Source organism: Petralouisia muris (genome assembly GCF_004793545.1).
Classification (GTDB): Bacteria; Bacillota; Clostridia; order Lachnospirales; family Lachnospiraceae; genus Petralouisia; species Petralouisia muris.
In genome coordinates, this window is the sequence record NZ_SRYA01000006.1 from 1 (window position 1) to 115,343 (window position 115,343).

General features: G+C 45.5%; 97 protein-coding genes, 5 pseudogenes and 1 riboswitch (1 of these 103 running past the window's edge). Of the genes and pseudogenes, 95 read left to right on the forward strand and 7 right to left on the reverse strand.

The annotated features are described in order from the left end of the window. From E5329_RS03865 to E5329_RS03875, 3 genes are all read left to right on the forward strand, one after another. Positions 1-325, forward strand: a 325-nt coding sequence (locus tag E5329_RS03865; protein WP_135988290.1) for a helix-turn-helix domain-containing protein, incomplete at its 5' end; no start/stop codon positions are given. Positions 326-428: 103 nt separating this feature from the next. Next, a complete protein-coding gene (locus E5329_RS03870) occupies positions 429-2,261 on the forward strand; it encodes a glycoside hydrolase family 2 protein (protein WP_168356509.1) in 1,833 nt (610 codons plus the stop codon). Then, positions 2,258-2,884 (forward strand): DUF4982 domain-containing protein, encoded by a 627-nt coding sequence (locus tag E5329_RS03875; protein WP_168356510.1) that lies wholly within the window; start codon positions 2,258-2,260, stop codon positions 2,882-2,884. The genes E5329_RS03870 and E5329_RS03875 overlap by 4 nt, the downstream gene beginning before the upstream one ends. A 319-nt stretch (positions 2,885-3,203) precedes the next feature. On the opposite strand, the gene E5329_RS03880 is transcribed toward E5329_RS03875, so the two are convergent. Then, positions 3,204-4,460: a helix-turn-helix domain-containing protein gene (locus E5329_RS03880; RefSeq protein WP_135988293.1), complete on the reverse strand. Its 1,257-nt coding sequence runs from the start codon at positions 4,458-4,460 to the stop codon at positions 3,204-3,206. A gap of 173 nt (positions 4,461-4,633) precedes the next feature. On the opposite strand from E5329_RS03880, the gene E5329_RS03885 reads away from it, so the two are divergent. Both E5329_RS03885 and E5329_RS03890 read left to right on the forward strand, forming a co-directional pair. Next, on the forward strand, positions 4,634-6,034 hold the full coding sequence (locus tag E5329_RS03885) for an MFS transporter (RefSeq protein ID WP_135988294.1): 1,401 nt from the start codon (positions 4,634-4,636) through the stop codon (positions 6,032-6,034). Between the two features lie 12 nt (positions 6,035-6,046). Further along, complete coding sequence (locus E5329_RS03890; protein WP_135988295.1) at positions 6,047-7,528, forward strand: beta-glucuronidase; 1,482 nt, start codon at positions 6,047-6,049, stop codon at positions 7,526-7,528. Positions 7,529-7,587: 59 nt separating this feature from the next. On the opposite strand, the gene E5329_RS03895 is transcribed toward E5329_RS03890, so the two are convergent. After that, on the reverse strand, positions 7,588-8,760 hold the full coding sequence (locus tag E5329_RS03895) for a helix-turn-helix domain-containing protein (RefSeq protein WP_168356511.1): 1,173 nt from the start codon (positions 8,758-8,760) through the stop codon (positions 7,588-7,590). Positions 8,761-8,764: 4 nt separating this feature from the next. Between E5329_RS03895 and E5329_RS03900 the strand changes: the two genes are divergently transcribed. From E5329_RS03900 to E5329_RS04160, 55 genes and pseudogenes are all read left to right on the forward strand, one after another. After that, complete coding sequence (locus tag E5329_RS03900) at positions 8,765-9,550, forward strand: cellulase family glycosylhydrolase (protein WP_168356512.1); 786 nt, start codon at positions 8,765-8,767, stop codon at positions 9,548-9,550. Between the two features lie 229 nt (positions 9,551-9,779). Further along, a pseudogene (locus E5329_RS03905) lies at positions 9,780-12,216 on the forward strand (GH36-type glycosyl hydrolase domain-containing protein). Between the two features lie 490 nt (positions 12,217-12,706). Further along, entirely contained in the window at positions 12,707-13,132 is a 426-nt protein-coding gene (locus E5329_RS03910) for a sigma-70 RNA polymerase sigma factor region 4 domain-containing protein (protein ID WP_135988298.1), read from the forward strand. Between the two features lie 1,088 nt (positions 13,133-14,220). Next, complete coding sequence (locus tag E5329_RS03915; protein ID WP_135988299.1) at positions 14,221-14,760, forward strand: DUF3846 domain-containing protein; 540 nt, start codon at positions 14,221-14,223, stop codon at positions 14,758-14,760. Positions 14,761-14,854: 94 nt separating this feature from the next. Then, entirely contained in the window at positions 14,855-16,771 is a 1,917-nt protein-coding gene (locus E5329_RS03920; RefSeq protein WP_275442990.1) for an ATP-dependent DNA helicase, read from the forward strand. A 343-nt stretch (positions 16,772-17,114) separates the two neighbouring features. Further along, positions 17,115-18,239, forward strand: coding sequence for a tyrosine-type recombinase/integrase (locus E5329_RS03925; RefSeq protein ID WP_135988301.1), 1,125 nt, complete (start codon positions 17,115-17,117; stop codon positions 18,237-18,239). 6 nt (positions 18,240-18,245) lie between these two features. Continuing rightward, complete coding sequence (locus E5329_RS03930; protein ID WP_135988302.1) at positions 18,246-20,006, forward strand: tyrosine-type recombinase/integrase; 1,761 nt, start codon at positions 18,246-18,248, stop codon at positions 20,004-20,006. Further along, positions 19,996-20,481 carry a hypothetical protein gene (locus E5329_RS31545; protein ID WP_330571940.1) on the forward strand — a complete coding sequence of 162 codons (486 nt, stop codon included), beginning with the start codon at positions 19,996-19,998 and terminating at the stop codon, positions 20,479-20,481. The genes E5329_RS03930 and E5329_RS31545 overlap by 11 nt, the downstream gene beginning before the upstream one ends. Next, positions 20,478-21,509 carry a tyrosine-type recombinase/integrase gene (locus tag E5329_RS03935; protein ID WP_330571941.1) on the forward strand — a complete coding sequence of 344 codons (1,032 nt, stop codon included), beginning with the start codon at positions 20,478-20,480 and terminating at the stop codon, positions 21,507-21,509. The genes E5329_RS31545 and E5329_RS03935 overlap by 4 nt, the downstream gene beginning before the upstream one ends. After that, positions 21,475-21,858, forward strand: a complete 384-nt coding sequence (locus E5329_RS03940) for a DUF6262 family protein (protein WP_135988303.1) — start codon at positions 21,475-21,477, stop codon at positions 21,856-21,858. Before E5329_RS03935 ends, E5329_RS03940 begins: the two co-directional genes overlap by 35 nt. A gap of 231 nt (positions 21,859-22,089) precedes the next feature. Further along, the gene (locus tag E5329_RS03945) at positions 22,090-23,661 is read left to right on the forward strand and encodes an FRG domain-containing protein (RefSeq protein ID WP_135988304.1); all 1,572 of its coding nucleotides are present in this window, start codon (positions 22,090-22,092) and stop codon (positions 23,659-23,661) included. A gap of 210 nt (positions 23,662-23,871) precedes the next feature. Then, positions 23,872-24,060, forward strand: a pseudogene (locus tag E5329_RS03950) (hypothetical protein); the annotation flags it as partial. 95 nt (positions 24,061-24,155) lie between these two features. Further along, positions 24,156-24,722 (forward strand): hypothetical protein, encoded by a 567-nt coding sequence (locus E5329_RS03955; protein ID WP_135988305.1) that lies wholly within the window; start codon positions 24,156-24,158, stop codon positions 24,720-24,722. A 1-nt stretch (position 24,723) separates the two neighbouring features. Continuing rightward, positions 24,724-25,671 (forward strand): heme-binding Shp domain-containing protein, encoded by a 948-nt coding sequence (locus E5329_RS03960; protein ID WP_135988306.1) that lies wholly within the window; start codon positions 24,724-24,726, stop codon positions 25,669-25,671. Continuing rightward, positions 25,658-26,698 (forward strand): heme ABC transporter substrate-binding protein IsdE, encoded by a 1,041-nt coding sequence (isdE, locus tag E5329_RS03965; RefSeq protein WP_135988307.1) that lies wholly within the window; start codon positions 25,658-25,660, stop codon positions 26,696-26,698. Before E5329_RS03960 ends, isdE begins: the two co-directional genes overlap by 14 nt. Beyond that, on the forward strand, positions 26,682-27,743 hold the full coding sequence (locus E5329_RS03970; RefSeq protein WP_135988308.1) for a FecCD family ABC transporter permease: 1,062 nt from the start codon (positions 26,682-26,684) through the stop codon (positions 27,741-27,743). Before isdE ends, E5329_RS03970 begins: the two co-directional genes overlap by 17 nt. Continuing rightward, positions 27,733-28,517 (forward strand): annotated as a pseudogene (locus tag E5329_RS32090) (ABC transporter ATP-binding protein). The gene E5329_RS03970 and the pseudogene E5329_RS32090 overlap by 11 nt, the downstream one beginning before the upstream one ends. Positions 28,518-28,546: 29 nt before the next feature. After that, positions 28,547-28,972, forward strand: coding sequence for a YbaN family protein (locus E5329_RS03980; protein WP_135988309.1), 426 nt, complete (start codon positions 28,547-28,549; stop codon positions 28,970-28,972). 86 nt (positions 28,973-29,058) lie between these two features. After that, the gene (locus E5329_RS03985; protein WP_135988310.1) at positions 29,059-29,619 is read left to right on the forward strand and encodes a MarR family winged helix-turn-helix transcriptional regulator; all 561 of its coding nucleotides are present in this window, start codon (positions 29,059-29,061) and stop codon (positions 29,617-29,619) included. Positions 29,620-29,621: 2 nt separating this feature from the next. Next, a complete protein-coding gene (locus tag E5329_RS03990) occupies positions 29,622-31,358 on the forward strand; it encodes an ABC transporter ATP-binding protein (RefSeq protein WP_135988311.1) in 1,737 nt (578 codons plus the stop codon). Further along, a complete protein-coding gene (locus E5329_RS03995; protein ID WP_135988312.1) occupies positions 31,355-33,175 on the forward strand; it encodes an ABC transporter ATP-binding protein in 1,821 nt (606 codons plus the stop codon). Before E5329_RS03990 ends, E5329_RS03995 begins: the two co-directional genes overlap by 4 nt. Before the next feature lie 433 nt (positions 33,176-33,608). After that, on the forward strand, positions 33,609-34,934 hold the full coding sequence (locus E5329_RS04000) for a DUF512 domain-containing protein (protein ID WP_135988313.1): 1,326 nt from the start codon (positions 33,609-33,611) through the stop codon (positions 34,932-34,934). Positions 34,935-34,943: 9 nt separating this feature from the next. Continuing rightward, a complete protein-coding gene (der, locus tag E5329_RS04005; protein WP_135988314.1) occupies positions 34,944-36,266 on the forward strand; it encodes a ribosome biogenesis GTPase Der in 1,323 nt (440 codons plus the stop codon). A gap of 1 nt (position 36,267) precedes the next feature. Continuing rightward, positions 36,268-36,930 (forward strand): glycerol-3-phosphate 1-O-acyltransferase PlsY, encoded by a 663-nt coding sequence (gene plsY, locus E5329_RS04010; protein WP_135988315.1) that lies wholly within the window; start codon positions 36,268-36,270, stop codon positions 36,928-36,930. 74 nt (positions 36,931-37,004) lie between these two features. Continuing rightward, positions 37,005-37,796: a serine/threonine protein kinase gene (locus tag E5329_RS04015; protein ID WP_168356513.1), complete on the forward strand. Its 792-nt coding sequence runs from the start codon at positions 37,005-37,007 to the stop codon at positions 37,794-37,796. Between the two features lie 58 nt (positions 37,797-37,854). After that, complete coding sequence (locus E5329_RS04020) at positions 37,855-39,777, forward strand: DNA gyrase/topoisomerase IV subunit B (RefSeq protein WP_135988317.1); 1,923 nt, start codon at positions 37,855-37,857, stop codon at positions 39,775-39,777. Between the two features lie 31 nt (positions 39,778-39,808). Then, positions 39,809-42,049, forward strand: a complete 2,241-nt coding sequence (locus E5329_RS04025; protein ID WP_135988318.1) for a DNA gyrase/topoisomerase IV subunit A — start codon at positions 39,809-39,811, stop codon at positions 42,047-42,049. Positions 42,050-42,065: 16 nt separating this feature from the next. Continuing rightward, positions 42,066-43,190, forward strand: coding sequence for an aldo/keto reductase (locus tag E5329_RS04030; RefSeq protein WP_135988319.1), 1,125 nt, complete (start codon positions 42,066-42,068; stop codon positions 43,188-43,190). 131 nt (positions 43,191-43,321) lie between these two features. Next, positions 43,322-43,520, forward strand: a riboswitch (cobalamin riboswitch). Between the two features lie 432 nt (positions 43,521-43,952). Then, on the forward strand, positions 43,953-45,254 hold the full coding sequence (locus E5329_RS04035) for a sirohydrochlorin cobaltochelatase (RefSeq protein WP_135988320.1): 1,302 nt from the start codon (positions 43,953-43,955) through the stop codon (positions 45,252-45,254). A 1-nt stretch (position 45,255) separates the two neighbouring features. After that, positions 45,256-46,224, forward strand: a complete 969-nt coding sequence (locus tag E5329_RS04040; protein WP_135988321.1) for an iron transporter — start codon at positions 45,256-45,258, stop codon at positions 46,222-46,224. Continuing rightward, complete coding sequence (locus tag E5329_RS04045; RefSeq protein WP_135988322.1) at positions 46,221-47,468, forward strand: ABC transporter substrate-binding protein; 1,248 nt, start codon at positions 46,221-46,223, stop codon at positions 47,466-47,468. The genes E5329_RS04040 and E5329_RS04045 overlap by 4 nt, the downstream gene beginning before the upstream one ends. 51 nt (positions 47,469-47,519) lie before the next feature. After that, the gene (locus tag E5329_RS04050) at positions 47,520-48,551 is read left to right on the forward strand and encodes a FecCD family ABC transporter permease (RefSeq protein WP_135988389.1); all 1,032 of its coding nucleotides are present in this window, start codon (positions 47,520-47,522) and stop codon (positions 48,549-48,551) included. Continuing rightward, a complete protein-coding gene (locus E5329_RS04055; RefSeq protein WP_275442981.1) occupies positions 48,548-49,357 on the forward strand; it encodes an ABC transporter ATP-binding protein in 810 nt (269 codons plus the stop codon). Before E5329_RS04050 ends, E5329_RS04055 begins: the two co-directional genes overlap by 4 nt. Positions 49,358-49,417: 60 nt before the next feature. Further along, positions 49,418-50,110 (forward strand): precorrin-2 C(20)-methyltransferase, encoded by a 693-nt coding sequence (gene cobI, locus E5329_RS04060; RefSeq protein WP_135988323.1) that lies wholly within the window; start codon positions 49,418-49,420, stop codon positions 50,108-50,110. Continuing rightward, positions 50,107-50,946 (forward strand): ABC transporter ATP-binding protein, encoded by an 840-nt coding sequence (locus E5329_RS04065; RefSeq protein WP_135988324.1) that lies wholly within the window; start codon positions 50,107-50,109, stop codon positions 50,944-50,946. The genes cobI and E5329_RS04065 overlap by 4 nt, the downstream gene beginning before the upstream one ends. A 5-nt stretch (positions 50,947-50,951) precedes the next feature. After that, positions 50,952-51,683: an ABC transporter permease gene (locus E5329_RS04070; RefSeq protein ID WP_135988325.1), complete on the forward strand. Its 732-nt coding sequence runs from the start codon at positions 50,952-50,954 to the stop codon at positions 51,681-51,683. A 20-nt stretch (positions 51,684-51,703) separates the two neighbouring features. After that, positions 51,704-52,240, forward strand: coding sequence for a hypothetical protein (locus E5329_RS04075; protein ID WP_135988326.1), 537 nt, complete (start codon positions 51,704-51,706; stop codon positions 52,238-52,240). A gap of 129 nt (positions 52,241-52,369) precedes the next feature. Continuing rightward, a complete protein-coding gene (locus E5329_RS04080; protein WP_135988327.1) occupies positions 52,370-53,695 on the forward strand; it encodes an L-aspartate oxidase in 1,326 nt (441 codons plus the stop codon). Beyond that, positions 53,664-54,518, forward strand: a complete 855-nt coding sequence (gene nadC / locus E5329_RS04085) for a carboxylating nicotinate-nucleotide diphosphorylase (RefSeq protein ID WP_135988328.1) — start codon at positions 53,664-53,666, stop codon at positions 54,516-54,518. Before E5329_RS04080 ends, nadC begins: the two co-directional genes overlap by 32 nt. A 305-nt stretch (positions 54,519-54,823) precedes the next feature. Next, entirely contained in the window at positions 54,824-55,717 is an 894-nt protein-coding gene (gene cysD / locus E5329_RS04090) for a sulfate adenylyltransferase subunit CysD (RefSeq protein ID WP_135988329.1), read from the forward strand. Position 55,718: 1 nt separating this feature from the next. Continuing rightward, positions 55,719-57,545 carry an adenylyl-sulfate kinase gene (cysC, locus tag E5329_RS04095; RefSeq protein ID WP_135988330.1) on the forward strand — a complete coding sequence of 609 codons (1,827 nt, stop codon included), beginning with the start codon at positions 55,719-55,721 and terminating at the stop codon, positions 57,543-57,545. 9 nt (positions 57,546-57,554) lie between these two features. Beyond that, positions 57,555-57,677 (forward strand): hypothetical protein, encoded by a 123-nt coding sequence (locus tag E5329_RS30400; protein WP_275442983.1) that lies wholly within the window; start codon positions 57,555-57,557, stop codon positions 57,675-57,677. A gap of 62 nt (positions 57,678-57,739) precedes the next feature. After that, positions 57,740-58,762, forward strand: a complete 1,023-nt coding sequence (locus tag E5329_RS04100; RefSeq protein ID WP_408634639.1) for a sulfate ABC transporter substrate-binding protein — start codon at positions 57,740-57,742, stop codon at positions 58,760-58,762. A 92-nt stretch (positions 58,763-58,854) separates the two neighbouring features. After that, positions 58,855-59,706, forward strand: coding sequence for a sulfate ABC transporter permease subunit CysT (gene cysT / locus E5329_RS04105; RefSeq protein ID WP_135988332.1), 852 nt, complete (start codon positions 58,855-58,857; stop codon positions 59,704-59,706). 110 nt (positions 59,707-59,816) lie between these two features. Next, entirely contained in the window at positions 59,817-60,704 is an 888-nt protein-coding gene (gene cysW, locus E5329_RS04110) for a sulfate ABC transporter permease subunit CysW (protein ID WP_135988333.1), read from the forward strand. A 14-nt stretch (positions 60,705-60,718) separates the two neighbouring features. Continuing rightward, positions 60,719-61,417: pseudogene (locus tag E5329_RS04115) on the forward strand (sulfate/molybdate ABC transporter ATP-binding protein); the annotation flags it as partial. A 79-nt stretch (positions 61,418-61,496) separates the two neighbouring features. Continuing rightward, a complete protein-coding gene (locus E5329_RS04120; protein WP_135988334.1) occupies positions 61,497-62,009 on the forward strand; it encodes a hypothetical protein in 513 nt (170 codons plus the stop codon). An 11-nt stretch (positions 62,010-62,020) separates the two neighbouring features. After that, positions 62,021-62,401: a hypothetical protein gene (locus E5329_RS04125; RefSeq protein WP_135988335.1), complete on the forward strand. Its 381-nt coding sequence runs from the start codon at positions 62,021-62,023 to the stop codon at positions 62,399-62,401. 36 nt (positions 62,402-62,437) lie between these two features. Continuing rightward, a complete protein-coding gene (locus tag E5329_RS04130) occupies positions 62,438-63,571 on the forward strand; it encodes a hypothetical protein (RefSeq protein ID WP_135988336.1) in 1,134 nt (377 codons plus the stop codon). Positions 63,572-63,609: 38 nt separating this feature from the next. After that, complete coding sequence (locus E5329_RS04135; RefSeq protein ID WP_135988337.1) at positions 63,610-64,749, forward strand: HipA domain-containing protein; 1,140 nt, start codon at positions 63,610-63,612, stop codon at positions 64,747-64,749. 255 nt (positions 64,750-65,004) lie between these two features. Continuing rightward, positions 65,005-65,502 carry a C-GCAxxG-C-C family protein gene (locus E5329_RS04140; RefSeq protein ID WP_135988338.1) on the forward strand — a complete coding sequence of 166 codons (498 nt, stop codon included), beginning with the start codon at positions 65,005-65,007 and terminating at the stop codon, positions 65,500-65,502. Positions 65,503-65,662: 160 nt separating this feature from the next. Beyond that, the gene (groES, locus tag E5329_RS04145) at positions 65,663-65,959 is read left to right on the forward strand and encodes a co-chaperone GroES (RefSeq protein ID WP_135988339.1); all 297 of its coding nucleotides are present in this window, start codon (positions 65,663-65,665) and stop codon (positions 65,957-65,959) included. Between the two features lie 46 nt (positions 65,960-66,005). After that, complete coding sequence (gene groL / locus E5329_RS04150) at positions 66,006-67,631, forward strand: chaperonin GroEL (RefSeq protein ID WP_135988340.1); 1,626 nt, start codon at positions 66,006-66,008, stop codon at positions 67,629-67,631. A gap of 330 nt (positions 67,632-67,961) precedes the next feature. Next, positions 67,962-68,318: an Hpt domain-containing protein gene (locus E5329_RS04155; RefSeq protein WP_135988341.1), complete on the forward strand. Its 357-nt coding sequence runs from the start codon at positions 67,962-67,964 to the stop codon at positions 68,316-68,318. Between the two features lie 68 nt (positions 68,319-68,386). Then, a complete protein-coding gene (locus tag E5329_RS04160; RefSeq protein ID WP_135988342.1) occupies positions 68,387-69,253 on the forward strand; it encodes a DegV family protein in 867 nt (288 codons plus the stop codon). Positions 69,254-69,391: 138 nt separating this feature from the next. Here the strand turns inward: E5329_RS04160 and E5329_RS04165 are convergent, their stop codons facing one another. Then, complete coding sequence (locus E5329_RS04165; RefSeq protein WP_135988343.1) at positions 69,392-70,042, reverse strand: trimeric intracellular cation channel family protein; 651 nt, start codon at positions 70,040-70,042, stop codon at positions 69,392-69,394. 100 nt (positions 70,043-70,142) lie between these two features. On the opposite strand from E5329_RS04165, the gene E5329_RS04170 reads away from it, so the two are divergent. The 9 genes from E5329_RS04170 (at position 70,143) to E5329_RS04215 (ending at position 78,567) form a co-directional block, all read left to right on the forward strand. Then, entirely contained in the window at positions 70,143-71,054 is a 912-nt protein-coding gene (locus tag E5329_RS04170) for a LysR family transcriptional regulator (RefSeq protein ID WP_135988344.1), read from the forward strand. Between the two features lie 319 nt (positions 71,055-71,373). Next, positions 71,374-72,657, forward strand: a complete 1,284-nt coding sequence (locus tag E5329_RS04175) for an adenylosuccinate synthase (RefSeq protein ID WP_135988345.1) — start codon at positions 71,374-71,376, stop codon at positions 72,655-72,657. A 10-nt stretch (positions 72,658-72,667) separates the two neighbouring features. Next, positions 72,668-73,279, forward strand: a complete 612-nt coding sequence (locus tag E5329_RS04180; protein ID WP_135988346.1) for an HAD family hydrolase — start codon at positions 72,668-72,670, stop codon at positions 73,277-73,279. 679 nt (positions 73,280-73,958) lie between these two features. Next, the gene (locus E5329_RS04190) at positions 73,959-74,771 is read left to right on the forward strand and encodes an AzlC family ABC transporter permease (protein WP_135988348.1); all 813 of its coding nucleotides are present in this window, start codon (positions 73,959-73,961) and stop codon (positions 74,769-74,771) included. Further along, positions 74,768-75,094, forward strand: a complete 327-nt coding sequence (locus tag E5329_RS04195) for an AzlD domain-containing protein (protein ID WP_135988349.1) — start codon at positions 74,768-74,770, stop codon at positions 75,092-75,094. Before E5329_RS04190 ends, E5329_RS04195 begins: the two co-directional genes overlap by 4 nt. Before the next feature lie 122 nt (positions 75,095-75,216). Continuing rightward, positions 75,217-75,936 carry a purine-nucleoside phosphorylase gene (deoD, locus tag E5329_RS04200; protein WP_135988392.1) on the forward strand — a complete coding sequence of 240 codons (720 nt, stop codon included), beginning with the start codon at positions 75,217-75,219 and terminating at the stop codon, positions 75,934-75,936. A gap of 173 nt (positions 75,937-76,109) precedes the next feature. After that, the gene (locus E5329_RS04205; protein ID WP_135988350.1) at positions 76,110-76,259 is read left to right on the forward strand and encodes a FeoB-associated Cys-rich membrane protein; all 150 of its coding nucleotides are present in this window, start codon (positions 76,110-76,112) and stop codon (positions 76,257-76,259) included. Positions 76,260-76,525: 266 nt separating this feature from the next. After that, a complete protein-coding gene (locus E5329_RS04210; RefSeq protein ID WP_135988351.1) occupies positions 76,526-76,954 on the forward strand; it encodes a hypothetical protein in 429 nt (142 codons plus the stop codon). Positions 76,955-76,992: 38 nt separating this feature from the next. Further along, a complete protein-coding gene (locus tag E5329_RS04215) occupies positions 76,993-78,567 on the forward strand; it encodes an ion channel (RefSeq protein ID WP_135988352.1) in 1,575 nt (524 codons plus the stop codon). A gap of 95 nt (positions 78,568-78,662) precedes the next feature. Here the strand turns inward: E5329_RS04215 and E5329_RS04220 are convergent, their stop codons facing one another. Further along, a complete protein-coding gene (locus E5329_RS04220; RefSeq protein WP_135988353.1) occupies positions 78,663-79,967 on the reverse strand; it encodes a sensor histidine kinase in 1,305 nt (434 codons plus the stop codon). Between the two features lie 41 nt (positions 79,968-80,008). Next, complete coding sequence (locus tag E5329_RS04225) at positions 80,009-80,695, reverse strand: response regulator transcription factor (RefSeq protein WP_135988354.1); 687 nt, start codon at positions 80,693-80,695, stop codon at positions 80,009-80,011. Positions 80,696-80,979: 284 nt separating this feature from the next. Between E5329_RS04225 and E5329_RS04230 the strand changes: the two genes are divergently transcribed. Genes E5329_RS04230 through E5329_RS04245 form a run of 4 tightly spaced genes read left to right on the forward strand, consistent with a single transcriptional unit; the run spans position 80,980 to position 84,925 of the window. After that, positions 80,980-81,570 (forward strand): hypothetical protein, encoded by a 591-nt coding sequence (locus E5329_RS04230; protein ID WP_135988355.1) that lies wholly within the window; start codon positions 80,980-80,982, stop codon positions 81,568-81,570. After that, the gene (locus tag E5329_RS04235; protein ID WP_135988356.1) at positions 81,567-82,784 is read left to right on the forward strand and encodes an ABC transporter permease; all 1,218 of its coding nucleotides are present in this window, start codon (positions 81,567-81,569) and stop codon (positions 82,782-82,784) included. Before E5329_RS04230 ends, E5329_RS04235 begins: the two co-directional genes overlap by 4 nt. 3 nt (positions 82,785-82,787) lie before the next feature. Continuing rightward, positions 82,788-84,236, forward strand: coding sequence for an ABC transporter permease (locus E5329_RS04240; protein ID WP_135988357.1), 1,449 nt, complete (start codon positions 82,788-82,790; stop codon positions 84,234-84,236). Positions 84,237-84,247: 11 nt separating this feature from the next. Continuing rightward, on the forward strand, positions 84,248-84,925 hold the full coding sequence (locus tag E5329_RS04245) for an ABC transporter ATP-binding protein (protein ID WP_135988358.1): 678 nt from the start codon (positions 84,248-84,250) through the stop codon (positions 84,923-84,925). 12 nt (positions 84,926-84,937) lie between these two features. Here the strand turns inward: E5329_RS04245 and E5329_RS04250 are convergent, their stop codons facing one another. Next, a complete protein-coding gene (locus tag E5329_RS04250) occupies positions 84,938-85,762 on the reverse strand; it encodes a MerR family transcriptional regulator (RefSeq protein WP_135988359.1) in 825 nt (274 codons plus the stop codon). Positions 85,763-85,954: 192 nt separating this feature from the next. Here E5329_RS04250 and E5329_RS04255 point away from each other — a divergent pair, with 192 nt between their 5' ends. Beyond that, positions 85,955-87,286 carry an MATE family efflux transporter gene (locus E5329_RS04255; RefSeq protein WP_135988360.1) on the forward strand — a complete coding sequence of 444 codons (1,332 nt, stop codon included), beginning with the start codon at positions 85,955-85,957 and terminating at the stop codon, positions 87,284-87,286. 56 nt (positions 87,287-87,342) lie between these two features. Further along, positions 87,343-87,564: a hypothetical protein gene (locus tag E5329_RS04260; protein ID WP_135988361.1), complete on the forward strand. Its 222-nt coding sequence runs from the start codon at positions 87,343-87,345 to the stop codon at positions 87,562-87,564. Here the strand turns inward: E5329_RS04260 and E5329_RS04265 are convergent. After that, a pseudogene (locus E5329_RS04265) lies at positions 87,558-88,339 on the reverse strand (MATE family efflux transporter). The gene E5329_RS04260 and the pseudogene E5329_RS04265 sit on opposite strands and share 7 nt — an antisense overlap. A 374-nt stretch (positions 88,340-88,713) precedes the next feature. Between E5329_RS04265 and E5329_RS04270 the strand changes: the two are divergent. The 20 genes from E5329_RS04270 to E5329_RS04365 form a co-directional block, all read left to right on the forward strand. Further along, positions 88,714-90,021 carry an MATE family efflux transporter gene (locus tag E5329_RS04270; RefSeq protein WP_135988362.1) on the forward strand — a complete coding sequence of 436 codons (1,308 nt, stop codon included), beginning with the start codon at positions 88,714-88,716 and terminating at the stop codon, positions 90,019-90,021. A gap of 133 nt (positions 90,022-90,154) precedes the next feature. After that, a complete protein-coding gene (locus tag E5329_RS04275) occupies positions 90,155-91,645 on the forward strand; it encodes a hypothetical protein (RefSeq protein WP_135988363.1) in 1,491 nt (496 codons plus the stop codon). Positions 91,646-91,698: 53 nt separating this feature from the next. Further along, positions 91,699-93,354: a putative manganese-dependent inorganic diphosphatase gene (locus E5329_RS04280; protein WP_135988364.1), complete on the forward strand. Its 1,656-nt coding sequence runs from the start codon at positions 91,699-91,701 to the stop codon at positions 93,352-93,354. 181 nt (positions 93,355-93,535) lie between these two features. After that, complete coding sequence (locus E5329_RS04285) at positions 93,536-94,069, forward strand: flavin reductase family protein (RefSeq protein ID WP_135988393.1); 534 nt, start codon at positions 93,536-93,538, stop codon at positions 94,067-94,069. An 81-nt stretch (positions 94,070-94,150) separates the two neighbouring features. Then, positions 94,151-94,504, forward strand: coding sequence for a hypothetical protein (locus E5329_RS04290; protein ID WP_275442984.1), 354 nt, complete (start codon positions 94,151-94,153; stop codon positions 94,502-94,504). A gap of 42 nt (positions 94,505-94,546) precedes the next feature. Next, entirely contained in the window at positions 94,547-95,260 is a 714-nt protein-coding gene (locus E5329_RS04295) for a LytR/AlgR family response regulator transcription factor (RefSeq protein WP_135988366.1), read from the forward strand. Further along, entirely contained in the window at positions 95,257-96,543 is a 1,287-nt protein-coding gene (locus tag E5329_RS04300; RefSeq protein ID WP_275442985.1) for a sensor histidine kinase, read from the forward strand. Before E5329_RS04295 ends, E5329_RS04300 begins: the two co-directional genes overlap by 4 nt. A 172-nt stretch (positions 96,544-96,715) precedes the next feature. After that, complete coding sequence (locus tag E5329_RS04305) at positions 96,716-97,381, forward strand: ABC transporter ATP-binding protein (protein WP_135988367.1); 666 nt, start codon at positions 96,716-96,718, stop codon at positions 97,379-97,381. Positions 97,382-97,481: 100 nt separating this feature from the next. Then, the gene (locus E5329_RS04310; protein ID WP_135988368.1) at positions 97,482-99,890 is read left to right on the forward strand and encodes an ABC transporter permease; all 2,409 of its coding nucleotides are present in this window, start codon (positions 97,482-97,484) and stop codon (positions 99,888-99,890) included. Next, on the forward strand, positions 99,890-100,336 hold the full coding sequence (locus E5329_RS04315; protein ID WP_135988369.1) for a hypothetical protein: 447 nt from the start codon (positions 99,890-99,892) through the stop codon (positions 100,334-100,336). Before E5329_RS04310 ends, E5329_RS04315 begins: the two co-directional genes overlap by 1 nt. 149 nt (positions 100,337-100,485) lie before the next feature. Further along, a complete protein-coding gene (locus E5329_RS04320; RefSeq protein WP_135988370.1) occupies positions 100,486-101,775 on the forward strand; it encodes a glycoside hydrolase family 125 protein in 1,290 nt (429 codons plus the stop codon). Positions 101,776-101,915: 140 nt separating this feature from the next. After that, positions 101,916-105,047: an alpha-mannosidase gene (locus E5329_RS04325; RefSeq protein ID WP_135988371.1), complete on the forward strand. Its 3,132-nt coding sequence runs from the start codon at positions 101,916-101,918 to the stop codon at positions 105,045-105,047. A gap of 86 nt (positions 105,048-105,133) precedes the next feature. Then, positions 105,134-105,802 carry a DUF624 domain-containing protein gene (locus tag E5329_RS04330; RefSeq protein ID WP_135988372.1) on the forward strand — a complete coding sequence of 223 codons (669 nt, stop codon included), beginning with the start codon at positions 105,134-105,136 and terminating at the stop codon, positions 105,800-105,802. Between the two features lie 71 nt (positions 105,803-105,873). Continuing rightward, complete coding sequence (locus tag E5329_RS04335) at positions 105,874-107,619, forward strand: sensor histidine kinase (RefSeq protein ID WP_168356514.1); 1,746 nt, start codon at positions 105,874-105,876, stop codon at positions 107,617-107,619. Positions 107,620-107,654: 35 nt separating this feature from the next. Then, positions 107,655-109,169, forward strand: a complete 1,515-nt coding sequence (locus tag E5329_RS04340; protein ID WP_135988374.1) for a response regulator transcription factor — start codon at positions 107,655-107,657, stop codon at positions 109,167-109,169. 422 nt (positions 109,170-109,591) lie between these two features. Beyond that, on the forward strand, positions 109,592-110,467 hold the full coding sequence (locus E5329_RS04345) for an ABC transporter permease (RefSeq protein ID WP_275442991.1): 876 nt from the start codon (positions 109,592-109,594) through the stop codon (positions 110,465-110,467). 15 nt (positions 110,468-110,482) lie between these two features. Further along, positions 110,483-111,445 (forward strand): carbohydrate ABC transporter permease, encoded by a 963-nt coding sequence (locus tag E5329_RS04350; RefSeq protein WP_330571955.1) that lies wholly within the window; start codon positions 110,483-110,485, stop codon positions 111,443-111,445. 21 nt (positions 111,446-111,466) lie between these two features. After that, a complete protein-coding gene (locus E5329_RS04355) occupies positions 111,467-112,948 on the forward strand; it encodes an ABC transporter substrate-binding protein (protein ID WP_135988376.1) in 1,482 nt (493 codons plus the stop codon). Positions 112,949-113,048: 100 nt separating this feature from the next. Next, a complete protein-coding gene (locus tag E5329_RS04360; RefSeq protein ID WP_135988377.1) occupies positions 113,049-113,792 on the forward strand; it encodes a copper homeostasis protein CutC in 744 nt (247 codons plus the stop codon). Positions 113,793-113,875: 83 nt separating this feature from the next. Beyond that, positions 113,876-115,343 carry the 5' portion of a transglutaminase-like domain-containing protein gene (locus E5329_RS04365; RefSeq protein WP_135988378.1) on the forward strand. 1,394 nt of this gene lie beyond the right edge of the window, so 1,468 of the gene's 2,862 nt are visible here — the first part of the coding sequence; its start codon is at positions 113,876-113,878; its stop codon lies beyond the right edge, outside the window.

Genomic DNA, 115,343 nt, shown 5'->3' on the forward strand with positions numbered 1-115,343 from the left:
CTTTCGTGAAAAAGAGCGAAAGTATGATAAAATCATCTGTTCTTATAAGAGTCCTAAAATATCTTGTCCAACAAAAGGGCTATCATTTATAAAAGTTGTAAACTGGTGTTATATGAATACACTCTTTAAAACCTTCAAAGGGATATCCATTCAGCAGTACTGTAGGAACTGTAAGCTGTCCTATGCGGTCAGGCTGCTTAAAGAAGAGAAAAGCATTGCAGATATTATTGCACAGCTTGGATACCAAAATAAATCTTATTTTTATAGAATTTTCAAAGAAAAGTATGGGATGACGCCAAATGAATATAGGAAAAACATGAAATAGGTCACTCAATCTATACGGTTACTGTGATTTTAGACAATGAACCAGGGCAGCCTCTTTCTTAAAATGTATGGAAACAATATATTTTAAGAAAGGGGCTTTTATATTGAAAAAAAGAGTATTTAACAAAGGGTGGGTATATCATGACACAGTTACCTCATCCATGGCGGCCGGGTTTGGAGGAGGCGGTGATCATGCGGCTGAAATTGAACTTCCCCATGACGCAATGATCCATACAAGACGCAGTCCAAATGCGGCGGGAGGCGCGGCAGAAGGATATTTCGAAAGTACGGATTGTGAGTATACGAAACAGTTCCGCTTAGAAGAAAAGGACCAGGTATGCTATCTGGAATTTGACGGTGTTTACCGGAATGCGTCTGTTCTGGTAAACGGTGAATATGTGGGGCGTCATTGTTATGGGTATGGAAATTTTTTGCTGCGGATCGACGGGTATTTGAACGTGGAACAGGAAAATTCTATTAAAGTGATCGTCCGCAACGGCACAGGGGCGCACAGCCGTTGGTACAGCGGCCAGGGAATTTATCGGGATGTGATGCTGCATACAGGGAGTCCGCTGTATATCCCTCCATACGGAGTAAGGATCACTACGATAACGGCAGACGAACAGATTGCCCGGCTGAAAATTGAAACGGATGTAAAGTGGGAAGGAAAAAATGAGATCAGAGCACGCCTTGTCCATGTGCTGAAGGATTCTGATGGAAACCAGATCCATGAATCCGAGACGGCATTCAGCATCCGCAGCGGAGAGATCTTTAAACTGGAAAAAACAGTCTATATTCAGAATCCGGCTCTTTGGAGTACAGAGAGCCCGAACATGTATTTATGTGAAAGCCGGATACTCACAGGGGAAACAGAAGCGGACAGTGCAGAAGCAGATTTCGGCATCAGACGCCTGGATCTGGATCCTGTTTTTGGCCTGCGGATCAACGGAAAGGCAATCAAATTAAAAGGTGGATGTATCCACCATGATAACGGCCTGCTGGGAGCTGTTTCCTCTTATGGATTGGAATTCCGGCGGATAAAAAAACTTAAGGAAGCCGGATACAATGCGGTGCGTTCCGCGCATAACCCGATGAGCAGCGCCATGCTGAAAGCCTGTGATTCCCTTGGAATGCTTGTGATGGACGAATTGGCGGACATGTGGCTGCAGCCAAAGGTTACCAACGACTATAGCAATGATTTTGAAAGCAACTGGGAGATGGACATAGAGGATATGGTCCGGAAGGTTTATAACCATCCCTCTGTGATCATGTATTCCATCGGAAATGAAATACCTGAGACAGGAACTTCAGCCGGCGCCCGCATGGGGAGGAGGATTGCGGAAAAATACCGCAGCCTGGATCCGACAAGATATATTACAAACAGCATCAATTTTATGATGGCAGTCATTCAGAAGATTGGCCCGATCATGCAGTCTGTGGGAATGAATTTAGCGCAGGAGGGATACGCCCCGGATAAGATCAATGACCTGATGAGCGATACGACAGAACTCCTTCCGCGGATCGCGGTTCATCCGGATGTGAAAAAGGCGGTAGAAGAAAGCCTGGACTTTTTAGATATTATCGGGATCAATTATGCGTCCTCGGTCGTGTCTGAATATCACAGGGAACATCCGGATTGGATGTTCGTCGGAAGCGAAACCTTTCCGAAGAGCCTGTCTGAGAATTGGGCTCTCGTGGAGGAGCATCCATATCTTCTGGGTGATTTCTTCTGGACGGCATGGGACTACCTGGGGGAATCCGGATTGGGGAGGATTGCGGATGAAAAGAGCGGCGGCACTCTGGCATCCATGGGAAATTATCCATGGCTGACGGCTGACACGGGCGATTTTGACATCACCGGGTTCAGAAAGCCCGTATATCCTATTGGAGAGAACTGTTTTTCAATCAGGAAAAAGAAACCCCGTATATTTGCGTGACAGATCCGGCTGAATATGGAAAAGATCTGTATCGCAGCCAGTGGAGCTTTACCAATGGAATCCATAGCTGGACATGGGAAGGACAGCAGGGAAAAGAGACGCTGGCAGAGGTTTTTTCCAACGCTGAGGAAGCGGAGCTTTATATCAACGGTCAGAGCCAGGGAAGGCTGCAGGCAGAAAAACAGGAAAGAAAAAATTATTATTCCTGGATATGTAGATATACGCCGGGAACTATTGAAGTCATCACCTATAAAAATCATAATGAAATTGGAAGAGACATGATCCAGACAGTAAAATCCGGTTCCTTGAAGATTCAAATTGAACCGGAGCGGCTCGAGTCGGATTTGAAAGATTCCGCATATGTAATATTGAATATTATGCTGAAAGATGAAGCCGGAACACTTGACATGAGTCATGACCTGAGCCTGAAAATCTGTGTGGAGGGAGATGGGAAGCTATTGGCATTTGGCTCTGCCAATCCCTGCACAGAAGCGGGTTATGATGGTAATGTTTGCAAAATGTATCATGGAAGGGCGCAGGCAATTCTTTTGAAGAAAGTGCCGGGAACAGTAGAAGTAAGAGTGACGTCGGAAGGATTACCGGAGAGCAGTATAACAGTATAAAAGAGGAAAATTTATGGACAAGAGAGAAAAACAAAAAACACATTTACTTCCATATTGATAAAACACATACAAAATGGGGTAAGGTAAGACCTTTTGACCTGTTTTGCATCCCAATTATGGCTCATGTTAATCCTGTGCCGGAATGCCTGCTATTCTGAGTGTAGCATTTGATCATGCTGAAGTATAATTTGGGAAAACGGCAGAATCATTGACAGGATGAGGGGAGGATGTCATTCTCCCCTCTGTTTTTCTGCGGACGCGGAAGTCGTCCGTCCTTTAGGAACTGTCGATAATTTGTACAGGTGGACGCTGAAATAAGTCAGATGTACAAGTTATTTTTGCACAGTTCCTTTCTTTTTTGTATTTGACTGCGGCGATACATGGAGGGGGTCGTCCCGGTAAGCCGCTTAAATTTTCGGATAAAGTAGTTCACCTCGTTGAAGCCCGTCAGGGATGCGATTTCCTGGTTCGTCAGTGAAGTATCGCCGAGCAGTTCTATGGCATACTGGATCCGCAGGCCGGTAATATACTCCGTGAGCGTAATGCCGAGTTCTTTTTTGAAAAGCGTACAGAGATAACTCTTGTTTATGTTAAAATGCCCGGACAGGAAGTTCAGGCTCAGATCCGCATGGAGGTGAGAATTGGCATAAAAAATGATATCCTGGATCAAAGGCGGATATTGTCTTAAAGACTGCTTTTTTACCAGCTTACAATACGTATGTATCATCCCTGAAAGAATAACAGTGCAATCTTTTGGTGTCGATAAATGCTCAATCTGATCCATGATACGGTTTGAGGCTTGATTGGCATAAATGAGAGGGACGGAAGCGTGCTCGGCTTCTTTTCTCAGAAGGGCATTTAATCCAACAAGCCGGTACTGTAGGGCGGTGGGAGTGGGCGTGCCCCGGAAAGGGACTGTAATACCGCCGAAACGTTGGACGATTTCCATAGCCAGCGCTTCATTTCCATGGTATACGGCTTCTATGAGCTGATTTTCCAACTCAATGCGATCGCGGACAGATTGGATTCCGAAACCTGAGACCTGCTGCAATTCTTTCAAGAAAGTACGTGAGAGGTCGTCAAAAGAAGAAGCCGTGTCTAATACTGCATTCATGACTGTCAGATCACTGCCGAATAAAGTTTTTCCCAATTCTGAGATCAGTGTGTGGTAACCGCCAATGATGGACAAGTTAGGCAGCAGATCATAATATTTCCTTAATTCCCCGCAAAATTTTTCCGAAAACTGATTCTGAGAGCATATCTTTTGATAATAAGGTTTCCAGTCGTCTCCCTGCACCGTAGGCCCAGCAAAGAAAAAAACATCAGGGTCCTGCGGAAGCCTGAGCAATGAATAATAACATCCGAATGCATCTGTGACGTGGATCAGCGTCTTCCTGGGAAGCTGATGGACTCCGTCAATAAACGCTTTATGATCGTAATCGCTTCCGAGAAGCTGTTCGCGCAGTCCATGGTCAAATGGAAAAAAATCGGAACTCTCTTCTATATGGCACAGGCGTACATTGATCCGGTTTCGCTCTAATACGCATTGGACAAATGAAATGATATCTGACGGCATAATCGCTACCTCCCCGTATGCATTCTTTTCAGTGATTATAACACAATATTCAGTTTAAAAACAGTATAAGTGAATATTGTCCTATGTTTAGCTAATATTATGAGTTCTTTTTTGTGAGAAAGAACTGTAATATGGCATTATCAAAAATCATTCAAGAAAGGAAGGGAGACTTTATGGCTGAAAAACAAATGCGTCCTTTTGGGATAAGGGACAAGATGGGGTATCTGCTGGGAGATTTGGGGAATGATCTTACGTTCATTCTCTCTTCCAGCTATTTGATGAAATTCTACACGGATATTATGGGGGTGTCAGCCGCCGTTGTGGGGCTCGTTATGATGATCGCACGTTTTGTAGATGCATTTACGGATGTGACGATGGGGAGGATCTGTGATAAAAGCAAGGCGACTGGCGCAGGAAAATTCCGGCCATGGATCCGGCGCATGTGCGGGCCGGTCGCCGTGGCATCTTTCCTGATGTACCAGAGCGCGTTTGCGGGAATGCCAATGCCATTTAAGGTTGGATGGCTGTTCGTGACGTATATTTTGTGGGGGTCTGTATTTTATACCTCTATCAATATTCCGTACGGATCTATGGCATCCGCAATCTCCAATAAGCCAGAGGACAGGCAGTCCCTGTCTACATTCCGTACGGTGGGCGGTACATTGTCGGGAGTGTTCATGGGGATTCTGGTGCCTTTGATCGCTTTCGAGACAGTAGAAGGCCGGACAATCCTGGTAGGAAGCAAATTTACAATCGCAGCCGGCGTATTTTCGGTTTTGGCCGTCCTTTGTTATTTGGGATGTTATCATCTAACACTTGAGCGTGTAAAGCCCCAGCCCGTTGAGGAAACGGAAAAGGAAAGCTTCATAAAGGAATTTGGAGGACTGATAAAGAAATTATTTACAAACCGCGCACTGCTGTCTGTGATCGGAGCTATGATCTTTATGCTGCTGGCACAATTGACCGTACAGGGAATGAACAACTATGTATATCCCAATGTATATAATAATGCAGGAGCATTGTCGCTGTCTTCCCTGCTGATCATGGCGGTGGTTCTGATCTGTGCGGCATTTGCAAAACCGCTGACAAGCAGGTTCGGGCGAAAGGAGATCAGCGTGGCGGGTTCGATTCTGGCGGCAGGCTCTTATCTGGTGTGTTTTGTAATGAGGCCGTCTAATGTATGGGTGTATCTGACATTTGCCATGATTGCTTATATGGGACTGATGCTGTTCAGTATAATGTCGTGGGCGCTGATAACGGATGTGATTGATTATTCGGAAATAAAAAATGGTGTCCGCGAAGACGGAACAATCTACTCCGTGTATTCATTTGCCAGAAAACTTGGACAGGCAGCCAGCGCAGGTTTGGTAGGTGTGCTTTTGTCCATCGCAGGGTATACGGCAGAAACAGCTTTTGAGGCGGACGTTTTAAGTTCCATTTTCAACATTTCCTGTATAGTCCCGGCAATCGGATTTATCGCTGTAGCGGTTATTATGGGATTTGCATATCCGCTGAACAAAAAAATGGTAGACGAAAATGTAAAGATTCTCGCAGAGAGACATATGGATAATTAGAGGAGATAACGTATGGAAAAAATAACTTTAAATCAAAAAAAACTGACGGTGTTACATAAGATGGATTCTGCAATCACTTCATATAATATTGAAATGACAGAAGTAACCGGAGGGACCTTCTGGAAGGCATTTACTCCGGGGCAGGTAGCTGGAACAGAGGAAATATCGGCGGCGGGGCTGGCTGATAAAGAAAAAATGATGCAGGTCTTCCCGCCTGTTGATTTGAAAGAACCCAGGATCCGTACGCTCGGAAAAGCGCTGGGGCCGGTATGGGTACGGGTAAGCGGCACATGGGCAACAAGTACATATTATGATTTTGACGGGCATACGAAGGGCATCGCCCCGGAAGGATTTCAAAGCGTGCTGACAAAAGCACAGTGGGATAGTGTGTTGGACTACGTGAAAGAAATCGGTGGAAAGCTGTTGGTTTCTGTGGCAAATTGTCCAGGGGTACACAAAGAAGACAATACATTGGATCTGGAGCAGGCAAGGATGCTTTTTGCTTACAGCAGGCAATACGGCGTGCCAATCTCGGCGGCAGAATTTATGAATGAACCGAACCTGCTGGCAATGAGCGGAGCACCAGAGGGATATGGGTTGGAAGATTTTTGCAGGGATCAAGATGCGTTTTTTACGATGCTTAAGGAAGAATTTCCAGAGGTTCTCCTGGTCGGGCCGGCGGCTACCTGCGACAAAGAGGAAAGCCTGGGAGAAGCGGCAGCGGTTTTGGACACACTTCCAATCATTGCGACAAAAGACATTATGGCCGGATGTAAGGTGATGCCGCAGGTATTTAGTTATCACTATTATAATGGCGTATCGGAAAGAGGCGCGGCCATGGGAGGCCATTGGGAGGCTGAGGAAGCGGTAACAGAGGATTATCTGCAGGTGGCGGAAAAAACATGTGGGATTTATCTGCCGCTGCGGGACAGGTTCTGTCCGGGCGCCCCTTTATGGGTTACGGAATCTGGAGCGGCTGCATGTGGAGGAAATTCGTGGGACTCTACGTATCTGGATGTGATCCGCACGGCAAATGAACTGGGGATGTTTTCCAGTATGACAGAGGGAGTGATCTTCCACAATACGTTTGCTTCGTCTGATTATGGACTTTTAGATCCGGTTACCCATCTTCCGAGACCGAATTACTGGATATTTCTGCTCTGGTCCCGTTTGATGGGGGAAACAGTGTATCGTACGGAGGAACCGATCCGGGAAGGGGTACATTTATTTGCCAACAGCCGAAAAGACGGAAGGGACGGAGCGGCATACCTGCTGATCAATAACAGCAAGACGGAAGTGACAGAAGCTGACTTGGAAAACGGAGCGGATGTATACCGTTTAACAGCGCCGTTTATGCGTTCGACAGATATGTATCTGAACGGAAAAAAACTCACGATGGAAGACGATCTCACAATGCCGGATCTGAAACCAGAGCGTTGTGAAGGCGGAACTTTAAAAATCGAGCCGGGAGAGATCGCATTTCTTCTTTTGTAAAGTACTTACGCAAGAGCGGCACATTATAACAGGACAGAGGGGAGATGTTATTCTCCCCTTTATTCTTTTGCGGAAGCGGAATCCGTCCGGTACTGCAGCGGCGTGATGCCATATTTTTTCTTGAATACATTCTGAAAATATGCCTGGCTGGAAAAGCAGAGGTAGCTGCTGATCTCACTCAACGGTTTATCGGTGTAGGTCAGCAAGCTCTTTGCTTCTTCCAGCTTGCAGCGCATGATAAAGCTGCTGATATCAAACCCCAGTTCTTCTTTGAAGCGGCGCGTGATATAGGAACGGCTCTTCCCGATAAAGTCCGCCACGTCGTCTACCCGCAGTGGCTCGTTGGGGCGCTGGGAGATGAACTGCAGACAGTCAAACACTTCCTTTGACATCCCCTGGATGGGAAGCTTTTGTTTTGCGACCCGCGTGGCAAAATCAATGAGCATGGTATAGGAAAGGGTATCCATGATTTCGATGCGTAAGGTTCTTTCGCATTCCTGGATATACAGGTCGCTGAGTTGGTACGCCTGCTCCGTGTCCAGACCTCCGGCGATCGCGGCCCTTGCGGCGAGCGTTGTTGTCACGATGAAGAGGTTGCGCCGGTTTCGGATCGGGTTATTAGACAATTGGCCTGTAATCTGATTTTCCGCAGGATAGCTCAGCAGCAGGGGCTTGATTTTCTGTGCGTCACCTGTCTTAATGCAGTCGATCAGCTGCAATTCAAGATCAAAGGTATTGTGAAAATCCAGGTACTCGCGCTTGTCATACATCAGATTAGAATAGCGCTTCGAGATGTCCTCCTGTATCATGGCGCCGATCCGCGTGTCGAAGTGTTCGGCGATATTGATCTCCTTCCGGTTGATGCAGAGATGAAGGAAGGAAAGCATAGATAAAAACTGGTGGAAGGATACCCTCGGGGTGTTCAAAAACACCTGCGTCATCTCTTCGGCCGCTTCACCCGACAACTGCCCCTCATGGAGAAAGTTATGGACTGTTTCGTCAGAACAGGGGGTACTGAACAGCGGACCCAGGATCAGGTAATCCATCTTGGAAAGGGAATCATCGATATTGACCATTCCGAAATAGGCATAGCTGTCCGTAATAAAATAGTCCGGGTTTTTATAAAATTTGATCTTGTCGGCAAGCACCCTGCTGTGGTGCTCCATTTTCTGGAATGCGGAAGGGCACGACCAGATAAAGTGTTCCGGCCAGTGGTAATAAGAGATCGGCATAAAGGTGCTTGCAAAAAATCTTTGGCAAAATGCGTCCATGCAGGGAATCACCCCGGAAAGCCAGGCATACATGGGAAGCATTGTCAGTGAAGCCTTTATGGAATTTGACAAACATACGCTGATGCCGTTCTACCAGAAGATGAATGACGCGATCCGCACAGAGAGCGGGCGCGCGCTGGCAACAGGCGGGAATATTTACTGCAGCGCAAACTTTACCTCCGGGATCGGGCGTGTAAAGGGTCCGGACGGAAATCCCGAACCCCGGCAGATATACGCGCCTCACGGATATGATTCCGTAGTAGACAGCGATAATTATGAAAATTTCAGCCAGGAAAATGTGGTGGCTCTGTTTGCAGATAAACGTACCACCCAGGAACGCCTTCAGATGCCGGTGATCGTCGGGGAATGGGGAGCATTTCCAAGCAAAGATTTTTCAAACCGGCTGATCGATCAGATGAATGAGATCCTGGAAAGCTATTTATGGAGTTCCGCATATTGGCAGTATCTGCCGGGAATGGAAGAGGATAAAAATTATTCTGCATTGAAGAGGGCCTATCCTGCCTGGACAGACGGAGTGCTCAAAAGCTATCATTATGACAGGCAGAAAAAGCAGTTCCAGGTTTCCTGGACTGGAAAGGAAGTGATCTGTTATCTTCCGTTTATGGATTATCAGTTCATCGGAAACGGCGTCCTGAAAACAGAGACGGTGAAAAAACAGCAGGATTCTGTTTATGTAAAGATTACATCTGAGCAGGCCGGAGAGATGTCCGTGGTGATCAGAAATAAATAAATTTTAAGCGTAAATAAAGTGCAGTATCCCAAAAGAGGCTGCACTTTTTCAAAGAAAGAATGTTTGTAACTACTCAGAACAGGATAGCGCATTTACTGCGCTATCCGTACGAAAACGTATGAACTGTAAGAGCAATCCCCATTGCCGTACGCAATTTTCATGGGATTGCAGTGTATCTGCGAGGATACTGAGCAGATACGAATGTTTCAAAATTATGGAGGAGATTACGATGAAATTCGGATATTTTGATGATGAGCGCAGGGAATATGTGATCACGACGCCAAAGACGCCGCTCCCGTGGATTAATTATCTTGGCAGCAGTGATTTTTTCAGTCTGGTTTCCAATACCTGCGGCGGCTATTCTTTTTACCGGGATGCCAAACTCCTGCGCCTGACGCGCTACCGCTACAATAATGTCCCGGCGGACAATAACGGGAAATATTTTTACATCAGAGAGGGAGGCGCCATATGGAATCCAGGCTGGCAGCCCACGAAGACGGAACTGGATTCTTATGAGTGCCGCCATGGAATGGGCTACAGCAGATTCTCTTCCGCGAAAAACGGGGTGGAGGCTTCGCTGCTGACTTTCGTTCCGATTGGGGATACGTGCGAGATCAGCAGGCTGACCGTCAAAAATTGTACGCACCGGGCAAAATACCTGCAGTTATTTTCTTACGTAGAATGGTGCCTCTGGAATGCGGATGACGATATGAAGAATTTCCAGAGGAATTTAAGCACCGGAGAGGTCGAAGTCAAAGGTTCGGCTATTTATCATAAGACGGAGTACAGGGAACGGAGGAACCATTTCGCAGTTTACGGAGTCAATACGCCCATTGACGGATTTGACACGGACCGGGACGCGTTTTTGGGGGAATACCGCGGGGCGGATGCCCCTCTGGCGGTGGAGTCAGGGACATGCACGAATTCTGTGGCAAGCGGCTGGTCGCCCATTGCGTCCCATCAGATCAATCTGACCTTACTGCCGGGAGAAGAGAAAACCTATATTTTTAATCTGGCGTATATCGAAAACCCGGAATCCGAAAAGTGGGAAACGCCGGGCATTGTGAATAAGGCGCGTGCGGAAAAGCTTCTGGAAAAATACGGAAATGAGGCGGCGGCAGAGAAGGCATTTTCAGAATTAAACCGTTATTGGGACCGGCTGCTTTCCAGATTCCATGTGGAAACGGCGGATGAGAAGGTGAATCGGATGGTCAATATCTGGCATCAGTATCAGTGCATGGTGACGTTTAACATGTCGCGTTCCGCATCCTACTATGAATCCGGCATCGGGCGCGGGATGGGATTCCGGGATTCCTGCCAGGACCTGCTCGGGTTTGTCCATCTGATACCGGAGCGGGCCAGGGAACGGATTCTGGATATAGCTTCTACCCAGTTCCCGGACGGGAGCGCGTACCATCAGTATCAGCCTTTGACGAAGAAAGGAAATTCAGATATCGGCAGCGGCTTTAATGACGATCCCTTATGGCTGATCGCGGGAACAAGTGCCTATGTGCGCGAGACCGGGGACTCTTCGATCCTTTCGGAAATGGTGCCTTTTGACAATTGTGAGGATACGAAAGTCCCGCTTATGGAACATCTGAGACGCTCCTTTGAATTCACGGTCAGCCACAAAGGACCCCACGGGCTTCCGCTGATCGGACGGGCGGACTGGAATGACTGCCTGAACCTAAATTGCTTTTCCGAACACCCGGGAGAACCTTTTCAGACTTTCGGGCCAAGTGAAGGGCCGACGGCAGAGTCGGTATTCATTGCAGGAATGTTTGTAAAATATGGAAACGAGTATGCAGACCTGTGCCGCCTGATGGGTATGGGGGAAGAAGCGGAACGGGCCCGCAGGGAAACAGAAAAAATGAGGGAGGCAGTCCTGGAATACGGATGGGACGGAGAATGGTTCTTAAGGGCCTATGACTCGTATGGCGGCAAGGTTGGCTCAGACGAGTGCGAGGAGGGGAAGATTTACATAGAGCCCCAGGGATTCTGTACGATGGCAGGGATTGGTGTAAAGGAGGGGCTTGCTGAAACGGCCCTTGATTCTGTGAAATCGCGCCTGGACACCAGATACGGCGTAATGATCCTTGCGCCGTCCTATACCAGATATCACCTGGAACTTGGCGAGGTCAGTTCTTATCCGTCCGGATATAAAGAAAACGGGGGCATATTCTGCCATAATAATCCCTGGATTTCCATTGCGGAGACCGTGCTTGGGCGCGGGAACCGCGCGTTTGAAGTGTATTCCAGAACCTGCCCTGCTTATGTGGAAGCATTCAGCGAAGTCCACCGGACAGAGCCCTATGTATATTCCCAGATGGTGGCAGGCGCAGATGCCAGACGCTTTGGGGAAGCAAAGAACAGCTGGCTGACAGGAACAGCCGCATGGACGTTTGTCAATATTTCACAGTATATCCTCGGGATTTATCCGACTCTTCGCGGCCTGGAGGTCAACCCCTGCGTGCCGGAAGGTTTCGGAGAATTTACAGTCACCAGGGAGTACCGGGGGGGCAGTGTACCATATCACGGTCAGCAATCCAGATAACATCCAGAAAGGAGTCAGGAAAGTCTTTGTGGATGGGAAACCGGTGGAAGGCTGTGTGATTCCATATGAGGAGGGAAAGAAAGCATATAAAGTGGAAGTCATTATGGGTTAGCATGTATGTTAAAATCGGCTATGCTCATCTGAATTTATTGTAAAATTACTACCAAGAGAATCATGAAATATATGATTCCAGTGCAAAATAGCACCAATTCAAAGCATCTTGCACAAAAAGAACTAATTTTCGTATAATTTTGGTGAGATTAAAAGTGCAGATTAGACTGATTTATTGTGCATATCGACGTACGATTTTTTCTAAACAGTATTTTGCACTGCGATCATAATATACTTGAAAAGAAATGATTGTATGAAAAATGGGGAGGGATTTTGAGTACAAAGGAATAACAGTATTTGCAGCAATATCAAATTAAACCTAAAGAATATGTGTATTTAAAAAGTGGCACAGCCAAAAACAGGCATGCACCACTTTTTTTGTTGCAAATAAATACTGAGCAGCCAGAGGATCATACATTATATATCTGGAAGCCTCGTTCTCCGCCACACTCCAGTTTGATTTCAGAAAAATCAGATTGGAGGTAAGGAGAATGGCCTACAATAAGGCAAAAGAAGAATATAAATGGAAGCAATGGAAAGAAAAAGAAGAGAGACAACTCCGAGAATTCGGAATGGATGAAGATTCCATACAGGAGTTGCGCCGAAGCGATTGGGAGGAATTTAAGTCGGACAGGCGTTTTTATGATCATCACAGTGCGTTTCAAGGATATCCGGAAAGGGAATACCTGATGTTGTACCGTCAGGATATGAAAGGGGTTTCGGAATTATTGGATGAAATCAGTGATGAGAGACTTTTAAATGTTTTGCTTGATGCAGACTATAGGACGCTGCAGATTCTTCTTTTGAAGATTATGGGGTTTTCAATCGTGGAAATTGCGAGTCGGTTGAGGATGAGTAAGAAGTCTATTTATTGCAGGATTGAACGGCTGAAGAAAAAAATTAAAAAATTTTTATGAGGTGCGAGGAAAAAGTGGTGTTCTCAGCGGCTATTTAAGTAGAAAGAGAAATTTTGCTGTCGGTTTATCTTTTGATAAACTGCAGTGCAACCCTTTCAGCTGCACATTGACAACTTTATACCAGCATTACAGGTACGTTCCCGCAAGTAGAAGCGTGACAAGATAAGCGCCAGGACGGGCGGAATCGGCCGCTATACGGACGAAGATGCGGCTTCCCGATGATGGAAGCTGGCAAGAAGAACTCGGCTTTCGTCCATACAGCGTCAGTTTCCGCCCCGAGCGATCCATTATACTTGAAACAAGGCCGCGGCTGGCTTTCCGCCATGATCACAAGCGGGGGATAATGATACACATTTGCTAAAGAAAAAAGCAGGATGAAATTCAGGTTGTAATCAGCAAGACCTTTCGGACATCCGTGAACGGCATCTTGTACGGCATACAGGCATAGATAAGTAAGAAAATACCTGATAGGACAGCGCAGGATATTTCCAGGCTTGCTGTCAGTGGAAAGTGATATCACTCAATGCATGCGGAGCGCTTCCGGCACTTGGTAGTGCAGTGAGACCAGGCGGATATTTTTTACAGACACAGACAGGAAAACAGGCGGATCCAACTATCAGGAAATCAGCCCACACCGTATCAGCCAGATGCCTGCCTGTAATGTTCCCTGCCATTATAAGTGGTGGCTGGCTTTCGGGGATGCGAGGGCAAATACGAATGCCAAAAATGAAAAACATATGATAACTGTTCAGGACAGGACGGCGTATTTACTGCGCTGTCCGTATGGAAATTCATAGATTGCGGCAGCAAGCCTCATTGCACAGGCAATGTTCATAGACTTTCAGCCGTATCTATTAAGGATACTGAACAGATACAAAATGAAATCAATCGAAGTGTGACGTTGATATCAGATACCATGCGGCTGTGGGAATCCACGGCCGCATGCATGTGATACCAACGCCATACAGGATACTCTCGGAAAGACTTTATGCCAGGTCTATGCGAGGAGTCCGGAGAGAAAATCAGCCATAAAAATGGATGTGGGGGGACTTTTCGGGAGTGTCTACATAAAGAAAGGTAATGAAAAAATGAATTACGATTACGAAGAGCAGGAGACTGGCCGGGAAGAAAATCAGACAGCGGATGGAAACAAAAAAGGCGGCATGACAGTTCTGGTGGTAGAACCGCTGAAACCAGCCTATCTCAAAACCATTTCCGGCGATCTAAAATCTCTCCAAAAGGAAGTCGGGGGACTGATCGATGCCACATATCCGTTTGAAGACCGGGTGGCGGTGGTACTGAACGATAGAGGAAAACTGGATAATCTTATGCCGAACCGTGGGCTTTATGACAATGACGGAAACCTTTATGACATCGTGGCAGGGAGATTTCTGGTGGTTGGATTGGGGGAGGAAAGTTTCTGTTCCCTGAATGAAGAGATGGCGACGAAATATCTGGAGAAATATAAGGCTCCCGAAATGGCAGTCTGCATCAATGGGAAGTTGGGAATGCTCCCGATACCGGAAGAGTGGACAAGAGGCAGGGATTCAGTCAGTAAAGAACCTAAAAACGGCAGAAGTCAGGAGAAAAAAATCAGAAAGAGAAGCAGGGCAGATGAAGGACGTTGAAAAAAATCTAGCCGTACAGGCGGAAAAAAATGGATACATCGGATGGTGCCGTAACAAGGCTCATGAGGAGATCGACTATATTTTTCAGGAACTCATGCCGAAGCACGGGTTAAATGTCCGGGAAGCGCAGCTCCGTCTGAGCCATGAAATGTTGGATTCCTTATGGGGAAAGCAGATCGCGTTGTGTGACGCAGGGGTAGGCATTGGGAAAACATACGCATATTTGACCGCATGTATCATCCTGGATAAATATGGGGAAAAGGGCGGGAGTATTTCAAAACCTGGCTGCCATCCGGCGGTCATTTCCACCTCTAGCATTGCGCTGCAGGATGCAATCCTGAAAGAATACATCCCATTTTTATCCCGGATCCTGTTGGAAGAAAACCTTATCAGGAGACCACTGAAAGCGGTCGTCCGGAAAGGGAAAGAGCATTTTGTATGTGACCAACGTCTGGAACAGCGGCTTTCCGCCATTCAGGGCAAGCGGAAAAATGAGGATCAAAGACAAGCCCTGCTCTCACTGCGGACATCTTATGACATGGATCAGGCTCACGGGCTGAGCGGGTTTGACCGGAGGCTTATATGCGTTCCCAAATTCTGCCCGAAGAATTGCCCGGGGAGGCAAACCTGCCGTTACCGGAGGTATCTGGAACGGGTCAAAGGCGCGGGGATCCATTTTCAGCTCTGTAACCATAATTATCTGCTTGCGGACGCCTCCCACCGGGCAAAAGGCTACCGCCCGCTCTTATCCGATTACCGGGCGTTGGTGATCGACGAAGCCCACAAGCTTCCGGAAGCGGCGGGGCAGATGTGCGGAAAATCCCTGTGCAGTGACGATATTCAAGAAATCTGCTACATGTTGGAAAAGGAGCATCAGGGCATCCGCGCCGGACGCTTAAAGGCAAAGATGAAAAAACTCTTTCATGTGATCGCAGAGAATCATACTTTCGAGCAAGAGCAAAGGATTGCATTTCAGCAGACGGAAGAATGCGTCTCCGCAATCAAAGAAAGCGCTGCTTTCCTATATGAAATGGCCCGGCGATGCAGGGGGAGTGTTTCCAAATGGGTGCGCGGCCGGCTGGAAGAAGCGGGGATGGTCCTCTGCTATTTTTTGGTCCCCAACAGGAAATATATTTTATATCTGGAGCAGGATGGGGAGCGGCTCCCGGTATTCTGCGCCACCAGCCGGAGGGTTCCGGCATATCTTGATAAAATGTTATGGGAGCGGGGAATCCCGGCAATCCTAACCAGCGGGACCCTAAAAGCCGGAAATGGATTTCTGCGGATCAGACAGACGTTGGGCTTGGAGGAAACGAACCGGAAAAAGAAGACCGGGGTACAGGAATACGTGGCAGAATCTCCGTTTGAATATAAGAGGAACTGCCTGCTTTATCTTCCCCAGGATGGAAAGCAGCTTCGGCATGGGAGCCAGGAGGAATCCGCCTGGATCGCAAAGCAGATCAAACAGCTCACCAGTTCCACCCATGGGCATACGCTGGTGCTGTTCACATCGTATTCCCTGATGGGGAGTGTCTACCAGATTCTCCGTGGGTGTCTGCCATATACCATGGTGGAGGTGTGGCGGCACACGCAGGAGGAGATCATGCGGTTTAAAAAGCTGAAGAACGCGGTGCTGTTCGCGGCCGGTTCCTGTTGGGAGGGCGTGGATTTCCCGGGGGATATGGTTTCATCGCTGATCATTGTCAGGCTCCCGTTTGCTGTGCCCGACCCCGTGAGGGAAGCAGAGAAGGAACAGTATGGGAACCTGCGGAGATATATTGAGGCGGTTGCCGTGCCGGACATGCAGAAGAGGCTCAAGCAGGGGTTCGGCAGGGCCATCCGGACAGAAACGGACACCTGTGTGGTGACCATCCTGGACCAGCGGGCGGCAAGGGGCGGAAGATATTATGAAGATGTGCTGTGCGCCCTGCCGTCCTGCCAGATGGCAGAGTCGATGGAAGACGTGGAAAGGTTCATCCGCAGGCGGAAGAATGTGGATTATTATATGTAGACCTGCGATTGTTGGTCAGAGCATTTACCGCAAACTTTCAGGCATTGTTGGTTCTCACCAAAAAACAGGAGGGTTCGGGAAGGAAAGTTTGTTGGTATTTCAGGGGCAGTTTCCGGCGGTTTGGTGGTATTGGTAGATGGCTTTGTAAGTATGGAGTGGGTATACTGTATATAGCGTATAGATGTTAGGACAGGACGGCGCAAGCACTGCGCAGTCCGTACGAAAACATAGATACCGCGGGAGCAAGCCCCATTGCCGCAGGCAATTTTCATGGGCTTGCGGGGAAAATGTGAGGGAACCGAGCAGGTTCTATAGCGTCAGAGAAGAAAGGAAGTGAAAGAAAATGAAACAGTATAAAGTAGGCTTCCAGAAGGATGGGACGGTGAAATATTATTTTATCCGGGACGTGGAAACGTTGGAGCTGTGCCTGTTTCCTACAAAATATCTGACGCATCTGACAAGGGCAAACCGTTCCCCGAATACCATCCGCAGGAGCGCCTTTTCCATCTGCTATTATCTGGAATATCTGGATGAAAAAGAAATGGAGCTGACCGATGTGTATGAGATGGATTTTGAGACACAATACGGACATTTCTCGGATTACTTAAACTGGCTGAAGCTTGGAAAACATAAAGAGAATACGGAAAAGCTGCCGGATAATGGAACCTGCAACGCATATTTAAAGGATGTGTTCAGGTTCTATCTTTTTCTGGAAATGCAGACGGGGCAGACCGGGCAGCTGTCCGTATTATCCTACAGCCAGATGACGGTGCCGAATGCGGCCGGTGTGAAGAGGACGCTGCGTTTTAAATCATTCAAAGGCTACTTGAAGGAGGAAGAACGGAAAGTCCGGGCGGCAGAAAAGTGTGAGATCGTGAGGATACTGGAATCCTGCACCAACTGCCGTGACCAGGTATTGATCCTGCTGACTTCGGAGCTGGGATTCCGGATCGGAGAGGTTCTGGGGATTGACTATACGAAGGATATCGACTATGAGAACCATGAGATCCGGGTGGATTTCCGGGATGACAATGAGAACGATGCACGGGCGAAGAATGCGGAGGAACGCAGGGGAAAGATCAGCAAAGATACCTTTGATTTCCTTTTGTATTACCTGTCGGAATATTGGGATATGATCCAGAAACAGAATTACCTGTTTATCAATATCAAAGGTGATACGGCAGGGAAACCGATGAAGGTGGACAGCGTCTATGATATGTTTGAGCGGATGGAGAAAAAGACAGGGATCAGGATCACGCCCCACATGCTCCGGCGGTATTACGCGAACATGAGATGGGAAGCGAACTGGCCCCTGGAGATGATCAGCCAGGCCCTTGGGCACAAGCATCTGGATACTACGATACGGTATCTGAATGTTTTGGATGATAAGCTGAAAGCGTCAAGCAACGAATTTTACAGCAGGTATTCCAGCCTGTATGGGATACAGGATCTGCTAGGGAGGAGGTGAGGACAGGTGGCGGTTGTTTATCCTTTATGGCAGGCAGAAAGACTGGAAGAATCAGCGGAAGAGATAGAGAGACGGAAAAAACAGCTAGAAGATGAGATTGATGCCTGCACTGAAGTACAGGGATCATATCGAAATAAAGTAAAGAAATTTTTGACTATACAGGAAATATGGCATATTTCCGAAATGGATTATTTGATACGGGCTCAGTATGAAGAATTTCTAAAAAAAGAAGTTGCTCCGGGATCGTGGAGAATGTACCTAAAGGGCTTTGACCGAATCAAACAACATTCCATCAGGGAACAGATGGAGACGCTGGCAGGAAGAAATAAGGCTTTAAAGTTTAGCAACCAGATTCTATTTCTGCCATACCATCCAGATCAGGAACTTGCGCTTCAGTTTGAAAGGGCAACAAAAAAAGCGGAGCTGGTGTGGGATTTTAGCAGGAAAGCACCGGAGACCATGAAACGTCAGATTTTTGTGGTACTTCATTCAATTATTAGTTCTGGCGTAAATAAAAAAATAACATGTCGAAATTTGTTGGCATTAAGGAAATTTTATAATTTTTGTGTGAAAAATCACATAGAAGATATAGAAAAGCTAGAATTGAGACAAATTCAAAAGTTTAAAGAGTCATTATCTGGAAAACAAGAGCAAGAAGCCACTATGCATGTGGTTGACTTCAGCCGAAAAGCTGTTTTTTTGGAAACAGATGAGATACATTGGAATGCAAATGTCTGGTATCTGGAACGATTCCATTTTGAAAGTACACGGATCAATCCGGCAAACCCAGTGTTAAGCCTGTCTTTTGCGGAGGTTACCAACAAAGGAAACCGTAAATTATTGCAGCAGTATATGAAGTATGGGTTGGGGATTACACACCTGTCAATTTCAAATTTGAGATCAGAATTCATTATGATAAGGAGATTTCTTGAATGGTTGGATGTAAGGATGGCTGCGTCAGAGAATGTATGCGGTGTAGATGAAGAGATTATGGAAGATTATTTTAAGAGCCGGGGAATATCAGGAATACAGGAGGAATCTTATAATTCAGAAGTAATGGCTATTTTGCACTTTTTCGATTATCTTATGGTAAAAGGAAAGATAAAAGCGGTGCCATTCCACAAAGAATATTTACTGAAAAAGACTTTCCCGACACATCACGACCGTAGCGTTACGGATGCTGTGCAAATGGAAATACTCAGCAAACTGCATTTTTTTCCAGAAGAGCTGCGACTGATGTTCCTGCATCTGTGGGGTATCGGGCTACGTGCCAGTGAGGTGTGCGCATTGAAGGGCGACGCTTATTATGTACAGGGCAGGGATGCATGGATCAAGGTTTACCAGATTAAAATGAAGACGTATAAGAGGATACCGATTCCGGCAGCAATATATAAGCTGATGAAAGTTTTCATAAGAAAATATCATATCGAAGCGGAAGATTATGTGTTTCAAAACAGAAAGGGCGGAGCATATAGCTATAACACATTTCGCACAAACATGATAAAGTTTTGTGATAAAAACCATATTGCCGGAGGTGAATACCTATTCCAATCCCATGCTTACCGTCATACAGTGGCAACGGTATTTTATGACGATGAAGTATCTATTCAGGGGCTAAGGGACTATCTTGGGCATGAACATGAAGAGATGACGAGGCAGTATATTGATTATATGCCGAAGAAAATATCGAAAGCTAATGAAAAATATTTCCTGGAGTCCAAAAACAGTCTGGGTTCTGGGATAAAGAGGTGTAAACGTGGAGGATAAAATTTATTTAGCGGAGCTGGAAAGCTATCAGTATGCGACAGAGGAACAAAAGAAACGTTTTGGCAAGAATCCCTGTTTTGATCTGATGCGTCTTCCGACACAGACCATGCGGGAGGAATTGAGAACTTATATTTTGCGTCGAAGCCGGGAAATTACAATTATATCATTATACGATGAACGGAAAGAGTATAGCCGCTTATGTCGGTTTTTAGAGAAGAAGGGTAGAGTCGAGAGCCTGAAGGATAAGGAAAAGGAGATATGGATTCGGCAGCTGCGGGGCTGGATGATGTCAGAGGGAATCCCGCTGACCAGAGAAGAAAAGGGTGCTTTTGGTAAAAAGAAAGTTGTAAAATCCGATTTTATATCCTTTTTCGAGCGGGTTCTGGATTCCCTGCTGCCAGGGGACAACAGAAGTGAGACAGAAAAAGATGTGTGGAGATTGGACGGCTGGATATTGAGATTAAGGAGAATTTGATAAAAAATTTTAAAACATTGAATTTCACCGAGATTTTTCAAAAGGATATTCGGGAGGAAGTGAAAAAGGCAGTGTACTTCCAATTAAAAGCAGAAGCAATATCCAGCGTGGCAAGAGAACTGACAGCGATGAGGCGGCTGTCAAAATATTTACGGAAAAAATACTCAGAGATACTATCCTGCCGGCAAATTGACCGTGAAGTGATGGAAGAATATCTCGTCTATTTAAAGACAGAGGATACGTCCACCAAACATTTTCATGGCGAACTGACAAGGCTCCGGTCGCTGCTTGAAGCAGTGGGAAAAATTTGTGGCTTTCCACAATTGGAAAACCTGATTCTGACCCGTGACATCCCGCCTACGCCAAAGGCAGAATTTAAATCTTATTCAGACGCAGAACTGAAACGGCTGAATGCATTTCTTGTAAAGATGGACGAGCAGACAGCCAGATTAATGATCATCCACCAGATGTTGGGGACACGGATTTCCGATACGCTGACGCTTAAAATGGACTGCCTGCGTGAGGTTGACGGAAGTACGGTGATATGGATCAGGCAGATGAAAACACATCCATATGAAAAGGAAATCAGCGGTGAGCTTGCGGAACTGATTCGGAAAGCGATGGATTATACCAAAGAAAGATTTGGAGAAACAGAATATATTTTTGTAAATGAGAAGGAGCCAACCAGACCGCTGCAGTATAACACAGTTCAGTATAGGGTTCTCCATATGATACATAAAGAAGATATCCGGGATGATGAAGGAAATTTATTTGGATTTGGAACCCATATGTACCGCCATTATTATGGTGTGAAGCTGACGGAGATGCATCTGGATGACTGGACAATTGCAAAGCTACTGGGGCACAGCAGTATAAAAAATGTGAAGTATTACCGGAAGATGAGCAATCAGTTGCTTGCGGATGAAACCCGCAGGGCAAGGCATAAACTGTCGGAACTGATACTGGCAAATTTAGACGGATGGGATGAAGAATATGAGCAAATACGATACGATGATAGCCTTGAATAAGAAAGCCAGCGAGGAAAAAATGGATAAGGCGAAGAAAGCGATCTGGAAGATGCTAGAGGACGGAGAAAAGGTTACGATTCCAAAGCTGATGGCAAAGACCGGGCTGTCCAGAGGGTTCTTTTATAAGAATCCGGCTGTACGTAAGGAGTTTGACAGAGCAATGCAGCAACAGGCCGGCATGGTGGATCCGAAGCGGTATATTGGGGACATGGCGCTTAAAAGCAGGGTAGAACTGCTGGAACTGCAGGTGAGGGAGTTGAAGAGGGAAAATGAAAGGTTGGAGAAAGAGAAGAAAAAGCTGGAGAAAGCGCTGGATAAGAAGGAGATGAATTTCATAAAGAATCTGTAGGTGGCGTGAAGCGGGAACTGGGAGACAGAATAAAATAGAATATGATCCAGAGACAGTCATAAGTATGGTATAAGTACGGATGGCTGTTTTGATTGAATAAAAAGAGAACGGATAAATCGCTATTTGTTATTCAGAAAAAACTGTTAAATTATAAAAATATAATGGACTCAGAAAAGATTATAAGATAAAATATAACGTAGTATATTTTTTACATAATCAAGGAGAACGCATATGGAACAGGTAAATAGTATTACGGATTATTTGAAAATTATAGACCGCTATAGAGCATATTCACAAAAATATTATAGAGGGCAACTTCAAAAATATAAGACTATACCATCATCTGTTGCAAGAGATCAAGGTTATGCTTTACATGAAAGTGATATTTATCATGAATCTATAAAGATGAAAGCGGATGAATTTAGAGAATTGCATACGCCGATAGAAAAGTTGGCGAAATTGCAGCATTATGGTATTCCTACCCGTCTGGTAGATGTGACAATTGATCCATTGATTGCGCTATATTTTGCTGTTGAAAATGTAGAAGATTTATCTCCTGGCAATGTTTATCTGTATCTGGCTAATGGATTTTCAATTGACAGTAAAGAAGCTAGGACGTTGTCAATACTTCCCACCATTTCTGCTCTAAAAAAAGATAATATTAGAAGCGAATATGAAAGATTATTTGGAGAGTGCCTTTCAGATAAAGAAATATTAGAACTGGTGGATAATCCGGTTATTATACAATATTCGGAAGAATTACAAAAGGCAAATCCACGGCTGTATAGCCAGCAAGGAACTTTTCTGATTTGTGCAAATGCAGTTATTAATGGTGAAATAACTGATACGCTTAAATCATTAGATACGATTGAAGCGGATTACGTTATTCACATACCGTATGAATACAAAAAGAAAATCAAAGATGAACTTGATTTAAAATATGGCATTAATCGACCGCGAATCTATCCCGAATTGCCGTCAGTTGCTGATTATATAAAAGAAAAATACAAAGAAGAAAACATATCACTGGACGGGAAATACAGTATTGTAAAAAAAGAAGATGTTTCACATGCTCTGGCGAGGCGCATTTCAATTACAATTGTGTTGAATGATATGTTACAAATAGATCAAATTAAAAATATTGTTATTAATGTAATTGAACAGCATAAACATCATGAAAATGTAATATGGGTATATGTGGCCCGTAATGGAGATGACTATATTCTTTCTAATTGGATTTTATATGGTCAATGGATTGATCCAAGATTAAATAAAAAGTATCATCCAATCCACTTAAAAAATTATGAAGACGGATATTATTGGGAGTATAATAATTCATATAGCACGATGGCTGAATTTTATCAGAAGAATATATTTGATGAGGATAAAAATCTATTCATTTATCATAAAAATGTATGGAAAGAATTTTTGGAAATTTATGAAGAACTCCTATATACATTCCAAAACGGAATGTGGAATGACTTTATTATAAAAGTTAATAATCAAAAGTCTCAAATAACCAATTTATATATGAAATTATCAGATTTTGGACATTCTCATGATACCGGCTTTGATGATTTCCTGAAAGAATTTTCTTATTTTATGTGCGATATTGATAATGTACATTATTGGATAGAAAATAAAACAATTCCAGAGAGAGGAATGAAATATCAAGTTGAAAAGATATTTCAGAGAACGGAGATTAAAAAAGTACAGATTAAGCAGGGATTATTTGAATGGGAAAATAAACTTCAAATTACAAATCAGGACTATCAAAATATAGATCCTTTAGGATCGAAATAAATATAGAAAAGAATTTGAAAACAGCCATAGGCACAAAAGAGGTGTTGATGGCTGTTTTGGTTACTATATAAAAAAGAGCAATAGTTGGTCAGATGGCCGGATCGGGTTGACAAAGTATCATTTAAAATGCCAAAGGGATGACACAATACACTCGTTTGCATCCTGTTAAACCCAGTGTTTTCAAGGCATATCAGGGGGCTACCCAATTTTATAGATGAGCCTACCAGCAATCTTGACAGCTTAAATGAAGCAGTCATATTGAAATCCCTGCGGGAAGAAAGGGATGGAAAAACAGTTGTGCTGGTGTCCCACAGACAGTCCACCATGCGGATTGCAGACATTGTTTACTCCGTGGAAAGCTTGTCACAGACAGCTATGGCTCTCCTCAGGGAACGCTGAAAGCAGTTACGGTAGATTCCTGGCAGCAGGACAGCAGCGGGGCCAAGATATCCGATAATTATGGGACGGATTATCCGAATCAGGTGACGTTTCCATTGATTCCGGAAGCCGTGAAAGACGGTTATGCGCCGCTGCAGGTATACGTTCCGATTATGGAAGCTATTTCTGCAGGCACAGGAACCCAGTCAGTGTTTCTTTGCCTTGACTGGGATACTTTAAAATCCGCGGCAGAGGATGATGATGATTTTAACGATAATCAAAACGAGAATCAGAGTCAGAACGAGAATCCCGGCAATACTTCCACGCCTCAAAGCAGCCCTGCTTTCAATCATTCCCTTACCGGCGGAAATGGCTCAAATCCTGGAGGAAGCGCCTCTGCAAAAAACAGTGCTGCAGGCTCGATTGGGAAAAGCAGTATATCTTCTCAGACGAAAATAGCAGATACCGGATTATCGGAGCTTGCAGGGCTGTCGTCAGAGGTGGCGCCGATGGCAGAGACGCCAGCCAAAACTGCTGCAGAAACCCAGGCCGCCAGGCAGGATACGATATCTTCCGGCGAAGCTTCAGACGAGAGAAATCCAGCGGCAATTCCGACGGTTATGAGTGTTCTGATGACAGGCGCGGGCATTTTATTCAAGCTTAAAAGCAGAGGAGGTCTGTAAGATGCAGAGGAAGTCCACTACAGGGATAGCAGCAGTATTGTTTCTTTTGCTGATGAGCGTTCTGCATCCGGCGATTTTGGCCCAGGCGGCAGCGGGGACGGTATACAGCTGTACCATCAACCGCTGCTATGCGCATCCCGTTACAGGCGAGATTGAAGATTCGGGCGGTCAGGCTTCCTATGCCACTGGACAGGGCATGGCAGAAGGCGCAGTTGGCAGCGCCGGAATTATGGAAGTAACGGAAGACGGCGCATATTATCTTACGTTTCGCATTGGCCTGATAGACTATATTTCGGGCCAGACTTTTTTTGTGCAGAATGTAGGAGATACCGAATGGACGGCGGTGACGCCGACAGTAACAGCAAATGGTTCCGACAGCAACGGCGCGACTTCGGACCTGTGCATTCCGGCGCCAAGCGAAAACTGTATTGTAAAAGGCAGCATGTATGTAACGCCGATGGGAAGGGATGTGATTTTTTATTTCTATCCGAATAATTATACCAAGGGCAATACGACAGACATGACGGCTGCCGTGGTGACTGAATCTGCAGAAAACCAAGGGGATGGGGCGCCGCCAGACAGCGATGAGACAGCTTCTCAGGCAACAGAAGAAACGACAGATCCGCCTGCGCCTGCGTCAGAAGAACCGTCTTTCACAGACGGCCCAGAGCAGACAAAACCGGAGACGGATCAGGCGGCGGACGCAGCCTTAAGCAGCGCGCAAGGTCTTAGTCTGTCTACGGCGGAGGAGACGGTGGCAGAACCGGAGAGCAGAGAAAAGGGCAGCGGCATTGACGTCCTGGATTTGATTGTGGCAGTGACGGTATCGCTTACCATATCCGGTCTGATTCTTATGGCGGCAGCCGCAGGCATTGTGTATTATTTCAGGATAAACTGGCGAAGATGGGGCGGTTATGATGAGGAGGAAGATGACGATGAAGAGGCGTAGAGTTTTTTTCCTTTGCCTGTGTTTTTTTGGAATCTTATGTTTGTGCGGCTGTGTCGATCAGCATCCGCAGCGGGAAGGAACGCACCAGATAGCAGTATCGGCAGATGACGCAGAGACAATGCTTGAAATTACGGATCCGCAGGAACTTGCGGCTGTAAAAGCGGCAAAAGCCATGGTCCAGTCTATGGATACCGAACCGAGGATCATTGCCACATCACCGGCGGCCGCAGATATCTGTGATAAGCTGGATTTGGAGCTGGTGGGCGTATGCAGCAGTTCTGTGTCATTTCTGCCGGAGCGTTATAAGGAGGTTACTGCGGTGGGAATAGCGATGAGTCCGGATATGGAAATGGTAGCTTCTCTGGCTCCTGACTGGATTTTAAGTCCTTCATCCCTGCAGACGGATCTGCAGCCCAAATACGAAGAATTAGACACACAGTGGGCATTTTTAAACCTGCGCAGTGTGGAAGGGATGTACCGATCGATTCAGGAACTGGGAGAGATTTTCGGGCGGGAGGCGCAGGCACAGGCTCTGACGGATGAATTTACGGAATTTTATGAGGAATATCAGGCAAAAAACCAAGGGAAGGAAAGCCCGAAGGTACTGATTCTGATGGGACTTCCCGGAAGCTATATTATAGCGACGGAGCGTTCTTACGTGGGAAATCTTGTAGCGCTGGCTGGCGGGGAGAATGTCTATGCCGGAAGCGATCAGGAATTTCTTACGGTGAACACGGAGGATATGAAAACGAAGGAGCCGGATCTTATTCTGCGGGCGGCGCACGCCCTGCCGGATCAGGTTGTGGAAATGTTTCGGGAGGATTTTGAAACAAACGATATCTGGAAACACTTTGAAGCGGTGAAAAACGGAAGGGTTTATGATTTGACCTATGAGCTGTTTGGCATGAGCGCAACCTTCCGGTATCCGGAAGCGTTGATGGAGCTGCAGACTATGCTGTATCCAAAAAGCGATGCAGACGACAAAAAGCCGAAAACAGAGGAGGCAGCGGATGAAACAGAGAAATAAGGACAGCGGACAGGACACAAGAGCCGCAAATGGTTGGGAGGATGTACGGAGAAAGAAAAAAAAGAAGGCAAGAGCCGCAGCATCCTTTCTGGTTACGGCAGCATTATTGCTGATTTTGTTTTTTGCAGCGACCAATACAGGAAGCCTGCAGATTGGATTTGGAAAGTTGCTGCGGGGACTGTTTGTGAAGTATGATGCAGACGTTGCGGCCGTATGGGATTTGCGTTTTCCCAGAATTATCATTTCCATGCTGGCAGGTGCAGGAATTGCAACCTCTGGCGTGTTGTTTCAGGCAGTGCTGAAAAATCCCCTTGCAGATCCAGGCATTATCGGTATTTCCAGCGGAGCCGGTTTTGCCGCAGTGTTAATCACTGCCTTCGCTCCATCCTGGTACTTTTTTATGCCGCTGGCGGCTTTTGCAGGCGGCGTGGCGGCTTTTTTCATGGTGTACTGTCTGTCCTGGAAAGGAGGTTTAAGCCCTCTTCGGATTATTCTGACCGGTGTGGCGGTAAATGCTTTGTTTTCTGGTCTTGCAAGTGCTTTCAACTCTATGTCCGGAGGAGACAGGTCCGGGGTTGCGTCCATTGTGGAAGCCAATATTACTCAGAAGACCTGGGAGGATGTACATACGTTATTCCCTTATATTATAGCAGGGCTGTTTTTGTCCCTGCTGTTTATCGGGGAATGCAATCTGCTTTCCCTTGAAGATAAAACAGCCAAAAGCCTTGGAATCAATGTGAATGCCACGCGGATCTGTATTTCTCTGGTAGCCGTGCTGCTTGCGGGCGTTTCCACGGCCATAGCCGGAACCATCAGCTTTCTGGGACTGATTGTGCCCCATATTGGCAGAATTTTGGTGGGAAGTGCTCACAAAGCTCTTGTGCCCTTTAGCGCATTGGCAGGGGCATTTACGTTTCTTCTTGCAGATACCATAGGCAGAAGCATTGCAGCGCCTTATGAAGTCAGTGCAGCGGTGATTATGAGTGTAGTAGGAGGCCCGTTTTTTATCATCTTGCTCAGGAGGTCAAAAAAATATGCAAACTAAGACGGAAAAACCTGCCATGGAGGTAAAAGATCTGTCCTTTTCTTATGGAACAAATAAGATTTTAAAAGGGGCTTCTCTGGAAATTGAAAAAGAGAAGGTCACTACGATTATGGGGGCCAATGGATGCGGAAAATCCACGTTGTTTTCCCTGATGACGAAAAATTTGGTTCCAAATCGGGGGAAAGTCCTTTTAAATGGCAAAAATATCCGGGATATGACGCTTTCGGAATTTGCAAGAAAAGTGTCCATTGTGCATCAGTACAATACCTTGCGGAAGATATTACGGTAGAGCGCCTGGTGGGCTTTGGCCGAACGCCCCATATGAAATTCTTTTCCGGATATCAGGATGAGGATAGGAAGCTGATTGAATGGGCCATGGAGGTTACGAATATCAGTAAATATTGTGACAAAGAAGTGGCTAAATTATCCGGAGGCCAGCGGCAGCGGGTGTGGATTGCCATGGCGCTGGCGCAGAATACGAAAATACTGTTTCTGGATGAGCCGACCACTTATCTGGATATCCGCTATCAGATCGAGATTTTAAAGCTGGTACGGAAATTAAACCGGGAATATGGAATCACAATTGTCATGGTGCTTCACGACATTAACCAGGCCATTCATTTTTCGGATCGGATCATTGGCCTTTTGGGCGGAAAAGTGGTTGTGGAAGGCAATCCCGAAGAAGCGATTTCCGCAGAAAGCATCCAAAATCTGTACGGCATTGAACTGGGCGTGACAGAAATAGACGGAAAAAAATTTGTATTAACGGTATAAGGGCATCGAAAAAGAACAAGGGGGAAGGCATGAAGAAAAATTTTTTTAAAGTAGTATGGATTGTGTTAGGATTTTTAAGTCTTGGGATTGGAGCAGTGGGAGCAGTGCTGCCGTTTCTGCCTACATTTCCGTTTTTGCTTTTGACGTTGTTTTGTTTTGCAAAAAGCTCCCGGCGGCTGCACACATGGTTTATGGGGACGAAGCTGTATAAAAATAATTTGGAATCTTACGTACAGAGCCGTTCGATGACAGCAAAAACAAAGGTGCGGATTATGATTACCGTAACGGTGATTATGGGCTTTGGATTTGCCATGATGGGCAGGGTTTTGGCGGCAAGGGCAGTATTGGCAGTTGTATGGCTGTTTCATGTGATATATTTTCTTTTTGCAGTGAAAACCATAAAAGAAGAGGACCGGATGGTTCATACCGAGACAGCTGGTGAAAATGGAGGATAAAACAGCCTGAAATTTTATTAGGTACCTTGACAAATAAGCGGCGATGTATTATATTCAAGGTACCTAATAAAAAGGAGGGCTAATATATGACGGAAAAAAATATTTGTTCCGGCCGCGGAAAGCATTGCAATGCCGCGGACATGAATGACAGGCTGATCCTAAGTCTGCGGGATTTGAGCCATATCATGCGGTTTCTGTATGAGGGAAAAGCCAGCCAGAAGCGTGTTTTAATCATTCTGAATGAATCAGAAGCAATGACGCAGAGGGATTTGACGGAACGTCTGGGAATCCAGCCAGGATCGGCCAGTGAAATCCTTTCTAAGCTGGAACGGGCAGGATGGATCAGACGCGTCAGGAATGATGCTGACCGCAGAACAACGGATATTTCCCTGACAGACGCCGGCAGGGAGCTTGCAGCGGAGGCTTTGGCCCAGCGGCAGAAAAGGCATGAAGATATGTTTTCCTGCCTTTCGGAAGAAGAAAGGCAGGAATTGCTGTCGCTGCTGGAAAAAATTCGTGCTGACTGGAAAATCCGTTACAGTGAAAAGGGAAATATCTGCAGACATGGACATTGCCATAGTGATTGCCGCGATGGAGGCGGTCATCATCATAATCGACGCCATGATGGTTCACATGGAAGGAACTAATCATGTGGAAATATATCAGACAATACTTATTTTTTGCGGTTATTGCAGGACTATTTATGGTTGGGGAGGTGCTGATGGATTTGATTCAGCCGGGGATCATGAGCCGGATTGTAGATGATGGAGTCCTTGGCGTAAGCAATGGAGGAGCTCCTAATCTGCATCTGGTCTGGATGCTTGGACTTGAGATGATCGGCCTGGTTCTGTTTGGCGGTCTGTGCGGCTCCCTGAATAATGCCTTTGTACACATATCCAGCCAGAATATTGGCAATGAGATCCGAAAGGACTGTTTTCGCAGGATTATGGCGTTCTCCTTTCCGCAGCTTGACCGTTTCGGCACAGGTTCTCTGGTAACAAGGGTAACCAATGATATTACGCAGGTGCAGGCGTTTGTTTCGCTGTTTGTGCGGGGAATGATCCGCACCTCACTTCTCACTTTCGGAAGCATGTATTGTATGTTCCGGCTGAATCTTTGTTTCGGGTTGATTGTACTGTGCGCCTTTCCGTTTTTGGTGGGCGTGATTCTGTTCTGCCTGTGGAAAGCCAATCCCCTGTTTTCCAGATTGCAGGCACAGCTTGATTTTCTGAACGGAATGATGCAGGAGGATGTGTCCGGCATCCGTATCATTAAAGCCTGTGTTCGGGAAGCTTATGAAAAGCTGCGTTTTGGGAAGGCAAATGGTGAACTGATAAAAACACAATTGCAAATTCTTGTGATTTTTGCTTTTATGAATCCTCTTGTCAATGGGCTGATGTACATGGCTGTTACGGTGATTTTACTGGCAGGCGGGCTGGAAGCGGGAAAGGGCGCTGCTACGCCCGGAACTGTTATGGCGGCTATAACCTACGCTACACAGCTTCTTAATGGCATTCTGATGCTTGTTATGCTGTTCCAGAACATTTCCAGAGGGGCTGCTTCCTGGAAGCGGGTCAGGGAGATCCTGGAAAGCGTTCCTGAGCTTGTGGATGGCTCTTTGGACGGGACGGCAGATCTGCAGGGAGAGATTGAATTTCGGAACGTTTCCTTCTCCTATCCCGGAAGCGGCCAGAATGTGCTTTCCCATATCAATCTGACGATACATAAGGGGGAAACCGTGGCAGTCATGGGAGCCACCGGATGCGGGAAAACATCTCTGGTCAATCTGATTCCCCGTTTTTATGATGCAGCTGCGGGTACGGTTCTGGTGGACGGAATTGACGTGAAGGAGTACCGGCAGGAGGCGCTTCGGGAGAAAATTGCCATAGCCATGCAAAAAAGTGAATTGTTCTGTATGACGGTGGGAGAAAATATCGCATGGGGGCTGCCGGGCGCAGAGGATAGATCGTTAGAATATGCAGCTTCCATTGCGCAGGCAGACCGTTTTATTGCTTCCATGGAACAAGGGTATGGGACTGCCGTTGCAGAGCGGGGCATGAGTCTGTCCGGCGGACAAAAGCAGAGGATTTCCATTGCAAGGGCAGTGGTAAAACCGGCTGAAATCTATATTTTTGACGATTCCACCAGTGCGCTTGATCTGAAGACAGAAGCAGAGTTCTATCGTGCTTTAAAAAGGTCGCGGCCTGACAGCACGAAAATCATCATTGCCCAGAGGATAGCTTCTGTGCGCACAGCAGACCGGATTGTTGTTTTGGAGAACGGCGGCATAGCAGCCTGCGGCACACATGAGGAATTGCTGATATCCTGCCAGGCTTATCAGGAAATTTACCATTCTCAAATCGGAGAGGAGGCAAGAAGCGCATGAGTGCAAAACAGAATCAAAAACTGGCCGAGCGCAGCATTCCCGGCATGATGAACCGGCAGGAGCGTTTTGCACAGACGGAGCGCGCCGATGATATCGGAGCCACCCTAAAGCGCATTGTCACGTATTTTATGGGAGAAAAAACGCTGGCGGCAGGTATGCTGGCGGTTGTGATATTTGGCACGCTGTGCGGCATTTACGCGCCGAGTCTTCAAAGTAATGCCGTTGACATGATTGCCGGAGAGAAATCCGGCGTCCTTATCCACACTCTGCTGCTCATGCTTTCCGTTTATCTGCTGTCTGCTGTCTGCGGATTGCTGCAGGGCTTATTCAGCGTGCGGCTCAGTCAGAATGTAGTGAAACGGATGCGGGAGGAGTTGTTTGGAAAGATTATGGAGCTGCCGGTATGTTATCTGGACGCTCATTCCCACGGAGATGTGATGAGCCGGATGACCAATGACATAGAAAATATTTCTTCCACAATATCGCAATCCCTGCCTTCGCTGTGTTCGGGGACGCTTACGATTATCGGTACTGCGGCAATTATGATGTGGTATTGCTGGCAGCTGGCGCTGCTTAGTCTTGCTACGGTGTTCTTAACGCTTGCTGCCACGAAAATCCTTTCGGAAAAGGTGCGCAGGTTTTCCCGTCAGCGTCAGATGCTGCTGGGACAGCTGAACGGAACTGTGGAAGAAATGGTTTCCGGCTATCCCACAGTTGTTGCATACAATCATCAGAATATTACAACGGAGGATTTTTGCGCAACGGCGGATTCTCTTACAAAAGCCGGGATTAAAACGGATATTTTCAGCGGCGTTATGGGGCCGGCGATGAATTGTATCAGCAATATCAGTTTTGTTATGATTGCTGCCTTCGGCGGATATTTCTCAGTAAAGGGGCTGATTTCTGTGGGGGTGATTTCGGCCTTCATTGTCTATGCGAAACAATTTGGCCGTCCCATCAATGAAATTGCGCAGATTTACGGACAGCTCCAGACGGCGATTGCCGGCGCGGAGCGGGTCTTTGCCGTATTGGATGAAGAGGGAGAAGACAGAAGCGGGGAATTACTTGCAGAAACCAAACAAGCAGCCGTTACATTTAAAAATGTGCGTTTTTCTTATGCAGCTGGAATCCCTGTGATTCGAAATTTTACGCTGACGGTTCCCAACGGTAAAAAAGTGGCGCTGGTAGGCGCAACCGGAAGCGGCAAGACGACCATCGTCAATCTGCTTCTGCGGTTTTATGAGACAGAAAGCGGAGAGATTTGTATAAATGGACAGAATATACAAACGGTTGCAAAGAGCAGCTTACGAAAGAATGTGGCGATCGTTCTGCAGGATACAGTTTTGTTTTCTAATACTGTCCGCAGCAATCTGAAATATGGAAATGATGCGGCCACTGACGGGCAGATTCGGGCGGCTGCAGAAATGAGCCAGTGCCGGGAATTGATTGAGCTTCTGCCAGAGGGATATGACACAGAGCTGACTGGCTCCGGCGCAAATATCAGTCAGGGACAGCGGCAGCTCCTTGCCATTGCCCGTGCTTTTGTGGCCGATCCGAAAATACTGATTCTGGACGAAGCCACCTCCAATGTGGATACTCGTACTGAGCAAGCGATACAGGACGCTATGCAGCGTATTATGCAGGGGCGCACCAGCATTGTGATTGCGCACCGCCTGTCTACGATCCGGGATTCTGACCTTATCGTTGTTATGGACCAGGGTGAAATCGCAGAGAGCGGCAGCCATGAGTCACTTCTTGCAAAAAAGGGGAAATATTATGAGCTGTACATGACCCAGTATGCGGGATTTGCCACATAGCCGGCGGTCCGTGGCGGGAATAATAAGGGAACTCACTGCGGCAGCCGGGAAAATCATGCATTTCACGATTGCGCAGATTTGCCTTTACACCGCACATTCTCTTTGGTATAATAAATCCATCAGATGAAAATATTAAGAAAAGGGATGACAAGAAATGATGGTTTTTATAATCGGAGGCGTAGTGCTGGTTGCGGTCATTGTTTCCGTAGTAGCGTCTGTAGCCGGAGCAGTGGCAGGAGTTGTAGATGAGGACAGTGAAGATTAATTTCTGAATACTGCATGGAATGACATGGGAATTATCATTATCATGATTCGTACTGAGAAGTGCTTTCTATAATGGTAATTCCTTTTGTTATTTCTAAGAGAGGCCAAGTTATTGGGAAGGTTTTTCGCAAAGTAATTCTTGAAAAATATAAGAAACGGAGCATTGATTTTGAAGGAGCACATTGTATACAAGGTTCAGGCAGACAGCATTGCAGAAGAACTTGAGGTAACGCCGGGGGATGCGCTGCTGTCGGTCAACGGACATGAAATAGAAGACGTATTTGATTATCGTTATTATACCAATGAAGAATACCTTACCGTTGTAATCCGGAAGGAGAACGGCGAAGAATGGGAACTGGAGATTGAGAAGGAATACGAGGAAGATTTGGGCTTTGAGTTTGCAAACGGCCTGATGGACGACTATAAGTCCTGCCATAACAAATGCATTTTCTGCTTTATCGATCAGATGCCGGAAGGGATGCGGGATACGCTGTATTTCAAGGATGACGATTCCAGGCTTTCGTTCCTGCAGGGGAATTATGTGACCCTTACCAATATGAAAGATCATGATTTAGAGCGGATTCTGGAATATAAGCTTGGGCCAATCAATATTTCCGTACAGACTACGAATCCTAAACTTCGCTGCAGGATGCTGAATAATCGTTTTGCCGGGGATGCACTGAAAAAAATGGATATCCTGTACGAAGCAGGAATTCCCATGAATGGACAGATTGTTCTCTGCAAGGGCGTCAATGACGGGGAGGAATTAAAGCGAAGTATTGAAGATTTGATGAAATATGCGCCGGTAATGGAGAGTGTGTCGGTGGTTCCGGTAGGGCTCAGCCGATTCCGGGAGGGGCTGTATCCCCTGGAGCCTTTTACCAGAGATGACGCCGGGGAAGTGCTTGAACTGATCCACCATTACCAGAAGCTGTGTATGGAACAATCCGGCCTGCATTTTGTCCATGCCAGCGATGAATGGTATCTGCTGGCAGAACAAAAGCTGCCCTCAGAGGAAAATTATGACGGATACCCTCAGCTGGAAAACGGTGTGGGAATGCTCAGGCTTTTACGGGAGGAATTTCGGGAGGCAATGGAGTTGGAAGGCGTAAAAAAGGGGCATGACATCTTGCATTCTGAGAAAATCACCATCGCCACAGGCATGCTTGCCGCCCCTGTGCTGCAGGAACTGGCTCTGGAGTTTCAGGCAGTTTTTCCGGAAAAAGAAATACAGGTGATCCCTGTACGGAATTATTTTTTCGGGGAACAGATTACCGTTTCAGGATTGCTGACAGGACAGGATATCATGGAACAGTTAAAGGAGAGAGAGCTTGGAAACAGGCTGCTGTTGCCCTGTAACCTTCTGCGCAGTAAAGAGGAGGTGTTTCTGGATGATATGACCCTTTCTCAGTTGGAAAGTGCTTTACAAGTGAGAATAGATATTGTAAAATCAAGCGGACAGGATTTGGTGTCGTGTTTGAAGAGAGAAAGTTAGGAGAGTGGAATGAGTAAACCAGTAGTTGCAGTAGTAGGGCGTCCGAATGTGGGAAAATCTACCCTGTTCAATGCGTTGGCGGGAGAGAGGATTTCCATTGTGCAGGATACGCCGGGAGTTACAAGGGACAGGATTTATGCCGAGGTGAGCTGGCTGGATATGACATTTACCCTGATTGATACCGGGGGAATTGAGCCGGAGAGCAAAGATATCATTTTATCCCAGATGCGGGAGCAGGCGCAGATTGCCATTGATACGGCGGATGTGATTATTTTTATGACAGATGTGCACCAGGGGCTGGTGGATGCGGATTCCAAGGTTGCAGATATGCTGCGCCGCTGTGGGAAGCCGGTGACGCTGGTGGTGAACAAAGTGGACAGCTTCGAGAAATATATGACGGACGTCTACGAGTTTTATAATCTGGGGATTGGAGATCCAATTCCCATTTCAGCAGCATCCAGACTTGGAATCGGCGATATGCTGGATGAGGTGACGAAGCATTTTGCGGAAAATGCGAAAGAGGAAGAGGGAGATGAACGGCCGAAGGTTGCGATTGTCGGCAAGCCCAATGTGGGAAAATCATCTCTGATTAATCATTTGCTGGGAGAAGAGCGGGTTATTGTGTCAGAGATTGCTGGAACCACCAGAGACGCCGTTGATACGGAAATCACCTGGCAGGATCGGGAATATATTTTTATTGATACGGCTGGATTAAGAAAGAAAAGCAAGATTAAAGAGGAGCTGGAGCGGTTCAGCATTATCCGTGCAGTTACGGCTGTGGAGCGTGCAGATGTGGTGGTGGTGGTAATTGACGCCATCGAAGGAGTGACAGAACAGGACGCTAAAATTGCAGGAATTGCCCATGAGCGGGGCAAGGGAATTATTATCGCAGTGAACAAATGGGACGCCATTGAGAAGGACGACAAGACGATTTATAAGCATACGGACCGGATCCGCCAGATTTTAAGTTTTATGCCGTATGCGGAAATTCTTTTTATTTCAGCGAAAACCGGGCAGCGTACCCGCAAGCTCTTTGACATGATTGATGTGGTCTTGGAAAATAATTCCATGCGGATTGCGACAGGAGTGCTCAATGAGATTATGACGGAAGCTGTTGCGATGCAGCAGCCTCCTTCCGATAAGGGCAAGAGACTGAAATTGTTCTATATTACGCAGGTTGCAGTAAAGCCGCCTACGTTTGTCATATTTGTAAATAATAAGGAATTGATGCATTTTTCTTATACCAGATATCTGGAAAACCGAATTCGGGATGCTTTTGGATTCCAGGGCACATCGCTAAAATTTATCATTCGGGAAAGAAAGGAAGGGTAATATGATTCTGAGCAGAGTAATTTGTCTTGTAATAGGTTATGTTCTGGGACTGTTTCAAACAGGATTTATTTATGGAAAGCTTCATCATATTGATATACGGGAATACGGAAGCGGCAATGCGGGAGCCACCAACACGCTGCGTACCCTGGGATGGAAAGCCGGCCTGGTTACATTTCTGGGAGATGCGGGAAAGGCCATGTTATCCATGCTGCTTGCCTGGCTTCTCTTCCGTGAGAAATATCCAGATGCAGTGCATTTACTGGAAATGTACGCAGGGCTCGGAACAGTTCTGGGCCATAATTTCCCATTTTATATGAAGTTCAAAGGCGGAAAAGGCATTGCCTGTACGGCAGGATTTCTGCTTGCCTTTTATCCGCCGCTGGCGGTTCTCTGTCTGCTGGTGTTTGTTGTCACCGTAGCAGCCACCCGTTATGTTTCACTGGGCTCCATTCTGGTGTCTTTATGCTTTTACATACAGCTGATTGTATTTGGACAGATGGGGCGTTTATGGGTGAATCCCGGGCTGCTGCCGGAGGTTTACGGTGTGGGCGCGGTTTTTGCCATTCTGGCAATCTGGCGGCACCGGGCAAATATAAAGCGGCTGCTTGGCGGAACGGAGAATAAATTTTCCATCAGCAAATCAGGGAATCTCAGGAAAAATTAATAAGACAGCTACGATGCATACAAAAGAGAATCTCGCAGGCGGGGTTCTCTTTTTGGACAAAAGGAGAAAAGAGATTGAAGCAAGGGGATAGATTGAAAAACCGTTATGAGATCCAAAAAATTCTTGGAACTGGAGGTTCTTCCAGGGTTTATCTGGCTTATGACAGGATACAGGAAAGGAATCGGGCTGTCAAGGAGATCCGAAGATTTCAGGGAGTGGGAGAACAGGCGCATAAGATGATGGTGCGTCAGGAAACAGAGCTGATCCGCAGATTGGACTACCCATATTTCCCGCAGATTGAAGAAGTGTTGGAGGAAGAAGAGGCATTTTATATCATTATGGAATATCTGGAAGGGGAAACCTTAGAACAGCTCTTAGCGCGTTCTGGTCCCCAGCCCCAGAAGAAGGTCGTTGGATGGGGCAGGGATATGTGTCTGGTGCTTGGATATCTGCACAGCTGCCGGCCTCCGGTCATTTACCGTGATATGAAGCCAGGAAATATTATGCTGCAGCCTGGAGGAAATCTGCGTCTCATTGATTTTGGGGCGGCCTTTGCGGAAAATGATGATTCGGTAAATCTGGGAACAAAGGGATATGCAGCCCCGGAACAGCTTGCCGGAGAACCTGTGGACGCAAGAACGGATATTTATGGCCTTGGAGTAACCATGTACCATCTGTTGACGGGAAACGATCCCAGGCAGGTGATGACGGAGCAGTATGATATCAGGCGGTGCAGCCGTGGGTTGTCAGGAAAATTGGGAAAAATTATAAAAAAGTGTACCAGACGGCAGCCCGGGCAGCGGTATCATTCCTGTGAAGAATTGAGAAAAGATCTGGAAAACTTTGCAAATCACAAAAAACTGTGATACAATAAGCAGGTTAAAAACAGAACATGTGTATCAAAATTTAAGGAAGGAAACCAAAATGGCTAAGAATCAGGAATATGGAGCTGAGAATATCACGGTATTAGAGGGCCTGGAAGCAGTGAGAAAACGGCCGGGCATGTATATCGGAAGCGTGTCCCGCAAGGGCCTGAACCATTTAATTTACGAGATTGTAGATAATTCTGTAGATGAACATCTGGCAGGATTTTGCGATACTATATATGTAACACTGGAAGCGGACGGTTCCTGCACCGTAGAGGATAACGGCCGGGGCATTCCCGTGGGAATGCATGAAAAGGGCATGTCTGCGGCCCGGCTGGTGTTTACCACGCTCCATGCAGGGGGGAAGTTCGACAATGACGCCTATAAGACCAGCGGCGGTCTTCACGGAGTAGGCTCATCGGTGGTAAACGCTCTGTCCACTTATCTGGATCTTCAGGTGTGCCTGGGCGGGAAAATCTACCATGACAGATATGAACAGGGGAATCCAGTCATTGACCTGGACAATGGAATGCTGCCCGTAATTGGAAAGACCAAGAAGACAGGCACCAGAATTAATTTCCTGCCGGACCCGGAAATCTTTGAAAAGACCCGCTTCAAGGAAGAGGATGTGAAGAGTCGCCTGCATGAAACCGCTTACCTGAACCCCAGGCTTACCATTGTCTATGAAGACCGGCGGGGAGAGGTGACGGAGCATTTGGAATTTCATGAGGAAGAGGGAATCAGCGGATTTGTGAAGGACTTGAACCGGAAAGCGGAAGCGGTTCATGATGTGGTGTACTTTAAGGGAGAGAGCGAAGGGATTACCGTGGAAGCGGCCTTCCAGTACATCAATGAGTTCCATGAAAATGTGCTGGGATTCTGCAATAATATTTACAACGCAGAAGGCGGCGCCCACTTGACGGGATTTAAGACCGTATTCACCACTGTTATCAATAATTACGCCAGGGAACTGGGAATTTTGAAGGAAAAGGATTCCAACTTTACCGGAGCCGATGTGCGCAACGGATTAACGGCGGTGATTTCTATTAAACATCCTGATCCCCGGTTTGAGGGCCAGACCAAAACTAAGCTGGACAACCAGGACGCAGCCCGGGTCACCGGCAAAATAACTGGCGAAGAGATCCAGCTTTATTTCGATAAGAATCTGGAAAATTTGAAAAAAGTCATTGCCTGCGCGGAAAAAGCGGCCAAAATCCGTAAATCCGAGGAGAAAGCCAAGACAAATCTTTTAACCAAACAGAAATTTTCTTTTGATTCTAACGGCAAGCTGGCCAATTGCGAGAGCAGGGACGCCTCCATCTGTGAGATTTTTATTGTGGAAGGAGATTCTGCAGGAGGCTCTGCCAAAACCGCAAGAGACCGAAAATATCAGGCCATTCTGCCTATTAGGGGGAAGATACTGAACGTGGAAAAGGCCAGTATTGACAAGGTTCTGGCGAATGCGGAGATTAAGACTATGATCAACGCCTTCGGGTGTGGGTTTTCGGAAGGATTTGGGAATGATTTTGACATTTCCAAACTGCGTTATGACAAGATTATCATTATGGCGGATGCGGATGTGGACGGAGCCCATATTTCCACTCTGCTGCTGACGCTGTTTTACCGTTTTCTGCCGGAACTGATATTTGAAGGGCATGTGTACATTGCCATGCCGCCTCTGTACAAAGCCATTCCCTCCAAAGGAGCAGAGGAATACCTCTATGATGACATTGCGCTGAAAAAGTACCGAAAGCGCCATAAAGGTCCTTTCACTCTTCAGCGGTATAAGGGCCTTGGGGAAATGGATGCGGATCAGCTCTGGGAGACTACGCTGAATCCGGCTACCCGGATTTTGAAACAGGTGGAAATCGAGGACGCAAGGATGGCCTCTGACGTAACGGAAATGCTGATGGGAACAGAAGTTCCGCCCCGGCGGGAGTTTATCCATGAACACGCCCATGATGCGGAGCTTGATATTTGATGGTACAGATTGTTGACAGAAAGGATTTGCCATGCAGGAAAAGGAACAGATTATCCGAACAGAATATTCGGAATTAATGCAGAAATCATACATTGACTATGCCATGAGCGTTATCATAGCAAGGGCGCTGCCAGACGTGCGGGACGGATTGAAGCCTGTCCAGCGCAGAACCCTCTACGATATGCATGAACTGGGCATCCGCTATGACAGGCCCTACCGGAAGTGTGCCCGTATCGTGGGGGATACCATGGGTAAGTACCATCCCCACGGAGACAGCTCCATCTATGAAGCGCTGGTGGTGATGGCGCAGGATTTTAAAAAGGGACTGCCTTTGGTGGATGGTCACGGCAATTTCGGCTCCATCGAAGGAGACGGGGCGGCAGCCATGCGTTATACGGAAGCCCGGCTGCAGAAAATCACCCAGGAAGCCTACCTTGCCGATTTGGACAAGGATGTAGTGGATTTTGTGCCCAACTTTGACGAGACGGAAAAAGAACCCTCCGTGCTTCCGGTGAAGGTGCCCAATCTCTTAATTAACGGTGCGGAAGGAATTGCCGTGGGCATGGCTACCAGCATCCCGCCCCACAATTTTTCCGAAGTGATTGACGGAGTGAAAGCCTATATGAAAAATCCTGACATCACCACGGAAGAAATGGTGGAGCACATCAAAGGCCCGGATTTTCCAACCGGCGGGATTGTGGTGAATCAGTCGGACTTATTACATATTTATGAGACAGGCGCCGGGAAAATCAAAATCCGGGGAAAAGTGGAGATTGAACAGGTAAAAGGAGGCAGGCAGCGGCTGGTGATTACGGAAATTCCCTATACCATGGTGGGAGCCAATATCGGGAAATTTCTGATGGATGTATATAACCTGACAGAGACGCGGAAAACCAATGATATTGTGGATATTTCCAACCAGTCCTCCAAAGAGGGCATCCGGATTGTGCTGGATTTGAAAAAAGGCGCAGATGTGGAAAATCTCTGCAACCTGCTTTATAAGAAAACAAGGCTGGAGGATACATTCGGAGTCAATATGCTGGCAGTGGCAGAGGGACGGCCGGAGACTATGGGGCTTGTGCCCATCATCCGCCATCATGTGAATTTCCAGTATGAGCTGGCCACCAGAAAATACAACACGCTGCTGGCAAAGGAACTGGAGAAAAAGGAAGTCCAGGAAGGTTTAATCAAGGCCTGCGACGTGATCGATCTGATTATTGAAATTCTCCGGGGCTCCAAAAATATCAGAGACGCCAAGGATTGTCTGATGAACGGAAATACAGGAAAAATTGAATTCCGTTACAAGGGCTCTGAAGCAGATGCAAGACAGCTTTGCTTTACAGAGCGGCAGGCCACGGCCATTCTGGAAATGCGTCTGTACAAGTTAATCGGACTGGAGATTGAAGCTTTGATGAAGGAGCATGAAACCACGCTTTCCAATATTGCAAAATATGAGGAAATCCTTGGCAGCCGCACTGCAATGGCAAAGGTTATCATCAAAGAACTGAACCGGTTCCAGAAAGAATACGGCAGGGAGCGCAGAACTGCCATTGAAAATGCAGCGGAAGCAGTCTATGAAGAAAAGAAAGTGGAAGAGATGCCGGTAGTCCTTTTGATGGATCGGTTCGGCTATGTGAAGACTGTGGACGCGTCAACCTATGAACGGAACAAAGAAGCGGCGGATGCGGAGAATAAATATGTGATTTCCTGCATGAATACCGACAGACTGTGTATTTTTACCGATAAGGGGCAGATGCATACCGTTAAGATTTTAGACCTGCCCCATGGAAAGTTCCGGGACAAAGGAACTCCTCTGGATAATATCAGCAATTATAACAGCAATGAAGAAGCTATGGTCTGCGTCAGCAATTTAGGGGGACTGCTGGGGAGAAAACTGTTGTTTGCAAGCAGCAGCGGAATGCTTAAACAGGTGCGGGGAGAGGAATTTGACGTGTCCAAGCGCACCGTTGCGGCCACGAAATTAAATGAGGGGGAACGTCTGCTGCTGGTTCAGATTCTGGAAGAAACGGAAGAAGAAAGCATTGTGATGCAGACGGAGAAAAATATGTTCCTGCGTTTTTTGGCGTCTGATGTGCCGGAAAAGAAAAAAGGAGCCATCGGCGTACGGGGCATGAAGATTGATGAAAAGGATAAGCTTTCGGCAGTCTATCTGCTGGGAGCAGAAGAGAAGACAATAACCGTGAAAGAGAAAGAAATCGCCCTTTACAGGCTTAGGCTTGCCAACCGGGATGGGAAAGGCGTGAAAAAATAACATGGAGGATTTTCAGATGAATGCAAAGAAATTAGGTTTTGGAGTGATGCGTCTTCCACTTACAGAACCCTCAGATACCACGAAGATCGACTATGAAACCTTTTGTAGAATGGCAGACAGATTTATGGAAGAGGGCTTTTCTTATTTTGATACGGCAACGCCATATCATGGAAAAGAATTCAGTGAACTGGCTTTTCGGGAATGCGTGGCAAAACGGTTTTCCAGAGATTCCTATACCATTACGGATAAGCTGAGTTTTTCCCTGATTCAGGAGCGAGACAAACTGGAGGAATTTTTTGCCGGACAGCTAAAACGGTGCGGGGTGGAATTTTTTGATTATTACCTGCTCCATGCCATGAACCGGAACTATCTTGCGTTAGCGGAGCGTATGGGAGCATTTGAATTTGTGATCAGGAAAAAGGCGGAAGGGAAAATTCGGCATATCGGTTTTTCTTTCCACGACAGTGCAGAAGTGTTGGAAGAAATTCTGGAAAAACATCCGGAAATGGAATATGTTCAGCTTCAGATTAATTATGCGGACTGGGAAGATCCGGATGTCCAGTCCCGGAAATGTTATGAGGTCTGCGTCAAATTCAAGAAGCCGGTGATTGTGATGGAGCCGGTAAAAGGCGGACTCCTTGCAAACCTTCCCAAGGATGCCGAGATGCTGTTGAAGGAAGCAAATCCTGAGATGTCTGCGGCTTCCTGGGCGGTTCGGTTTGCAGCTTCTTTGGACAATGTAGTGATGGTTCTCTCCGGCATGAGCAGTGAGGCGCAGGTGGAGGATAACATTTCTTATATGAAGGATTTGAAACCGCTGACAGAATCGGAACAAGAGACGCTTATGCAGGCCCTGGCAGCAATCCGTGCCAAAAAGAGCGTTGCCTGTACCAATTGCCGTTACTGTGTGGACGGCTGTCCGAAGCAGATTCCGATTCCTGATTATTTTCAACTGTTAAACGAAGTCAGCCAGTTTGGGGAAGCCAGGTTTTCTGCCGCAAAAGATTCCTACGAGCGGAAAGCTGAGAAGGCCGGCAGGGCTTCTGACTGTATTCAGTGCGGTCAATGTGAAAAGCAGTGTCCCCAGCATCTTTTGGTGATACAGCATTTGCAGGAAGCGGTGGAGATGTTTGAGAAGTAAGAAGGCGCTGGAATATTTTGCATATGCCTGCAAGCAGCGGCTATTATTACTCCGGCGGTTAAATAATTCTGGGAATTTTCAAAAAAATGCAGGTATTGACATATGAAAAAATTATGTTATACTTTACTTAATTGAATAAGTTACATACAGGTGTCAGAACAATCTGTGAAGATAAGCATTGTTTTGGTGAAAAGGGAAAATGGGTGCAAATCCCATACGAACTCGTCACCGTAATAAAGGAACAGAAGCCGATATACCACTGGGAAACTGGGAAGGTGGCTGATGTGTTGATTTTTAAGTCGGGAAACCTGCCTGGATGTTGTACAGAAATATTTATTTCGGACCACGAGTAACTGGTTGTACATTTGAGTCTCACAAAGACAGGGCAGACAATTGTCTGGCAAATGTTTTTTTGGGTGTGTTATCATAATTATGTATATGAATCCTTTACCGTAGTTTTAATACGGTAGAGGTTTTTTTATTACAGGAAATGTTTTAGAATTCCTGTAATAGGTATAAAATGTGCAGCTTGCGGACAGGTAATTCCTGCATTGCAGTCTGTCTGCGCTTAACGGGTTCGCTTGCGAACCCGTTTTCTTTACGGTGAAAGTTTTCGACTTCCATAGTAAGAATGACCATGTTCATTTTGATTTGTAAAGCGCTTTTGCAAAAGATGTTGCCGTTAAGCGGCGCAGAATGTCGTAAAAGATGTTCTGTATAAATTTAATACCCTTGTAAACAAACAGAAGAAAAGGAGAAAAAATGAAAAAGAAATTTTTGACTGTTTTATTAGCAGGCGCCATGACCTGTACCCTGGCGCTGACAGGCTGTTCTAAGGAAGCTTCAGAGACTGCTGAAAATACGAATCAGACAGAATCAGGCAGCCAAGCTTCAGAAGAAGAAAAAGAAAACACAGATCAGACAGAAGAGAACAAAGAAGAGCCTGAAGAGGGAGGGACAGACGTCAGCCAGGAAGACACGGATCAGGCAGCAGCCGATGAAGTTGCCGCATTGATTGATGCAATTTACGTGCAGGATCGAACAGAGAATACAGATAAGCAGTGTGCCCAGGCAAAAGCGGCATGGGATGCATTAACGGACGCTCAGAAGGAACTGGTGGAAGGCGAGAATGCAGATCCTGATTATTTTGGCAGGGATACCGGAGATGCTTCCAAGGATGATCCCAGAAATCAGGATGAAATTGGTGAAAATGAAATTCTGGCAGTCAGCTTTGGCACTTCTTTTAACAGCAGCCGCGTGGATGATATTAAGAGTATTGAAGATGCACTGCAGGAAGCAAATCCTGACTGGTCGGTAAGAAGGGCGTTTACGGCACAGATTATTATCAACCATGTGCAGGCCCGAGACGGAGAAAGTATTGACAATATGGATCAGGCGTTAGAACGTGCTGTGGCAAACGGGGTAAAGAATTTAGTGATACAGCCTACGCATCTGATGCATGGGACAGAGTATGATGAGCTGATGGAGTCAGTGGAAGCATATCGGGAGAAATTTGAAACTGTAAAGGTTGCAGAACCTCTGCTTGGCGAGGTTGGGGAAGACGCTTCTGTCATCAATGAGGATAAAGAGACAGTTGCAAAGGCGCTCACAGAAGCGGCAGTGCAGGACGGTGGATATGAAAGCCTGGACGCAGCAAAAGAAGGCGGCGCTGCATTCGTATTTTTAGGACATGGAACCTCCCATACGGCGAAGGTGTCATACAGCCAGATGCAGTCCCAGATGGAAGCTCTTGGATATGAGAATGTGTTTATCGGAACAGTAGAAGGGGAACCAGAGGAAACCTCCTGCCAGGCAGTGATTGATGCAGTGACACAGGCTGGCTATAAAAAAGTAATTCTCCGTCCGCTGATGGTTGTGGCAGGCGACCATGCCAATAATGATATGGCAGGAGAAGAAGATGATTCCTGGAGCAGCATGTTCGAAGCTTCTGGTAATTTTGACAGCGTAGACGCGCAGATTACAGGACTTGGATCTATTGAGGCGATTCAGAAACTCTACGTAGCGCATACAGAAGATGCAATGAACAATGGAGCAGAGAATTAAAATGAAGAAAAACGTGGCAATTGCCGGTATGGTTCTGTTGGCCGCACTGCTTGGCGGCTGCGGGAATTCAAACAGCTCACAGGAGCAGAATGCAGAAACGCCTTCAGAACCTGAAACGGAAACAGCCTCTGAAGTTTCCCTTTCATCAGGTGCGGCAGAGCTGTCAGACGGAACCTATACAGCAGAATTTAAGACAGACAGCGGTATGTTTCACGTAAGCGAAGCCTGTGACGGCAAAGGAACGCTGACGGTTGAAAATGGGAAAATGACAATCCATATTTCACTTGCTTCAAAGAATATTGTAAACCTCTATCCCGGATTGGCAGAGGACGCTGTAAAAGAGGGAGCAGAGCTGCTGACACCCACAGAAGATACTGTCACATACAGCGACGGCATGACAGATGAAGTCTATGGCTTTGATGTGCCTGTTCCCGCTTTGGAGACAGAATTTGAGCTGGCCCTGATTGGGACGAAAGGAAAATGGTATGATCATAAGGTCAGCGTTTCCAATCCGGTTCCCGCAGAGGGAGACGCAGAGAGCAAAAATGCGGCCCCTCTGAAGGACGATGCACAAAGGACAAGCGCAGCTCCTTCGGAGGACGATATACAGGGAAAGGTTTCGGAGCCTTTAGAGGATGGCATCTACAGCGTGGAACTTACCTTCGAGGGAGGAAGCGGAAGGGCGGAAATTTTATCTCCTGCAACAGTTACGGTGGCAGACGGGAAGACACTGGCGACTGTGGAATGGAACAGCCCAAATTATGATTATATGCTGGTGGGCAAAGAGAAATATCTTCCGATAAATACAGAAGGCGGTTCTGTGTTTGAATTTCCCATTCCGGGGCTTGACGAACCAATCAGCGTCATAGGCGATACGGTGGCGATGAGTAAGCCCCATGAAGTGGAATACACATTGACATTTCATTCAGAGGCAATGAAAAAAGAAGAAAGAAACACGGAGATAAGATGAGAGGAAGAAAGAAATTGAGGCTGCTGCTTTTTGCAGGGCTGCTGGGGCTGTCTGGCTGCAGCAGTCCTTCTTCCGTCTCCGGCCCGGGAAATGAAAAGGCGGCAGAAATAGAGACGAATGCTGAAGCAGGGACGGGAACAGAGACAGGATTAGAAGCAGAGACAGAAGCGGAATTGGTATATGACAGAAGCATGGAGCTGCGCTATGCAGAGAATTTTACAGTTGATTATTATGAGGGCGGTTATACCCTGCTGACCACAGCTATGGATGGAGCGCAGTTTCTGATTGTGCCGGAGGGAAAGGAAGCGCCCCAGAATATAGATAAAGTGTTTGAATCTGCACAGTCCAAAAGTCAGAAGCTTGTAGTGCTAAAGAGGCCGGTAAAAGATATTTATCTGGTAGCGTCTTCTGTAATGGATATGTTCAGTGAGCTGAACGGACTGGATGCAGTCGCTTTTTCCGGACAAAAAGAGGACGGATGGTACATTGAAGAGGCCAGAGAGGCGATGGAGCGGGGCGATATCCTTTATGCCGGCAAATACAACCGTCCGGACTATGAATTGCTGGTTTCGAATCATTGTGCCCTTGCCGTAGAAAACATGATGATAAACCATGCCCCTGAAGTGATAGAAAAACTGGAGGATTTCGGCATTCCTGCCGTGACAGATTATTCCAGCTATGAACCCCATCCCCTGGGCAGAGTAGAGTGGGTGAAATTTTACGGAGCGCTGCTGGGAAAAGAGGAGGAAGCGGAAGAAATCTTTGCAAAGCAGCAGGAAATCCTCGAGAAAGTAAGCGCAGATGAAAAAACGGATCAGACTGTGGCGTTCTTTTTTGTTACTTCCAATGGCCTGATACAGGTGCGGCAGACCTGGGACTATATTCCGAAGATGATAGAGCTTGCAGGAGGAAAGTATGTATTTGATCATTTGGGAGATCCGGAAACAAAGCGTTCCACTATGAATATGCAGGTAGAGGAATTTTACGCCGGGGCGAAGGATGCGGACTTTTTGATTTATAACAGCTCCATCGACGGCGGAATCTCCAGTGTGGAGGAGCTTCTCGATAAATGTGAGCTTTTGTCGGATTTTAAGGCTGTGAAGGAAGGAAATGTCTGGTGCACCACCAATGACATGTATCAGCAGTCTTTGTCCATTGGTTATCTAATGGAAGACATTCACGGAATGCTTCAGGGAGAAAAAGAGAATATGCATTATCTTTTCCGACTTGCAGAAGAAGATTAGGAGATGGATATTGTGGCTGAAAGGAGTCAAACGCCTTCCTGGCGTCCCAGAATGCCAGGAACACGGGGCGGCAGTAAGAGAAACAGAACATGCAGATATATTACAGTCCTCATTTTACTTGGGATTGGCGCGCTTCTTTTTTTTATTCTGAATATCTGTATTGGAAGCGTCAGGATTACATTGGCGGAATTTGTGGGGCAGGAGGGGAATGAAACAATAACAAAGATTTTATGGGATATCCGGCTTCCAAGAGCGGCGGCGGTTCTGATCCTTGGAGGCGCATTGTCCCTTGCGGGGTATCTGCTGCAGACATTTTTTAATAATCCGATTGCCGGGCCTTTTGTTCTGGGAATTTCCTCCGGTGCGAAAATGGCGGTGGCTTTGGTGATGGTATTTCTGATGGGAAGGGGAGTGGGGGTATCATCTTTTGCCATGATTCTTGCGGCATTTTTGGGGGCCATGCTGTCCATGGGATTTGTATTGCTGGCATCCCGCAAAATCAACAATATGTCGATGTTGGTAGTCAGCGGCGTTATGATTGGCTACATATGTTCTGCTGTCACAGAATTGGTGGTAACCTTTGCAGAGGATGCGGATATTGTAAATCTTCACAACTGGTCCAGAGGCAGCTTCTCCGGCATGACCTGGGAAAATGTGGAAGTGATGGCAGTCGTGGTTTCCATCACTGCTTTTGCGGTCTTTCTGATGTCAAAGCCCCTGGCCGCTTATCAGCTGGGAGTTGTCTATGCCAGGAACGTAGGGGTAAATATTCGCCTTCTGCGGGCGTGCATTGTGATTTTTTCCAGTATTTTATCGGCATGTATTGTAGCCTATGCAGGGCCTATTTCCTTTGTTGGAATCGCAGCGCCTCATTTGGTGAAAAAGCTTTTAAATACGGTGGAACCGATCTGGATGATACCGGCATGCTTTCTTGGAGGAAGTGTGTTCTGCCTGTTTTGCGATTTACTTGCTAAAACAATGCTTGCACCCACAGAACTGAGCATCAGTACCGTAACAGCCATTTTCGGCGCGCCGGTAGTGCTTTGGATTATGATAAAAAGACGAAAAGAAAGCCATGTATGAGTAAGGGTAGGAACATGAAGGAATATTATTTTTCCACAAATAAAATGTGTGTGGGGTATGACAATAAACCGCTGATCAGGGAGGTGGAAATTACACTGCCGAAAGGGGAAATCTTAAGCCTGATAGGGCCAAACGGCGCAGGAAAATCCACAGTGTTAAAAAGCATTGCAGGGCAGCTGCAGTTAATTGGCGGCGCAGTATATTTTGGAGACGACAGGTTAGGGGAAATGAAAACAAGTGAGCTGGCAAAGAAAATGTCAGTGGTGTTTACACAGAAAGTAACGGCGGAAATGAAAAATTGCCGGGATGTGGTTGCAACCGGCAGGTATCCTTATACCGGATGGTTTGGCGTTTTATCCGGCGAGGATGAACGGATTGTGGATGAAGTGATGGAACTGACCCATACCGCAGAGATCCGCCATCAGGAATTTGATAAAATCAGCGACGGGCAAAAACAGCGGGTCATGCTTGCAAGGGCAATCTGCCAGGAGCCGGAGCTTGTGATATTAGACGAGCCCACATCCTTTCTGGACATCAGGTATAAGCTGGATTTTTTATCCATACTGCAGGAACTGAGAGATAAGAAAGGGCTTACGGTGATTATGTCTTTGCATGAACTGGAGCTTGCAAAGCTTGTCTCCGATAAAATACTTTGCCTGAAAGGGGAATTCGTGGAAAGATACGGAACGCCGGAAGAAATTTTTGAATCGGATTTTATTGAAAGGCTGTTTGATTTGAAAGAAGGGGGTTTTCTGAAAAATGAAAAGCTTTCCGGCTATATCCGGCAGATAAGCTCGCAGCCATAACAGATAGAATGATAGATGATTTGGGCTTTGCGGGAAAAATACAAGAAAAGAGGTTTGGATATGAGTGGAATATTATATGGAGCAGGGGTAGGCCCCGGCGATCCGGAACTTATGACGTTAAAGGCTGTGAGACTGGTGAAAGAAAACAATGTGATTGCTTTGCCGGGAAAAAATCCCAAGGAAACTGTCGCATACCAGATTGCAGCGGCGGCAGTGCCTGAGCTTGCAGACAAAGAGCTGCTTGCAGTGTATATGCCTATGACCCACGACAGGGAAGAAAGGGAAAAGCGCCACAGAGAGGGCGCATATCTGGTGGAAACTTATCTGAAGCAGGGAAAAAATGTTGTGTTTCTCACATTGGGAGATCCTTCCGTGTATTCTACCTTTACCTATATCCAGAAAATCGCAGAGGCGGATGGATTTCAGACCCAATTAGTCAGCGGCGTTCCTTCTTTTTGCGCTGCGGCAGCGAGAATGAACATGCCTCTTGCCATATGGAATGAGCAGATCCATATTTTTCCGGCAGTCCATCATTTGTCAAATGACCTGCCGGATGCGGGAACCTGCGTCCTGATGAAATCAGGCAGTAAAATGGACCAGGTAAAGGAGATTCTAAAAAAGAGCGGGCGGGATGCAGTTATGATAGAAAATTGCGGGACAGGCAAAGAACAGGTATATCTTCATGTAGACGATATCCCTGACACTGCAGGATATTATTCCCTGATTATTTCAAAGGAAGCGGAGAAAAAATGATAGTTTTAAAGAATTTAACCAAAAAGTTTGATCAGTTTACCGCTGTGGATTCTGTCAATATGACCATTGAAACAGGAGAATTTTTCGGACTTCTTGGATTAAACGGAGCAGGAAAAACCACTACAATCGGTATGCTTTCCACGCTTCTTCTGCCAACTCAGGGAGAAATCTTCATCGACGGAGAACTGCTTACGAGAAAAAGAACCGACCTGAAACAAAAAATCAGCGTAATCACACAGGAATATTCGATGCGGCAGGATATGAATATGGATGAGATTATGGAATATCAGGGAAGGCTCTACTATATGCCGAAAAAAGAAATCCGAAAAAGGAGCGAAGAGCTGCTGGAGTTCTGCGGGCTTATCAATGACCGGAGAAAAACCGTCCGGAAGCTGTCCGGCGGAATGAAACGGAAACTGATGGTGTGCAGAGCTCTTTTGACAAATCCTGAGATCTTGCTGCTGGATGAACCGACGGCAGGAATGGATGCGGTGTCGCGAAGGCAGATGTGGAATCTGCTTAAACAGTTAAACGGGAAAAATCTGACGATTTTGCTGACGACACATTACATGGAAGAGGCGGAACATCTGTGTGCCAGAGTGGCTATGATGAATCATGGAAAGATAGAAAAAATCAGCGCGCCCCAGGATTTTATTGATGAATTGGGACGGTTTGCTGTGGATGAGACTGAGGAAGGAAAAGCAGCAACCTACTATTTCCATATCAAAGAAGAAGCGTTGAAGTTTGCCGCACAGATAAACGGCAGTTTTAAACTGCGGGACACTACCTTGGAAGATGCATTTGTGGAACGGGCAAAAAAAGATGAAATCAGGTGAAAGAAATGGGAATTATTACAATTTTATGGGAAAAGTGGGTGGAATTCCGACGGGATTTTTATAAAATTACATTGGCAGCCATGATTGCGCCTCTTATGTATCTTCTGGTCTTTGGGATGGGAATTCAGACCATGTCTCATGGGAAGCCATATCTTCATTATCTGATTCCGGGCGTGGTGGCGCTGACGACAATGAACGGAAGCTTTAATGCAATTGCACAGAATCTGAATGTCCAGAGGTTGTATGAAAAGGCTTTTGACCAGGTTATGATTTCCCCTACTCCCTTATGGCAGTTTATGATTGGGCAGATTATAGCGGGTTCTATCAGAGGGCTTTATGCAGGCGGCGTTATTTTGCTTCTGGTGTGGCCGATACACACCGGCCTTATTTTTAACGGTTTTTCTTTTTTGGTATTGTTTTTAAACGGTGCGGTATTTTCGGCGCTGGGAGTGGTTGTTTCCTTTTTGGCAAGGAATCATGCGGATGTGCCGAGATTTTCCAATTATCTGATTATGCCTATGGCTTTTTTATGCAATACATTTTTTTCCACAGAAAATATGCCGAAAGAGATTCGCAGTGTCATAAGTGTTTTGCCCCTGTCAGAAACCAGCAGCATTGTACGGCATATTGCCTATGGAGAAGTCTGGAATTTCTCAGGGATTCTGGTGCTGCTTGCGTATCTGTTTGTTTTGACGGCAATCGGGTTATGGTTTGTTTACCAAAAACAGAATCTTTAGTAGGAGCGTGAAAGGAAAATATGTTGAAAAAAGGGTATGTGAAACGAAGAAAATGCAGCAGAGGGAGCATGGCAAAAGCCATGCTGATTCTGTTTGCGCTTCTGTCATTGTTTTCTTTGTGCGGATTTGCCATGGAGAACGGGGAATACAGCGTATCTGTGGATATGAGCGGCGGCAGCGGGAAGGCCTCGATTGCATCCCCCACGCTTCTTACGGTTCAAGAGGGAATGCCTGTGGCAAGGATTCAATGGAGCAGTTCTAATTATGATTATATGGTTGTGGATGGGAAAACCTATTATAATCAGAGTGAGGAGGGAATGAATTCTGTCTTTGAGATACCGGTTTTGTGCTGGGATGAAGAAATGGATGTGATTGCGGATACCACGGCTATGGGAAATCCCGTTGAAATCCATTATCAGCTGTTTTTTTACCAGGAGTCGGTGGGAAGTAAAAATGAGCTGCCCCAGGAAGCGGCCAAAAGGGTGCTGTGTGTAGCCTTTGGAATTATTGTAATTGGAGGTATTTTGAATTATATAGTGAAAAAGAAGAATTCATAGAAAATTCGTCGACATTTTACCGCCGGAGTAATATAATACTGGAAATTTTCTTCCAAATATGCTAAAATCTTTACAGCGTAGCGGCAGCTATGCCATATTATAGTGAAAAAGATATTGACAGGTGGGAACATGGAAAAAGAAACAGATGTAGTGATAGTAGGCACAGGAGCAGCAGGGCTGTTCTGTGCGCTGCAGCTGCCGGAAAGTAAGAAAGTTACCGTTATTACCAAGGATGAAGCCAGAAACAGCGATTCTTTTCTGGCACAGGGAGGAATCTGTGTCCTGCAGTCAGAAGACGATTATGATGCGTATTTTGAAGATACCATGAAGGCAGGACATTACAAAAATAACGGGAAATCGGTGGAAATGATGATCCGAAGCTCCGGAGAAATCATTGATTTGCTGCTGGGGTACGGCGTGGAATTTGAACGGCGGGACGGGAAGCTGGCATATACCAGAGAAGGTGGGCACTCCCGGCCCAGAATACTGTTTCATGAGGATGTTACCGGCAAAGAAATTACCGGAAAGCTGCTGGCCCAGGCAATGGAACGCAGGAATATCGAAATATACGAGCATACGGAAATGATAGATATTCTCTGTAAAGACAATGTTTGTTATGGGGTGGTTACAGCGGATAGGCAGGGAAGGATAACTCCGCTTTGGGCAGAGCATACCGTGTTTGCCTGCGGCGGTATCGGCGGATTGTATCAGCACTCAACGAATTTTGCCCATTTAACCGGAGACGGGATTGCCGTTGCACTGCGGCATAAGGTAAAGCTTCAGGATGTGAATTTTGTGCAGATACATCCCACCACACTGTATTCTGAGAAGCCGGGCCGGAGGTTTCTGGTTTCAGAATCTGTCCGTGGAGAAGGCGCTGTGCTGTACAATGCCAAAATGGAGCGGTTTGTGGATGAACTGCTGCCCCGGGATGTGGTGACAAAGGCCATTGAGAAGCAGATGGAAGAAGACGGGAAGCCCTATGTCTGGCTGTCTATGGAGCATATTGCCAGGGAAGATATTTTAAGCCATTTTCCAAATATCTGTAAACGGTGCCTGGAGGAAGGCTATGATGTGACAAAGGAATGTATTCCAGTGGTGCCGGGACAGCACTATTTTATGGGCGGCATTCAGTCAGATCTGGAGGGAAGAACTTCTATGGAACGCCTTTACGCTGTAGGAGAGACAAGCTGCAACGGCGTGCATGGCGCCAATCGTCTTGCCAGCAATTCCCTTTTGGAAAGCCTGGTGTTTGCAAGGCGCGCGGCGATGGATCTTGCAGCAGAATCTGCTGCCGTTCCGTCAGAAAGGCCGGATGGCAGAGATGGGCTGTTTTGCCGGGAGAAGTATAAGGATATCGAAAAACTGCATCAGGAGAACCGCACGCTAGTGCATCAGGAGATAGAGAGGATGAGAAAAGAATATGAACAACAGCATAACCATGACATTAAATGAAGATGAACTGATTTTACAGGCGCTGCGGGAGGATATTTCCAGTGAGGATGTCACTACCAACGCAGTGATGCCAAAGGCGCAGACAGGGGAAGCCCAATTAATCTGTAAGCAGGATGGAGTGCTGGCCGGCCTGCCTGTATTCCAAAGAGTGTTTGAATTACTGGATGAAACCATATCTGTGGAATTTCAATTTTCCGATGGAGATAAGGTAAAAAAAGGAGATTTAATCGGAACCATTATCGGTGATATCCGGGCCATTTTGTCCGGTGAGCGGACTGCGCTGAATTACCTGCAGCGTATGAGCGGAATTGCCACTTATACCAATTCCATTGCGTCTTTGTTAGAGGGCAGTAAGGTAAAGCTTCTGGATACCAGAAAAACTACGCCGAATATGCGTATTTTTGAGAAATATTCTGTGAAAGTCGGCGGCGGTTACAATCACCGTTATAATCTTTCGGACGGAGTTCTGCTGAAAGACAACCATATCGGCGCAGCAGGCGGAGTAAAAGAAGCCGTTTTGATGGCAAAGGAATATGCGCCTTTTGTACGCAAGATTGAGATTGAGTGCGAGACGGTGGCAATGGTTCAGGAGGCAGTGGAGGCAGGGGCAGATATTATCATGCTGGATAACATGACGGTGGAAGAGATGCAGAAGGCAATTGCATTGATTGACCACAGAGCAGAGATTGAATGCTCCGGCAATGTGACAAAAGAAAATATTGAGCATTACATCTCTCTGGGAGTTGATTATATTTCCAGCGGTGCGCTGACCCATTCCGCGCCTATTATGGATATTTCCCTGAAAAATCTTCATGCAGTGTGAAGGTGATATGATACATTCCGTATCATTTCAGCAGTTCACAATTATGCAGAATGTCGTTTAAGTGATTAGACGGCATTTTTTGTGCAATTTGCAGAATTATCCATTTATTGTCAATTATCTTTGTTATTTTCGTTATAAATTTTGTCAATTCTGGCAGAATTAATGCTCCATGATTTACAATATCATCCTTTTAACTATTAAATTTGAGTAAAACTCAAATTTCTATCACAATTTATTTTTACACTGAATTTGATAGTTTGGAAAGTATTTGTTTTAGTCAACATTACATAATAAAGGAGAAAAACATGAACCATTTAGATGAACTGGAAGCGGAAGCGATATACATCATGCGGGAAGTAGCAGCAGAATGTGAGAAGCCGGTGATGCTTTATTCCATCGGAAAAGACTCTTCCGTGATGCTGCGTCTGGCGATGAAGGCATTCTATCCAGAGAAGCCGCCATTTCCGTTTCTGCATGTGAATACCACATGGAAATTTAAAGAAATGATAGAATTTCGGGACGCCACAGCACAGGAACTTGGAATTGAAATGCTGGAATATATTAATGAAGATGGGTTAAGGCAGGGGATTAATCCCTTTGATCATGGTTCCGCTTATACGGATATCATGAAGACCCAGGCGTTGAAGCAGGCGTTAGATAAGTACGGATTTACAGCGGCTTTCGGCGGCGGAAGAAGGGATGAAGAGAAGTCCAGAGCCAAAGAGCGGATTTTTTCTTTCCGCAGCGAAAGCCACGCCTGGGACCCCAAGAACCAGAGACCGGAGATGTGGAAGCTGTTTAATACCAGAATTAAGCAGGGAGAGAGCATCCGGGTATTTCCTTTGTCCAACTGGACGGAAAAAGACATCTGGCAGTATATCAAGCGGGAAAATATTCCGATTGTGTCGCTGTACTTTGCAAAGCCGAGGCCGGTGGTGATACGGGACGGTCAGATGATTATGGCAGACGATGACAGGCTGAAGCTGAAAGAAGGAGAGCAAATCGAGACCAGAACCGTGCGGTTTCGGACTCTGGGCTGTTATCCCCTGACCGGGGCTATGGAGTCGGAAGCGTCAACCTTAGATGAAATTATAGAAGAAACCTTATCTTCCGTGGAATCGGAGCGGACAAGCCGGATTATAGATTCAGACGGCGGCGCAGCCAGCATGGAAAAAAGAAAACGAGAGGGATACTTTTAGCATGAAGAATGAATTATTGAAATTTATTACCTGCGGAAGCGTGGATGATGGAAAATCAACCTTGATTGGGCATATGCTCTATGATGCGAAGCTGATTTTTGCAGATCAGAAACGGGCTCTGGAATTGGATTCCCGGGTAGGTTCCAGAGACGGTAAAATTGACTATTCTCTGCTGCTGGACGGACTGATGGCAGAGCGGGAACAGGGGATTACCATTGACGTGGCCTATCGCTATTTCAGCACGGAACGCAGAAGCTTTATTGTGGCGGACACGCCGGGCCATGAGGAATATACCAGAAATATGGCGGTAGGGGCTTCCTTTGCTTCCCTTGCAGTAATTTTAACAGACGCCAGCCAGGGAGTGCTGCAGCAGACCAGGCGCCATGCGAGAATCTGTTCTTTGATGGGAATCCGTCATTTTGTATTTGCAGTGAATAAAATGGATTTGGTGGATTATGACAAGAAACGCTTTAAGAAAATTGAAAAAGAAATTAAAGTCCTGATGGCGGAGTTTGATTACGGAACTCTGCGGATTATTCCGGTTTCAGCCACAGAAGGGGACAATATTACCCGGAAATCTGAAATGATGATGTGGTACAGAGAGGAGACATTGCTCCACTATTTGGAAGAAGTTGATGTCAGCGAACGGGACAGGCAGCATGAATTTTCTATGCCGGTGCAGAGAGTATGCCGTCCAAATCATAATTTCCGGGGATTTCAGGGACAGATTTCCTCCGGCAGCATAGCGGTGGGAGAAGAAATCACCGTCATGCCCAGCGGGGAGAAAGCGAAGGTGATAGGAATTCATCAGGGAGATCAGCTGGTGGAGCAAAGCGGCAGCGGCCAGGCGGTTACCATTCAGCTGGATACGGAAATCGACATATCCAGAGGCTGTGTGCTGGAGAAGGATTATAAGCTTTCCGTGGGAAATATGTTTGCAGCATCTATTTTGTGGATGGATGACAACAGTCTGATTGCGGGACGGAATTTCTGGCTTAAGACAGGAACTCAATTGATTTCCGCAACAGTTATGAATATCAAATATAAGATTGATGTGAACACCGGAGCGGAAGTCTACACCGATGCCATCTACAAGAATGAGATTGCATTCTGTGAGATTTCCACAGGCAGCAATATTGTATTTGACCGGTTTGAAAACAACCGGGAACTGGGATCTTTGATTCTGATTGACCGGATTACCAATATGACTTCCGCCTGCGGGACAATTATGTATTCTCTGGAACGAGGAGAGAACTTAACCTGGCACGATATGGACATTACCAGGGAAATGCGGGAAGGAAGACTGGGTCAGGAAGCTATTACCATCTGGATGACCGGCCTTTCCGGCGCAGGGAAATCCACCCTGGCCAACGCCCTGGAGAAGCGGCTTTTTGCTATGGGCAAGCACACCATGCTTCTGGACGGAGATAATGTGCGAATGGGTCTGAACAAGAACCTTGGATTTACAGAAAAGGACAGAATTGAAAATATCCGCAGAATTGCAGAAGTTAGCAAGCTGATGAATGATGCGGGGCTGATTGTGCTGACCTCCTTTATCTCACCATATCGGCTGGAACGCAGGAACGCCAAAGAAATTATCGGGGACAGCTTTGTGGAGGTCTATGTAAGCACGCCTTTAGAAGAGTGTGAGAAGCGTGACGTCAAAGGGCTCTATCAGGATGCGAGAATGGGTAAGATTGCCAACTTTACAGGAATATCCGGCAAATATGAGGAGCCGGAGAATCCGGATATTGTGGTGGATACCAGCAAGCACAGCCTGGAAAAATGCCTGGACATTCTGCTGGAAGGGCTGGAAAAATATCTGTAGAAGGCTTATTTGCCGGGAATGCAGACAGGGAGCCGGATGATGGACGGCCAGTCAGGCGGCATCCGGATTGCGGCAAAGCACATTGATAATGATAAAATAACTGATAGAAGGAACAAGAGGTGTAAGGCATGAGAGAAAAAATAAAAGCATTTTTGCCGCTGTTTGGCCCCAAAGGACAGAATTGCTTTGGGGGTTTGGGTAAGAAAACAGCAGCGTTTGCGTTATGCGGTATTCTGGCCGCATCCTGCCTGGCAGGATGCGGGGATGGATCAGGCAGCGATAAGAAGGGGGATGGAACGGAGCTGTTGAATGTTTCCTATGATCCTACCCGGGAATTTTATGCGGAATATAATGACATTTTCTGCAAATATTGGAAGGAACAGGGCGGCAGTGATGTGACTGTTACCCAGTCCCATGGGGGCTCCGGTTCCCAGGCCCGTTCTGTCATTGAGGGAAACGAAGCGGATGTGGTGACCCTTGCCCTGGCCCATGACATTACGGCAATTGAGAATTCCGGGATGATTGAGGAAGGATGGAGCGAAGAATTTGAAGGAGACAGCGCCCCGTATACTTCCACCATTGTGTTTCTGGTGCGCAAAGGCAATGAGAAAAATATCAAAGACTGGGACGATTTGGTAAAGGATGGGGTGGAAGTGATTACGCCAAATCCAAAGACTTCCGGCGGCGCCTGCTGGAACTTTCTGGCTGCCTGGGCTTATGAGCAGCAGAATGGCAAAAGTGAGCAGGAAACGGAAGAGTTCTTGACGAAGCTTTATCAGAATGTGCTGGTGCTGGATTCCGGCGCCAGGGGAGCCACCAATACCTTTGTGGAAAACAGGCAGGGAGATGTGCTGATCGCCTGGGAAAATGAAGCGTATCTGTCTCTGGATACCCATCCGGATGAATATGAGATCGTAACGCCCAGTGTCAGCATTCTGGCTCAGCCTTCCGTTGCAGTGGTGGATAAATACGCAAAAGATCACGGCACAGAAGAACTGGCGGCGGCGTATCTGGAGCATTTGTACAGTGATGAGGCCCAAAGACTGGCAGGAAAGCATCATTACCGCCCTTCCAATGAGGAAATCCTTCAGGAGTTTTCGGATAAATTTGATTTGGAGATGAACCTGGTTACCATTGATGATTTCGGAGGATGGGACAAGGCTTATGAGACTTACTTCCAGGATGGGGCTGTGTTTGACCAGATTTATACAGAGTAAATGCTTATGCGGCACGGTCTTGGGACTGCCTGCTTTGTTTGCGGCAGGCAGGAGATAGGAAGAAGTATCATGGAACGAGGAGGATATTAGGCGTGGAGCAGCAAATTGTTAAAGTGAAAAATAAAAAAGGAGTCAGAGTAATCCCGGGGTTCGGCCTGTCCATGGGCGTGACCCTTGCGATGCTTGGCTGTTTTATTTTGATTCCCCTTGCTTCTATATTTATCAGCGCCAGTAAAATAAGTTTTCAGGAATTTGTTGAAGTGGTCACCTCGAAACAGGTGATGTCCGGTTATTTGGTGAGTTTTTCCTGCGCTTTTTTTGCGGCTCTGGTAAATGGCGTGTTCGGTTTGATTCTGGCCTGGGTTCTGGTGCGGTATGAGTTTCCCGGAAAACGGATTATGGATGGAATGATTGAACTGCCTTTTGCATTGCCTACGGCGGTTGCAGGCATTTCTCTTACCTTTCTGTATTCCGATCAGGGATGGATTGGCGCAGCCTTTGACAAGATAGGAATTTCCATTGCCTATACCCGCATCGGCATTACTATTGCCATGGTGTTTGTGGGAATTCCTTTTGTGGTGCGGTCGGTGCAGCCGGTACTGGAGAAGCTTGACAGGCAGTACGAGGAAGCGGCTATGATGCTGGGTGCAAGCCGGATGCGCACTTTTTTTAAAGTCATCCTTCCGGAACTGTTTCCGGCGCTTCTGGCCGGATTCGGCCTTGCCTTTGCCAGAGGGGTTGGAGAATACGGCAGCGTGGTGTTTATTGCCGGGAACATTCCCTTTGAGACGCAGATTGCCCCTCTATTGATTATGACGAAGTTAGAGCAGTATAAATATTCAGATGCTACGGCCATTGCGCTGGTGCTTTTGATCATATCTTTTATATTGATGCTTTTGATTAATTCTCTGCAGATTTATATGCAGAAATTCAGCAAGGCCTGATTCATCGGAGCGGGGGCCTTGGGTTGGAACATCGGCTCAAAGGATTGGGTCAGTGTCAGGAGAGAACAGAGCGTTTAAAGCGATAAGGGAAGAATCTAAGGAGAATATTTATGGCAAAGAAAAAACAAAGAAGCTACCAGCAGGACGTGGTAGGTGACAGTATCAATTCCATACAAAAGGTGGTGAAGCCCTCGGAGGAGGGCGGAAGCCGCATCGTGAAATATCTGCTGATTGGCCTCAGCGTGCTGTTTCTTTTTGTAATGCTGGCGCTGCCTTTGGCGGTGGTGGCGGCAAACGCCTGGAAGGAAGGCTGGGAAGCTTACCGGAAAGCAGTTATGGATGAATATACCATTAAAGCTCTGCAGCTTACCCTTTTGGCAACGGTAACTGCTGTGGCAGTGAATACAGTATTCGGCGTGTTTGCAGCGTTTTTACTGTCGAAATTTTATTTTCGGGGACGGCAGGCGCTGGCGGCGCTGATTGATATTCCTTTTTCTATTTCTCCGGTAATTGCCGGGCTGGTATTTATTCTGACCTTTGGAAATATGGGATGGATGGGAGATTTTTTGGACAAATACGATATTAAAATTGTATTTGCAGTTCCGGGAGTCATTCTGGCTACCATATTTGTGACTTTCCCCTTTGTATTCCGGGAGCTTTTTCCTGTGCTGAACGCCCAGGGCAAGGATGAGGAAGAAGCGGCGGCGTTAATGGGGGCCAATGGATGGAGGATTTTTTGGAGGATTACCTTTCCTCATATCAAATGGGCTCTGTTGTACGGGATAATTCTGTGCAGCGCCCGGGCTATGGGGGAATTCGGCGCAGTATCTGTGATTTCCGGCCATTTGAGGGGAAAGACCAATACCCTGCCCCTGCATGTGGAAATCCTTTACAATGAATTTAATACGGCGGCAGCTTTTGCAGTGTCGTCAATTCTGGTGGCTCTGGCAGTTCTGATATTGATTGTGAAGAGCTTGGTGGAATGGAAGAAAAAATAAGGAGAACACCGAATATGTATGTGGAAATGAAGGATATTTGTAAGACATTTGACGGATTTCAGGCGTCCGACCATGTAAGCTTCGGCATTGAGAAAGGGCAGATGGCGGCGCTGCTTGGCCCCAGCGGAAGCGGCAAGACGACGATCCTTCGGATGCTTGCGGGACTGGACCGGCCAGATTCCGGCGATATTATGATCAATGGGTTTCGGGTCAATGATTTGCCCGGCAATAAACGGGGCATTGGGTTCGTATTCCAGAATTACGCTTTATTCCGGTATATGACAGTGGCAGACAATATCGGCTTCGGCCTGGAGGTTCAGAAAAAAAGCAAGGCAGAGATCAAAGAGCGGGTGGAGGAGCTGCTGGAATTGATTTCCATGGAGGATCTGGGAAAACGGTACCCCCATCAGTTGTCCGGCGGTCAGAAGCAGAGGGTAGCCTTTGCCAGGGCGCTGGCTCCGGGACCGGGACTGCTTTTGCTGGACGAGCCTTTTGCAGCCATTGACGCTAAGGTGCGCCGGGAACTGAGAAACTGGCTGAGAGATATGATTGGAAGAGTGGGCATCACCAGTATTTTTGTCACCCATGACCAGGAGGAAGCCATGGAAGTGGCGAATCAGGTCATTATTATCAATCAGGGGAAAATCGAACAGATTGGAACGCCGGAAGAGATCTGTTTCCATCCGAAAACAGAATTTGTGGCGGATTTTATTGAAACAGAGAGATTTTCTCAGGGAGGGAAATAATACTGCCGTAAAAAATGCGGCAGAAAGAGGATAATTGGAGGGAACTATGAAAACGTTGTATTTGCATATTGGAACGCCGAAAACAGGTACGTCTGCAATTCAGATTTTTTGCAAAGATAATCAGGAGACGTTAAAGAAAAAGATTTTTGAGGTAAAGGTAATTGTGTATTTGCGGCGTCAGGATGAATTTATGTATTCCTGGTGGAATCAAATGGTAAAAGAAGGGATGAAAAAATCCTCTTTATTGTCATGGGAAGAGATGTTAGAGAAACGGCCCGTAGTACAGCTTGATTATTATGAAAAACTGCAAAAAATTGCAGCGATTGTAGGAAAGGAAAATATTACCGTAAGGAGATTCAGCAGAAATTCTTTTGTGGGCCGGATGATTGAAGCAGATTTCCCGGATTCAGTAGGGCTGGAATTTTCTGAGGAATATCAGGTCCGGCAGCAGCTGACCAATTCCAGCCTGACAAAAAACTGCAATGAAATAAAACGGATCTTAAATCATTTTTCGGGGGGAATGGAAAGCAAACAAACAATCTGTTTCGGGATTGTTTAACTGAAATTTCCATGAATCCGGGAGACGACAAAAAGTACAGTATGATGTCTGGACAGGAATTAAAAGAGTTTATGGCGGAATTTGAAGAGGGAAACCGCAGAATCGCTCTGGAGTTTTTGAACGGGGAAGAGAAGCTGTTTGACGACAATTATCAGGTGGGAGAAAAATGGAATCCCCAAAATCCGGGAATGATAGAGGATGTTATAAAGCTTTTGGGGATGACGGTCGTCAGTTTTATGGAGAAAAATGAAGAGCAGGAGCAGAAGCTTTCTGCCGCCAGGAAGAAAAACGAGGAGTTGGAGCGCCAGATAACAGACTTAAGGCATAAGCTAAACCATCCCTTCCAGACAGTTGGAAACCGGATTAAGGATTCATGGAACAAGGAGCAATAGAATAGAGACGGTCATGAAGGAAAGGAAGGTTTACATATGGTCAAAAACGGGAAAACGTTATATTTGCATATCGGAACGCCGAAAACGGCTACCACTGCGATTCAGTTTTTTTGCAGGGACAATCAGGAAACATTAAACAGCCATGGATATATTTATCCAATCTTTGAATGGAAATATCCCAATGTGCTTCGAACCAGAAATGCTCACTTTCTTGTGGGAGATACCTATCTCACTCAGCAAGAACGGAATCCGGAAGAAGAAGCGAAGATATTTCAAGAGGCGTTTCGGCAGATTTATGAAGCGTTTGAACAGTATGACAATGTAATCCTTTCCGATGAGAGCATGTGGAACCATGGATTCCGGATTGGCGGTTGGGACAGGATTAAGGAAGAGCTGGATAAAAATATTTTTACAGTAAAGGTAATCGTATATCTCCGGCGCCAGGATGAATTTACCTATTCCTGGTGGAATCAGGTAGTAAAAGAGGGGATGAAAAAGACTTCTGTGATTACCTGGAAGGAAATGCTGGAAAAGCTTCCGGTGGTGCAGCTTGACTACTATGAAATCTTAGAGAAGATTGCCGCAGTTGTTGGGAAGGAAAATATTACCGTAAGGAGATTTGACAGGAATTCTTTTGTAGGACAGGCCATTCAGGCGGATTTTGCAGATGCAATTGGGCTGGATATCTCAGAGGGGTATCAGATTGAATCAAAAGTGGAAAATGTGAGCCTGACGAAAAGCAGTAATGAGATTAAACGGCTTTTAAATTGTCTGCCGGGACTGGATAAGAAAACCAACGATTTATTTCGGGAATATTTAAGTGAGATCTCCATGAATCCCAGGGACGACAGGCGATACAGCATGCTTTCTAGGCAGGAGCTGCGGGAGTTTATGGCGAAATACGAGGAGGGAAACCGCAGAATTGCGGAGGAATATTTAAAGGGGGAAGATAAGTTATTTGATGACAGCTATCAGGTGGAAGAAACGTGGACATCAGGAAATCCGTTGATGGTTGAGGATACTGTGACCTTTTTTGGAATGCTTACGCTTTCTCTTTTAAAGAAAAATGAGGAACTGGAGCGTCAGATTTCTACCTTGAGGTATAAGCTGAACCATCCCTTCCAGACCGTGGGAAACCGGATTAAAAATTCACGGAAGAAGGTACAGTAACGCAAAGACGGACATAAGGGAAAGGCGGGTGTTTGCATATGGACAAAAACAGGAAGACTTTGTATTTGCATATCGGTACGCCGAAAACGGCTACCACTGCTATCCAGCATTTTTGCAGGGACAACCGTGAGGAGTTTCATAAATATGGGTATGAATATCCGATGTTTGAATTTGAATACGCCAATGTGGGGACGTGGAGAAATGGGCATTTTCTGCTTGGAAATGTGAACCAGGCACAGGGGAACAGGGATTTTGAGGCGGAGGAGAAGGTTTTTTTGGAAGCCTTTGAACAGATACAGGAAGAGTTTGAGACATATGACAACATCATTCTTTCTGATGAAGGCGTGTGGAATCATGGATTTAGGTTAGGGGGCATGTGCTGGAACAGGCTTCAGAGAGAATTGGAAAAAGATATGTTTACTGTGAAGGTAATCGTATATCTGCGCCGGCAGGATGAATTTGTATATTCCTGGTGGAACCAAATTGTAAAGACGGGCTTGCGGAAAACGTCTGTAATTACCTGGGAAGAAATGATAAGAAGGCTTCCGGTGGTGCAGCTTGATTATTATGGGATCCTGGAGAAAATTGCGGAGATTGTGGGAAAAGAAAATATCATCGTAAGAAGGTTTGACAGAAGCCGGTTTGCAGGACAAATGATTCAGGCGGATTTTTTGCAGGCAGTTGGGTTGGAGTTTTCTGAAGAGTACCAGATACAGGAAGAGATATCAAATGTCAGCCTGACGAAAAACTGTAATGAGATTAAGCGGATTCTGAACAGCCTGCCCCAGTTAGACCAGAAAGGCAATGATTTTTTCCGGGCTCAGTTAAGGGAATTTTCTCGGCAATCCGCAGAGGACAAAAAATGCGGCATGATGTCCAGACAAGAATTGAAAGAATTTATGTCGAAATATGAAGAAGGAAACCGCAGGATTGCAAGGGAATATCTGGGCGGAGAAGAATGGCTGTTTGAAGAAGATTATCAGGTGGAAGAAAAATGGAATCCAAGGAATCTGGATATGATTGAAGATATTGTGAAGCTGTTTGGGACGTCCACCCTTTCTCTTATGAGGAGAAATGAAGAGCTGGAGTGTCAGATGTCAGACTTAAAGTACAAGTTAAACCATCCCTTTCAGACTGTTGGAAACAGGGTAAAAAACTCTATGGGGAGAGTGCAGTAAGCTTTGAGGAGTCCAGTGGCGAATGATAGAAAAGAACCCTTGCAAACGGCATTGATATGCTGTTTGCAAGGGTTTTACAGCGTTCATGGAGATAAGGCTTAAAGGGCAGGAATTTATTTTGTCAGGAAACATTGACTTTTCAATTTGAATAGGTTATGGTTATTTCGGTATTTTACACAGAGAAGAAAAGGACTGCCATGGGGATGTTTCCGGAAGTTTTTCTATAGAATAAGTTACATACAGGAGGAGCAAGATATGAATTTTGAAGAAAATAAAGCGGCGTCTGAGGCAGAGGGACGGGATTACGGACAGCTTGCAGAGGAAAATTTTTTGAAGGGATACAACTGTACCCAGGCAGTGGTTCTGGCGTTTTCTGATTTGCATGGCATGGAAGAAAAAACAGCGGCAAGGCTCAGTTCTTCTTTTGGCGGCGGAATGGGCAGGCTCCGGGAGGTCTGCGGAACTGTCAGCGGAATGTTTCTGGTGGCAGGAATGCTCTACGGCTATGAAGAGCCCGGGGACTATCAGGGCAAAAAAGAGCATTATGAAAGAATCCAGCAGCTGGCGAAAGCTTTTGAAGCAGAAAATGGTTCCATTGTCTGCCGGGAGCTTCTGGGACTGGAGCAGAAAAAAGACGCTCCTGTGCCGCAGCAGCGGACCAAAGAGTATTACAAAAAGAGGCCCTGCCCCAAATTAGTTCGGATGGCGGCAGAGATTATGGCAAAATATATTCAGGAACATCCTCCCAAATGAAAATCTAAACTTTTTATAAAATATGAAAATGTATATTGACAAAAAAAATGGGTAGTGCTAAATTATGTACATAAGCAATTAGCACTCGATATAAATGAGTGCTAATAACTAAAAAGATAAGCATAATGCAGAACAGATGGCTGAATAAGGAGGAATTGTAATGAAATTAGTACCATTGGGAGACAGAGTTGTATTAAAGCAGTGTGAAGCAGAAGAAACTACAAAGTCCGGCATCATTCTTGCAGGAAGTGCACAGGAAAAGCCGCAGGAAGCAAAAGTAGTGGCTGTAGGTCCTGGTGGAATGGTAGACGGCAAGGAAGTAACCATGCAGGTAAAGGAAGGGGATAAAGTAATCTATTCCAAATATGCAGGGAACGAAGTAAAGGTTGACGGAGAAGAATACATCATTGTAAAACAGAATGATATTCTTGCAATTGTAGAGAACGAAAGCAACTAGTTGAATCAAAATATGTAAAGAGCACATCATAAAGGAGACGATTATTATGGCAAAGGAATTGAAATATGGCACAGAAGCCAGAGCTGCATTGGAAGCTGGCGTAGATAAATTAGCAAATACCGTAAGGGTAACCTTAGGACCAAAGGGAAGAAACGTAGTTTTGGATAAATCCTTCGGCGCTCCCTTAATTACCAACGACGGAGTAACCATCGCAAAAGAGATTGAACTGGAAGACGCTTTTGAGAATATGGGCGCACAGCTTGTAAAAGAAGTGGCAACCAAGACCAATGACGTTGCCGGAGACGGAACCACCACAGCTACCGTTTTGGCACAGGCAATGATCAAAGAAGGCATGAAGAACTTAGAAGCAGGCGCAAACCCCATCGTTCTTCGCCGGGGCATGAAGAAAGCAACCGAGAAAGCGGTGGAATCTATCGCAGCTATGAGCCAGAAAGTAAACGGCAAGGATCAGATTGCCAAAGTAGCGGCAATTTCAGCAGGAGATGAAGAGGTAGGAAATCTGGTAGCGGATGCTATGGAGAAGGTTTCCAACGACGGCGTAATCACCATCGAAGAGTCCAAAACCATGCAGACAGAGCTGGATCTGGTAGAAGGCATGCAGTTTGACCGGGGATATATTTCCGCATATATGGCAACAGATATGGATAAGATGGAAGCGGTACTGGATGATCCCTATATCCTGATTACCGATAAGAAAATCAGCAATATTCAGGAAATTCTTCCTTTGTTAGAGCAGGTAGTGCAGTCCGGCGCAAGACTTCTGATTATCGCAGAGGACATTGAAGGAGAAGCTCTTACCACTTTGATTGTAAACAAACTCCGCGGTACATTTAACGTGGTTGCAGTAAAAGCACCGGGTTATGGCGACAGAAGAAAAGCAATGCTTGAAGATATTGCAATTCTTACCGGCGGCCAGGTAATTTCGGAAGAAGTAGGTCTGGAACTGAAAGAAACTACCATGGATCGGTTAGGACGCGCAAAATCTGTAAAGGTTCAGAAAGAAAACACCATTATTGTAGACGGTGAAGGGGACAAAGACGCAATTGCAGCAAGAGTTGCGCAGATCCGTACGCAGATTGATGAAACCACCTCTGAATTTGACAAAGAGAAATTACAGGAAAGACTTGCCAAGCTGGCAGGCGGTGTAGCGGTAATCCGTGTAGGCGCAGCAACTGAGACAGAGATGAAGGAAAGCAAGCTTCGTATGGAAGATGCTCTCAATTCCACCAGGGCAGCAGTAGAAGAAGGCATTATCGCAGGCGGCGGCTCCGCATATATTCATGCGGCAAAAGAAGTTGCAGCTTTGGCAGAGAATATGGACGGAGATGAGAAGACTGGTGCAAAGGTAATTTTAAAAGCATTGGAATCCCCATTGTTCTACATTGCAGCAAATGCAGGTCTGGAAGGAGCCGTTATCATCAATAAGGTAAAAGAATCCGAACCGGGCATTGGCTTTGATGCAACCAGAGAAGAATATGTAAATATGGTAGAAGCAGGAATTCTTGATCCGGTGAAGGTAACCAGAAGCGCATTGCAGAATGCAACTTCTGTAGCTTCTACATTACTGACGACAGAATCCGTAGTGGCAAATATTAAAGAAGACGTACCGGCAATGCCGGCAGGCGGCGCAGGCGGAATGGGAATGATGTAATTCCCGAATACAATAAGACAAAAAGGAACTGTGGAAGGCCAAAACTTCCTCAGTTCTTTTTGTGTTATGACGGTGAAAATATCAGCATGGTATTAGATTTGTTTATTGACAGTCCGGCAATTATACAATAGAATTAATAAGTGGATTATGAAAAATAAGAGGAGAACGAAAAGGAAGTGAACAGTCAGCAAATCAGGAAATATGAAGCGATGGAGTTTGATAAGGGGCAGGTGGAAGCAATCCGTCAGGGGGTGGATAGCGGAGACAGGGATTTGTATGCAAGATAAAAGAAATAGAAACAATAGAGATAGAAGAAAGTGAGGAAACAGTATGAATCAGGAGATAAAGGAAGCATTGGCTGCAGCAGGAGTGAATCTGGAGGAAGCGTTGAATCGTTTGATGAATAATGAAATGCTGTTCAAACGGCTTTTGTTAAAATTTAAGGACGATAAGAATTTTGCAGGATTAGAGCAGGCAGTGTCAGAACAAAGCTATGAAGATGCTTTCCACTGCGCCCATACCTTGAAAGGCGTAGCGGGAAATCTGGGATTGGAGAAGCTGATGAATGCAGACGTTGTTGTGGTGGAAAAGCTGCGCAGCGAGAATTATGAAGGGCTGGAAGCAGATCTGGCAAATTTACGGGAAGCTTATAACCAGGTGATGGATGTAATTCAGAGAATTGAGTAATTAAATTCCATGAGAGAAAATACAAAAAAAGAGACAGATTTTCATCATCATAAAGGAGGACGATTCAGGTGGGAAAAATTGCAGTTGTAACAGACAGTAACAGCGGTATTACCCAGAAACAGGCAATAGAATACGGAGTGAGCGTACTGCCCATGCCGTTTTTTATCAATGGGGAGACATATTTTGAGGACATTGATTTAACCCAGGAGCAGTTTTATGAAAAGCTGGAAGGAAATGGGGAGATTTCCACTTCCATGCCGGCAGTGGGCTCTGTCACAGATTTATGGGATAAATTATTAGAAGAATATGATGAAATTGTGCATATACCCATGTCCAGCGGTCTGAGCAGCTCCTGTGAGACAGCGCTTATGCTGGCTCAGGACTATGAAGGAAAGGTGCAGGTGGTAAACAACCAGCGTATTTCTGTCACTCAGAAACAGTCGGTAAGAGATGCGGTCACATTGGCTGAACAGGGAAAAAGCGCGGAAGAGATCAAGAATTATCTGGAAGAGACCAAGTATGATTCCAGTATTTATATTATGGTGGATACCCTGACTTATCTGAAAAAGGGCGGCAGAATTACACCGGCGGCGGCAGCTCTTGGCACATTGTTGAAATTGAAGCCGGTGCTTCAGATTCAGGGGGAGAAGCTGGATGCTTTTGCCAAGGCAAGAACCGTAAAGCAGGCCAAAAATATTATGATAGAAGCCGTTAAAAATGACTTTGTGAAACGTTTTGGAGATGAAACAGGGAAGGACATGCATCTGTTTATTGCTTATACCAAGGATCAGGACACTGCAATGGAATTTAAAGGGCAGGTTCAGGGAGCTTTTCCCCAGGCTGAGGTGACATCAGTAGATCCCTTATCTCTCAGCGTGGCATGCCATATCGGGCCGGGAGCCCTTGCTCTTGCCTGCGCTAAAAAACTTTCTTAATACCCGCAAATCAAATAATTTTAAGCGTACAAAGGCTGTCGGAAAAGAACAGAATTTTCACAATATATATTGTAATTCTTTCGATGTCACAACCATATATTATGTATAAATTTCATTTCCCGACAGCCCTTTTCAGCTTTATTGGATGCGGGGCAGGTTCCAGCGGTAATGGGCCGCCAGCATCCGGATTGCCACAACAGCCAGAGAACTAATCAGCATGGCGGCTGTGTCCGGAATGACCCGGCACAGGAAAATATACAGGAACGCCCCAATCAAAGCTGCGCAGGCATAGACATGCTTGATGAAGACAAAGGGGGTGTTTCCGGACATAATGTCCCGCATCATGCCTCCGCCGATTCCGGTAACTACGCCTACAAAAACAAGAAGAAATAAATTGTTGATGTGGCTGCTTTCCAGGTAAAGGGCCGTGCGGATGCCCATGACCGTGAAGATGCCAAGGCCCACGGCGTCCAGGGTGCTCATCACCCGTTCGTAATGCTCCAGAAATGAGCTTTCCAGCAGCTCTTTTTTCAGGTAGAACAGGGCAAACAGCAGGCAGGAGGTTAGAATGGCTGTGCCCACGTATGCAAAATTCTGAAACATCTTGGGCGGATGAATGCCCAAAAGGAGATCCCGGATACAGCCGCCGCCCACAGCAGTGGTGATACCAAGGACATTGACCCCGAAAATGTCCATATTTTTCCGAATGCCCAGCATGGCTCCGGAGGAGGCAAAAGCGATGGTACCGATGATTTCCAGAGTAAAAATAAAAAGTTCCGTGTAAGTCATAGTTCTGTGCTCCGTTTCTTATGAGTTTTCCCGCCTATTATACTGAATAAAATTGAAAAATACAATGCAAAAAATAAAATTTCCGGGAAAGGGGGATCTTATGGCGGATATTAATCTGGAATATTATAAAATATTTTATTATGTGGGGAAATTAAAAAATATCACGTTGGCTGCGGAGGAGCTGTCTGTTTCCCAGCCGGCGGTAAGCCAGGCTGTCCGGCATCTGGAGGAAGCCTTAGGAAGCGCCCTTTTTGTCCGGACATCGAAAGGGGTTCGCTTTACCCCGGAGGGCGAGATGCTGTATACTTTTGTGCAGCGGGGATATGGATATATCATGCAGGGGGAGCGGAAGGTCCGGGAAATGCTGGATTTAGAGGCTGGAGAGATCCGAATCGGCGCAAGCGACATGACCCTGCAGTTTTATTTGCTGGAACTTTTAGAGCAGTTTCATGAAAAATATCCGCAAATCCGTGTGTCTGTGACAAATGCTCCTACACCGGAGACATTAAAGCACCTGCAGGATGGAAAAATTGATTTTGGCGTGGTGAGTACGCCCATTCACAGCCGCCGGGATTGGAATGTGACCAGGGTGCGCAAGATTCAGGATGTCTTTGTGGCTGGGAAGAAATTCCGGGATTTGAAGGGATGTGTTCTGAAATACAGCCGGCTGGAAGACTTTCCGGTGCTGTGCCTGGAGAAAAATACTTCCACAAGGAATTACGTAGATGAATTTCTGGAAAAAAGCGGTGTGAAGCTTCGGCCGGAATTTGAGCTTGCCACCAGCAATATGCTGATACAGTTTGCCAGAAAAGGTCTTGGAATTGCCAGTGTGGTGGAAGATTTTGCAGAGGATTTCTTGAAAACCGGAGAGCTGTTCCAGCTGGAATTTGAAGAAAAAATTCCAGCCAGAGAATTCTGCGTGGTAACCGACGGACGAATACCGGTATCTGCGGCAGCGGGAAAGCTGCTGGATATGATTGGGATCTGTCCGGCTGGAAAACCTGCCCGTTAGCACAGTGCTTGTTATTTTAATGTGTTCCGCATATCTCATATTCGGCAAAGAGCTCCGTGCGCTAACACAGTATTTTCCAGTATTTACATAAGAAATAGTTATATTCAATATAATTAACATTGATTTTACTTATGTAGGGTTTTCCGCTATAATGGGAAAGTAAAAGCACAGAATTATACTCAAGAGCATACTTATTTGCTAAATGATTTGCTTGTTTTCTTGAAATGGCGAAAATTTGTTGGCAAATCATTTCGCTCACGGGTATACAAAAAGCAAAGCCTCCCTTCTGCCGGAAGGGAACATAAAGGAGGAACTTTAAATGGTAAATGCAATTGTTGGTGCAAACTGGGGAGACGAAGGAAAAGGGAAAATCACGGATATGATGGCGAAGGAAGCCGATATTATCGTGCGTTTTCAGGGCGGTGCAAATGCAGGCCATACCATTGTCAATGATTACGGCAAATTCGCACTGCACACTCTTCCAAGCGGCGTGTTCTACAACCATACCACAAGCATCATCGGAAACGGGGTGGCGCTGAATATTCCGGTGCTCTTTGAGGAGATCCAGTCCATTGTGGACAGGGGCGTTCCAACGCCGAAGATTCTGGTGTCCGATCGCGCCCAGATGGTGATGTCCTATCACATCTTATTTGACCAGTATGAGGAGGAACGCCTGGGAGGAAAATCCTTCGGTTCCACGAAATCAGGAATTGCGCCATTTTATTCCGATAAATATGCTAAAATTGGTTTCCAGGTCAGTGAATTGTTCGAGGAAGAACGACTGAAAGAGAAAGTGGAAAGAATCTGCGAAACTAAAAATATCATGCTGGAGCATCTCTATCATAAGCCGCTGCTAAAGCCAGAGGATTTAATGGAGGAACTGAAGGGATACCGGAATATGGTGGAGCCTTATGTGTGCGATACCTCCGCTTACCTCTGGGAAGCCATTCAGGCAGGGAAAAATATTCTGCTGGAAGGCCAGCTTGGTTCCTTAAAGGATACAGATCACGGAATTTATCCCATGGTGACTTCCTCCTCCACACTGGCAGCTTACGGCGCCATTGGAGCCGGAATTCCTCCATACGAAATCAAGAGAATCATCACTGTCTGCAAAGCCTATTCTTCTTCCGTAGGAGCCGGGGCGTTTGTCAGCGAGATTTTCGGAGAAGAGGCCGATGAGTTGAGACGCCGGGGCGGCGACGGCGGAGAGTTTGGGGCAACCACAGGCCGTCCCAGACGCATGGGCTGGTTTGACACTGTGGCGAGCAAATACGGCTGCCGGATACAGGGAACTACAGATGTAGCCTTTACCGTGCTGGATGTGCTGGGTTATCTGGATGAAATTCCGGTTTGCACCGGCTATGAAATTGACGGAAAGGTTACCACAGAATTTCCAGCCACAGTGAATCTGGAGAAGGCGAAACCGGTTCTTGAGACTCTTCCGGGATGGAAGTGTGAGATCCGGGGAATCAAAAAATACGAGGATTTGCCGGAAAACTGCAGAAAATATATTGAATTTGTAGAAGAAAAAATCGGATTCCCGATCACCATGATTTCCAATGGTCCGGGCAGAGACGACATTATTTACCGCAATGGAAAATAAAGGGAAGAATATGATAAAAAATATAGTGTTTGATGTGGGAAAAGTTCTGGTGGATTTTGACTGGCGGGGATTTATGGATACCCTGGACTTTTCACCGGAAGTCTATGAAAAGGTGGCAAATGCAACGGTGCTTTCTGATTTATGGAATGAGTTTGACCGGAGTAAAATGTCCGACGAAGATCTTTTGAAAGGTTTTGTGGAGCAGGCGCCGGAGTGTGAGGGGGAGATTGTGTATTTTTGGAATAATATGGGAAATTGCATTAAACAATACGACTATGCCTGTCCCTGGATTCGAAGCTTTCAGGAGCAGGGGTATGGGGTGTACCTGCTTTCCAATTATTCCAGACGAATGTATTCCCAGACCATAGAAGAGCTTTCTTTTGTGGAAGATGTGGACGGCGCAATCTTTTCCTATGAGGTGCAGGCGGTGAAGCCGGAGGTGGAAATTTATGAAGCGCTGTTCCGAAAATACCATCTGGAACCGACAGAATGTGTGTTTTTGGATGACAACAGGGCAAATATTATTGCGGCCAACCAGCTGGGAATGGCAACGATTCTGTTTCACACCAAATCTCAGGCAGAGGAAGAACTGAAAAGTCTTGGAGTTGGCGTGGCAGAGTAATAAAAAGCTGCTGTATTAAGGAAGGATTTTGCAGGATATGGAAATTTTGAGTGAATCCTGTCTGTGGAATCTTTAGGAACTGTTAAAAAATAACCTAGTACTCCATCCGACCAGAAGTTACACTTGTGGGCCGGATGGAGTACTAGTGTGGTGGTCTTTTCTGAACAGTTCCTTAGTGTATCGTTATGGCGTTTTTTCTTCCGGTTCTTGGGAACCTCTTTTTTTTATTAATTTGTAAACGAAACCATAGGTCCAAATCAGTACCGGAACTACAAAGCTGGAAAAAAGGGACGCCATAAACATGGGAAAGAAATCTTTTCCAAGCAAAGCGAAAACAAATGTGGACAAATAAAGGCCCAGTAATAGGACGATACCCAGGATTGCCAGAATGCGTTGTGTTTTTTTCATTGTTTCCTCCGTTTTGTGTGTATGGTTTTTCCGGGAAAACCGCTTTTTATGGCAGTATTGCTGTGCAGCCTGCCATGCTGCGGGACTTTTTACAAGCTACGAGATCTATCATATCCTGAAATGGGAGATTTGGCAAGAATCTTTTTTCTGGTTGTTGTCGGGACAGGAATTTAGTATAATAGTATAAGTTAGTAAGATGGAAAGGATATAAGAAAAAGGCTCAAGTATGAAAGGCTAAAAATGAAAGGCTAAAAATGAGAGGATAAGAATTATGAAACAGGTGATACAAGGGATAAAGGACGGAAGCGCCATCGGCATCGGTTATTTTTCTGTGTCTTTTACTTTCGGGCTTGCGGCGGTGTCTTCCGGGTTACGCTGGTGGGAGGCCCTTCTGACGTCCATGATGAATCTGACTTCCGCCGGGCAGTTTGCGGGGCTTACGGTGATGACGGCAGAGGGAACTTATATTGAAATGGCGGTTTCCCAGTTTATAATAAATCTCAGATATGCATTGATGAGCATTTCTCTGTCTCAGAAGGTGGATCGCCGGTTTGGGGCGGGAAAGAAAATGATTCTCGGTTTTGCCAATACCGACGAAATCTTTGCAGTGGCAATGAGCCGCAGAGGGGAAGTAAGCAGCCGGTATTTTCTGGGGCTTGCGGCGCTGCCCTATCTGGGCTGGACTTTGGGAACGCTGGCAGGAGCAGTGCTAGGAAATATTCTTCCTCAAAGCGTCAGTGACGCCCTGGGACTTGCCATTTACGGCATGTTTATTGCAATCGTGGTTCCTGAAATGAAAAAAGACAGGAACATTATGAAAATGGTAATTCTGGCAGTGCTTCTCAGCTGCTGCATTTATTATATCCCTGTGTTCCGTCATATTTCACAGGGGTTTGCGATTATTATCTGTGCAGTAGCCGCTTCTGCAGTGGGGGCGGTCTGCTTTCCGATAGAAACAGAGGATGGAACAGAAAGGGAGATTCTGGAAAGAGAAATAAAAACAGCGGCCTTGCAGGAAACAGAGCCTAAAACAGCAGGCTTGCAGGGGACAGAAGCAGGAAGCATGCAGGAGGGAAAACAATGAAATCAGGAAATTTCTGGATTTATTTACTGGTAATGTTTGGGGTTACTTATCTGATTCGCGTACTGCCCTTTTTGATTTTTCACAAAAAAATCGAAAATAAAGTGATACGTTCTTTTCTGGCATATATCCCCTATACGGTGCTGGGAGCCATGACAGTTCCGGCTGTGTTCTATGCAACTGGTTCTCTGCTTACTGCCTGTGCAGGGGTGGCAGCTGCATTGCTGGCTGCTTACCGTGGAAAAGGCTTGTTTACAGTGGCCGTTTGCGCCAGCCTGACTGCTTTTGCAGTGGGAGCAGTACTGCAGGCGGCGGGCCTGTCGTAAGGCACGCTTAGCGTCCAGGGGAGTTGAGGTGGATTTGTTCTGCTCAGAAGAGATTGCAGCCAAAGGTTGGAACAGGAATCCTGTTTTAATAAAACTGAGAAAATGAAAAGGAGGAACAGATGATGTCAAACATACCAACGCCGCATATTGAAGCAAAAGCAGGAGATTTTGCAAAAACAGTATTAATGCCGGGCGATCCGCTGCGGGCAAAATACATTGCCGAGACGTATTTCGAGCAGGTAAGATGCGTCAACCAGGTACGGGGAATGCTGGGGTACACAGGAATTTACAAGGGAAAGGAACTGTCTGTGATGGGTTCCGGCATGGGAATGCCCTCCATTGGAATTTATTCCTATGAATTGTTTCATTTTTATGATGTGGACAATATTATCCGAGTAGGTTCTGCAGGCGCGATCCTGGATGATGTCAACGTCATGGATGTGGTTATCGGGATGGGAGCTTCCATTGTTTCCGATTATCCGGATCAATTTGACTGTCCCGGCCATTTGGCGCCCCTGGCAGACTATCATCTTTTGAGTACGGCAGTGGAAAGCGCGAAAGAACTGGGAACTCCGGTGCGGGTGGGGAATATCTTATCGGAGGACGCCTTTTACACAGATCGGCAAAACAGCAAAGACTGCTTCCGGAAAATGGGGGTGCTGGCAGTGGAAATGGAGAGCGGGGCGCTTTACCTTAACGCAGCCAGGGCAGGAAAACGCGCCCTCTGCATTTTGACGATTTCAGATCATATTTACAAACCGGAACAGCTTACCTCTGAACAAAGGCAGACCGGCTTCGGCAAAATGATTGAAATAGCTCTGGAAACGGCTAACCGGGCGTGAGTCTATAGGACAAACAAGGAGAAAGCCAATGCTTCTCCTTGTTGCAGGCAAGGATTATAATGAGATTTCTGCGGAAAGAAATGGAAATAGAAAAAGGGATTGACTTTTATTTACAGTTAGCATATACTAACTGTAAATAATAACTATTCTCAGAATAAACAGGAGGATTTCAAATGGGAACTTTTCTAGTGGGGGCAGTTGTGCTGGCAATTGCCGTATGTGCAGGAATCAGTGTATATAAAGATAAAAAAGCAGGAAGATGCAGCGGCTGCAGCGGATGCAATGGAAGCTGCCCCTCCTGCCAGGGACAGGAAAATAAATAACAGGAAAAGGATGGACGGAGGTCCATCCCTTTTTATACTATTAAAAAATTTAAAATGAAAAAATTCATAAAATATTAATAAACTTACAAGCACTACACCCCAAAGATGTGGTATGCTTTAGTATGAGGAGGGACCCAGCCCAAAACCCGGAATCCCCACAAGGAAAAAAGCTGGGAGGAGCCCTGATGCTTTTCCGGAGGGACCCAGTCCCAACCCCCCAGAATCTTTTGTTCAAAAATCCAACACTTTTTCAGGAGGTACCACACATGCATAAACGAAAAAAGAAAAATCACGTCCGCCTGCTGGCAGTCACCATCCTCTTAATCGGAGTAGCCTTCACCCTTTTTATCAGCCGTGATGCAATTTTGCAGAAAGTCCGGACGACAGCAGCTACCGAAATCGGAAAGAAACTGTTAGAACAGCAAATTGGAACAACGGTCAATATCAACGGGCAGGAGATAGAGGTTTCTGATGTAGTCAATCAGATGGATGAAGAAGACGTGGAAAAAGTATCGCAGATTGCAGAAAAATATATTTCACCGGAAAATATCAAGCAGGCAGCGGACATGGCGGCCAGCGGAGATATGGAGGGGCTGAGATCACTGGCGGAAGGCCAGCTTACAGAAGAAGATAAAAATGAACTGATGGGGCTTTACCAAAAATATAAAGACCAGATCCCCAATCAGGTTCCATAGAAGAATTTTATGATGGAACATAGAGGAGGCAGAGTGTTATGAAGAGAAGAAATAAAATCTATCTGTATATGACGATCATCCTGATGGCTGTGTATGTTGGACTGGTAACGCTTCTCTATTTTTCCGAATGTACCGACAGCAGCGCAACAATCCGGACATTTGGCGATGCATTCTGGTATTCGCTGGTCACGCTGACCACGGTGGGCTATGGAGATTTGACCCCGGTAACGCCTTTGGGACATACGGTAGGAGTGGTATTTCTTTTACTGTCTGCAGGCATTCTGATGACCTTATTTGGGGCTGTCATATCCTTTGTTACCAGTGAGGGGCTGCCCTTTGTGATGCTTGGCTTTCAGCGGAAGAAAAACTGGTATTATTTTGCAGATTACGGTGCGGAATCCAATACGCTTGCTGCAAATATCTATCAGGAAGATCCGGACGCCGTAATTATTTATGGAGAAAAAAGAGAGGAACAGATGGAATTTCCGGACTATCCCTGTCTGTTTCTCAGCGTTTCTCCGGCCCGAATTATAGCCTGTAAGAAAAATATCGGTACAAAATGCAAGGTTTTTCTTATGAAGGAAAATGATATTGGCGTGAACAGCCGCGCTATTGATTTACATAAATTGCCTGTGGAGGTCTATGCAAGAACCACGAACGGTCAGGATCATCTTTCGGGCAATATTAATTTCTTTCACAGCTATGATTGCTGCGCCAGGCAATACTGGCGTTCGAAGCCCATATGCAGCCATGAAAATACAATTGTAATAATAGGCTTCGGAAATTATGGACGATGTATTTTGGAACGGGCAATATTGACCAATATTATTTCAGTGAAACAGCATGTGGCCTATCATATTTTTGGAGATTCCAGAGAATTTCTTGCAATGCACATAAATCTGCATGAAATGTTTTCTCTGGGAGAGGAGTCAGACGAAAGAGATTCTCTGATTTTTCATGATGAATTCTGGGAGACCCACCATGAAATTCTTAAGCAGGCGGACCGTGTGATTATCTGTCCAGACGATGAGCCAGAGGGGTGGAGCATTTTCTGGAGGCTGCACAAATATTACAAGTGCCGCGGACAGATTGATCTGCACAGTAACCGGAAAGCTCCCGGAGTGTCTTATTTTGGCACCAATGAAGAGATTTACACTCCGAACCAGATTATGCGCACAGAGCTGAACCGGGCAGCGATTATGATTAATGAGATTTTTTGCAGATCTGTTTCTTATCCCACACTCAGATGGGAGGAACTGGATGATTTTCACCGGGAATCTAAAATAGCCGCTGCGGATCATCTTTTGATGAAAATTCGTATTCTGCTCAAGGATGAAACTGTGACGGAATTTACTGCCGATACGGTAAAAAAGGCATATCAGAGATATTGTGAGGCAAAAGTATCGGAATCCATGCAGGATATGTACCGCAGGCTGGATCATATGAGATGGCTTCGTTTTTATACATTTTATAACTGGAATTACGGACCTGTGCGGGATGATACGGCCAGACAGCATCCTATGATGTGCCCTTATGCAGAACTGACTCCGGAACAAAAGGTGGAACGGGATGCTTCCTGGGAGCTGTTGGGCAGTATTTTTGCAGAACTTTGAGAATGAAAAACAAAAGCTGGGGTTTCATACTCTTTACATAGGGAAAGAAAGGTCAAGAAGGCATCTCTGTATGGCCTGCTATTTTATCAATCCAGTCATTTGAAAGGGAGTGTAACAAAGAATGTAGTTCCGCCCCCATCCGTATCTTTAAAGCCTGCTTTCCCATGCATCATTTTTGCAAGTTCATCCGCTATGCTAAGTCCTAATCCAAAATTTGATTTATCTGTCCTTGATTTGTCAGCGCAATAGAACCGGTTAAAAATATACGGTTTGTCATCTTCGTGAATGCCTTCTCCGTGGTCTGCTACGAGAAATGTGATATGTTTTCCAGTTGCCTCTGTTTTAATTTCGATTTGTTTATTGTTTACGGAATGGTGAATGGCATTGTCCATATAAATTGCCAATATCTGAAAAAGCCGTTCTTCATCTGTGCAGAACCTGGGATAACTGTTTTCCTCGATATCCAGACGCAGGCAGATTTTTTTGCTGATACAGATTGGTTCATAAGTCTCATACAAGGAGATTAACAAAGTGTCTATATCAATGATATTTTTGCATAATGTCCATGATTTTGCATCAGAAGAAGCCAGAAGCAGCATATCTCTGACCAGTTTTGACATTCTCATGCATTCCTTGTCTAATACTTTTACTGATTTTCTGAATTCAGCATGATCTATTTGCAATTGTTCCAGCTTTTCTGTGTTTGCCAGAATAACAGCAAGGGGCGATTTTAATTCATGTGAGGCGGAAGCGATAAAATCTTTCTGGCTTTTTAACATCACTTCCGATGGCTGTAATGCTTTCTTTATCAGCAAACGGCTCATTACAGTTACAGCAATCAGAGAAAGAAACCATAAGGAAAGATAAAGAAGAGCCTGGTTTGTCAAAATATCAAATAAGGATTGCTGTCTGTAAATCAATGACAAATGATAAGCCCTGTCCTTTGGCAAAACAATCGTTGCAAAGATTCCTAAATAGTTGTCTTTTCCCGTTCCGCTGAATTCAAATATACCGCTTTGCTCTGTGACGGGCTGATTATCGTTTGCTATCACGAACGTTTTCTCTTTGGCCGTCTGTATGCGGAAATGCTCTAAAAGAGTGTCTGCGTCCGTAGGAAAGTCGGAATCCGTTTGGTATATCCGCTTTCCGGAAGTATCCTGAATGCTGCAAAATATCGGGTGACTGTACTCCTGATAGGAATTTATGATGGATGCAAAGCCCTGGCTGCTATCTTTCAGCTGATATGTCATCTGGGTAACCATTCTCTGAAAAAAAGCAATTTCATTTGCTTGCTCTATACGAAGGTAATTTTTACAGAGTATGAGCATAATACATGTAATGATCAGCATAATTGTCGTTATAAAAAGGATGTTTAATTTTTTTGACAGTGGTTTCAGCATTTTTAATCTCCAATCTGGTATGGCTATATACTATAAAAATTTTAGTTCTGTTTCCGGGTCAGGGAATATCCGGCACCATATACTGTTTTTATTTCACAGATACTCTTTAATTCCCTGAGTCGTTTCCGGAGGAAAGAAATATAATTATCAACATTCCCCGGTTCAACATCCGAGGATGTTCCCCATATTTTCAGGATGAGCTGTTCCCTTGAAAAAAGTGTTTCCGGGCTTTTCATAAGGACAGACAGCAATTCGGATTCTTTTGCTGTTAAAAAAACAGACTTTGGGCCGCAAGTCAGCTCACGGTTGGATTTATCAAAACATAAGTCGGCATATTGGAGTTTATCTTCTGTTTTTATGTTACCAGGACGCCTTGTTAAAGCTCTCACACGGGCAAGGAGTTCCTGTATATGGAAAGGCTTGGCTAAATAATCATCAGCCCCGCCATCCAATCCCTCTATCTTTTCATTCAGGGCGGTCATTCCTGTAATGATGATCACAGGAATCTGGATTCCTTTTTTCCGCATAGCTTTTATAATTGTCAGGCCATCAAGAACAGGAAGCATCCTGTCCACAATGGCTAAATCATAGGAATAATCGGTATGTAAAGCATATAGCATAGCGGTTTCCCCATCATTACAGGTGTCAACCATATAACCGTTTTTTGTTAATTCCGATTCGATAGAGCTGCAAAGTTCTAAGTCGTCTTCTAAAAGAAGTATTTTCATTTTTAGATCCTTTCCTTCGTTTTGTTTCTTTTCCCAGGGCATAAAGGCATATTTGACATAAAGTTCCTATTTTATGCCGTTTATGAAATTATCGTCCGCTTAGTATTAGTATAATAGGAAATTCTATAAAAATCCTCTAAAAAACCATGGATATTTTTTTATATTTTACAGGATTTTTAGCGAAGTTTTTATATACAATGACGTTGTAGCTTGAATGCAGTGCATCACTGCAGGGCATCTGTGAAACGCTGTAATACAATCAAAAAGAAAGGTGGAAAAGAATTATGAAGAACAAAAAATTAATACTGGCGTTAGCGGTTGGGTTAAGTATTTTTACATTGGCAGGCTGCGGGATGCCAAATGGCACGCACACAAAGGGAGAAAAAGAAGCCAGGGATACCTATATGGAAAATAATACAACAGACCCTGCCAAAGAAGATACTTCTGATGGAAAGGATTTGAATACGGATGAAAAGAATTTAAATTCTGATGGAAACGATTCAGATGCGGCTGAAGTTGTGGATGGAGGAGAACTGCTTGCAGCATCTGATTTACAGGGAAGCGTGATAGAATTTTCGGACAATGGATGCACAATTAACCCTGTAACAAATAGTGATGACGGTTCAACGGCGGTCATTGAGGCAGAAGGGTACGAAGATGAAGGGGCAAAGGTAACGATTAAATATGGAGATAACTGCACATTCCAAAAAGCGGTTATAAGCATAGCGACCGGAGAAGCCACTGTCACTGAAGTTGACAAAACGGATATAAAGAAAAAAACATCTTTGGTGCTTTATGGAACTTTTGAGGATAAAGAAACTTTTACAGCTACAAAAGCAGTGATCACCAAATATGAAAGGGAGGATGAAACATGACCTTTTATCAGCTTGCATTTCGGTATCTGAAGCGGAAAAAAGCAAAGACAATCCTGTTATTTTGTGTACTGCTCATTGTGAGCGCCATGATACTAAGCACAAATATGATTCTCCGTGCAACAGCTGATTCAAAAGCGGCAATTGGGGAAAAAACAAAAGCAAAAGTTGTTATGGGGATTTTGAAAGAAGATGACAGGATTACGTTAGATGAGGTGGAATGGATCAAAGATTTGGAGGAAGTTTCCGATGTAAATTGTCTGGCGAAAAACGATGGGTTTCCTGTAAATTTTCAGCTGATTACAAACAGCGATTCTACCGAGGAATCCAATCAGAAAGCATCCATCCTGTCTTATGATAATCTGGAAAATGACAGCGGATTTTCGGAAGGAGTGTACCGTCTTGATTCTGGCAGCTATATTGCGGAGGGCATAAAAGGGGTTGTCATCAACACTTATCTGGCGGACGCCAATCAGCTAAAATCAGGAGATATGATAGAAGTGGAAAACGCCAACGGAAAGCGCGTTTCCCTTAAAATTGTCGGTATCTTTTTATCTGGAAATGAAAGCAAACAGCCAGATGGAATGGATTCTGTAAATCGTATTGAAAACCAGATATTCATAGATAACCTGTCCTATGCGGATTTATTTGAAGGGGACGGTTACGCCAGGGTTGCCGTTTATTGTAAAAATCCAGAACAATTAAGTGTATTAGAGGAAAAGTTGAACAAACGTTTATCTGAGAAAGCGGACTCGGTAACATCTGATACATTGTATCAACAAATGGCTTTGCCATTGGAACAGATTACCAGGGCGGCAAAACTTATGCTTGCCCTGACGCTTATGGCAGGAACAGCCATTGTGTCTTTGCTGCTTTGTATGTGGATGCGGACACGACAGAGAGAAGCTGCTATTTTTATCAGTATCGGGAAATCAAAAGCCAGCATTTTTTTACAGGCGTTTCTGGAATCATTTTTGGTCTTTGCACTGGCTGTCTTTGGTTCATGCGGTCTGGGAAATTTTATGGCTGAGGTTTTGCAGGGGTTCCTTACAGATCCTGAAACCACAGACATTTCTTTGGAGGTTTTATTGCAGTTTAAGGATGCAGGCATTCTGGCAGGTTTGGGAAGCCTGCTTATATTAGCGGCAGTCATCGTTTCTCTGCTGCCCATATTAAAAACAAATCCCAAAGAAACTTTATCAAAAATGGAGGGATAGACAATGAACAGTTTTCAAATGGCATGGCGTTCCGTCATACGCAAACCTATCAAGAGCATATTGCTGTTTCTTGTAGTATTTATTATCAGTTTATTTTTTCTGTCGGGCATGGCAAGCCGGAATGCAAGCATCGCCACCCAGAATAAAACAAAACAGGCGGTAGGGGCCGGTTTTCTGATGGAAGCAAACGAAGCGAACAAGCACAACCGGGCAGATGAAATTCTTGCAAAAAAGGATGATGGAGAAGAAGGGAATTTTGATGGCGTTAATGTGGAAAAAATAGAAACAGAATATGGGACGTCATGGAGAGTGTGGTATGACAATTCTTTCCAGACGCTTTTAATCAATGATATCGAAAAGATTGCCGCTGTTTTTGGCATTTCCCAGTACAATATTACAACTGCTGTCACAGCGGTAAATCCCGTGAATTTTTCCAGGATTGAAGATGATGATGTAGACCAGAGTTCCGATTTACTTTGTGTCAGTTTAATCGGTAACAAAGACATGGAATTGGATGCAAATGTCCTGTCGGGAAATGTGACCATCAGGGACGGGCGGATGATAACGGAGGAAGATTCTGACGTATGCGTGATTTCAGAAGAACTTGCAGAAAAAAACAATTTATCGGTGGGAGACAGGATACAATTGAATGACCGCCATGACGTGGTGCATGCAGCAGTCTTTGAAGCCGAGATTGTGGGAATTTACATGGTTCAGCAAAAAATGACGCCTGCTATGTCTGGAGATACTTACCGTTCGGAAAACATTATCTTTACAGATTTGGGATTTCCGGAAAAAGCAGAAGGAAGCACATCCGGGGCGTTGTATGAAAAAGCATACTTCAAAGTGGCAGACGTTGATCAATACGATGAAGTAAAAAAAGCAATACAGAAAGTGGAGATTGGATGGGAACGCTATGATCTGATTGACAATAATGGAAACATTGATACGATGTCTCAAAATTTTAATGATTTGGAGAATGTCAGCCTGATCTTAGTTCTCGTAGTTGCAGGAGCCAGTCTGATCATTCTGTTTTTAGTGTTTGTTTTCTGGATGAAAGGGAGGGTGCAGGAAATTGGGATTTTATTAGCCCTTGGCACACCCAAGATAAAAATACTCGGACAGATATTATTGGAAGCATTTATGATAGCTGCTGCCGCCGTAGTCCTTTCTTTTACGGCTGCGCCTGCTGCGTCCAAAATTACAGCGGATTATTTTGTGGAACAGCAGGTGCAGCAGGCAGATGAACAGTCTGTCTTAGAGGAAGGGAAGGTTGCAAAATCTGCAGAGGATTCAGAAGAAACCGTTACAGGCGTTTCCGTTGCAGTTACGCCAGAACTCATGATTTACGATTGGCTCGGGGTGGCAGTGCTGGTTATGGTTTCGGTTGGGGCTGCCGGCATTCTGATTGCCCGCAAAAACCCCAAAGATATATTCAGTGAGATTAATTAGGAGGTGCAAAGATGGTATTAGAGGTTAAAAATGTAAGTTATGCTTATAAATCACAGAAAGAAAAAGAGATTTTAAAAAATGTTTCCATGCAGTTTGAAGAAAAGAAATTTTATACCATTGTGGGCGCCAGCGGGGCAGGCAAAACAACATTTTTGTCCTTGCTTGCAGGGCTGGATATGCCTTTGGAAGGAACAATTTTATATGACGGTGAGGATATACAGGCCAAAGGGCTTAACTATCACAGGAAGCATCATGTGTCATTGGTTTTTCAAAATTATAACCTGATTGACTATTTGACCACAGAGGAAAACGTGCGCCTTGGCGGACCGAAAAAGCCTCAGGATTTATTGGAGAAAGTAAGCATCCCCCAGGAGGATTGGAAAAGAAATGTGCTGCAGTTGTCAGGGGGTCAGCAGCAGCGGGTTGCAATTGCAAGGGCATTGGCCAGCAGTGCAAAGGTGCTGCTGGCGGATGAGCCCACCGGCAATCTTGATGAAAGCACGGCAGAGGAAATTATAGAATTACTGAAACGAACAGCCCATGAGCTTGGAAAGTGTGTCATTGTAGTCACACACAGCAAGTATCTTGCAGCGCAGGCAGATGAGATTATTATGATTAAGGATGGCAGTATAGAATCAGCTGCAGAAGTTTTTCCAGGAAGGGAAGATGTCAGGAATATTTATGGATGAACGCTTACATACTCAAACAATGCCGGAAATTGGGATTTCAATCTGCATGATATAGTCCTCTACCCGGTCTATGACGGTTTCATTGATCCCTTTTTCATAAGAATAGCCAGACAGCGTCAGCCCCTTGCCATGAGCAAATGTAAGGATTTCCTGATACCGCAGGGGGAGTTGATCCCAGCCTCCTTTGTGGAAAGCCCGCAGGTAGTTTCCTTTTGGTTGTATATGCAAGCCGCTTTTCTGGCCAAGCCGTGGAATTTCAATGAAAAGTTTCGTGTAGTCGTCGAAATTTCCCTTATGCAGACTGGCGACGGGGATCATGGAACCGTAGGAGGCGTCATGAAGACGGCCAAGCCGGTATCTGGCTGTTTCGGCGGTGATCAGCTCCACTTCCCTTTCAAATGTAACATCTTTGTCTATATCTACTGTTACCAGGCATTGTTCTTCTTTTTCCACGATACAGATCTCTGATAAGTCCATAGTCAGAAGGGTATCCATGTCCTGCCGGTGGCTGGATAAGGTTTTTCTGACTGCCTGCAGGTGAAGGAGTTGTAAATCCAGTTCTGCGATCTTTTCATCCAGAAGGTATTTCAGGTTTTGGGCGGAACGGTTTTTCATGAAGTCCTGGATCTCTGGAATAGATACGTCCAGCTCTCGGAGCAGGAGGATCGTTTCCAATATGGGGCTCTGGTAGTAATTATAGCAGCGGTATCCGTTTTCCGGATTTATGGCGACTGGTTTAAACAAACCGATCTCATCATACCACATCAAAGTTTTTTTGTTGATACCGTGGAGTGCAGCGAATTGTCCGATGGTAAGTAATTTGTTTTTTTCATCCATATTTTTATCTCCTTGGATTATTTGCAACAAGCCAGGCGTCCTGATTGTTACTCAATATTTCTGCTGAAATAAGATTATTTACGTTTTTCTATTGACCGTACTGTTACTGTATGGTTTATTATACGGTAAGAAGCAGTGAAATGCAACATGCCCTATCGTGCTGTTATGCAGCGACTTTAACAGGAGGAAAATATGGAAAAACAAAACATATATGGAAAGCCCGTAACATTGGGAAATATCTTGAAATTTGCCGTGCCCACCATCGCCATGACGGTGTTTATGTCTTTTTATACAATGGTTGACGGTTTGTTTGTATCGAATCTGATTGGAACAAACGCCCTTTCGGCCATCAACCTGACCATGCCGATCATCCAGCTTGTCACAGCCATTTCCACCATGCTTGCCACAGGAGGAAGCGCGGTCATTATGAAAAAGATGGGGGAAGGAAAGAGTGAGGAGGCGAAAGAGGATTTTACATTTCTGATCCTGGTGAATGTGATAGTGGGGGCGTTCATGTGTGTGACCGGGTATATGGCAACGGACCGTATCTTTGCGGGAATGGATCTCTCGGCGGATGTGGAAGGATATTGTGTGGAATATTTAAGCCGATATCTGCCGTTTACGGTTCCTGTCCTGTTAATGAATAATTTTACCCTGTATATGATAGCTAGTGAGAAAGCGGCCTTATCCCTGGTCTGTTCCGTGGCAGGCGGCATTCTGAATATGGTGCTTGATTACGTTTTGATCGCTGGCTTTGATATGGGGATCAGCGGTGCGGCGGTTGCCACAGGGGCAGGATATTCCGTGACGGCGGTTGTAGGCCTGGCAGTTTTTAGCCGGAGAAAGAACCTTCTCCATTTCCAGAAACCAGTATTCCGCTTTAAGATCCTTGCAAATGCAGCCACAAATGGATGCTCCGAGATGGCGACTGCGCTCGTCACCGGGATCATTACAATGATGTTCAACTGGATGATGCTCCATTATGTCGGGGAGGACGGCGTGGCGGCGGTTACCATCATCATGTACGTGCTGATGTTTGCAAGCTCCCTCTATACGGGGTACTCCTACGGTGTGGCTCCAATGCTGAGCTTCTATCACGGGGAGCAGAATTTCGAGAAGCTGAGAAGGCTGGTTTGGACCAGTGGGAAGGTGATTGCGGCAATTTCTGGGATTACGGTTGGGGCTTCCCTGTGGCTGACGAGGCCGCTGGTTTCCGTCTTTGCCCGTCCGGATAACCCAGTTTATGATCTGGCAGTAACGGGGAACAGGATTTGTACGATTGCCCTGTTCTTTATCGGGTTCAATATTTTTGCCAGCGGGATGTTTACCGCATTATCCAATGGAATTGTGTCGGCTGCCCTTGCGTTTTCCCGGTCGTTTGTGTTTATGCTTGCCGCCATGCTCACGCTTCCTCTGATCCTGGGGGTGAACGGCGTCTGGCTGGCAACGCCTGCGGCAGAACTGATAGCGCTTGCTTTGTCTGCCTTTATGTTCCTGAAATATAGAAAGAGATATGGATACTAAGGGGAAAGTATGTTTGTTGTGACATTTCGCGGATATTTGCCTGTCATGTAGCTTCGATGATATTTATGATCCTTCTGATTGGCATTGTGGCGTTTGAGCTGTGTACAAATCTGCCTGTTAAGCCTTTCGTAGTAAGGATTGAAAACGGACTGGTGGACGGAACTGTCAGGATGGACTCGGCAGAAACAGAAAGGTATTTTTCTTTCCAGAATAATCACTTCGTATATAAGAAAGATAATGGAAGACAATGTTCGGTTCCTTACTTTATGCTCTACTGATAAATCAGTTTTGTCTTTTTTGTGAGAATAACCGCAATAACAAATGTAATCATTTCAGCAACAAGCGGGGCTGCCCAGATCGTTTTGCTTCCAAATATAACTGGGATACAGAATATGGCGGTTGCTTTTATCACGATTCCCCTGCATATGGCAATGATATCTGACTGCGTTGTCCTTTTCGTGGAATAGAGCAGTGAGGTGTAGACCAGATTTAGAGCCATGGGAATAAAGGACAGGCTGAAAAGCCAGTCAAGAAAGATATTGGATACTGCCCCTGTACACATACCTACAAAGGATAAGGCAGGGGAACCGTCATTTCGGATAAATACGGAAAGGCAGCTGCTCATCAGCATGGGAAGTGAAAATGCAGAATAGTAAAAAAGATAGTCTGCCGACAACCTGCGCATTTCCTCCCCCAGCTTACGTGCGCCGCTTAAATCCACAATCTGCTGTGAAAAAACAGTTCCTGAAACTGTCAGGACAACTGCTGTCAAGACAGTCAGAATCAGGGCTGTCATAAAAGCATGATTTGCCCGTCTTTATCGCCACGCCCCATTCTAATTGCGATGACCGTGGCGCCTCCCATGGGGAACATTGCAACAATGGCTACAGCGAATGTAATGAATGGAACGCCAATATTGACAGCGCCTAAAGCGGCTGAACCGACTCCCTGGCCTACGAAAATACCATCCATGACATTATACAGATAAGTGACAAACAGGCTTCCTACAGCCGGAAAGATATGGCTGCATAATTGCTTTACTTTGGGATTCATAACATAAAACCTCCTTTAAATGAAAAAAGTGGGATAAAATCCATTGGATCTTATCCCACTTCAACAATCATATTGATCGCAAGTCCTCTGACAAGCACATAATTATATTTAACATCTTTTCGTGATAAAGTCAATCACTGTTTTATATTTTTTCTGTTCGCTGGGGGTTGAACTGTTACTTCATTCATGCGTTTATTCTGGAACTGTATATTTCTGGTATTGCTTTTTAAGTTGTTATGATATATAATATAATACCATATTGGAAGCAACGTTACTCTTTTGCCACCGGGTAAAGAGATTATGCGTCAGACTTTCTATCGTTAGGTCATAGAAGATAGGAAGTTCTGATGCTTTTATATTTTAAGGAGATGTCTATGGAAGAAAAAACACGAATAAAAGAATTTTTTCAATATGTAACATTAAATATATGCGGCGTGATTGGTTTATCATGTTACATACTTGCTGATACCTTTTTTATTTCAAATGGTTTGGGTGCAAATGGTCTGACGGCGCTTAACTTAGCCATTCCGATATATAGTTTTCTTCATGGAAGCGGTCTGATGTGTGGAATGGGAGGTGCAACAAAGTATTCCATTTACAGAGGACAAAAAGAATACAAAAATGCAAGTAAATCTTTTTCAAATACAATATATATTATGTCTGCACTGGCTGTTATTTTCATGCTGACAGGTATTTTCTTTTCTGGACAACTAACAATATTATTAGGTGCTGACAAAGACGTTTTTGATATGACAAATACATATTTACAGGTTATTTTACTTTTTGCTCCAGCATTTATGGCGAATGACACACTGCTCTGCTTTGTAAGGAATGACGGAAATCCCAAATTAGCTATGCTTGGAATGTTGACTGGAAGTTTCTCAAATATTATTTTAGATTACATATTTATATTCCCTCTTAATATGGGAATATTGGGCGCAGTATTAGCAACAGGGTTAGCGCCCGTGATCAGTTTGAGTGTTTTATCTAAGCATTGGATTACAAAACAAAATCAGTTTCATTTCGTGCGAATACATCCGTCCTTTCGATTGACAGGAAATATTATCTCATTAGGCCTTCCATCTTTCATTACAGAAATGGCTTCCGGAATTGTAATGATAGTCTTTAATATGATTATTCTGCACTTGCAGGGAAATATCGGCGTAGCGGCTTATGGGATAGTTGCAAATCTATCGCTTGTAGTTATTTCAATTTATACCGGAATCGCACAGGGAATGCAGCCAATATTAAGCAGAGTATATGGATATGGAGATAAGGAAGGTCAGAAGCAAATTTTAAAATATGCCCAAATAACAATGTTGGTTATATCATGCGGTATCTATTTGATTTTTTTGCTTGCAGCCAGTCCGATAGTAAGTGTGTTTAACAGTGAACGAAATATACCGTTGCAACAAATTGCTGTAACAGGTTTAAAAATATATTTTACTGCTGTTCCATTTGCTGGTTTTAATATAATCTTATCTGCATATTTTACATCAACAGAAAAAGCCTTGCCTGCACAGATTATTTCGCTGTCAAGAGGATTCTTAATTATAATTCCTATGGCGTTTTTAATGTCATATTTTTTTAAAATGACAGGCGTATGGCTGTCTTTTCCAATAACAGAATGTTTTGTCGCCTTAGCGGGCATTGCATTATATATTCAATTTCGAAAGAGGTAAAAATATTTAGAGAAAGGGTTTGGCTTGATTGTTGTTTTCTTTCTCCTTGCAAAACATACTATGAAATGCTACAATAATAGAAATGGCGGACAGCCAGACATTTGAAAAGGAATTCTAGATACGGGAGGAAAAAATGGGCAATATTATGGATAAGCTGCCAAAGCAGAACAGGACAAGAGAACAGGACCCGGAACGGGAGAGGGAGAAAATCTTAAGCAGAATGCAGCAAGATGATTTTCTGCTGAAGCAGATTGATGAATTCAGAGAAAAGGCCAAACAGCTTCAGAATATTTTAGTAACGAAAGAAAATAAAGCAGACGAACTTCAGGGAGTGGTGGAAGAACGGGAAGAGCAGGCCAGAAAGCTTCAGAATGAGCTGGAAATCCAGCAGCAGGAAGCGGATCTGCTGGTGAAAAGCGTACAGAAGCAGATTGATACTATAATTTCCAGATTTGACGATCAAATCAAAACCATGGATACCCTTATCCATCAAGAGATTCAGACATTGGATGAAAGGATTTCTGCAAGAACTGATGAAATGAGCAGCAATTCCAGGCAGGAACTGGCAGTAATTGAGCAAGCCGTAAAGGGAATGGCAGAGACTGTGCAGCAGAATATGCAGGAGGTCTCGGGGCTGGCTGACCAGAAGATTCAGGATATGTCAGAGATTGTGGATCGTACTCTGCAGGATGTTTCAGGAACCGTGGATCACCGGATTCAGGACATGTCAGAGAATATGGAACGTACCCTGCAGGATGTTTCGGGAACTGTGGAACACCGAATTCAAGATATCTCAGAGATTGTGGAACAGAATATGCAGGAGGTTTCTGAAACGGCAGATCGGACGCTGCAGAATATTTCAGAGACTGTAGATCAGAAGATTGAAGACATTTCCGGCGCAGTGGATTTCAGACTGCAGAATGTGTCGGAAACGGTGGATCAGAAGATAGGGGAAGTATCCCAGACAGTTGACAGCAGAATGGAAGAAATGTCAACATCTGTGGGAAAGAATATGAAGAATGTTTCTGATCTGGTAGGCCAGAAAATGCATGATATGCATACTGTGGTTGATCTGAGGATGCAGAACGTTTCAGAAGCTGTGGATCAGAAGCTGCAGAATTTTCCTGATATTGTAGAGAAGAAAACAGAAGAACAGACCGATACGTTAAAAGCGTTGCTTACAGAACTTACAGACAAATTAGATGATACAAAGAAAGAAGTTTCAAAAACTGCAGAGATTTCCAGAAGTGAAACCGGAGGGAAACTAGATGCTGTAAAGGCTGAAGCGGAAACGATTGCCGGTAAACTGGAAACGCTTCATACTGAAACGGAGAAGATTGCGGTAAAACTGGATGAAGTGGCTGAACTGACCCAAAACGGAATTGCCGATAAATTGGATGCGTTAAAAGCGGAAATTAATGAGAAAGTCCATAATGAAAATGTAAAATGTTACCGAAATATACAGACATTAATTGAAGAAATCAAGCGGGACATTGAGACCGTAGAAATGGGCAGCCGCAGCATGAATGTGATGAAGGGAAGTTTCCGGACAGTAATTGTACTGACAGCCATAAATCTCGTGGGAATTGCAGCCATTGCAGGTCGTTTGCTGGGAGTGTTTTAAGGAGTAAAACGGTCAGAATTTGGAATATTTAATAAAATTAAAGAGGGAATTGAATGGAAAAAGAAAAAAGTGTATGGGTCATTGGGCATAAGAATCCCGACACAGACTCCATCTGTGCAGCCATTGCTTATGCAGAATTGAAAAATAAAGCTGGGAAAGGCAGATATGAAGCCAGGCGGGCCGGGCAGATTAACGAAGAGAGCAAGTATGTACTGGAGCATTTTGGGATTCCGTCTCCGGCTTACGTGTCAGACGTGGGAGCCCAGGTAAAGGATATTGAGATCCGCAAAACCACAGGAATCAGCAGCAATCTTTCGCTGAAAACAGCATGGGAGACGATGAAGGCTCAGAATGTGGTTACCCTTCCGATTACCAGCGGGACGGGATTGTTAGAGGGGCTGATTATCACAGGGGATATAGCTACATCCTATATGGATGTGTATGACAACCGGATTCTGGCAAAGGCCAGAACTCAGTATAAAAATATTGCAGAAACCTTAGAAGGAGAAGTGCTGACCGGGAACGCCCATGGATATTTTATCAAGGGCAAGGTGGTGGCGGCCACAGAAAGCCCGGAACTGATGGAAGAATATATTGAAGACGATGATATGGTGATTTTGGGCAACCGGTATGAGGTTCAGCTCTGCGCCATTGAGATGAATGCAAGCTGCATTATTGTCTGTTCGGATGCGAAAGTATCCAGAACCATCCAGAAGCTGGCGGAGGACAGAGGGTGCGTAATTATTACCACCCCATACGATACTTATACGGTGGCAAGGCTGATTAATCAGAGTATGCCGGTAAAATATTTTATGCGGCGGGAAAACCTTGTTACCTTTGAGACGGAAGAATATGTGGACGACGTAAGGGAGATTATGTCCAAGGAACGGCACCGGGATTTTCCGGTTCTGGATGAAGAAGGAAAATATGTGGGAATGATTTCCCGCAGAAATTTGCTGAATATGAAGCGGAAGCAGATTATTCTGGTGGATCATAATGAGAAAACTCAGGCGGTGGATGGTATAGACGGAGCAGAGATTCTGGAAATCATCGATCATCACAGGCTGGGAAGCCTTGAGACGATTTCTCCGGTATTTTTCCGGAATCAGCCTTTGGGATGCACTTCCACCATTATTTATCAGATGTATCAGGAACAGGGAGTAGAGATTCCCAAAAATATTGCAGGGCTTTTATGTTCCGCAATTATTTCTGATACCCTGATGTTCCGTTCTCCCACCTGCACTCAGGTGGATAAACAGGCGGCGGAAGCTTTGGCGGAGCTGGCAGGGCTTGTGATTGAAGAGCATGCGAAAAAGATGTTTCAGGCAGGCAGCAATTTCGGTGCTAAGTCTGCAGAAGAAATTTTATTTCAGGATTTTAAAACCTTCTCCGCAGAGGAAGTGGAATTCGGCGTAGGCCAGTTGAGCGCTATGAGCGAAGAAGAGCTGCAGGTTGTAAAGAAGAAGTTGATTCCTTATATTGAACAGGTGCGCAGTGAACGAAGCCTGGATATGGTTTATGTGATGCTCACCAATATTCTGGAGGAAAGCTCAGAATTAATTTTTGTGGGTGAGTCCGCCAAAGAAGCTGCAGAGCGGGCATTTCACGGTCATGGGCTGGATCGGGGTGACAGTCTCTGGTTAGAGGGAGTAGTCTCCAGGAAGAAACAGTTAATTCCTGCATTGATGCTGGCTCTTCAGGAGAAATAAAATGCCCAGAAACAGGAAGAAAACAGGGAATCAGCCCAAAAGCAGAAGTGATAGAAATAATAAAAAAAGCGCAATACATAAAAATACGAATCATGGTTATCGAAACCGGGCAGAATCAGAAGGTTCCGAGCAGAAAGATTCGGGACAAAACTATGCAAAACAGGAGTGGAAACCCGGGAATATGGTCTATCCCGTGCCGGCAGTATTGGTGACTGTATCAGACAGAACTGGAAATGACAATATTTTTACAGTGGCATGGACGGGAACCATTTGCACAAATCCTCCTATGGTGTACATTTCGGTGAGACCGGAGCGGTATTCCTATCATATGATAAAAGAAACGGGAGAGTTTGTGATTAATCTGACTACCAGAGAGCTTGCGTTTGCCACAGATTACTGTGGGGTAAAGTCAGGCAGAGAGATCGATAAGTTTCAGGAACTGCATTTGACGAGGCAGAAGCCGTCTAAGGTTTTAGCGCCCCTGATTGGGGAATGTCCGGTGAATATTGAATGTAAAGTGACAGAATGCCGGGAACTGGGTTCGCACCATATGTTTCTGGCGGAAGTAAAGGCTGTCCACATATCGGAATCCTATATGGATGCAAAAGGCGCATTTCATTTGGAAAAGGCCAAACCTATTGTATATTCTCACGGAGAATATTTCGGCTTGTCTCAGGCACTTGGAACTTTTGGATACAGTATCAGGAAAAAATAGAAAGGGAGTGTTATTTTGGAACATTCATCATTATTATTTGAAAATATGAAATTCTGTTCAATATGCCGGGGTGCTCTTCCATTGGATTATGAAGATGAGTTATGCCCTGCGTGCAAAGAAAATCAATTGTTTTCTCAGGTGAAAGATTATATTCGTTCCAAAGACGTAACAGAATATCAGGTGGCAGAGCATTTTGATATTCCCCGCAGACTGGTGAAAAGATGGATCACAGAAGGCAGGATTGAGTATAAGGAAGATGAGGAGCGTCTGGATACCTTGCATTGTTCCAGTTGCGGGGCGCCGATTACTTTTGGGCATCTGTGCCAGAAATGCTACCGCGAACAGAATAATCTGGAGCGTGCAGGATTTGCGGCTGTGCAGGAGGGTTCAGATAACAGAATGCGCTTTTTGGAGAAAGACGATTCCTCGAAATAGTGTGGCAGACATTAAAATTACAGGCAACAGGAGCGTGCAGAAGTGTTCAGGATAGTAATTTGCGATGATGAGGATACTCTGATTGGGGAGTTACAGGGGAAGCTGGAGCAATATGCCGCTGAGACCGGCAGGGAATTCTGCTTTTTTATCTATCATGACGGCAGTGAACTATTGAGAGAATACAAGCCGGAGTATGATCTGATTTTCATGGACATTAAGATGGAACAATTAAACGGTTTAAAAACCGCTGAAGCAATCCGCAGGATAGACAGCAGCGTGGGACTTATATTTCTGACTTCTTTAAAGCAATATGTATGGAAAGGATATGAATACCGGGCTGTCAATTATTTGCTGAAGCCTGTGAAATACGGTGTGCTGAAAATGGAATTAGACCGTTATTTTGAACATTATCAGGGGAAAGATCAGCCCTATATAAGCTTTGCCAATGACAGCGGCAGGTACAAGGCGCTGTATAGAGATATCAGCTATGCAGAGACAGCCAAGCGGAATGTGATGCTGCATTTCGAGGGGCAGAATCAGGTGATTTACAAGAACATGAAAGAGATATCTGCCCTTCTCTGCGCTCAGCCGCAGTTTGTCCGCTGCCATCAGAGCTTTGTGGTCAATATGTCCTTTGTAAAGGGAGTGGAAGGGTTAGAAATTATGTTAAATACCGGAGAGCACATTCCGGTGAGCCAGCCCAGGCGGAAGGAGTTTATGATGAGAATGACGGATTACTGGGGGGATATGCTGTGATTTCATTTCTGGAGTTTAGCGCCTTTGTCATTACGCTGATATACCAGTTTTTATTTTTCTGGATGCTGCATACCTTTATCCCCCTAAGAAAGTCTCTGATCCTCCGGATTTTGGCTTTTTTTGCATCCCTTCCTATTACGGATGTGCTTGTTTATACGAATGATCTGGCAAACATCCTGTTGTCTCTCTGCGGTTTGATTCTCTATCTGTTTGTGTTCCATCAGGGAAAAATAATGGAAAAAATAACGGCAGTTTTTACCTTTTATTCCATTATGATTTCCATAAATTTTTTGATGATGGATGTTTCCAGTAAGATTTTTTTTGCGGTTACCAATGCTTCCAGCGAACAGGGGAAATGGACTTACGGCGTCCGTCTGGCCAACGGAGGGATTTGGGCCGCATCCTGTTTGGTGCGTCTGCTGTTTTGGCTGGGGATTTACAGTTTTTTAAGAAAGCCCTTGATGCAGATTCGCCTGAATCTGACAACAAAGATGTGGCTGATTGTGGATTCTATCATTCTGGCTTCCACCGTGGGGTGCTTTACGTCGATTTATTTTACCAGTGGACAGTCTGCCGTGATTTATCCTTTGTGCATTGCCTGCATTTTTTCCTCTCTGGGCTGTGTCTGCCTGGTGGCGTATATGAGCGACGCCATGCAAAGCGCCTATCAATTGCAGCATCTTAAGCAGCAGCGGGAATATTATCAGGACAAGATGAAGGAGGAAGAGCGGATTCGCGCCATTTATCATGATATGAAAAATCATCTGCTGGTGTTAGAAAACAGTCAGGAGTCGGAGGCTGCCAGACAAATGGCGAAGCATCTCCGTTCCCAGATTGCGGATTATGAGAATTATGTCCATACTGGAAATGAATTTTTGGATATTATTCTCAAAGATAAAACGGAAAAGGCAAGAGAAAAACAGATTGATTTCTCGGTGGCGGTGGAGCTTGGCGGGATTGACTTTATGGAGCCGTTGGATTTAAGCACTTTATTTGGCAATGGGATTGACAACGCGATGGAAGCCAGTGAAAAGCTGCCGGAAGATCAGAGGACGATTCTGCTGAAGGCAGGCAGGGTGCAGAATTTTTTGTCTGTGCTGATTGAGAACTGCTGCAAACAGGAAGAAAGACCGAAGAATGGGCGCACTTCTAAGACCGATGAGTTTTTGCATGGGTTCGGCATCTCCAATATGCAGAAAACAGCAGAAAAGTATGGCGGGCAATTGATTACAAGGAAAGAAAATAAGAAATTTATATTAAAAATTTTAATACCGATTCCATAAGGGAATCATAGATCTTAAAATTTGCGGCGTGGATGTTAGAATCTGCGCCGCTTCTTGTATCTTTTTTTAAATCCGGTATGATAGTTTTCAGAAGACAGGAAGCAGTCAGAGGGCTGTCCTGAGAAAAAACATCCCTTTTAGGGTGGAAAAATGAGAATTATTAGGAGGACTTATCATGATTTTAAAAACATCCCATTTGAAAAAATATTACGGCAGAGAAGAAAGTCTGGTAAAGGCATTGGACGATGTCAATGTATCGGTGAAGGAAGGGCAGTTTGCGGCCATTATAGGAACCTCCGGCAGCGGAAAATCCACGCTGCTGAATATGTTGGGCGGCCTGGACACTCCCACTTCCGGCAGCGTGCAAGTGGAAAACCAAAACATTGGGGAGATGACAGAGGAACAGCTTACGGTATTCCGCAGGAAACGGATTGGATTTATTTTCCAGAACTACAATCTGGTTCCCTATCTGACGGCATATGAGAATATGGTATTGCCAATCCGGCTGGACGGAAAACAGGAGGACAATAAATTTCTGGAAGAGGTGGTGCATTTTCTGGAATTGGATGGGAAGCTTTCTAATTATCCCAGCCATCTTTCCGGGGGCCAGCAGCAGAGGGTGGCGATTGCCAGAGCCCTGATTGCAAAGCCGGCCATTATCCTTGCAGATGAGCCTACGGGAAATCTGGACAGCCGCACAAGCGATAAGGTCATTGATCTGCTGAAGATGACCAGTGCAAAATTTCATCAGACCATTGTGATGATTACCCATAATCCTGAAATTGCAGAGAAAGCGGATGTGAGAATCCGGATTGAAGATGGGAAAATCTGCGTATAAAAAACAGAGAAATTGAAAGTATTGCTCCGGCAGTTGAAATCCGCTGATATTTCATCGCCGGAGTAATAAGGAAAGATAGCAGAAGGAAAGGAAGATAGAAATGAAAGAGAAAAAAGTGGCGGGAAAAATGATTTCTTCTATGGCAAAGGAAAGCCTGAAGGCAAGCCGTATGCGGAATATTTTTGTTATGATTACCATTGTGCTGGCTTCCGCCTTGCTGTCAGCAATTCTGATGTTTGCAGCGGGCCAGAAGCAGAAGACGGAAAATGAGCTTTCCCACCGGCAGCAGGTAGGTTACTATAACCTGACCGGACAGCAAGTGGAAATGCTGAAAAAAGATGAAAGAATTGCTTATCAGATCCAGGTCAAAACCGGAATTCTCACGGAACTGGACGGTTTTGACGTGATGCCCTATTATGTGAATGAATTGTCAGAGGAAATTCAAACCGTGGAACTGGAAAGCGGAACAATGCCGAAAACAGAGCAGGAGATTGCAGTTCCCGGGGCGCTGCTCCAAAAAATGGGCCTCAGTCCTCAGGCCGGCAGCCAGGTGACCTTTCCTTTTTATGATGGAAATACGGAAAGCTTTACTGTATCAGGCGTTTTAAAGGGGAATGAAGAAGCGAAACAGTTTTCCATATTTTTTTCAGAAAGCTATGCCCAGAAAGGAAGCCAGTTGAAAGATGAACCCTATGCAGTCTATGCGAAATTGGCGGACGCGGAATATCTTTCCGCAAATGAATGCAGAGAACTCATGTATTCCATTGGGACAGATGCAGGAATTGAGCGGAAAAATGTAAATCCTTCCAAGGCGTATCTGGACTCCCGTTCTATGGATATGCAGTCCGTGATGATTTACGGCCTGGTGGGAGGGGTGATTCTTCTTGCCAGCGTTCTTGTGGTGTATGGCGTGTTTTACCTTTCCGTCATTGGAAGAATTCATCAGTTCGGACAGCTTCGCACCATTGGCATGACGAAAAAACAAATGAAAAAATTTGTTTCCCGGGAGGGAAGAATACTTTTTTGGCGTTCGTCGCCCATTGGGATTCTGATTGGCGCCATTGCAGGATTTTTCATGATACCCGATGGATTTCATGTAAAGAATGCCCTGTGTATCATTGTTCTTGTGCTTGCGGCCGTTTATCTTATAACAATGAGTTCTGTCCATCAGCCGGCCCGGATTGCCGCAGCCGTTTCTCCCATGGAGGCTCTGCGTTATGTGCCCCAGGATGGAATGAAACAGGCGGCCAATAAGAAAATGTGCAGAAGCCTTACATCTCTGGGATTAGGCAGGATGAATTTCTCCAGAAACAAAAAGAAAGCAGTTCTTACCATGTTGTCTCTGGGGTTTGGCGGAATCCTTTTTATGACAGCGGCAACCTATATGTCTTCTTATGATAAAGATAAATATGTGAGACAGGGATATTTTACCAATGCAGAGTTTAATATTACTTATTCAGCTTCAGCCATTGAACTGAACGAGTACGGAATCAGCGGCATGCAGTCTCAGGAGCCCATGGATGAAAATATGGTGCAGGAAATTTCCTCCTGGGACGGGGTAAAGCAGGTGGAGGAAATTAAAAATTTCGGCCTGAAATTTGACTATCCCAAACAGGATGAGTATGGTTCCAATGATTATGCAGAACCCTTGACAGAGAAAGAAATCAGGGAAATCGGCGCATATCTGGAAGAGGGAAGCGCAGATTATGAGAAATTGATGAGCGGCGATTATATTCTGGTGTTAGACAACGCTCTGGTGGAAGAAATCTACGGCTGGAAATTTGAGCCGGGTGAAAAGATTGTGTTCCATTATTATGACGGCAGCAAGATGGCGGAGAAGGAAGTTACGATTCTGGGCAGTTTAAGCAGACAGTATGTTGTGGACCATAAGGGGGGTGAGGGATGGTTTTTAATGCCGGAGCAGGCAATTATGAAACTGGTGTCTTTTGGCAGCCTGAATTCGAATCTTTTGGTTTCTGTAAATCCGGAGAAAGAAGCTGACGTGGGAGAAAAACTGGAAGAATTGATTGGGGGAAAACCAGGGCTGAGCTTGGAAACCCTTGCTGAGCGCAGGGTGATTTATAAGCAGAATGCGGACCAGTTATTTGGGGCCATCAGCGGACTTGCTATTTTTATTATGATGTTTAGTATTTTAAGCATGATGAATACGCTGATTACCAACATCGTGACCCGCAAGCAGGAGCTTGCCATGCTGGAATCCATCGGCATGGGAAAAGGACAGATCCGCAGTATGCTTCTGGGAGAAAGCATGCTTCTGGCGCTGATTACCATTGGAGTTACAATGACAGTCGGTACGTTTTGCGGATATGTTTTGAGCCATGCGCTTTACCGTCAGGGAGCATTTTACATGGCGTTCCGGTTTCCGTCTGCAGCCGCCCTTGCCTATGCAGGCGTGCTGGCGGCAGTTCCGCTTTTGATTACCTTTGTGTCTATGCAGAGTTTTTCCAAAGAAGCGTTGGTGGAGCGGTTAAGAGGTGCAAAAATTTAATGGGTGAAAAATATGAAATTACCATAGCGGGGGAATGCAGCCTCGTTATGGTTTCCCCTGAAATGGTGGGTTCTCTGGTTCAGATGGTGCGGGAATCTGACAAAAGAGAGCTGCGTATTCCTGCGGAGGTAATTCTTCCCCAGGGATATGCAGAATATCTGATCTGCGTTCTGGAAGCGAATCTCTTTCAGAATTTCTCAGAGGCGCGGCAGGAGATATCCGTCATGTTCCTGACAGGGAGAGAAGAGGGGCCAGACGCTGGGCTGCAGGCGGTTTATCGCCGGGTTGCAGGGCAGATAGAAATGTTAAGGGTCAATCAGCAGGAATGTTTTGAACATGTGGACTTGCTTGCATATCCATGCGGCACACAGTTTTACCTGAACGCCAGCGAAACTTTTTACCGTTTGGCCAAACAAAGGCTGTTGTTTACGTATGTGTATGAATAGTGCGAAAGGCTGCTGTGGAGTAGAATTTTATTAGTTTCAGTGGACATATTTCGGTTAGGTTTTCCAGATGAATTGCTGTTCTTTTGGAATGATGTTATGATTGAGAAACCGATTAAATATCATTTTCATAGTGAAAGGGGAACCTGCAAATGCACAAACAGCAATATCATTCCATAAACGCTATTTTTCATGTGGTAGAGGAGAAACTGAAAAATTATCCAAAAATTGTCAGAATCTTTCAGAACTGTTATGCCAACGCCCTGGAGCAGACCGTAAAATCCATGGTTGACGGCACCTCCTATGTGATTACGGGGGACATTCCCGCCATGTGGCTGCGGGACTCCGCTGCACAGCTTCGGCCTTACCTGCCTGCGGCAAAGGATGACCCGGCGCTTACCGGCGTTTTGACAGGGCTGTCCAAACGACAGTTTCAGTACATTTTGATTGACCCTTACGCCAACGCATTTAATGAGGAAGAGAACGGGCAATGCTGGGAACAGGATATCACAGGGCAGAACGGCTGGGTATGGGAGCGGAAATATGAGACGGATTCCCTTTGCTATCCGCTGCAGTTTGCATATCTGATCTGGAAAAATACTGGCTGCACAGATCAGTTTGACGCAGCATTCCGGGAAGGGGCAGGGAAAATTTTAGAGGTTTTTTGCAGGGAGCAGCGCCATGAGGAAAAGTCCCCTTACCGGTTTATCCGGCAGAATACATATTTTACAGATACGCTGTCCAGAGAGGGAAAAGGGGCTTTGGTAAAATCCGGGATTGGCATGACCTGGTCGGGATTCCGTCCCAGTGATGACGCCTGCACCTATGGATATCTGGTTCCTTCCAACATGTTTGCTGTAGTGGTTCTCGGCTATCTGGAAGAAATCGCAGACAATGTGTTAAAGGATCCAAAGCTTCAAAAGGAAGCGGTAGAATTAAAACAGAGGATTTATGAGGGCATTGAGACTTACGGGATTACGAAAACAGAGGAATTCGGGGAAGTGTATGCGTATGAAACGGATGGATATGGGCAGTTTCTTTTGATGGATGACGCCAATGTCCCAAGCCTGCTTTCCATGGAATATCTTGGATATAAGGGGAAGAAGGAAGCGGTTGCGGCGCAGACCAGGAAAATGGTTTTAAGTGAGGCGAATCCCTATTATTATGCCGGCAGTAAAGGGAGCGGCATTGGGAGTTCCCATACGCCGGTCAACCATGTGTGGCCCATTGCCCTGGCGATGGAGGGGCTTACCGCCGGAACGAAGGAAGAGAAGCTGAAAATGCTTTGTGTGCTTGCGAACGCCGACGGAGGCACAGGGATGATGCATGAAAGCTTTCATGTAAATGATGATAAGAAATACACCAGAGAATGGTTTTCCTGGGCTAACGCCATGTTTAGTGAACTGGTGCTGGAGTACTGCGGTTATCCTGTGCTGCGCTGACAGGCCAATATCGAAAGAATCACATTGCGCCGGCTGAAATTTTTACACCAAATATAGAATCTTTTGAATTGAGGAAATGCCTTTTCCATGATAGGATAGGACTATACAAAGCAGACGGAATAGAATTGGAGGAAGACATTATGTTTTTGACAGATCGTAAACTAGAGCGGCGCATCCAGGAGCTGGAGCAGTACCGCTATCGGGACGCGATCCCATTGAAAAGCTTTGATGCAGCAGAAGATACCCAGGGGGTTGTGAATCCCAAGCTTCCTGTTTTTCCAGAAAGTGCATTCTGCGGCCCATGGGAAACCATAGAGACAGGGGACACTTGGAAGGGAAGGGACAAATATCTCTGGCTGCATAAGGAAATCGTAATTCCGGCAGAATGGAAAGGGAAAAAAATTGTCGGCGTTTTCGATTTTGGAAATACCGGGGCAGGAAATAATTCAGGTTTTGAATCTATGCTTTATGTCAATGGCAGCATGTACCAGGGGGTGGATGTGAACCACAAAGAGGCGTTTTTGGACAGCAGTCTCTGCGGCACTTCTGTAAACCTTACGTTCCGCCTGTGGTCAGGGCTTGAGGGCGGAGGCGTTCCTAAGGCGCAGGAGCATCGGATTGCCCGTGCGGATTTGGCATGGCTGGATGAAAAAGCAGATGATTTCTACTATCTGGCTTCTATGGTGTGGCAGACCATCCGGGAACTGGAGGATTCCAACCCTGTGCAGCATGAACTGCGCAAAGCATTGGACAGCGCCTGCCACTGCATTGACTGGTCTTCTCCCGGCAGCCAGTTGTTTTATGAATCGGTTCATCAGGCAGACGATTACCTGAATGAAAGCATCGACGGGATGGAGAAAAATTCTCTGATTAATGTCTATTGCGTGGGGCATACCCACATTGACACTGCCTGGCTGTGGCGGTTAAAGCATACCAGAGAAAAATGTTCCCGTTCTTTTTCCACGGTATTCCGCCTGATGGAGCTGTATCCGGAATATATCTTTCTCCAGACCCAGCCCCAATTATATGAATACATGAAAGAAGAATTTCCGGATATCTATGAAACCATCCGTCAGAAGGCAAAAGAAGGACGCTGGGAAGTGGACGGCGGCATGTGGGTGGAAGCAGACTGCAACCTCACCAGCGGAGAATCGCTGACCAGGCAGATTTTGCTTGGCAGCAAGTTTATCAAAGAGGAGTTTGACAAAGAGGTGGAATATCTTTGGCTTCCAGATGTGTTTGGATATTCCTGGGCTTTGCCCCAGATTTTGAAAAAGGCGGGAATCCATACCTTTATGACCACTAAAATCAGCTGGAATCAATATAACCGTATGCCCCACGACACTTTTTGGTGGAAGGGAATTGACGGCAGTGAGATTCTGACTCATTTTATTACTACACCGGAGCCGTGGAACGAACCGGGCTCCTGGTTCTATACCTACAATGGAAAGCTGCTTCCCTCCACGGTAAAAGGCGTATGGGAACAGTACAGCGAGAAGCAGGTAAACCGGGATTTGCTGATTTCTTTTGGATTCGGAGACGGGGGCGGCGGCGTAAACCGGGATATGCTGGAATACCGCAGAAGGATGGATAAGATTCCGGGGCTTCCCAACCTGAAAATATCCACGGCAGGCGAATACTTCCGCAGATTACATAATACCGTGGAGGATACGGATCAATATGTTCATACCTGGGACGGGGAACTTTATCTGGAATATCACCGGGGCACTTATACAAGCCAGGGATATAATAAGCGTATGAACCGGAAGATGGAGCTGCTTTACCGAAGGGCGGAATGGCTGACGGTGATGGCCGCTTTGCATAAGGGCAGCCTGGCAGAGGGAAAACAAGAAGAACTGACGCAGGGCTGGAAGCACATCCTGACAAATCAGTTCCATGACATTATTCCAGGTTCCTCGATCCATGAAGTGTATGAGGATTCCAGAAAGGACTACGGGTTAATTGAAACGATTGCCCGAAAGGTGGAAAAAGAGGCTCAGGATGTAATGCTGGAACAGAAGGAAGATGTCTATACGGTATTCAATGCTTCCGGCTGGGAGCTGGATCAGGTGGTGACAGTGCCGAAAACCTCTGACGGTATTTTTAAGGACAGCAGCGGGGAACCTCTTGTTTCACAAAAGGGCCAGGGCGTTACCTATGTGGAAGTAAGAAACGTTCCGTCCATGGGAATGAAAACCATTGTGTTTGAGGAAAAGAAACAGGATGCGCCAAAAGCGGTATTTTCCGTTCACGGCAGGGAAATTGAGACTCCTCATTACCAGATTTCGATTAATCAGTACGGGCAGATTGCAAAGCTTTTTGACAAAACTTATGGATGCCATGTACTGCCTGAAGGCCAGCGGGGAAATGTGATGCAGGTATTTGAGGATAAGCCATTGGATAACGACGCCTGGGATATTGATATTTTTTATCAGGAAAAAATGCGTGAAATTACAGAGCTTACCGTTTTTGAAATCACGGAGATGGGGCCGCTTACCATGCGCATTCATATGGAATGGGAGTATATGAATTCCTGTATCCGACAGGATATGGTTCTCTACAGCAGGAGCCGCAGAATTGATTTTTGTACCAATGTGGACTTCCATGAACAGCATCAGCTTTTGAAAGCGGCATTTCCGGTGGAGATCCGCTCCACTTACGGAACCTATGATGTGCAGTATGGCAATGTAAGGCGGCCCAATCACTGGAACACAAGCTGGGATCAGGCGAAATTCGAGACGGTTGCCCATCGGTGGGCGGACTTGTCAGAGCGCAATTACGGGGTCAGCCTGTTAAATGACTGCAAATACGGCCATGACATTAAGGACAATGTGATGCGGATTTCCCTGCTTCGGGCAGGGACCCAACCAGATCACCTGCAGGATCAGGGAGAGCATACCTTTACTTATGCGCTGCTTCCCCACAAAGGGGATTTTGTGGAAGGCGCAGTGGTGCAGGAAGCATTTGCATTAAATGAGCCGATGCAGGCGGAGACGGGAAAATGCCTGCTTCCTTATGAGAGCTTTTTGTCTTTTGATAATGAACAGGTGGAGTTGGATGCAGTGAAGAAATCCGAGGACGGGAAATTCCTTGTAATCCGGTTCCATGAGTTTGCAGGTTCCAGGCAGGAAGTGACAGCAAAGCTGGGAGTTCCATGGAAATCATGGGCGGAGTGCGATTTACGGGAGCGTCCTTTATGTGCCTTTATTGGGGATGAGATTCATCTGGAGCTTCATGCATATGAGATTAAAACCATACTGGTGGAGCTGTAAGTGAAATCAGAGAAATAGATTTGTGCGCTACAGTCTGTTTCAGGTAATTGATATCCATCAAACTAGTAGGAAAGGAAGGGTATCCCATGGAAGAATTATTCCGAATAGAAAAAGTACTGGGATTTTGTGAAAAAGTATGTTATTTTGTAATGATCAATCTGCTGTTTGTCATTTCAAATCTTCCGGTTCTGCTGTTTTTGCTGTTTGCAGGCCTGGGGCAGATACGGGAATGCCTTCCTTTGTTCCTGCTGTGCCTGCTTCCCATGGCCCCGTCGCTTTCCGCAGTCATGTATGCCATGAACCGTTTGATTCACGGAACGGAGACGAAGGGGTATGCAGACTATAAGAAAGGCTACTGTTCCGATTTTTTACAGAAAATCAGGCTTGGGGCAGGACAGCTTCTGGCAATTTTAATCTGCTGGACAAATATTGAATTTTTTGCGGTGCAGGTTCTGATTCTTCCGCTGGCAATTGTGTTTGTGCTGCTGTTTGCGGGAATCCTTCTGGTTACGCCCAACCTGTATCTCTTGGTCAGCCGTTATGAAATGGGAAATGTGCAGATCGTAAAAACAGCTGTTACCCTGCTGATTGCAAGGCCGGGAGCCACCTTGGGGAATCTTGCGGCTTTTGCAGTTCTTTTGGCGGCCTTTGAGATTTCAGCGGGAACAACAGTTTTGTTTATGGGCAGCGTGTATGGGTTTCTGATTATGTTTATGAATCAGGGAGTAATGCAAAAGCTGGAAAGTAAAAATTAAAGAAAGACAATCAGGGAATGCAGATCTTGCATTTCCTTTTTGTGGTTTTAATGACTATGAGAAGAAAAAATATGGAAGTTAAAACTTCAGGGCAATTATACAGCAAATTATTTTATATTGATACGGCGATTTTGTGCTGTGTGGTGCTGGCGATGACGGTTTTTTTCTTTACCAGTACGAGAAACCGTTTTCTGGAACAGAATCTGAAGTATATGGGGATGATGAGTGAGTCGGCGGATTCGTATCTGAAAGAAACCTCTGATATCGCGGAGTATATTCATGAAGATCTGTATAAATCCAGTATGGAGCTGAATGACGCCCTGCACTATTTGACAGATGGACCGGCGGATTATCAGCAATACCGGCTGGATACCTATTTTGACAGTAAAATCAGCGAATATAAGGGAATTGAAGCTTTTTTCCTGGATGCATTTCAGGCTTATCAGAGTTTAAGCCGCATTATGTTTTACAGTTATGAAAGAGGCATGGTGACAGAGTATACCAGGGATGGGAAAAGCTACAAAAGGTTTGCGGACAAGGTGTTTCTGAAACGTGTGGAATCAGGGGATCTGGTGGAAGAGAATTGTTTTTTCTATCTGAAAGAAATCAGAGATCCAATTAATATGCAGGTGAAGGGATGTATGCTCCTTGGTTTTGAGAGCGGCAAATTTGAGAGCATCCGCCAGTACTATTCCAGGGCGGAACTGGCGGTATTTAATGATGCCGGAACCGTGGTATTTGATTCTAATGGGAACTATAAGGCAAGTGAGATTATGGAAGCGGAGGACGCAGGAACATTGGAGAGCTTTCTGGGCGCTTATGTGGAGCAGAGCCAGACAGGCAGATACCATACCATCAGTTATCTGGAGAAAAGGCTGGCGTCTGCAGTTCCCATGCCTGTGATCCTGATGATTCTTCTGGTGGGGCTTGGGGCGCTGGCTCTGGGGGAAACCTTTGTTAGGTATCATTTGAAGCGTCTGGAACAAAGACTGGACAGAATTCTGGACGGAATGATAAAGGTTATGGAAGGGGATTTGAAGGTGCGTATCCCTTCGAACAGAAACGGGGATGAACTGGATGTGATTTCCAGTTATTTCAATGAAATGTGCATCAATTTGGAGGAACACATCAACAAGCGGTATCTGGCGGAAATTGAGCAGAAAAATGCAGAGATGGCGGCCCTTCAAAGCCAGATCAACCCGCATTTTCTGTATAATACCCTGGAGGCTGTCCGCATGATGGCAATCTGCAACGGCGATCGGGAAGTAGGGAAAATGCTTTACAGCCTGGCAGTGACCTTTCGGGCGCAGATTAAGGAAGCAGATGTGATCACCCTTGCCCAGGAACTTCATTACAGTAAGAAGTATATAGAACTGTTTGAATTTCGCTATCCAGGCCAGTTTCAGATGCTTATGGAATGTCCAGAGGAATATTTACAGATTCCTGTGATTAAATTTGTGCTGCAGCCGATTATTGAGAATTATTTCATTCATGGGATACGGATGAAGGAAACGGACAATTTTATCCGGATCTCCGTAGAAAAGGAAAAAGAAGAGGTAAAAATTGTGGTGGAAGACAATGGAATCGGAATGACAGAAACAGAACTGGCGGTAAAAAACCGGGAACTGGCAGAGAATTTTATGGAAAAACAGGCTTCCATTGGAATTGCAAATGTGAATCGCAGACTGAAAGCCGTGTACGGCAAAGGGTACGGAATTCATATGGAGGCAAGGCCCGGCGGAGGGCTGCGGGTGATTCTCAGGTTCCGGCCCCAGGAAGCGCCTGCCGGGGAAGGCTGCAGAGACAGGGAGAACTGAGGGATTTTTACATTTGACAGTTGGAGGAGATTATAATGAAAAAGGTAATGATCGTGGAAGATGAGGAATTGATTTTACAGGGAATTCGGAATATTCTGGATTGGGAGTCCCTGGACCTTGAGGTGGTGCATATGGCCCATGACGGTGCGGAAGCCTTGGAGATGTGGGAGAGGGAACCCGTACACATTGTAGTGACGGATATCAGTATGCCGGTCATGGACGGTTTGGAGCTTCTTCATAAAATCAGGGAGAAAGAAGAGCAGGTGCGCTTTATTATTCTGACCGGATATGATGAATTTGCCTATGCAAGAGAGGCGATACGTCTGGAAGTGGAAAATTATATTCTTAAGCCCATTAACGAAGAGGAGTTGGAACGTCAGCTTCGGGAAACAGTGGAAAAGTTAGATGAGATGGATAAGAAAAAGATTCAGTATATTGATGAAAAAACGCAGTGGATGCACTTTTTAAGCGGCAGAACCGGGGCAGAAGAATATCGGCAGTTTGCCAAGCTGCTGGATCTTTTTGCAGACCATGGAAATTATTACGCCGCCTTGATGAAATGGAATATGAATGGTCTGAAAGAGAAAAAAATAACAGATGTGATTGTGGAACTGAAGCAAGAGAAATATCTGAAAATTGTCCATCTGCCTCCAGACAGCCTGCTGATGGTGCTGACGGATCAGACAGTAGATGAAATGCAGGCCCAGGAGTATTTTTCTGAACTTCAGAATTCTGTAGAAAGCAGGTTTAATGTAATGACATTTATCTGCATGGGGCCTGGATTTCAAAGCATCGCTCAGCTTCCAGAAAGTTATCAGACAGCCCGGAAGCTGCAGAAATATCTGATCCTGGAGGGATATGGAACTTGTATCAGCCAAAGGCAGATTCAAGACAGGACGGCAGAATCCTTAAGCATGGATGAAGAGCAGTTTCGAAGGTTTATCCTGAAAAAAGAAACGGAAGCCGCTTTGGGCTATATGGAAGATTTGTTTCTCAATCAAATTCGCGGGGACGCTTCGGCAGGTTCTTTGTATCAAATGGCAATCAAAATGGCGATGCTGCTGCAGGACATCAAAAAGGAATACAAGCTGAAATCCAGCAATTTTCAGGAACTTACCGATTTGATTGAAACCATTTTCCGGGCAGAAGATATCCATGGAATTAAGACTGCGTTTATTTCTGAAATCACAGAGATTATCGCTTGTATCCACGAGGAGGATTCCCAGTATACCCCGGTGGTGCGCCAGATTATTGCCGAAGTTCAGCAAAATTACAAAGAAGATATGAACCTGAAAACACTGGCTTATAAATATCACATGAACGCTTCTTATCTGGGACAGATTTTCCAAAAGGAGGTAGGGTGTTCCTTTGCCAGGTATCTGAGCAATACTAAGAATGAAATTGCAAAAGATCTGATACTCAACACAAATATGAAAATCAATGATATTGCAAGGCAGGTGGGGTATCCAGACACCAGTTATTTTTACCGGAAATTTAAGCAATGCTATGGGGTGTCTCCAGCTTCATTGCGGGAAATGAAGAAATATTAAGCAGAAAAGAAGTAATCCCGGATTTCTTCAAGATCGAGAAGAGATTCCGGCGAATAATAGATCTTATGTTTCATTGGCTTTTGTCTGGAAATGTGCTTTTACATCAGAGGACGAAAGCCATCCTTTTTCCTCTCCTGATTTTTTCCCTCTGGCAAGTTCAGCCATAAGTTTAAATTCTATCTTTCCAAAAACATAACTATAATTTGTTCAATGAACCTAAAAGTTTTCAACTTTCCATGCAAATTACACAATGATATAGTTAATATATCAAAAAACATACTGCATATTGACGAACCGGTGAGTCAGTGTGCAGTAGTAACGAAGGAGGTTTCAAAGTGAGAGCAAACACAAAAAAAGCCGATCAGCCGAAGGGGAATTTCCTGATCCGGCTGAAGGCCAACAAGGAGCTGTTGATTTTGAGTATGCCGGGCGCAATCTGGTTTCTGTTTTTTGCATACCTGCCCCTGTTCGGGATTCTGGTGGCGTTTAAGAAATTCAGGCTGTCCGGAGACGGATTTTTCTATAATCTGTTTACCAGCGAAACCGTATGGTTTGACAATTTCAAGTTCCTGTTCAGCAGCGGAGACGCCTGGATTATCGTAAGGAACACTGTGCTGTATAATGCGGCGTTTATTGTTCTGGGCGTGGTGATTCCGGTGATTCTGGCGTTGCTGCTGAATGAAATCCGAAACAAAGGGATGATGAAGATTTACCAGAGTTCCATGTTTCTGCCTTACTTTCTGTCCTGGGTTGTGGTAAGCTACTGCGTTTTTGCATTCCTGAATCCGGAAAAGGGATACTTTAACGCAATTATCCAGCAGTTCGGCGGGGAGCCGGTTTCCTGGTATACGGAAACGAAATACTGGCCATTTATCATTATTTTTATGAGCCAATGGAAAGGCATGGGCTACAACACCGTGGTTTATCTTGCGTCCATCTGCGGAATTGATAAAACTTATTACGAAGCGGCAGTGTTGGACGGAGCCACCAAATGGCAGCAGATCAAATACATTACGCTGCCCCTGTTAAAGCCGGTAATCACCATTTTGCTGATTATGGCAGTGGGAGGAATTTTCAAGGCGGACTTCGGTCTGTTCTATCAGCTTCCTAAGAATTCAGGACCTCTGTATCCGGTGACAAACGTGCTTGATACATACATCTTCCGGGCCCTTAAGACCAGCGGGGAAATCGGAATGAGCGCAGCGGCGGCACTGTTCCAGTCAACAGTTGGTTTTGTCCTGATTATGATTGCAAATAAGATCGTATCCAAGGTGGACAATGAAAATGCATTATTTTAAGGAAGGAGGAAAACCATGTCTGAGAAAAGAATGTCCAGAAGGAAAATGGAGAAAAAAATCCGGGCAATCGAGGAAGAAGGCTGCAAATACAATCAAATCAAAAAGCCTACAAATGTGCTGTTCAACATATTTCTGGCAGTGCTGTCTTTGATTTGCGTCATTCCTTTTATATTTGTCATTATTATATCCATTACTGACGAAGAATCTCTGACTATGAACGGGTACCGGTTTATACCGGAAAAGTTAAGCCTGTACGCCTATGAATATATTATAAGCGCAGGTGAAAATATTTTGAAAAGCTACGGGGTGACCATTCTTGTGACGGTGCTTGGCACATTAATTGGACTGCTTCTGACAGGCACATACGCCTATACGCTTTCCAGAAAAAATTATGCCTACCGGAAATTTTTCACCACGGTGATTACCATTCCCATGCTGTTCAGCGGCGGTATGATTGCAAATTACCTGATTGTCACAAAGGTGATGATGCTGAAAGACACCATATGGGCGCTGATATTGCCCCTTTGCCTGAATTCTTTTAATATTATTGTACTGCGGACGTTTTTTAAGACCAGCATCCCGGACGCCGTTGTGGAATCGGCAAAAATTGACGGGGCGTCAGAATGGCGGCTGTTTTTCCAGATCGTCATTCCCATGGCGCTTCCGGGGCTTGCCACCATTGGGCTGTTTTTAACCCTGGGTTATTGGAACGACTGGTTTAACGCCATGATGTACATGGACAACAAAGATATGATTCCGCTGCAATATCTGCTGATCCAGATAGAAAGCTCCATTGACTGGCTGGCGAACAACAAGGCCACCATGGGAGTGGACGGCATTGCGGTTGCGGCAAATATGCCGAAAGAGACTATTAAAATGGCAATTGTAGTAATATCCACGTTACCGATTATTTTTGCCTATCCGTTTTTCCAGAGATATTTTGTAAATGGATTGACGGTTGGGGCAGTGAAGGAGTAAGATTGAAAAGGAGGAGAAATCATGAAATTAAAAAAATTTGCGTCACTTGGCCTTGCAGTTGTTATGGCAGCGGGACTTCTTACCGGCTGCGGCGACAAAAAGGAAACGAATGCGAATGGAGAAGAAGTAGTAGAACTGACCTGGTGGCAGATTGGAGACGCCCAGAAAGATCAGGATAAGGTATTGGAAAAAGTCAACGAATACACGCAGGAAAAAATAGGCGTAAAGCTGAGAATCAACACCGCCGGATGGGGCGATTATAACCAGAAAATGCAGGTGGTAGTCAACACCGGAGACGATTGGGATCTGTGCTTTACCTGCTCTTGGGCAAATAATTATTTCCAGAATGCTGACAAGGGCGCATTCCTTGCCCTTGATGATTATATCAAAGATACGGAAATGTACAAAAATATTGACAGCCGGTTCTGGGAAGCGGCGAAGGTTCAGGGCAAAACCTACGGCGTTCCCAGCGAAAAGGAAATCGGCAGTATGCCCATGTGGGTATTTACCAAAGAATATGTCGATAAATACAACGTTCCCGTAGATGAAATCCACAGCCTGGAGGATTTGGAGCCATGGCTGAAGGTGATTCACGAAAATGAACCGGATGTAGTGCCCATGTATTTAACCAGCAGTTACTCCGCACCCACTTATATGGATTTAATCCAGAACCCGGTGGGCATTGAGTATGGAGATGAAACCCTTACCGTCAAAAATGTTTTTGAAACAGAAAAAATGAAGTCCACCCTGGATACGATGCGGAAATACTATCTGGCAGGCTATATCAACAAGGATGCAGCCACAGCTTCCGATGACAAATCCATCAAGCGTTTTGTGACAAAAGGCGACGGCCAGCCATATGCAGAACTGGTATGGGGCAAGGATTTGGGATATGAAGTGGTGGCAACGCCTATTATGGACACTTATGTGACAAATATTTCTGCCAGAGGCGCGCTGACAGCCATCAACGCCCAGACCAAACACCCGGAGAAAGCAGTAGAGCTTTTGAATCTGATCAATACCGATGAGTATCTCAGAAACCTTTTGAACTACGGCATAGAAGGGGAGCATTGGGACAAAGTGGAGGTTCCGGAAGATGAGGCGAAAGCAGCGGAAGGCAAGCCATATGTATATGAAAACAAAATTAAACTGAACGAAGAAACCAGAAAGAATTATTCTGTTTCCTACTGGGTGCAGGGCGGTTTATTCAACACCTATGTACTGGAGAATGAGCCTGTAGACAAATGGGCGACTTTTAAAGAATTTAATGATTCCTCTGTGGAGGCTCCCTCCTTTGGATTCGATTTCGACTTAAATCCGGTCAGCACAGAGGTGGCAGGATTTGGAAATGTTATGGATGAATTTGGAAAATCATTATTTACAGGCAGCGTGGATCCAGAAGAATATCTGCCTAAGCTGCAGGAAAAATTGGAAGCCACCGGAATTGACAAAGTAATTGCAGAAATGCAGAAACAGATAGACGAATGGAAAGCAAGTAAATAGCAAAAAGTGAAAAGGCAGCCCGCGCCATTTGAGCAGAATCATTGCCGGTTCTGCGCAAGTTTGGAATGGAAGGGCTGTCTTTCCCGGAAAGAGGCAGGCCATGAAAAAAGTGTTGGAAGTGTGTGTGGATTCTGTGGAGTCTGCGGTAATTGCAAAAGAAGCGGGAGCTGACCGTTTGGAGGTTTGCGCCAATCTTCTGATTGGCGGAACTACCCCTGGGGTAAGCCAGTTTCAGCAAATCCGAGAAAAATGCGGCATTGCCCTGAATGTGCTGATCCGTCCGAGATTCGGGGATTTCCTGTATACGGACGCAGAATTTCTGATGCTGGAAGAGGACATCAGAATGTTTCGGAAACTGGGCGCCGATGGAGTTGTGGTGGGATGCCTGAATTCCGACGGCAGTTTGGATCTGGAGCGGATGGAGAAGCTTAGGGCATGCGCAGGCCCTCTTTCTTTGACGCTGCACCGTGCCTTTGATGTCTGCAGGGATCCCTATCAGGCATTGGAAGAGGCAGTTTCTCTGGGTGTTACAACCATTCTCACTTCCGGCCAGGCGCCAGACTGCAGGAAAGGAAAAGAAGTCCTGGAAAAACTCATTGCCAAGGCCGGGGAGCGGATAGAGATTCTTGTGGGCGGCGGAGTAAACGGCGAAGTTATCCATCAGATGGCAGAAGAGATCCACGCTTTTTCCTTTCATATGTCTGGAAAGAAAACCTTAGACAGCGGCATGGCCTACCGAAAAGAAGGGGTGAACATGGGACTTCCCGGGCTTAGCGAATTCAGCGTGTTCCGTACGGACAAAGAAGAGATTTCCAAAGCCAGGAAAGCGCTGGATGCAATTTGAGTATGCGGGAAATGTAAGGCAGAGAGGCGAAGAGCAGAAACAGAATCTCTATAATCATAGACAGAAGAAGGGACAGGGCAGAGATGTTTTCAGAGAAATTGCAGAATTATGCACAACAAAAATATGACAGCCGGATCAAGTGGATGGCCCACAGGCAGAAGGTTATTTCTGAAAGGGAAGCGCAGAATCACAGCATCCGGCCCCCATGGATGAAACATTTGCTGGAGGAAATTCAAAGGAAGCTTGAATCCTGTACATGGGAAGAACAGATCCTCATGAAGTTTTTTTATGGGACTATGCCCCTGAGAGATTTGGCAGAATATGAGTTTGAAGTATTTCTGGATTTCGTTCGGCATGGGATTCTGTTATATCAAACTGTGGAATGGTGCAGAAGACTGCCGGAAGAAATATTTTTAAATGATGTGCTGTATTACCGGATTAACTCAGAAAATATCGAAGCTTGCCGTCCTTTCTTTTATGGAAAGCTGAAAGGAAGGATACAGGCAAAGACTCTGGAAGAGGCTGTTTTGGAAATCAATTACTGGTGTGCAAAACAGGCGTCCTATGAGGCTTCCGATCTTCGGACAATTTCTCCTATGGGCATGTATCGGGCAGGGGCGGGAAGATGCGGGGAGGAATCTACCTTCGCAGTAACCGCATTCCGCAGTGTGGGAATTCCGGCCAGGCAGGTTTATGCGCCCTGGTGGGCTCATTGCGATGACAACCACGCATGGGTGGAGGTTTATGTGAATCAAACCTGGCATTTTCTGGGAGCCTGCGAACCGGAAGAAAGGCTGGACAAAGGCTGGTTTGTCAATGCTTCCTCCAGGGCTTTGATGGTTCATGCCAGGAATTTTTCAGATTTCGGCAGCGCTTTTTCTGTTTCGGAACATTCTGGAACCGGTGAAGACGCATACAATGGGGAATGGTTTCAGGAGGGGGAGCTGCCCTGTTATCAAAACGTTACCATGCGGTATGCAAAAACCCGGGAACTTCAAATCACGGTGCTGGAATCAGACGGCAGCCCGGCAGAGCATGCCTGGGTGTCTGTTGAGGTTTTAAATGGCGCACAGTACCAAAGCATTGCGGCGCTAGAGACAGATGAGGAAGGAAAAGCCGCTTTGCGCATAGGGCTTGGCACCGTCCATTTGTGGGTTGTGAAAGAAGGAAGAGCCGGGGAAGCCCTTCTTAATGTAGAAACATGCTCCCAGGCGCGTGTGGAAATTGGCGTCTGCAGAATGGAGCGTCCCTGTGCAGAGCCTGGGCCGTCTGGACAGTGTTCTGCACAAGGGGATACGGCAATTCCCCAATGGTCTGACATAGATTTCCATGCTCCAAAGGAAAACCTTCCGGAGTCAGGGAATGGCATAGGGAAGACGGAACATTTCGGTTTAAAGGAAACAACTCTTCCGTCTTCAGATGCACTGACGGGGTCAAGGGCAATAAACCGGGATCGGATTCGCAGGGCGGCAATGCTGCGGACAGAGCGGATCGAAGGCTATTATCAGGAAGAACTTGCAGAAAAATATCCTGGGGAGCAAGAAATTCTGC

Coding starts and splice junctions, on each gene's coding strand:
- E5329_RS03910 (WP_135988298.1), top strand. CDS start 12,707: ATGGCCTACAATAAGGCAAAAGAAGAATATAAATGGAAGCAATGGAAA.
- E5329_RS04045 (WP_135988322.1), top strand. CDS start 46,221: ATGAGAGGAAGAAAGAAATTGAGGCTGCTGCTTTTTGCAGGGCTGCTG.
- groES (WP_135988339.1), top strand. CDS start 65,663: ATGAAATTAGTACCATTGGGAGACAGAGTTGTATTAAAGCAGTGTGAA.
- E5329_RS04205 (WP_135988350.1), top strand. CDS start 76,110: ATGGGAACTTTTCTAGTGGGGGCAGTTGTGCTGGCAATTGCCGTATGT.
- E5329_RS04125 (WP_135988335.1), top strand. CDS start 62,021: ATGAATCCGGGAGACGACAAAAAGTACAGTATGATGTCTGGACAGGAA.
- E5329_RS04350 (WP_330571955.1), top strand. CDS start 110,483: ATGTCTGAGAAAAGAATGTCCAGAAGGAAAATGGAGAAAAAAATCCGG.
- cobI (WP_135988323.1), top strand. CDS start 49,418: ATGAGTGGAATATTATATGGAGCAGGGGTAGGCCCCGGCGATCCGGAA.
- E5329_RS03885 (WP_135988294.1), top strand. CDS start 4,634: ATGGCTGAAAAACAAATGCGTCCTTTTGGGATAAGGGACAAGATGGGG.
- E5329_RS03945 (WP_135988304.1), top strand. CDS start 22,090: ATGGAACAGGTAAATAGTATTACGGATTATTTGAAAATTATAGACCGC.
- der (WP_135988314.1), top strand. CDS start 34,944: ATGAGTAAACCAGTAGTTGCAGTAGTAGGGCGTCCGAATGTGGGAAAA.
- E5329_RS04335 (WP_168356514.1), top strand. CDS start 105,874: ATGGAAGTTAAAACTTCAGGGCAATTATACAGCAAATTATTTTATATT.
- E5329_RS04325 (WP_135988371.1), top strand. CDS start 101,916: ATGTTTTTGACAGATCGTAAACTAGAGCGGCGCATCCAGGAGCTGGAG.
- E5329_RS04075 (WP_135988326.1), top strand. CDS start 51,704: ATGTTGAAAAAAGGGTATGTGAAACGAAGAAAATGCAGCAGAGGGAGC.
- E5329_RS04275 (WP_135988363.1), top strand. CDS start 90,155: ATGGGCAATATTATGGATAAGCTGCCAAAGCAGAACAGGACAAGAGAA.
- E5329_RS03880 (WP_135988293.1), bottom strand. CDS start 4,460: ATGCCGTCAGATATCATTTCATTTGTCCAATGCGTATTAGAGCGAAAC.
- E5329_RS03915 (WP_135988299.1), top strand. CDS start 14,221: ATGAATTACGATTACGAAGAGCAGGAGACTGGCCGGGAAGAAAATCAG.
- E5329_RS04035 (WP_135988320.1), top strand. CDS start 43,953: ATGAAAAAGAAATTTTTGACTGTTTTATTAGCAGGCGCCATGACCTGT.
- E5329_RS04030 (WP_135988319.1), top strand. CDS start 42,066: ATGAATGCAAAGAAATTAGGTTTTGGAGTGATGCGTCTTCCACTTACA.
- E5329_RS04320 (WP_135988370.1), top strand. CDS start 100,486: ATGCACAAACAGCAATATCATTCCATAAACGCTATTTTTCATGTGGTA.
- E5329_RS04190 (WP_135988348.1), top strand. CDS start 73,959: ATGAAACAGGTGATACAAGGGATAAAGGACGGAAGCGCCATCGGCATC.
- E5329_RS04225 (WP_135988354.1), bottom strand. CDS start 80,695: ATGAAAATACTTCTTTTAGAAGACGACTTAGAACTTTGCAGCTCTATC.
- E5329_RS04215 (WP_135988352.1), top strand. CDS start 76,993: ATGAAGAGAAGAAATAAAATCTATCTGTATATGACGATCATCCTGATG.
- E5329_RS04360 (WP_135988377.1), top strand. CDS start 113,049: ATGAAAAAAGTGTTGGAAGTGTGTGTGGATTCTGTGGAGTCTGCGGTA.
- E5329_RS04240 (WP_135988357.1), top strand. CDS start 82,788: ATGAACAGTTTTCAAATGGCATGGCGTTCCGTCATACGCAAACCTATC.
- E5329_RS04055 (WP_275442981.1), top strand. CDS start 48,548: ATGAGTAAGGGTAGGAACATGAAGGAATATTATTTTTCCACAAATAAA.
- groL (WP_135988340.1), top strand. CDS start 66,006: ATGGCAAAGGAATTGAAATATGGCACAGAAGCCAGAGCTGCATTGGAA.
- E5329_RS03985 (WP_135988310.1), top strand. CDS start 29,059: ATGACGGAAAAAAATATTTGTTCCGGCCGCGGAAAGCATTGCAATGCC.
- E5329_RS04170 (WP_135988344.1), top strand. CDS start 70,143: ATGGCGGATATTAATCTGGAATATTATAAAATATTTTATTATGTGGGG.
- E5329_RS04155 (WP_135988341.1), top strand. CDS start 67,962: ATGAATCAGGAGATAAAGGAAGCATTGGCTGCAGCAGGAGTGAATCTG.
- E5329_RS04040 (WP_135988321.1), top strand. CDS start 45,256: ATGAAGAAAAACGTGGCAATTGCCGGTATGGTTCTGTTGGCCGCACTG.
- deoD (WP_135988392.1), top strand. CDS start 75,217: ATGTCAAACATACCAACGCCGCATATTGAAGCAAAAGCAGGAGATTTT.
- E5329_RS04235 (WP_135988356.1), top strand. CDS start 81,567: ATGACCTTTTATCAGCTTGCATTTCGGTATCTGAAGCGGAAAAAAGCA.
- E5329_RS04050 (WP_135988389.1), top strand. CDS start 47,520: ATGCCAGGAACACGGGGCGGCAGTAAGAGAAACAGAACATGCAGATAT.
- cysD (WP_135988329.1), top strand. CDS start 54,824: ATGAACCATTTAGATGAACTGGAAGCGGAAGCGATATACATCATGCGG.
- E5329_RS04355 (WP_135988376.1), top strand. CDS start 111,467: ATGAAATTAAAAAAATTTGCGTCACTTGGCCTTGCAGTTGTTATGGCA.
- E5329_RS04310 (WP_135988368.1), top strand. CDS start 97,482: ATGAAAGAGAAAAAAGTGGCGGGAAAAATGATTTCTTCTATGGCAAAG.
- E5329_RS03940 (WP_135988303.1), top strand. CDS start 21,475: ATGAGCAAATACGATACGATGATAGCCTTGAATAAGAAAGCCAGCGAG.
- E5329_RS04120 (WP_135988334.1), top strand. CDS start 61,497: ATGAAAACGTTGTATTTGCATATTGGAACGCCGAAAACAGGTACGTCT.
- E5329_RS04285 (WP_135988393.1), top strand. CDS start 93,536: ATGGTCTATCCCGTGCCGGCAGTATTGGTGACTGTATCAGACAGAACT.
- E5329_RS03890 (WP_135988295.1), top strand. CDS start 6,047: ATGGAAAAAATAACTTTAAATCAAAAAAAACTGACGGTGTTACATAAG.
- E5329_RS04330 (WP_135988372.1), top strand. CDS start 105,134: ATGGAAGAATTATTCCGAATAGAAAAAGTACTGGGATTTTGTGAAAAA.
- E5329_RS03990 (WP_135988311.1), top strand. CDS start 29,622: ATGTGGAAATATATCAGACAATACTTATTTTTTGCGGTTATTGCAGGA.
- E5329_RS04340 (WP_135988374.1), top strand. CDS start 107,655: ATGAAAAAGGTAATGATCGTGGAAGATGAGGAATTGATTTTACAGGGA.
- E5329_RS03995 (WP_135988312.1), top strand. CDS start 31,355: ATGAGTGCAAAACAGAATCAAAAACTGGCCGAGCGCAGCATTCCCGGC.
- E5329_RS04230 (WP_135988355.1), top strand. CDS start 80,980: ATGAAGAACAAAAAATTAATACTGGCGTTAGCGGTTGGGTTAAGTATT.
- E5329_RS04130 (WP_135988336.1), top strand. CDS start 62,438: ATGGTCAAAAACGGGAAAACGTTATATTTGCATATCGGAACGCCGAAA.
- E5329_RS04260 (WP_135988361.1), top strand. CDS start 87,343: ATGATATTTATGATCCTTCTGATTGGCATTGTGGCGTTTGAGCTGTGT.
- E5329_RS04065 (WP_135988324.1), top strand. CDS start 50,107: ATGATAGTTTTAAAGAATTTAACCAAAAAGTTTGATCAGTTTACCGCT.
- E5329_RS04070 (WP_135988325.1), top strand. CDS start 50,952: ATGGGAATTATTACAATTTTATGGGAAAAGTGGGTGGAATTCCGACGG.
- E5329_RS04025 (WP_135988318.1), top strand. CDS start 39,809: ATGCAGGAAAAGGAACAGATTATCCGAACAGAATATTCGGAATTAATG.
- E5329_RS04210 (WP_135988351.1), top strand. CDS start 76,526: ATGCATAAACGAAAAAAGAAAAATCACGTCCGCCTGCTGGCAGTCACC.
- E5329_RS04245 (WP_135988358.1), top strand. CDS start 84,248: ATGGTATTAGAGGTTAAAAATGTAAGTTATGCTTATAAATCACAGAAA.
- E5329_RS04195 (WP_135988349.1), top strand. CDS start 74,768: ATGAAATCAGGAAATTTCTGGATTTATTTACTGGTAATGTTTGGGGTT.
- E5329_RS04140 (WP_135988338.1), top strand. CDS start 65,005: ATGAATTTTGAAGAAAATAAAGCGGCGTCTGAGGCAGAGGGACGGGAT.
- E5329_RS04255 (WP_135988360.1), top strand. CDS start 85,955: ATGGAAAAACAAAACATATATGGAAAGCCCGTAACATTGGGAAATATC.
- plsY (WP_135988315.1), top strand. CDS start 36,268: ATGATTCTGAGCAGAGTAATTTGTCTTGTAATAGGTTATGTTCTGGGA.
- E5329_RS03925 (WP_135988301.1), top strand. CDS start 17,115: ATGAAACAGTATAAAGTAGGCTTCCAGAAGGATGGGACGGTGAAATAT.
- isdE (WP_135988307.1), top strand. CDS start 25,658: ATGAAGAGGCGTAGAGTTTTTTTCCTTTGCCTGTGTTTTTTTGGAATC.
- E5329_RS04135 (WP_135988337.1), top strand. CDS start 63,610: ATGGACAAAAACAGGAAGACTTTGTATTTGCATATCGGTACGCCGAAA.
- E5329_RS04345 (WP_275442991.1), top strand. CDS start 109,592: ATGCCGGGCGCAATCTGGTTTCTGTTTTTTGCATACCTGCCCCTGTTC.
- cysC (WP_135988330.1), top strand. CDS start 55,719: ATGAAGAATGAATTATTGAAATTTATTACCTGCGGAAGCGTGGATGAT.
- E5329_RS03920 (WP_275442990.1), top strand. CDS start 14,855: ATGCCGAAGCACGGGTTAAATGTCCGGGAAGCGCAGCTCCGTCTGAGC.
- E5329_RS03960 (WP_135988306.1), top strand. CDS start 24,724: ATGCAGAGGAAGTCCACTACAGGGATAGCAGCAGTATTGTTTCTTTTG.
- E5329_RS03970 (WP_135988308.1), top strand. CDS start 26,682: ATGAAACAGAGAAATAAGGACAGCGGACAGGACACAAGAGCCGCAAAT.
- E5329_RS04080 (WP_135988327.1), top strand. CDS start 52,370: ATGGAAAAAGAAACAGATGTAGTGATAGTAGGCACAGGAGCAGCAGGG.
- E5329_RS03895 (WP_168356511.1), bottom strand. CDS start 8,760: ATGCCGATCTCTTATTACCACTGGCCGGAACACTTTATCTGGTCGTGC.
- E5329_RS04250 (WP_135988359.1), bottom strand. CDS start 85,762: ATGGATGAAAAAAACAAATTACTTACCATCGGACAATTCGCTGCACTC.
- E5329_RS04020 (WP_135988317.1), top strand. CDS start 37,855: ATGGCTAAGAATCAGGAATATGGAGCTGAGAATATCACGGTATTAGAG.
- E5329_RS04270 (WP_135988362.1), top strand. CDS start 88,714: ATGGAAGAAAAAACACGAATAAAAGAATTTTTTCAATATGTAACATTA.
- E5329_RS04315 (WP_135988369.1), top strand. CDS start 99,890: ATGGGTGAAAAATATGAAATTACCATAGCGGGGGAATGCAGCCTCGTT.
- E5329_RS04220 (WP_135988353.1), bottom strand. CDS start 79,967: ATGCTGAAACCACTGTCAAAAAAATTAAACATCCTTTTTATAACGACA.
- E5329_RS03980 (WP_135988309.1), top strand. CDS start 28,547: ATGAAGAAAAATTTTTTTAAAGTAGTATGGATTGTGTTAGGATTTTTA.
- E5329_RS04175 (WP_135988345.1), top strand. CDS start 71,374: ATGGTAAATGCAATTGTTGGTGCAAACTGGGGAGACGAAGGAAAAGGG.
- E5329_RS04280 (WP_135988364.1), top strand. CDS start 91,699: ATGGAAAAAGAAAAAAGTGTATGGGTCATTGGGCATAAGAATCCCGAC.
- E5329_RS04165 (WP_135988343.1), bottom strand. CDS start 70,042: ATGACTTACACGGAACTTTTTATTTTTACTCTGGAAATCATCGGTACC.
- E5329_RS04180 (WP_135988346.1), top strand. CDS start 72,668: ATGATAAAAAATATAGTGTTTGATGTGGGAAAAGTTCTGGTGGATTTT.
- nadC (WP_135988328.1), top strand. CDS start 53,664: ATGAACAACAGCATAACCATGACATTAAATGAAGATGAACTGATTTTA.
- cysW (WP_135988333.1), top strand. CDS start 59,817: ATGGCAAAGAAAAAACAAAGAAGCTACCAGCAGGACGTGGTAGGTGAC.